Here is a 104585-nt window from a genome sequence, read left to right as displayed (position 1 = left end):
GCGCCGCGCCCGGCTACCGATTCCGAGCGTGAGGCGCCGCGCCCGGCTACCGATTCCGAGCGTCAGGCCCCACCTCCGACCACTGATTCCGCGCGCCAGGCGCCGCCGTCCACCGACTCCGAGCCGCGGCCGGCCCCTTCGACCAGCCCCGACGACGGGCCGGAGCGGGACCGGTGACGGTCGCGGACGCGTTGATGCTGGCCCTCGGCGTCATCGCGGTCGGCGCCGGCGCGCTCGTCGTCACCAGCGACCACCTGGTCCGCTCCGGCTTCTACCTGGTGGTGAGCCTGGGCGCGAACGCGGGCCTCTACCTCGTCCTCGGCGCCGAACTGGTCGCCTGGGTGCAGGTCCTCGTCTACGTCGGCGCGGTCGTGGTCCTGCTGCTCTTCGCGGTGATGCTGACCCGCGCACCGATCGGCCCGTCCGCCGACCTCGACCGCCCGGCCGGCCCGGCAGCCCTGATCGGGGCCGGAGTGGGCTTCGGACTGACCGCCCTGCTGGTCGACGCGTTCCGGTGGACCAGATACGAGTTGCCGCCGCCCGGCACCGCCCGCCGCGTCGGCGAGCAGCTCTTCGGAGCTTGGGTCCTGCCGTTCGAGGTGATCTCGATCCTGCTGCTGGCCGCCCTGGTCGGCGCGATCGTCCTGTCCCGCCCCGACCTGGGCGCCCGCCCCGGACCGCAACCCGCGGGCGAGCCCGTGCCACCCCCCGGCCCGGTCGACGAGACCGATGAGGTCAAGGCCCGCCTGCAACGCATCGCCGCCCGGCAGGCCGCCGCCCAGGCCAGAGTCCGCGAACAGGCCGAGGCCGACCGTGCCGCCGCGGACAGCGCGGTCGCCACCGAGGAGCCCCCCGACCCCCTGAAGGACCGCGCCCGAGACATCATCTTCGGCGCCGGCGACCGCCGCCCCGCGCTGGGCGAGGAGCCACTCACCCAAGATCCCCAGGCAAGCCGCGTAATCGAGGGCACCAGCCGCCCGGGCCCGGCCCAGCCAGCAATCGAAGCTTCACCCTCCCGCAAAAATCCCGATAAATCGGAAATATCCGTGGGGGAGAGGCGGGGTGATGCCGCGCGAGGACGTGCGCTCCCCAGCGGGCTACCAGGCGGCAACCCGGCGGGAACGCCGGAAGGCACTGGCGAGCAAAGCGCACTCCCGGCCGGCTCCGACGACCGGCCCGCCCTCCCGAGCGCCACCCCTGACGGGCGGCTCGCCCGGAGCACCACCCCCGATGCGCGGCCCGCCCTCCCGAGCGCCACCCCCGACGACCGGCCCGCCCCGAACGCCACCCCCGACGCCCCGGACACCGACGAGCCGGAGGGTGCCTGATGCACGCGGTCATCCCGTACGTGATCGCCGCCCTGCTCTTCGGGCTCGGTGTCTACGGCGTCCTCCGCAGGCGGAACGCGATCCTCGTGCTCATGGCCGTTGAGCTCATGCTGAACGCCGTCAACCTGATCCTCGTCGCGGCCGACGCGTCGGTCACCAACACTCTTGCCGGGGTGCAGCCCGAGGCCTGGGCGAACGTCCCGCCGGAGCCGAGAGCCGGAGCGGTCTTCGCCTTGTTCATCATCGTGCTGGCCGCGGCCGAGGTGGGCGTCGGCCTCGCCATCGTGCTGCAGTACTACCGGCTGCGTCGCGCGGTCGTCCTCGACGAGATCGCGCTGGACGACCCCGAACAGGCGGCGTCGTGAGCACCGGCGCGACCGGGCTGCTGATCCCGGGCGTACCGCTGCTTCTCGGTCTTGTCGGTTTACTGTTGCCGGCCGGGGATCGGGAGCCGAGGCGTACGGCTGCCGCTCTTGGCATTTTCGGCGCCGCGGCGTCACTCTTCGTCACCCTGCTGCTGTTGCTCTTCGCGCACAAGCCGCTGGAGTTCAGTCAACACTGGGTGAGTTTCGGCAGCATCGACATCACGTACGGCTTCTCGGCGGGTGTCGCGGCCCTCTACATCGCGATCGCGGTCGGCGTGGTCGCCCTGTTCGTGCAGATCTACTCGGTGGCCTACCTGAACGACGATCCGCGATACGCCCCGTACGCCGCCCAGGTCAGCCTCTTCACCGGCGCGATGCTGCTGGTCGTCACCTCGAGTGACCTGATCGGCGTGCTGATCGGCTGGGAGGTGATGGGCGCCTGCTCGTACCTGCTGATCGGCCACGATCGCCGGCTGCCCGAGGCCCCCGCCGCCGCGGTCAAGGCCTTCCTGGTCACCCGGGTCGGCGACGTCGGCTTCCTGCTCGGCGTCGCGCTGCTGATCATCGACGCCGGCACGTCCCGGATCAGCGTGCTGCTGACCGAGCCGCCGCACACCGCCGCCCTGCTGCTGATCCTGGCCGGGGTGGCCGGCAAGAGCGCCCAGTTCCCGCTGCACACGTGGCTGCCGGACGCGATGGCCGGCCCCACCCCGATCTCCGCCCTGATCCACGCCGCGACCATGGTCGCGGCCGGGGTCTACGTGGTGTTCCGCCTGTACCCCCTCTACGAGCAGTCGCCCACCGCGCTGGCCGTCCTGGGCGTCGCCGCCGCGATCACGATCCTGCTCGGCGCCCTGTCCGCCACCTCCCAGGACGACATGAAACGCGTCCTGGCCTGGTCCACGGTCAGCCAGATCGGCTACATGACCGGCGCGCTCGCCGTCGGGTCGCCCGCCGCCGCGCTGTTCCACCTGCTCACCCACGCCGCGTTCAAGGCGCTGCTGTTCCTCGCCGCGGGCGCGGTGATCCACACGGTCGGCACCAATTACCTGTCCCGGATGGGCGGCCTGCGCCGGTCGATGCCGGTCACCTTCTGGTCCTTCGTGATCGGTCTCGGCGCGCTGGCCGGCGTGCCCCCGCTGGCCGGTTTCTGGTCCAAGGAGAACGTGCTGACCGCGGCCGCGCACGCCACCGAGAGCGGCGGCGGACCGGCCCCGATCTGGGTGGGCTGGGTGGTCTGGCTGTCCGCGCTGTTCGCCGTCTCGATCACCGCCTGGTACGCCACGAGGCTGCTGCTGCGGGCCTTCTTCGGGGTGTCGCGCGCCGGGCCGGAGTGGGAGATCGGCTTCGACGACGCCCGCTACCACCGTCCGGCGAAGCCGCACGATCCGCCCGGCCTGATGCGGTGGCCGATCCTGCTGCTGACGATTCCGGCCGCGTTGCTCGGCTTCGCCGCATACGCCCCCGGCTTCCGTACGGCGCTGGAGCTCGACCAACCGCACCTCGACGTCGCGATCGTGCTGCCCCTGGTCCTGCTCGCGGCCGGGGCCGGCGCCGCGTGGTGGCTCTGGACGGCGGTGCCCGGCGTCGATCCGGCCCTCGCCCTGGGCCCGGCCCGCCGCGTCTTCGAGCACGGGTTCTACCTGGACAATCTTCAAGACCGCTTGGTCGTGCGCCCGGTGCGCGCGCTCGGAAACCTGATCACCGCCACCGATGAGCACGTCGTGGACGCGGCCGTGGAAGGCTCCGGCACCACGACCAGCGGACTCGGCGGCCTGCTCAACGCCGCCCACCGGATCGCTCTGCCGGGCGCCGCCCTGGTCCTCTTCGCCGGCGCTCTCGTGCTGGGCGCCATAGCCGTCGGAGTCTCCACATGACCGGCCTGTTGATCGCGGCGCTGGTCGTCCCGGCGCTCGGCGCGTTAGTGGTCGCCCTGCTGCCGAACGCCTCGGATCGCGGCGCCCGGATCGTGGCCACCGTCTTCGCCGCGATCAACCTGCTCGTCGTGCTCCCGCTGGGCCTGGACCGCGGCCACGGGCGCTTCTGGACCGAGACCGACCACTCCTGGGTGCCGGCGCTCAACATCGAGTTCCACCTGGGCGTGGACGGCGTCTCCTACCCGCTGATCGTACTCACCGCCCTGCTCACGTTGCTCTGCTGCGCGTACACGGTCTGGAATGTGCCGGAGGGCGGCTCCGGACGTACGCTGGCCGCCCTGCTCCTGGTCTTGGAAGTCGGCATCCTCGGCACCTTCCTCGCCCTCGACCTCGTGCTTTTCTTCCTGTTCTTCGAGGTCGTGTTGCTTCCCATGTACGCCGTGATAGCCGGCTGGGGCGGCGAGGACCGACGGCCGGCGGCGCGCAAGTTCGTGCTCTACACCTTGTTCGGCTCGGTGTTACTGCTGCTCGGCGTGCTGACCGTGACGGTCGCCGCGGGCACCGGCGACATGGGCGAGCTGGCCGGCGGCAACGGGCTGAGCAGATCTACGCAGTACGCGGCGTTCGCCCTGTTCGCCGTCGCGTTCGCGGTGAAGGCGCCGCTCTGGCCGCTGCACACGTGGCTGCCCGACGCGCACACCCAGGCTCCCACGGTCGGCTCGGTGATCCTGGCCGGCGTCCTGCTGAAGATGGGCACATACGGCCTGATCCGCATCGGTGTCGGCGTCACCCCGCTGGGCGCCCACTGGGCCGCACCGGTGCTGGGCATCCTGGCCGCCGCCGCGATCCTGGCCGGCGCACTGATCTGTCTACGGCAGACCGAGCTGAAACGGCTGATCGCGTACTCCAGCGTCGGCCACATGGGCTTCGTGCTGCTCGGCATCGCCACCCTGACCGTCACCGGTCTGCAGGCCGCGCTGCTCGGCAACATCGCCCACGGCCTGATCACCGGCCTGCTGTTCTTCCTGGCCGGCGCGCTCAAGGACCGCGCGCACACCGGCAACCTGGCCGACCTGGGCGGTCTGCGCGAGACCGCACCGCGCCTGGCGGGCCTGCTCGGGTTCGCCGCGATCGCCTCGCTCGGCCTGCCCGGCCTGGCCGGCTTCTGGGGTGAGGCGTTCGCCGTGGTCGGTTCGGTCGAGCGGGGCGGCGGCCTGTGGACCACGCTCGGCGTGCTGGCCGCGGTCGGCGGGGCGCTGACCGCCGCGTACTTCCTGCGCCTGCTGCGCAAGGTGTCGCACGGACCGGCCGGCCCGGTGGTGCTCAAGCTGAGTCCCGCGATCGCCGGACCCGAGTGGACGGCCTGGGCCCCGCTCGTCGTCCTGGTCCTGGCCGTGGGCCTGGTGCCGGCGCTGGTCCTGGCCGCCACCGCCGACCCGATGCAAGCGTTGACCGGAGTCCTGCGATGAGCGCCCAGACGATCGACCAGATATCGCTGCTGCCGTTGTACGCCGCCGCCGGCACGGCCGTCCTGGTCCTGCTGGCCGACCTGTTGATCGGCCGGCGCGGCGCGGTCTACGGTTCGCTGGTCCTGGGTGGACTCGCCACGGTCGTCTGCGCGATCGTGGTCGGCGGCAACCGGCCCGGCACGTTCTGCCTCCCCGGCGGCGGCGCCTGCTCCTGGGTGCCGAGCCCGCTGGCGATGGTCGCCGCCGTGGTGTTCGCCCTGCTCACCATCGGCGTACTGGCCTTGTCGATCCCGTCGCTGCGGCTCGGCACCGCGCCCGTCGGCGAGTATTGCTTCCTGCTGGCCAGCTCGATGGCCGGCGGCGTCGTGATCGGCTACGCCGGCGACCTGATCACCCTGATCGTCGGCCTGGAGACGCTGACCCTGCCGCTGTACGTCCTGGTGGGCCTGCGCCGCTACGCCCCCGGCGAGCGGGTCTCGACCGCACCGGCCTCGGCGTCGGTGACGTTCCTGCTGATCAGCGTCGTGTCCACGGCGATCGCGTTGCTGGGCGCGGCCCTCAACTACGCCGCGACCGGTGCCCTGCACCTGGATCGCCTGGTCCCCGGCTCGGGCGTCACCGCGCCGGTGGCCGCCGCCGGGGTCGGCCTGATGGTGGTCGGTTTCGCCTTCAAGGTGGCCGCGGTCCCGTTGCACGCCTGGGCGCCGCCCACGTACGAGGGTGCGCCGCTCCCGATCGCCACCTACCTCTCCACCGCCTCGAAGCTGGGCGGCATCGTGGCCCTGGCAGCGATCGTGTCCCGCCTGGACGCCGACGTGGTGACCGCCGTGCTGGCCGTCCTGACGATGACGATCGGCAACCTGGTCGCGCTGCGCCAGACCCGCATGGTCCGCCTGCTGGCCTGGTCCTCGATCGCCCAGGCCGGCTACATCCTGGCGGCGCTGGCGCTGGGCGCGGCGGGCGTCGAGGCCGCCGCGGCGTACGCGGTCTTCTTCATGGTCCTGGAGTTCTTGGCGTTCGGCGTGGTGACGGCCCTGCGTGCCCCGGGCGCCGACGGCGGCGACATCCTGGCGTACCGGGGCGCGGGCCGCCGGTCACCGTGGCTGGGTGCGGGGATGGTGCTGGCTCTCGCCGGCTTGGCGGGCTTGCCACCGGGCTTGGCCGGTTTGTTCGCCAAGGTGACGGTGGTGGACGCGCTGATCGACCAGGGATGGGGCTGGCTGGCCGGGGTGGTGGCCCTGAACGCCGTGATCGGCTTGGCGTACTACGTGCGGGTGGCGGCGAATCTGTATTCGGCCCCGCCGCAGGTGGGCATCGCCGTGGCGGACCCGGAGCTGCTGGAGGCGGCCACCCACCCGCCCCGCAAGGTGACCCGCCCAGTGGTTGCCGCCCTGCTCGGCGCCGCGGCGGTGGCGGTGGTGTTGGGTTTCGCCCCCCAGATCCTTTTCGGAGCCTTGACCTAGACGAGTAGGTCCTAACCGTGGTGGTAGGCGGTGAGTGATCTGGTCACGGTGCTGCGGTGCTGCGGTGCTGCGGTGGTGCCAGAGCTGAGGCGCTGTGGCAGTTCGTGGCTGGGCGGTCCCGCTATGTGGGACGCTGCGGTCACATCGTGGATTTTTCTGAACCTTGGAGGGTTGTGCCCACATAGTGCGCGTACGGAATTAACTCGGCGTGTTGCTGATTTCGGCCATTCGATCTGCTAAGGCAGCTTCGTTACCTGCGCGTTCGCCAAGCCTGGACGTCTTCACTGGACAGATGACTTCCGACAAAGCCGCTGGTCAGCCAGCCGCAATGGGATAAATCGGTACAAAACGCGAAACTACGAGTTATTTTTTCGCAGGCCCATACGAGCCATAACTCTCCAAGGTTCACATTCGGCCGGAAAAATCTGCCGGACGAAAGCCTCGTTACATGACAAAGATACTCTCTACAGTGGACGTTAGTCCCACATCGCGGACGATGGGTCCATGATGCGGGCGCCGGTCTCAGCAGGCGGTCTCCCGTCCCACGGAATGGAAGCGCCGCGCGGCCGCACGCCGAGCCGACCCGTCCAGCGGCCCAGCCGATACGACGGATTTCAGGAAATGTCGGATATATGAGACGGGGGTGGCGGGGGCTGGCGGACGGACGGCGATCAGATCGGTGATCGCGTACGGCCAACTGACTCGCGTCTAGAGGTTCGCGCTCGACCGAAGGGCTTACATCGTCGCGACGACTATGAGCGTCGCCCTGCTTCAATGTGCAGGATTTGATCGGCCCGAGATTTGGACACGGCATGACGGTCGGTAAACAGCCGTATCAAGGGTGGGACATGGTCCGGCACGCGGACGCCTATCCGCAAGTGCTTCGGGCAGCCCGGCTCTATCTAGGTGGCTTCGCCTGGCTTGCCGTCTCGGGACTGACCGTGGCCTACGCCGACCTGAGCAGTTGGTTTCTTCTTGCCACCGCGTTGGCTGTTCCGTTGGTCGTGGCCGGAGCGCTGACAGCCCGGGACGCCTTCGCGCGTCTCGAGCAAGAGCTGGTGCCGGATCTGCCGATCACTGAGATCAGGTCGGCTGCCACGATCGTGGGCTTCCGGGATCTCTTCCGCCGACGGCCGCGAATCTCAGAGTGGCTCACTCGATCTTCACGCAGAAGTGGCGCACGGCGGGTGATCCGTATCCGGCGCTAGCGTCGACACTCGTCTTCTCGATGGCGGCCTCGGCCTACTCAGCCAACAAGCCTGCACACCTGACCAGCACGTTACGGCGGCGCCACCCTAGGAACCTTCGGACGCGTCGCGGACGTACACGCCGACACCGGCGAGCGTTTCTGTGATGCCCTTGACCCGGAGGATCTGCATTGCCCGGTCGATGACCGGCGCCGTCACCTCATAGTGGGCGGTCAGCTCTCGTCGACTCGGCAAGCGGGCGCCGGGCGGGAACTCGCCGGCCTCGATCCGCTTTTGCAGGTCGTCGGCGATCTCTTCGTATCGGTAACGCGGCGGCACGATGGTCTCCTCGGTTGGCCTCCCGAGTAGATCACCCATAGCTAGCTCTTGACTAGCCAAAGCTAGCTATGGCAGGTTGCTAGTGGGTCACCTTGGTTGGCACTTAGGCGACCAGACAGCGCGGCGGATGGCAGATACGCCCGTGGTCAAGACGGAGGCCCGAAGCAGTCGTAGTGCTCCGGGCCTCCATCTCCGCGCACTCTACGCACGGGGTGCCGTGCTTAACCGATGACGTGCGGTCCGCCACGAATTCGTATTCGGCCCACCACTGATGTGCCATCAGTGCGTGTGAGCCTCCGCGGCGCCCGTAGGCCAAGGAAATCGGAATACCGTGCAGTGTCAAAAACCGGACACTCACTCCGTGGCTTGTTTCGGTAACTTCGTGCGACTAGTTGCCGATGGGACAGTAGAGGTGAGGTGTGCCGAGTAAGGGCAGCGTCGCCGCGGTTCAGGATTTGTCCGACGATCTTGAGCTGACGCAATTTGGGGAGGAAGGTGAGGAATTCCGCAACGCATTGCGGGTGGAGAGAGGTGAGATCGAGATGTCTTTGATCTTGGGGCGTCAGACACCGATGGCTGCCGCGCTCCTTGTCACCAAGACAGCGCCCCCGTGGGCAGCCGCCCGGTATACGACGGTTGGTCAGTTACGGAAGGCGGACTTCGACGTCCAGCACTCGCCCACCCGCGGAAACGCGCTGCATGTCTCGGTCTTCCCGCCCAGCGACGCTCAGGGTCTCAAGGAGTGGGACCAGGCCATGGCTTCATCCTTTGACCAGTGCTTCACTTGCGCTGAGGAGGACTGATGAGTAGTGGTGTGGTACCGGAGCTCGGGAACCTGGCTTGGGCTCCGCTCGCGGCCATCGAGGAACTGGAGATTTACGACCGCTACAACGGCGTGCCAACTCTCGGAGTTTTCCGAAGCTTGGGTGAAACGCACATGTTCTGGCGCGCTGTGGGCTATACCGGAGACATCTCCTTCTGGCTGTACGTGCCGCTGGCTCCTGAAGACGAACAAAATGTCGAAGATGACGAGGGCCCGGGGCTCCTGGACGGCATTGTGTTTCGGTCCACGCGATCGCGCTTTGCCACCGTCGGGGTGGCAAACCTGAATCGGCTCGTGTTCGAACGCGAGTGGAACATTCCGGCCGGCCTGCACCAGGCTGAAATCCTCAAGCCGCTTCTTGAGTTCGTGTCCGAGTCTTTGACGCTCGTCCTCCGCGAGGACCTCGCATCGTCTCGGCGTGAGGTGTACCAGAAGGCGGAGACCGTGGTCCGCCAGCTCGTGACTTCCTGAGGGCGGCGTGGCGGTCAGCGCCGCCTCTGTTGCGCCCGGATTGTCTGTGTCCCCAGGGTCGCCACGCCGAGCGCTGCCGCCGGCACCAGCAACCAAACGGGCCACGGATAGATGTAACTGTCCACCGTGGCCACCAAAATGCCGAAGACGACCAGGTTGACCGCCGCGAACGCCGACCAGATCGTCCACAGCACCATGATCGCGGTCGGCAGCTTCCTCGCCTTGCGGCGCGCCTCCGCCCGCACCTCCTCGGCGCTCAACCCCGGCCTGGGCAGATCGCTCACGAGCAGGAGCAACTCCTTGTACGTGCTCGCCCCGTACGCCTCGCGCACCCGATCGTCGTACTCGTGAAGCGAAAGCCGCCCCTCGTCGAGCGCCGCCTTGAGTTGTTCGGCGATCTTCTGCCGGTCGATGTCGGCGGCGCGGAGCGTCTCGACGTCGGTCCTGACTTCCCTCGGCATCGACACTCCTCACCACGCATGCGGGCCCCGAACCCGAGGCTAACCGAGGTGCTCGCCCGTGGGGAGAGGGGTTTTCCCTGATCCCGCGACGGCTTCGGGCGCACCGTCGCCGGCGAGCACGGCCTCCCGGAGCCGGTCCGTCGCCATCCGGTCGGCCCGGCTGACCGGCCCGCCCGGCACCAGCGCGAGCAGCCCGGCTGCCATCAGCACCGCGGCCGGGAACACGAACGCCCACGGCAACCCGCCCGGCCGATCGACGATCGACCCCGCGATCGCACCGCCCGCCGCGCTCGCCCCGACCGAGACGGTCACCCCCCACGTGTACGCCTCGTTCACCATCCCGGGCGGCGCCAGGCGCGACACCAGGTTGTTGGTCACCGTCAGCGCCGGGGCGATGGTCGCGCCGCCGATCACCAGCGCCACCCCGAGGTACAGCGGCGACGGCATGAACGCGAGCACCAGAAAACTGAGCGCCACCGCCGCCAGCAACAGCCCGAACTGCCGCGGCAACGGCATCGAGGGCCGCCGCGTACCGAACCAGATGCCACCGGAGGCACTGCCCACTCCCCAGATTCCCAGCAGTACGCCGCCCAGCCCTTCCCCGGCACCGTGCTGCGTCGCGTACGCCGGAACGATCACCCCGGCCGCCCCGAACGAGAGGCCGAGCGCGAGCGCCCCCACCATCAGGGCCGCGAAGCCGGGCGCCGTCAACGGCCCCAGCCCACGCGCCGCGGTGTGCGCAGCGGACCGAACCCGATGCCGCATCACCGGCAACCGAGCCACCCACAGCGTGCCCACCAGGGTCACGACGGCCGCACTGACGAGAGCCGACGCGGGCCCACCCGGAAGCACCACGAACACCGCCACCAGGATCGGCCCGGCCACGAACACGAGCTCGAACAGTGACGTCTCGGCGGCCACCGCCGCACCGCGAAGGGCGTGATACCCGCTGCCCGGCCCGGTCAGGTCGGACCAGGCACGCCGGACCGCGGAACTGGTCGGCGGATAGCTGGCCCCGGCGACCGACGTCAGCACGAAGATCCACGGCAGCGACTCACCGGCCAGCACCAGCCCGCCCACCGCGAACGGATGCACCACCCCGGTCACGAGCAGAACGGGGGACGGGCCGATCCGGTCCGATAATCGTCCGGCGACGGGGCTGACCAACGCCCCAGCCACGGCATAGACCCCGCCGGCGAGCCCCGCCAGGGCGTACCGGCCGGTGGTCTGCTCCACCAGAAGCAGCAAGGCCAACGGGACCATGCCGATGCCGAGACGCGCCAGAATCCCGATGCTCAGCAGGGTCCGCCCGCCGGGCATCCGCCATACGTCGAGATAGTGACGCACCGCAGACTCCCCGCACAGTGATGAGGGGCCGCCCGGCCGGGCGACCCCTCACGAGATCAATGAGATCAGCGACGATACTGGATCGCGCCGGCCTGCTCGCGCAGCCGGGCGATGCGCTGCTCCATCGGCGGGTGCGTGGAGAACAGCGACGAGATGCCACCCGCGCGGAACGGGTTCGCGATCATCAGGTGCGCCGAACTGGTCAGCTGACCCTGCGCCGGAAGCGGCATCCGCTGCGCACCGTAGGAGATCTTCTCCAGGGCACTGGCCAGCGCCAGCGGGTCACCGCTGAGCTTGGCACCGTCGGCGTCCGCCTGGTATTCGCGGCTCCGGCTGATCGCCATCTGGATGATCATCGCGGCCAGCGGGCCGAGAATCAGCATCGCCAGGAACGCGGCCGGGTTCCGGTCGTCATCGTCGCCCCCGCCGAGCGGCAGGAAGATCGCCAGGTGCGCGAGGCTGGTGATGATGCCGGCCAGCGCGCCCGCCACGCTCGAGATCAGAATGTCCCGGTTGTAGACGTGGCTGAGCTCGTGACCGATCACGGCCCGCAACTCACGCTGGTCGAGGATCTGCGTGATGCCCTGCGTCACCGCGACGGCGGCGTGCTGCGGGTTGCGCCCGGTCGCGAACGCGTTCGGCTGCATCGTCGGCGAGACGTACAGCTTCGGCATCGGCTGCCCGGCGGACGAGGACAACTCCCGGACCATCTGGTACAGCGCGGGGAACTCCGCCTCGCTCACCGGCTGCGCGCGCATCGAACGCAGCGCGAGCTTGTCGGAGAAGAAGTAGGTGCCCGCGTTCAAGGCCAGCGAGAGGAAGACGGCGAAGATCAGACCGCCGCTGCCACCGAACGCGTAGCCCAGTGCCAGGATCAACGCCGAGAGCAGACCCAACAGAGCGGCCGTCTTGAGGCCGTTGTGATGGCTGTGCACAGGAACTCCTTCGAGATGCGGGCCGGGAAGGCCTCGCGATCTATGAAACATCGCCCTGCCAAGATTTCATCCGTACGGGACTGTGAGTTGCCTGAAGACAGGCTGCGAGAACCGGAGGCGATATTCATGGGCGTGATCGGCCTGCGCACGTTGGACGACAGCGACGACGACGAGCTGTTCCGCATGATGAGCGACCCGGATTCGGTCTCGATGGCGGCCTTCACCCCGGACGACCCGACAGACCGCGTACGCTTCGACGCCCACCAGGCCCGCATCCGCGCCGACCCGGAGGTCACCACCCGCGCGGTCACCTACGACGGCGCGTTCGCCGGCATGATCGCCAGCTTCGTGATGGTCGGCGACACGGAAATCACGTACTGGATAGACCGCAAGCTCTGGGGTCTTGGCATAGCAACCGAGGCTTTGACCCTTTTCCTGACAATCATCCAGGTACGCCCGTTGTATGCCAGAGCGGCGCTCGACAATGTGGCCTCGCGCCGGGTGCTGGAGAAGGCGGGTTTCCGCCAGGTGGGGACCGAGGTCTCCTACGCCGCGGCTCGGCGCGCCGACATAGCGGAAGCGATCCTCCGCCTCGGATAGGAGTTGGCTGGCTTCCTCCGGGCTGGGGTGAAATGTGCGTTTTGCGCGGCGAGATAAGGTCGAGTGGTGAATCGCGTGCCACTGTCCGTTCTGGATCTCGCTACGGTTCGTGACGGATATTCCAGTGCCGATGCCCTCCGCAGCACCCTCGACATCGCGAAGACCGCCGACGAATCCGGATATTTCAGGTTCTGGGTGGCGGAGCACCACAACATGCCGGCCGTGGCCTCCACCTCGCCGCCCGTGCTCATCGGGGCGATCGCCGCGCAAACGGCCAGGATCCGCGTCGGGTCGGGTGGCGTGATGCTGCCCAACCACATGCCGTTCGTGGTCGCCGAGCAGTTCAGCATGCTGGAGGCGCTCTACCCCGACCGCATCGATCTCGGCATCGGCCGCGCTCCGGGCACCGACCAGGCCACCGCCGCCGCGCTGCGGGGCGTCTCACCGTACGTCACGGTCGAGCAGTTTCCCGACCACCTGCAGACCGTCCTCTCGCTGCTCGGCGACGAGCGGATCGAGCCGGACGCGTCGGCGCGCCTCAAGCCCACCCCGGTGCCCGAGACGCGGCCGCAGATCTGGATGCTGGGTTCCTCCACGTACGGGGCGTAGCAGAACGGCCGCCCTCGGCCTGCCGTTCTGCTACGCCTACCACTTCGCCATGACCTCAGATGTGGACAACGCGCTCCGCCTGTACCGCGCCGGTTTCCAGCCTTCGCCGCACCACCCGGAACCACACGTCATGGTCAGCGCGTCGGTGATCGCCGCGGAAACGACCGAGGAGGCGCGGTACCTGGCCGGCCCCAGCCGTATCATGGCGCTCAGCCTGCGCACCGGCCGGCTGGGCCCGATCGTCTCCCCGGAGACGGCGGCGAAGGCCGAGCTGACCGACCTCGAGCGCGGCCTGCTCGACTCGCTCCCCGGCACCCAGTTCGCGGGCACCGCCGAGGAGGTCGTGGCCGGCCTGGACGCGCTGGTCGACCGCACCGGAGCCAACGAGCTGATCCTGGCCGGCACGGTCTACGACCCGGCCACCCGCCAGGACACGTTAATTCGAGTCGCCGAGGCGTGGGCGGCCTAACTCACCCGGGCCACCCGGCGGCGAGAGCGTTCGCGCGACTCCGGTCGGCCTACCCGCCTGCGCCTGGCCACCTGATGGCGAGCGGTCGCCCCACCCCGGTCGGCGTGCCCGCCTGCACTTTGCCACGCGGTGGCGAGCGCCCGGACCCTGTGTCGTGACAGCCGTGCCGATCGTGCCCGCCGTCTATTGCGATGTCTGTTAAGTCCCTAAGAAACGCTTTTGCCGGCCGGCGGAGCGATGCTGAATCGGGCGCTTCCGGCTCGCGCATCGCGCTGTCTCGCTATCTGAGCGAAACTAACCGCATCGTGGGCGGCAGTCCGAAGAGGACGGTCAATTCGTCCGCTAAACACCTTTTGCGGCCACGGTTTTCTCGCTGATTCCGAGACCTTGGAGAGTTACGCCCACATACGAGCCATAACTCTCCAAGGTCTCGAAAACTCGGCCGTGCTACCGCGAACCGGACGCCTCGAATATGGTCAAGGGCGACATAAAGCGCTCGGTCATGGGCAACATGCAGTTCGCGATCACCCGGACACCGAGGCTGCCCCTGATGAAGGGAAATGTCGGACAAGCCGAGATCCTGCGGCGTGGCACGCGACAGCCACCACGGCGGGAACTTTGCAGACGTGCCGTGCGCAGACACGCGACGAGGCGTGATGTGGAGTGGCCGGTGGCTGGCGCGGTCTCCTGACACAGGGTGTCGGTGGTGGGAGCCGGTGGCAGGTCCGCCCGATCCCGCTGCGTCCGTCCGAGAGCTGGCCCGAGCAGGTTGCGACCACGGACCTAACCCCGGCCGGTTCGGCGAGGAGGCGCTGCGGACGGGGTAGAGGGAGACTTCTGCGGCGGCCGGGTCTTCGATGACGCACGGAGGCCACGCACCGTATCGGCGCCCGCGGCCGGCCGTCTCGAACTCGGGGGCATAATCGCTCGCCACACCCACACCGCTGGCCGAGGATGGAAGCATGGTCTGGGAGCTGACTGGCGACGTCGATCATTTCGAGACCACCGCGAGCGGGTTCCTCCGGTCCCGACCGGTCCAGCACACCGTGCTCCTCACGCTGATCGATACGTTGCGACGGCGCGGCCTCCAGGCGTACGGGCAAGGAAGTCCGGTTTTCGGCTTTTGGCACACGGGCGGGACCGTCACGGGCGTACTGATGCAGACGCCGCCGCACCCGATGATCTTCAGTGAGATGCCGCCCGAGGCCGTCCGAGACGCAGTCAGCATTTTGTCGGTTTTTTCCTCGATGGCGTGAATCTTCTTGCCGATGTCGCGGACGATTTCGCCGCGGCCTGGCAACGACGGACCGGCGCCATCGCGACGATCGGCCGGCGCACCCGGCTGTACCGGCTCGAAACCCTGATCTCACCCGTTACGCCGCCGCACGGAAAGCCACGTCCCGCCCACCCCGACGACCGAGCGTTACTGATCCGCTGGGTCAGCGCGTTCCACCACGAGATCGGTGAACGCCCCGGCGACATCGCGGCGATCACCGACGACCGGCTCGCGTCCGGCGGCATCACCCTCTGGGAGGATGACGGCGAGCCGGTGTCAATGGCGATCCGATCGCGGCCGGCGTCCGCCATGATCCGGGTGCAGATCGTCTACACGCCACCCGAACTGCGCGGACACGGCTACGCCGCAGGCGCCACCTTCTCGGCGACGCGCGCCGCGCTGGCCACCGGCGTACGCGACGTGGTCCTCAACACCGACCTCGCCAACCCGACCAGCAACCGACTGTACTCACGCCTCGGCTACCAACCGGTCGAAGATCGCACCGTAGTGGAGTTCTCGTCATGAGCGGCAAAATACTCTCGGTGAACATCGGCGTCGCCCGCCCGAACCCGGCGAAGGGCATGCCCGTCACCGGCATCGACAAGCGGCCGGTCGAGCACGCGGTCGAGGTGCGCCCGCCCGGCCCGAAGCGCACCGGCCTGCACAGTGGACTGGTCGGCGACCCGATCGGCGACACCAAGCATCACGGCGGCGACAACCAGGCCGTCTACGTGTACGCCCGGGAAGACCTCGACTGGTGGCAGAAGGAGCTCGACCGCGAACTACCCGGCGGCTACTTCGGCGAAAATCTGACCACGTCCGGGATGGACGTCTGCGGCGCTGTGGTGGGCGAGCGGTGGCGGATCGGCGACACGGTCGTGCTGCAGGCGACCTTCGGGCGGATACCGTGCGCGACGTTCCAGGCCCGGATGGCCGAGCCGCGCTGGACAAAGCGCTTCACCGCGGCGAATCGCACTGGCACCTACTTCCGGATCGTCACCGCGGGCTTCCTGCGCGCGGGCGACCCGATCGAGCTCGTGCACCGCCCGGCGCACGGCGTGACGATCGCCGAGGCGTTCCACATTTATATGCACGAGCCCAAGTCGCTGGCACGTCTCTTAGAGGCGAACGAGCTGCCCGACGACCTGCGGCAAGAGGTAACCGCCAAGCTCACGCGGCAGTCCTGAACGACCAAAAGCCCGTCACTGCTCGACCAGCAGTGACGGGCTTTTGCGCATGATGGCTCCGGCCACGCTTGGCCCGGCCGGAGCCATTTCTTCAAGCGATCAGCGGGTGCGGTGCGGCCCGTTGACCGCCGTGCCGCTCCGGCTGCCCTTGCCGGAGGTGGACCGGGCTTGGGCTTTCGCCTTCGCCTGGGCGCCCACCGTGGCGAGGGGCTGGAAGGTGCCGTTGACATCCACGACCACGTTGGTCGAGCCGTCGAGGTTGTAGATGTTGAACGCGTTGTCCGCGCCCAGCCCCACAACCGCAGCGTTCGAGACGATCTGGCCGGGGGTCGGGTTGAGGTTGCTGGCCGTGGGCCGGTCGAATCCACTCGGCCACAGGGTCAGGAAGGTGTTGGCCGTCGGCGTGACCGCGGTGACATTGGTGGAGAGTGCGTACGCCTGCGTGAGGCTGTCGGGCACCGTCACGTTGCCCGTGACGCCCTTCCCGAGCGCCGTCGGGTACCCCAGGCCGCTGCGGGTGTCGGTGATCCGCTGCGGAGTGATCGGCTTGAACCGAAGGCCCTGGCCGGGCGCCGAGTTGTCATACGCGCCGACGAGGTCGACGATGAGGTGGGTCGACTTACCACCCGCGACGGCGTTGATCACGCCGATCTTGACGCCCAAGTTCCCATTCTCGTCTGCGCACCACGTCTCAGCCGCCGTGCAGGGCGAGGTTGGGACGATGGCCATGTTGGGAACGTTGTGCCCGCTGGTGTAGTTCAGCGTCGACGTCGTCGGGAACGAACTCTCGCTCTCGTCGCCGTTCCACGTCGACAGGTACCCGGTCCCGGTCGGGCTGACCGCGGTGATGTTCAGCGCGACCGCACGGACGTACGGGTTGACGGACGGATCGAAGATGAAGCCGAGCTGGTAGTAGTCGCCATCGCCAAGCCGGGCCCCCTCTCCGCCGTCCCGGGTGTCAATCCAGCGGGTCGGCGTGATCGGGTAGAAGTCCGAATCATTCGGTCCGGCCTGCGGAAGGACGGTGCTGTCGGCCGCGTAGAAACCGACAACGTCGGCGATCACCTGCGTGGCGCCGTTTCCGTTGTAGATCCGCACCTTGCCGCCGGTGCCGACTCCGGTGGTCACCGAGTTGGCCCCGGTCCAGCCCTTGGGGAAGTTGATGGACGATGTGGTGGGTTTGGCCGCCCCGGTTGGGTAGACCGTCAGGAAACTGGACGCGGTGCCGCTGGTCACGGTGACGTTCAGTACGACTGCGGACACGCCGACCGTCGGCACGCCGCCGCGGCCCGTGGCCTGCAGATCGATGAATTTCCCTGCGCCCAGTGCTGCTTTGGGCGCGCCCAGGCCGCTGCGCGTGTCGAGTACCCGGGCCGGAGCGACCGGGTAGTACGCACCCGTCACTGCGTCGTCAGCCGCGAAAGCGGGCGTAACGGCCACAGTGGACGATATGACAGCAGCTCCGATGATGACGCCAATGAGACGTCGCACGTGTTACCCCCGTTGGAGATTCTTGATTGGGCAGACGGACGTTAGATCATGATGTCGGTCAACGCAACGCCTAAACAGATGGTTCAGCAGGGCCGAGAGGCGATCTATGCGAGCGCAGCAGAAAGGCCGCGCCGCGCGGAGTTCGATTCAGCCTCTGTAGAGCTCCGGGCGTCGGATCACATTCCGCCAGTCAGGTCGCCTGAACGAATCGGCGTCTGTCCTTAATCCGCGAGCCGCACTTAGCCAGATCAATGAGAAAGGCCCCTCTCCAACCGATCCGGCTGGTGAGGGGCCTTGTCGTGCACCTGGTGGCGGGTGAAGGATTCGAACCTTCGTAGCTTTCGCGACGGATTTACAGTCCGCTCCCATTGGCCGCTCGGGCAACCCGCCTGGGCACACCACCGCGGTCACCCGCAGCAGCGGAGAACAGGATAGCCGTACCCGCGATCGTCTTCGCAACCGGGTACGGTCGGCATGTCGGGGGCCGTGACACCAGCTTCCGGCATCCCACCGACCGACGCCAGTCCAGCAGGAGTCTTGATCATGGCAGCCAGCCCGTCCTTCGACATCGTGAGCAAGGTCGACCGGCAGGAGGTCGACAACGCGTTCCACCAGGCGGAGAAGGAGCTCAGCACCCGGTTCGACTTCCGCGGCACGGGCACCGAGATAGCCAAGTCGGGTGAATCCGGCGTGACGATCACCTCGGAGACCGAGGAGCGGGCCTCCGCCGCGCTCGACGTGTTCAAGGAGAAGCTCGTCAAGCGCAACATCTCGCTGAAGTCGCTGGAGGCCGGCGAGCCCCGCCAGTCCGGCAAGACCTTCAAGATCGACTGCACGGTCGTCGAGGGCATCGACACGGACAAGGCCAAGTCGATCAGCAAGAAGATCCGCGACGAGGGCCCGAAGGGTGTGCAGGCCCAGATCCAGGGCGACCAGCTGCGGGTGACCGGCAAGAAGAAGGACGACCTGCAGACGGTGATCACGCTGCTCAAGGGCGAGGACTTCGGCGTCGCCCTGCAGTTCACCAACTACCGCTGAGGCAGGCCCACCCCTCGGGTGCAATTTGCGCGTTCACGCTGATCAGCCGCGTGCCGGCCGCAGACTCGAGGGGTGAGCACCAGTGTGTGGACCATGTCGGTCGGCGCGGTGGCCGGGCTGATCCTGGCCGGCTACGGCGTCTGGATGCTGGCCACCGGCCGCGCGCCGGGTCCGACCGCGCGGGCCTTCCGGTGCGTACGCGACGCCGGCTATTACCACCTGCTCTTCGGCGTGGCCCTGGCGCTGGTCGTGATCGGCACCGGGCTGGACCGCGGCATGGTGACGGTATTCATCACGGTGCCCGCGATCGTGCTGGCGGGCGTTGCGGTGGTCCGGTTCCGGCCGAGGGGCCGCCGCCCGCACGAGCACCCGGGTGGTACATAAACACGAGCACCCGGGTGGTACATAAAGCAGCGTGACCATCGAACCCGTGGTGAGCCCCGAGTGGGTGCGTGACCGTTCGGAGCCCGTCGTGCTGGCCGATGTCCGGTTCTATCTCGATGGGCGCAGCGGGCGCGAGGCGTACGAAAAGGGCCATCTTCCCGGCGCGATCTTCGTCGACATGCATGATCTCGCCGCCCCGGCCTCGCCGGCGGAGGGTCGTCATCCGCTGCCCGATCCGGCCGATTTCGCCGCGAGCATGGGCGCGCTGGGCATCGGCACCGACGACGTGGTGATCGCCTACGACGACGCGGGCGGGGTGATGGCCGCCCGCCTGGTCTGGATGCTGCGCGCGACCGGCCACGACGCCGCACTGCTGGACGGCGGCTTGACGGCCTACGACGGCGAGCTCGAAACCGACTTAACCGAAAAATCCTCAAAAGCGTTCCCGGTACGCCCGTGGCCCGCGACCCGCCTGGCCACGCTCACCGACGCGACCAGCCAGAACTACGTGGTCATCGACGCGCGCCAGCCGGAACGATTCCGCGGCGACACCGAGCCGATCGATCCGCGCCCCGGCCACATCCCGGGCGCCCGCAGCGTCCCCTGCCGCGAAAATGTCGACGCCGCGGGCCGTTTCCTCCCGCCCGCGGCATTGCGCGCCCGCTTCGAGGCCGTCGGGATCAAGGACGGCGCCGACGTCGTCTCGTACTGCGGCTCCGGCGTCACGGCCTGCCACAACCTGCTGGCCCTGGAGCGCGCCGGCTTCGCCCCGGGCCGCCTTTACCCGGGTTCGTGGTCCCAGTACAGCCACATGGACCGCCCGGCCGCGGTGGGCGACTGATCCAGCCGGCGCGCCATGTCGGATAAGCCGCCCGACGCCGGACTAATCCGGCGACCCGGCCACCCCGCGAGCGTCGTCGGCCTGCTCCGCGTCGAACCCTTCATCCCCGGTCCGCTCGTGCTGCCGCGCCTGCTCCTCGATCCACCGGCTGTGCGCTTCCCAGGCCGCCTGCTTACTACTACCGAGCGCTGCCCCGATCTGCGTCCACGACGCCCCCGCGCCGCGCGCCGCCCGCACCATCGTCTGCCGCCCGTACCCCGCCTTGCGAATCACCACCTCGCTCAGCGCCAGCATCTCCAGGGCCTCATCGCGGCTCAGCGGCCCCGACTCGGCGGCCATCGACGCGAGCGCGTCGCGCATCCGAAGCTCGTCGAACCGCGTTGTAGCAGTAGAGAGCGTGTGCTGCGGCTCCAGTTCGTCAGGCGTAGGAGGCATACCGCAAAGTTTCCCGTCAGGCAGCCTTGACGTCAAGCCGGCTTGACGATTTGGACGCGAATCGCCCTCATTTCTCCGCTTAAATCGGGCCCAAAGCCCTCAATTCTGCGAGGTCGAATTCGGCGAGTGGCTCAACCGTTCGGTCAGGATTTCGGTATGTGCGTCTTCGACGCGCAGGTCAAGACTCCCCGTCGCACACCGCGTGTGGCACCATCATGGAACCCCCCACCGGTGCGCGTTATACATCGCAGGAGTGACACATGTCTGCAAGGAAGCTGGGTCGTCTGGCCGGCCTGGTTTTCGTGCTCGCCGCCATCCTCGGCGGAGTGAGCGCGCAGCAACACCATGACGGTGCCCAGCCCGCGGCTGTTCAGGCGACCACTCAGGTTACCGACTGGGGCTGATCGTCCGCATCGACGGGCTGTTCGTCGCCATGCCACTTCATTGATGGGGGAGCGTGATGGTCGGGCGAGCGACGCGGGGTCGATCGGCTGAATACGCCTGGTTGATCACCGGCCCGCTTGCCGTCTTCACGGTCATCGCCTTCATTGCTTTCTGGGTCAACGAGCCCCGGTGGTACGAGGCCTGGCTGCCCGGGCTGGCGCTGTTCGGCGCCTTCGTCATCTCGTACCTCGGCGTCTTCACACTCCAGCGACGCACCGCGTTCAACATTTATCTCACCGAGGTCGCGCTGGTCCTCGCGTTCTTCTACCTGCCGCCCCCGATGGTCATCGTGGCGCTCGGCGCGGCCAGCCTCATCAAACAGTTCCGCATCGCGGCGGTGCCCACCAAACGGTGGTTCAACCTCGCGAAATCGACGGCTGGTGTCACCGCGGCACTGATCTTCCTGGCTTTCCTGCCGGACGTGCGCGACAGCGGTGCCGTCGCCGGTGCGGTGCTGTTCGCGGCCGTCATGATCAGCACGCTGGTCGAACTCCTCGCGCTCACCGGCGTGATGGCGGTGGCGATGAACCTTCGTACCGCTCAGGACGCGCTGCGCACCGGGCTGCCGATGTTCGCGATCGCGGCCGTCAACGTCGCGGTCGGCCTGGTCGTCCTGGCCGCGCTCGACGCCACGATGTGGGCCGTCGTCCCGCTGCTCGTGCTCTTCGTGGTGCTGGTCCTGGTGCGCCGCTCGTTCACCGAACTGTTCCGCCAGCACCGCACCCTCGCCGACGTCTACGAGCTCACCCGGGCCGTGCGCAACGAGGGCGGCAACGGCCTGGCCGACGCGCTGCTCGGCCGGGTCCAGGTGCTGATGCGTGCCGAGTACGCGACGATCTGGCTCGCGCCCGCCGGCCGGCACCCCGAGGTGCTGCTCACCGCGCAGGTCGCCAACGAGGCGTTGCTCGATCTGTCCCCGGTCCCGATCGCCGTGCGCGAGCGGGCGATCGCCGAGGCCCGCACGATCGCGGTGGGTGCCCGCTTCGCCGGGACCGAGGATCTGCGGCCCACCCTGCGCGAGGCGAAGACCAAGGACGCGATCGTCGTCCCGCTGCGCTCCGGGCAGACCACGATCGGCACGCTCGAGGTGGTCAACCGGCTCGCCGACGGCAGCACGTTCCGGGACGCGGACGTCCAGGTGCTCGAGACCATCGCCGCGCATGCCGCGGTCGCGGTGGAAAACTCGCGGCTGGTCGACCGGCTGCGCTACGACGCGTACCACGACCGGCTCACCACCCTGCCGAACCGGCGGCGGATCACCGACGCGCTCGCCGAGTCGGTGAAGGTCCGGGCCGAGGACGAGGTGGTCGCGGTCCTGCTGTTCGACGTGGACGGCCAGCGCGACGTGAACGAGTCGATGGGCCACGCGGCCGGCAACCAGCTGCTCGCCGAGGTGGCCCGCCGGCTGCGCGGCATCGCCGACCCGGGCGCGCTGGTCGGCCGGATCGGCGGCGACGAGTTCGTGGTGACGCTGCGCGCCGCGAGCATCGACGCGACGGTCGAGCTGGCGACGGCCATGCGCGAGCAGATGCGCGGCCCGATGACGGTCGAGAAGCTCACCCTCGATCTCGACACCGCGGTCGGCGTCTCGGTCTATCCCGACCACGGGTCCGATCCGGAGACGCTGCTGCAACGGGCCGAGCTCGCCGCCAACGCCGCCAAGGTCCTCCCGTACGGCGTCCAGCTGTTCCACCCCGCGCTGGAGTCGCGCGCCGTGCGCCGTCTGGGCATCGCGGCCGACCTGCGTCAGGCCCTCGACGACGGCGACCTGGAGGTCTACTTCCAGCCCAAGGTCACGCTCGCCGACCGTCACCTGGTCGGCGTCGAGTGCCTGGCCCGCTGGCAGCACCCGGCGCACGGCGAGGTCGCCCCGGAGGACTTCGTGGCGGTCGCCGAGCACACCGGCCAGCTGTCCCGGCTGACCGAGGTGGTGCTCAGCGAGGGCCTGCGCCGGTGTCGTGAGTGGGCCGACGCCGACCGGCCACTGTCCATCGCGATCAACCTCTCGGTCCGTACGCTGCTGGACTCGCGCTTCCCCGATCAGGTGGCCGAGATGCTCACCCGGTACGGGGTGGCCGCCGCGCAGGTGACCTTCGAGATCTCCGAGCCGGGCATGCTGAACGACATCGAGCGGGTGCTGCCGACGCTGTACCGGCTGCGCGACCTCGGCGTCCGGCTCAGCGTGGACGACTTCGGCACCGGCGCGTCCTCGCTGTCCTATCTGCGGCAGTGGCCGGTGCACGAGGTGAAGATCGACGACAGCTTCGTGCAGGGCATGGCGACCGACTCCGGCGACCTCGCGATCGTGCGCGCGGTGATCAGCCTGTCCCGGGAATTCGGGCTCACCGTGGTCGCCGAGGGCGTGGAAAGCGAGCTCACCCTCGAGCTGCTGGAGGAGATGGGCTGCGAGATCGGCCAGGGCTATCTGTTCAGCCGCCCCCTCCCGTACGAGCGCCTGGAGGCCTGGTTCAACGCTCAGACCGAGCCCGAATCGACCCCCGCCGGAGAGGTCCGGAGGCTCCGCGCGGTGATCTGATCAGGATCTTTCCGAGACTCGGGGATCCGATTTCACCCCCGCCAACCGGCCGTGTAGGCTGTTCCCTGCGCAGCAAGCGAGGAATCGCGCGCAAGCCCCCTTAGCTCAGTCGGCAGAGCGTCTCCATGGTAAGGAGAAGGTCTACGGTTCGATTCCGTAAGGGGGCTCTTCCGGGTGCGTTCCCCGCCGTTGGTGATGGGCTTGCCTGGCGCGGCGGTGTAGCTCAGTTGGCAGAGCAAACGGCTCATAATCGTTGTGTCGCCGGTTCAAGTCCGGCCACCGCTACTTGCTAGAGGGATCCCAGCCCGGGGTCCCACTTTGCATGTCGGCCTCCAGCCCGGATATGCTGGCTGGTCGTTACGTAATCCCGTTAGCAGGAAGGCATCCGTCGTGGCCAAGGCGACCGACGTACGTCCGAAGATCACCCTGGCGTGCACGGAGTGCAAGGAGCGGAACTACATCACCCGCAAGAACCGGCGCAACGACCCCGACCGCATCGAGCTGAAGAAGTTCTGCCCGCGGGACGGCCGGCACACCCTGCACCGCGAAACTCGCTGATCAAACGCATCCACTCCCTGCGCCGTCCGGTCCTCCGGGCGGCGCAGAGTAGTTTGTGGCCCATGTCCCTTGACCAGTCCTTTGTCGGCCGCACCTGGCCGCCTACCGAGCCCTATCAGGTCGGTCGCGAGAAGATCCGCGAGTTCGCCCGCGCCGTCGGCGCCACCGAGCCGGAGCACTACGACCCCGAGGCGGCGCGTGCGCTCGGCTACGCCGACGTGGTGGCCCCGCCGACCTTCCCGATCGTGGTGACGCTGGATTCCAGCCGGCGGCAGATCATCGACGATCCCGCCCTCGGTATGGACTTCGAGCGCGTGCTGCACGGCGAGCAGAGGTTCGCCTACACCCGCCCGGTGGTCGCCGGCGACGCGCTGGTCTGCGTGAACTCGGTCGAGACGATCACCTCGCGGGCCGGGCAGGACTTCGTCACCACCCGCTCCGAGGTCACCGACGCGAGCGGCGACCCGATCGTCACGGTCTGGTCCAAGCTCGTGCAAAGGGCGGACGAACAGTGAGTGAGACCCTCGAGCCGCAGACCTTCCGGGTGACCCGCGCCGACCTGATCCGCTACGCGGGCGCCTCGGGCGACTTCAACCCGATCCACTGGAGCGACCGCGCCGCCGTGGACCTCGGGCTGCCCAGCGTCATCGCCCACGGCATGTTCACCATGGCCCTCGTGGGCCGGGCCGTCACCGCCTACGCGGGCGCCGCGCACGCGGTCGTGGAGTACAGCGTGCGGTTCGCCCGCCCGGTCCCGGTGCCGGACACCGACGAGGGCACCGAGGTCGTCGTGACCGGCCAGGTTCGCGACACCACCCCGGACGGAAACACCAAAATCGTCCTGACCGCCACGTGCAACGGCGAGAAAGTTCTGTCGATGGCGCAAGCGATCATCAGGAAGCGGTAGGGCGGGTTGGGCTAACCACCCGTCAACCCGTACACTGGTGCGCCGTGGGGCAGTGACCCTCCGAGCACGGCTGCGCCTAACAGCCCGTGCGAGGAGACGATCGGCCCCGCACAGGGGTGTAGCTCAATTGGCAGAGCAGCGGTCTCCAAAACCGCAGGCTGCAGGTTCAAGTCCTGTCACCCCTGCGCAAACCTCCCAGACGTGCCCGCCCGGTGCGCGGAACGCACGACCCCCGCGCACTGATCGGGCGCCGATGGGGACCATCCATCGATGACGGAAGAGGGCGCCATGGCCGAGAGGAACCGACCCGGTGACGCCGGTGACCCGGCCGACGACGAGGTGTTCGACGACGACGCCGTCGAGGACGATGAGACGGCCGGCGACGAGACCGACGACGACGAGCCGGTAAGCCGTGGCGGGGTCGCCGTGCGCGAGCGCACCAAAGACTCCGGCAGCCCCAAGGCGAAGAAGCAGGTCCGCCGGACCGGATTATTCGGCCGCATCGGTGGTTTCTTCCGTGAGGTCGTCAGTGAGCTGCGTAAGGTCATCTGGCCGACGCGCAAGGAGCTGCTGACCTACACGACCATCGTGATCGTCTTCGTGTCGATCATGACGGCCATCGTGGGCTTCCTGGACCTCGGGTTCGGAAAGGCCATCCTCTGGGCGTTCGGCGGGAACTGAGCCGCCGGGCGTCCCTGTGTCAAAGTCTTAGCTGGAAGTGAGCGAGCGTGCCTGAGTACGACGACGAGACCGCGCAGTCGGCCGACGAACAGTCGTCGGTGGCTACGGCGGAAAACGACGAGTCGGTCGAGGCCGCTCCGCAAGAGCAGGAGACGGCCGCCGCGCCGGAGCCGGCCACCGCGGTGGAGGAGCCGGCGGCGGTGCACGACGCCGACGACGACGACTTCGACCCGGTGCAGGAGCTGCGGCAGAAGCTGCGCTACGCGCCGGGCGACTGGTACGTCGTGCACTCCTACGCCGGGTATGAGAACAAGGTCAAGACGAACCTCGAGACCCGCATCACCAGCCTCGACATGGAGGATTTCATCTTCCAGGTCGAGGTGCCGACCCGCGAAGAGGTCGAGGTCAAGAGCGGCAAGCGGGTCCAGGTTCAGAACAAGGTGTTCCCCGGCTACATCCTGGTCCGGATGGATCTGACCCCCGAGTCGTACTCGTGCGTGCGCAACACGCCCGGCGTGACCGGCTTCGTGGGCGCCACCGACCGCGTCGACCGGCCGGCCCCGCTCTCGCTGGATGAGGTGCTCAAGTGGCTCGCCCCGGCCGTCGAGACCGAGGAGAAGAAGGCCAAGCCCGAGATCAAGGTGCTGGACTTCGAGGTGGGCGACTCGGTCACGGTCACCGACGGCGCGTTCGCGTCGCTGCCGGCCTCGATCAGTGAAATTAATGCCGACCAGCAGAAGTTGAAGGTTCTGGTCTCCATCTTCGGCCGTGAGACGCCGGTGGAGCTGAACTTCAACCAGGTCACCAAGATCTGACAAAGCACGTCAGTGGGAGGGACGCGGCCAAGCGCGTCCCGCCAATTACCACAGGAGTAATCAGTAATGAAGCATGGCAAGGGCTACCGCAAGGCGGCCGAGCAGATCGACACCGACAAGCTGTACGAGCCGAACGACGCGATCAAGCTCGCCAAGGACACCAACCCCAGCAAGTTCGACGCGACCGTCGAGGTCGCGATGCGGCTGGGCGTCGACCCGCGTAAGGCCGACCAGATGGTCCGCGGCACGGTCAACCTGCCGCACGGCACCGGCAAGACCGCCCGCGTGATCGTCTTCGCGCAGGGTGCGAAGGCCGACGAGGCCGTCGCGGCCGGTGCCGACGAGGTCGGCACCGACGAGCTGGTGGCCCGCATCCAGGGCGGCTGGCTCGACTTCGACGCGGCGATCGCCACCCCGGACCAGATGGCCAAGATCGGCCGGATCGCCCGGATCCTGGGCCCGCGCGGCCTCATGCCCAACCCGAAGACCGGCACGGTCACCATGGACGTGACCAAGGCGATCAACGAGATCAAGGGCGGCAAGATCACCTTCCGGGTGGACAAGCACTCGAACCTGCACCTGATCATCGGCAAGGCGTCCTTCTCCGAGGACCAGCTCGTGGACAACTACGCGGCGGTCCTCGACGAGGTGCTGCGTGCCAAGCCGTCCGCGGCCAAGGGCAAGTACCTCCGGAAGATCACCGTCACCACCACCATGGGCCCCGGCGTGCCGGTCGACCCGAACGTGGTGAAGGGCCTCCGCGGCGCCGAGGCCTGATCGCCTCACAGGTTTTTCCAAGGCCCTCGGGGACATCCCGGGGGCCTTTCCTGTGGCAGGCTTCCGGCGTGCGATCAGCGGGGCCAATCAAGACCGACGATCTTTGGTTCCGGTACGCCCGTCGCGGCCCCTGGACACTGCGGGCCGTCAACGTCAGCGTCCGCCCCGGCGAGACCGTCGTCGTGCTGGGCCGTAACGGCGCCGGCAAGTCGACGCTCCTGCAGCTGGCCGCCGGGGTGCTGACGCCGGTCCGGGGCACCGTCCGGCACCGTCCCCGAGTCGTCGGCTGGGTTCCCGAGCGTTTCCCCGCCGACCAGCCGTTCACGACGCGGCAATACCTGTCCCGCATGGCGGAGATCCGCGGCATCTGCGACCACACGGTGGTCGACGCCTGGATCGAGCGACTGCTCCTCACCGAGCACACCGGCACCCGCCTCGCCGACCTCTCCAAGGGCACCGCGCAGAAGGTCGGCCTCGCCCAGGCCCTGCTCGACCCGCCCGGCCTGCTGGTGCTCGACGAGCCGTGGGAGGGCCTCGACGCGGTCGCCCGCACCCTCATCCCGCAGATCGTCGCCGAGGTGACCGAGGCCGGCGGCATGGTCCTGGTCAGCGATCACCGCGGCGAGATCACCAACCTGCCCGACGCGACCCACTGGCGGGTGGAGAACGCCGAGGTGCACGAGACGCCCGCGCCGCACCAGATCGCAAAGCCTGAGCCGGATGAGGTGATCGTGGAGGTCGCGGTCCGCCGGACCGACGCCGACCGGGCGGTGGTCCATCTGCGTGCCGCCGGTCACCGCGTCCTTGCCGTACGCGACCCCGCCGCGCCCCGGACGCCCGAGGTGCCCCGATGACCACCGCTCGGCTGGGGGCTCACCGATGATCGTCCGGACACCCGAGGCTCGCCGATGATCGTTTCGATGCCGGCGGCTCGTCGATGAGCGCCCTGGTCCGGATGCGCCTCGCCGGGTTCACCCGTGGCGGGCGCGCCCTTCCGCCCTTGATCGCGTTCCTGGTCGTGCTGGCGGTCATCTATGGCGGGGGAGCGTCCCCGGCCGCCGCCGCGTACGGCTACTCCGCCGCCGCCCTCTTCCCGGTCCTGGCCTGGCAGACCAAGCTCGTGCTGGACACCGAGCCGGACGTGCAGCGCCGCCTGGCCCGGGTCGCCGCGGGAGCCCGTCGCGAAGCGGTCGCCGGCCTGCTGACCGCCACGCTGCTGGCCCTGGCGGTCTGCGTGCTAGCGATGGGCACCCCGTGGCTGTTCACCGCGATCGACACGACCAAGGACCCGGTCGGCGGCACGCTGCTCGGCATCCTGGCCCACCTGCTCGCGGTGCCGCCCGCGGTCGCGCTGGGCGCGCTGGCCAGCCGCGCGGTCACCCGGTCCGCGCTGGTCGGGGTGTCCGTGCTGGTGGTGTCCACGGTCCTGGTGGTGATCCTGGGACTGAGCGGCTCGTTCGCGCCGTGGCTGGTGCCCCCGGTGATGGCCACGGCCCGCGACCTGAACGGCGACACCGTCCCGCCCGCGGCCACGCTGCTGCTCCTGTGCGTCTGGGCACTGGCCTGGTGTGCGGTGGCCTTGACCGGCTACGGCCGTTTGCGACGCACACTGAGCTAGCCACGCTCGATCGCCCGTGCGCCGCTGAGAGTTGATGAGTTCGGACTGCGCTCGACGACGGCTTCGCCGGCGGCGACCGAAGTCCGAACTCATCAACGCGGCAACGGGCTCCTCGCTGGAGCTGATGGACCGTCAGGTGTCCTCCCGTGGCCCTGGACAACTGATTTGGCGGGGGCGTCCCCGTCGCGTACATTTGGCGTCGAAGTTCCACCCAAAGACCGCTGGTCGCCGCAGCACCCGTCATCCGACGGAGGCCGCGGCTGAAGGTCCCGCAGAAGGCGGGCGGCCCGCGCAGGGGAGAACGGTCGCGATCGGCCAGTTTGGCCCTCCGCCCCGTGCGCCCATGCGCCGGGGCGTTTCTCATCTGCTCAGCCTTCACCCAAAGCGGCTAGCACTGAGAGAGGAGGGACATGGCGGACAAGCCGGTCCGGGCCGACAAGGCCACTGCCGTCGCCGAGCTCACCGAAGCCTTCAAGAACTCGTCGGCCACCGTGTTGACCGAGTACCGCGGGCTCACCGTTGCCCAGCTCACCGAGCTGCGGCGCGCGCTGGGCAGCGAGACGAAGTATTCGGTGTCGAAGAACACGCTGGCCAAGCGTGCGGCTACCGACGCGGGCATCGAGGGTCTCGACGCTCTGTTCTCCGGTCCTACCGCGCTCGCCTTTGTCAGCGGTGACCCGGTCGAGGCGGCCAAGGGCCTTCGGACCTTCGCCAAGGCGAACCCGGTCCTGCAGATCAAGGGCGGCGTCTTCGAGGGTCGTGCGATCTCGGCGGATGACGTCAACAAGATCGCGGACCTCGAGTCCCGTGAGGTTCTTCTGGCCAAGCTGGCCGGCGCCATGAAGGGCAACCTCTCCAAGGCGGCCGGGCTGTTCCAGGCCCCGCTGTCGCAGGTGGCTCGCCTCGCGGCGGCCCTGCAGGAGAAGCGCGAGAAGGACGGTTCCGAGGCGGCCTGAGCCGCGCGGAACCAACAAGACATCTAGTTCAGAAGTTACGAAAGGTTGCCAATCATGGCGAAGCTCAGCACCGACGAGCTGCTTGACGCGTTCAAGGAGATGACGCTGATCGAGCTCTCCGAGTTCGTGAAGCAGTTCGAGGACACCTTCGAGGTCACCGCCGCCGCTCCGGTCGCCGTCGCGGCCGCCGCCCCCGGCGCTGCCCCGGCCGAGGCCGAGGCCGTGAAGGACTCCTTCGACGTCGTCCTCGAGGGCGACGGCGGCAAGAAGATCCAGGTCATCAAGGTCGTGCGCGAGCTGACCGGCCTGGGCCTCAAGGAGGCCAAGGACGCCGTCGAGAGCGCCCCGAAGGCGATCCTCGAGGGTGTCAACCAGGAGAAGGCCGACGCCGCCAAGGCCAAGCTCGAGGCCGAGGGCGCCAAGGTCACCCTCAAGTGATCTAACGCTCCACAGCTTTCTCTTGCGGATGGCGGGGACCCGATCCCGGGTTCCCGCCATCCTCATTTCGCACGCGAACTGCCTGGTGACGACCCCTGTCCCGAGTGTCGGCCAGGCGACTCGCAAAGCCGGGTCAATGGGGCAATTGGTGGAGTAAGGTCGCTAGGGCGCGGCTGGCGGGCGATCGGACAAGTTCGCCCCGTGCCAGGAGGCCTTGACTGAGTGTCTCCTGACAGGCACGCTGACATCAGCAAGTTGTTCCGCGCTTGCGACGGCCGCCCCGCGGGGGCTCCGGTTCGCCGGGGTTTCACGGGTCGGCACCCGAGGGTAGATGAGCCGCGTAGAGCGGCCCCGCACGGAGCGCTGACCGTTATTTGCGCAGGTCAGGCGCTGCGGGGTGACGTTCCGCAGGTTGCCCTCTGGTGTGGGCTGGACAGCGGTTAGCCAAGCGGCTACACTGCTAGTTTGCGCTGCCTTCTGTCTTGAGCCCTGCCGGGACATCCCACCGGATGATTTCCCGGGGGCTCGTCAGAGTGCACGCAGACAGTTGCATACCGCAGCTGAAGCCGCATCAGCAGCACCGGTCCTCGGAAGGACGCATCTTGGCAGCTTCCCGCCCTGCGAAGACCAGCCGTACGTCGAGCGCTTACGCACCCCGCCGTGTCTCTTTCGGCAGGATCACCGAGCAACTTGAGGTCCCCAACCTTCTTGCCCTCCAGACAGAGTCCTTCGACTGGCTGGTCGGGAACGAGGCTTGGCAGGCCCGGTCGACGGACGACCCGCACGCCCACTCGGGCCTCGCAGAGATCCTCGAAGAGATCAGTCCCATTGAGGACTTCTCCGGCACTATGTCGCTGTCCTTCTCTTCTCCCCGATTCGACGAGGTCAAGGCCTCGATCGAGGAGTGCAAGGAGAAGGATCTGACCTATTGCGCACCGCTGTTCGTGACCGCGGAGTTCACCAACAACACGACTGGCGAGATCAAGAGCCAGACCGTGTTCATGGGCGACTTCCCGATGATGACCCCCAAGGGGACGTTCGTCATCAACGGCACCGAGCGGGTCGTGGTGAGCCAGCTCGTCCGCTCGCCGGGCGTGTACTTCACCAAGGAGCCGGACAAGACCTCCGATCGCGACCTTACCAGCGTCAAGGTCATCCCGAGCCGGGGTGCCTGGCTGGAGTTCGACATCGACAAGCGCGACACTGTCGGTGTCCGGATCGACCGCAAGCGCCGGCAGGCCGTCACCGTCCTGCTCAAGGCGATCGGCTGGTCGGCCGACCAGATCCGTGAGCGTTTCGGCTGGTCCGAGCTGCTCATGACCACGCTGGAGAAGGACCACATCGCCGGGCAGGACGAGGCCCTGCTCGACATCTACCGCAAGCTCCGCCCGGGTGAGCCCCCGACCCGGGAAAACGCGCAGACCCTGCTCGACAACCTCTTCTTCAACCCGAAGCGGTATGACGTCGCCAAGGTCGGCCGGTACAAGTTCAACAAGAAGCTCGAGATCGATGTCCCGATCGCCCAGGGCACGTTGACCGAGGAAGACATCGTCAAGACCGTCGAGTACCTTGCCCGGCTGCACGCCGGCGAGGAGGGCTACGAGGCCGACGACATCGACCACTTCGGCAACCGCCGTCTGCGCACCGTGGGCGAGCTCATCCAGAACCAGGTCCGCGTGGGCCTGTCCCGGATGGAGCGCGTCGTCCGCGAGCGCATGACGACCCAGGACGTCGAGGCGATCACGCCGCAGACCCTGATCAACATCCGCCCGGTGGTGGCTGCGATCAAGGAGTTCTTCGGTACGTCGCAGCTGTCCCAGTTCATGGACCAGACCAACCCGCTGGCGGGCTTGACCCACCGGCGCCGGCTGAGCGCGCTCGGCCCGGGTGGCCTGTCGCGTGAGCGGGCCGGCTTCGAGGTCCGTGACGTGCACCCGTCGCACTACGGCCGGATGTGTCCGATCGAGACCCCCGAGGGACCGAACATCGGTCTGATCGGCGCGCTCTCGACGTTCGCGCGGGTCAACCCGTTCGGGTTCATCGAGACCCCGTACCGCAAGGTCGAGGACGGCCGGGTCACCGACGAGGTGCACTACCTGACCGCCGACGAGGAGGACCGGTTCATCAAGGCGCAGGCGAACGCCCCGCTGATGAACGACGGCACCTTCGCCGACGACCGGGTCCTGGTCCGCCGGAAGGGCGGTGAGGTCGACTACGTGCCTGGCGCGCAGGTCGACTACATGGACGTCTCGCCGCGGCAGATGACCTCGGTCGCGACCGCCATGATCCCGTTCCTCGAGCACGACGACGCGAACCGCGCGCTCATGGGCGCGAACATGCAGCGTCAGGCCGTGCCGCTGGTCAAGGCCGAGGCGCCGCTGGTCGGCACCGGCATGGAATACCGTGCCGCGGTCGACGCCGGTGACGTGGTCGTCGCCGAGGTCGGCGGCGTGGTCGAGGACCTCTGCGCCGACTACGTGACGGTCCACCAGGACGACGGCCACCGCCGGACGTACCTGCTGCACAAGTTCCGCCGCTCCAACGCCGGCTCCTGCGTCAACCAGAAGCCGGTCGTATTCGAGGGTGACCGGGTCGAGTCCGGCCAGGTCATCGCCGACGGTCCGTGCACCGACGAGGGGGAGATGGCCCTCGGCCGTAACCTGCTCGTCGCGTTCATGACCTGGGAGGGCCACAACTACGAGGACGCGATCATCCTGTCGCAGCGCCTCGTCCAGCAGGACGTCCTCACCTCGATCCACATCGAGGAGCACGAGGTCGACGCCCGGGACACCAAGCTCGGCCCGGAGGAGATCACCCGCGACATCCCCAACGTCAGCGAGGAAATGCTCGCCGACCTGGACGAGCGCGGCATCATCCGGATCGGCGCCGAGGTCGTCCCCGGCGACATCCTGGTCGGCAAGGTCACGCCCAAGGGCGAGACCGAGCTGACCCCGGAGGAGCGCCTGCTCCGCGCGATCTTCGGTGAGAAGGCCCGGGAGGTCCGGGACACCTCGCTGAAGGTGCCGCACGGCGAGACCGGCACGGTCATCGGCGTCCGGACGTTCTCGCGCGAGGACGGCGACGAGCTGCCCCCGGGTGTGAACGAGCTGGTGCGCGTGTACGTCGCGCAGAAGCGCAAGATCCAGGACGGTGACAAGCTCGCCGGTCGCCACGGCAACAAGGGCGTCATCTCCAAGATCCTGCCGGTCGAGGACATGCCGTTCCTGGAGGACGGCACCCCGGTCGACATCGTGCTGAACCCGCTGGGTGTGCCCTCGCGTATGAACATCGGTCAGGTTCTGGAGACCCACCTCGGGTGGATCGCCAAGACCGGCTGGTCGGTCGAGGGCGAGGACGTCGAGTGGAAGAAGCAGCTGCGCGCGATCGGGGCGCACGAGTCCGAGAAGGATTCGAACGTCGCGACGCCCGTCTTCGACGGCGCGCACGAGGAGGAGATCAAGGGCCTCCTCGAGTCGACGCTGGTCAACCGCGACGGTAAGCGGCTGGTCAACGGCGACGGCAAGGCGCAGTTGTTCGACGGCCGCTCGGGCGAGCCGCTGCCGGACCCGATCTCGGTCGGCTACGTCTACATCCTGAAGCTGAACCACCTGGTCGACGACAAGATCCACGCGCGGTCGACCGGCCCGTACTCGATGATCACGCAGCAGCCGCTGGGTGGTAAGGCGCAGTTCGGTGGACAGCGGTTCGGCGAGATGGAGTGCTGGGCGATGCAGGCCTACGGCGCGGCTTACGCGCTGCAGGAGCTGCTCACCATCAAGTCCGACGACGTACTTGGTCGCGTGAAGGTTTACGAGGCCATCGTCAAGGGCGAGAACATCCCGGAGCCGGGAATCCCGGAGTCGTTCAAGGTGCTGCTCAAGGAGCTGCAGTCGCTGTGCCTGAATGTTGAGGTGCTTTCCAGCGACGGCGTGGCTCTGGAGATGCGCGAGACCGACGACGAGGTTTTCCGGGCCGCGGAAGAACTCGGCATCGACCTGTCGCGGCGTCCGAACGAGGGCGTCAGCAGCGTCGAAGAGATCTGACGGAGAGCGCCCCTGGATGGTTGTCAGGTTTTCGCCGCGGTACGGCGAAGCCGTTTGATAACTCAGCTAGGGGCGCCCACCGCCGGCCTGGAAAATTTATCCGAGCAACGAAACACGAGGGATAGACCAAGTGCTGGACGTCAACTTCTTCGACGAGTTGCGCATCGGCCTGGCCACCGCTGACGACATCCGGCAGTGGTCGCACGGTGAGGTCAAGAAGCCCGAGACGATCAACTACCGCACCCTCAAGCCCGAGAAGGACGGACTCTTCTGCGAGAAGATCTTCGGTCCGCAGCGGGACTGGGAGTGCTACTGCGGCAAGTACAAGCGGGTCCGGTTCAAGGGCATCATCTGTGAGCGCTGCGGCGTCGAGGTGACCCGGTCCAAGGTCCGCCGTGAGCGCATGGGCCACATCGAGCTCGCCGCCCCGGTTACCCACATCTGGTACTTCAAGGGTGTGCCGAGCCGGCTGGGCTACCTGCTCGACCTGGCGCCCAAGGACCTTGAGAAGATCATTTACTTCGCCTCGTACGTGATCACGAGCGTGGACGCCGAGGCGCGTCACCGCGACATGTCCACGATCGAGAACGAGATCTTCGCCGAGAAGCGTCAGTCGGAGAACGGCCGCGACTCGGAGATCGAGAAGCGCGCCGCGAAGCTCGAGCAGGACCTGACCGAGCTCGAGGCCGAGGGTGCCAAGGCCGACGTGCGCCGCAAGGTCAAGGAGGCTGGCGAGCGCGAGATGCGCCAGATCCGGGACAAGGCGCAGCGCGAGATCGACCGGCTCGACGAGGTGCTCGACACCTTCCGCAAGCTGGACTCCAAGCAGCTGGTCACCGACGAGCTGCTCTACCGCGAGCTGCGGGACCGCTTCGGTGAGTACTTCACCGGTGGCATGGGCGCCGAGGCGATCAAGGCGCTGCTCGAGAACATGGACCTGGACGCCGAGGCCGAGTTGCTGCGCGAGATCATCCGCAGCGGCAAGGGCCAGCGGAAGATCCGTGCCCTCAAGCGGCTCAAGGTCGTCGCCGCCTTCCTGAACACGCGTAACTCGCCGCTCGGCATGGTGCTGGACTGCGTCCCGGTCATCCCGCCGGACCTGCGCCCGATGGTGCAGCTCGACGGTGGCCGTTTCGCGACGAGCGACCTGAACGACCTGTACCGCCGGGTCATCAACCGCAACAACCGCCTCAAGCGCCTGATCGACCTGGGTGCCCCCGAGATCATCGTCAACAACGAGAAGCGGATGCTCCAGGAGGCCGTCGACGCACTGTTCGACAACGGTCGCCGGGGCCGGCCGGTCACCGGTCCGGGTAACCGTCCGCTGAAGTCGCTGTCCGACATGCTCAAGGGCAAGCAGGGCCGGTTCCGCCAGAACCTGCTGGGCAAGCGCGTCGACTACTCCGGCCGTTCGGTCATCGTCGTCGGCCCGCGGCTCAAGCTGCACCAGTGCGGTCTGCCCAAGCAGATGGCGCTGGAGCTGTTCAAGCCGTTCGTGATGAAGCGCCTGGTCGACCTGAACCACGCGCAGAACATCAAGTCGGCCAAGCGGATGGTCGAGCGTCAGCGGCCGGTCGTGTGGGACGTCCTGGAGGAGGTCATCAGCGAGCACCCGGTGCTGCTGAACCGTGCTCCGACCCTGCACCGTCTGGGCATCCAGGCGTTCGAGCCGCAGCTGGTCGAGGGCAAGGCGATCCAGATCCACCCGCTCGTCTGTACGGCGTTCAACGCCGACTTCGACGGCGACCAGATGGCGGTGCACGTGCCGCTGTCGGCCGAGGCGCAGGCCGAGGCCCGGATCCTGATGCTCTCGTCGAACAACATCCTCAAGCCGGCCGACGGCAAGCCGGTCACCATGCCTACCCAGGACATGGTCATCGGTCTGTACCACCTGACCCACATGGTGCCCGGTTCCAAGGGCGAGGGCCGGACGTTCAGCTCGGACGCCGAGGCGCGGATGGCCTTCGACAACGGTGAGCTGCACCTGCAGGCGCCGGTGCGGATCCGGCTCCGGGACGTCGTCGGCGTGGACAACGGTGCCAAGCAGAAGGCTTGGGAGGCGCCGGAGGACTGGACCGAGGGCGAGAACCTCACCGTCGACACCACCCTCGGCCGGGTGATCTTCAACGAGACGCTGCCGCCGGGGTACCGCTTCGTCAACTACGAGATCCGTAAGGGTCAGCTCTCGCAGATCGTCAACGACCTCGCCGAGCGTTTCCCCAAGGTGGCCCTCGCGGCGACCCTGGACGCGCTCAAGGAGGCCGGCTTCCACTGGGCCACCTGGTCCGGCGTGACGATCGGCATGGGCGACGTCATCGGCCCGCCGCGCAAGCCGGAAATCCTCGCTCGCTACCAGGGTGAGGCGGACCGGATCGACAAGCAGTACCAGCGCGGTCTGATGACCTCGGAGGAGCGTCGCGGCGAGCTCATCGACATCTGGACCAAGGCGACCAACGAGATCTCCAAGGAGATGGAGACCGCGCTGCCGCAGGAGAACCCGCTCTGGGTGATGATCAACTCCGGCGCTCGCGGTAACTTGCTCCAGCTCCGGCAGATCGCCGCGATCCGTGGTCTGGTGGCGAACCCGAAGGGCGAGATCATCCCGCGCCCGATCACCTCGTCGTACCGCGAGGGCCTGACCGTGCTGGAGTACTTCATCTCCACGCACGGTGCCCGTAAGGGTCTGGCCGACACCGCGCTGCGTACCGCCGACTCGGGTTACCTGACCCGGCGTCTGGTGGACGTGTCGCAGGACGTCATCATCCGCGAGGAGGACTGCGGCACCGACCGCGCGATCCCGATGCAGGTGGCGGAGCGTGACACGGACGGCACGCTGATCGTGCACACGCACGCGGAGACCGGTGTCCACGCGCGGACCATCGCCGACGACGTGCTCGACGGCGACGGCAACCTCGTGGTCGCCAAGGGCTCGGACCTCAACTCGATCCTGGTCGACAAGCTGGTCGCCGCGGGTGTCGAGCACGTCCGGGTGCGCAGCGTGCTGACCTGCGAGTCGAAGCTCGGTGTGTGCGCGGCCTGCTACGGCCGTTCGCTGCCGACCGGCAAGTCGGTCGACATCGGCGAGGCGGTCGGCATCATCGCGGCCCAGTCCATCGGTGAGCCCGGTACGCAGCTGACGATGCGTACCTTCCACACCGGTGGTGTCGCGGGTGAGGACATCACCCAGGGTCTGCCGCGTGTGCAGGAGATCTTCGAGGCTCGTGTGCCCAAGGGCAAGGCGCCCATCGCCGACACCCCCGGACGCATCCGCATCGAGGACGGCGAGCGCTCGCGGAAGATCATCGTGGTGCCGGACGACGGCAGCGAGGAGATCGTGTACGACAAGATCTCCAAGCGCGTCAAGCTCCGCGCCCACGACGGCGACCACGTCGAGGTCGGCGAGAAGCTGACCGAGGGCACCATCGACCCGCACGAGCTTCTGCGGATCATGGGTCCGCGGGCGGTCCAGGTCCACCTGACCCAGGAGGTCCAGGAGGTCTACCGCTCGCAGGGTGTGCTCATCCACGACAAGCACATCGAGATCATCATCCGCCAGATGCTGAAGCGGGTGACGGTCATCGACTCGGGCGCGGCGGAGTTCCTGCCGGGCGTGCTGGTCGACCGGGCGCTGTTCGAGTCGGAGAACCGCCGGCTCGTCGGCGAGGGTGGCGAGCCCGCCGCCGGTCGTCCCGTCCTGATGGGTATCACCAAGGCCTCGCTGGCCACCGACTCCTGGCTCTCGGCGGCCTCCTTCCAGGAGACCACCCGGGTGCTGACCGACGCGGCGATCAACTCGCGTAGCGACTCGCTCGTCGGCCTCAAGGAGAACGTGATCATCGGTAAGCTCATCCCGGCCGGTACCGGCATCAGCAAGTACCGCAACATCCGGGTCGAGCCCACCGAGGAGGCCAAGGCCAAGGTGTACTCGATGACCGGGTACCCGGAGACGGACTACGGCTTCGGGCCGGCCAGCGGGCAGGCTGTTCCGCTGGACGACTTCGACTTCGGGTCGTACCGCTAGAGGTTTGGTTTCTGATGCCGCAAGGGCGGCCGCGCATTGCGCGGCCGCCCTTCGGCCTTCTTAAGATGAAGTGGTGACGCTTCCCGCGGCGACGCCCACCCGCCACCCGATGGATCCCGATCCGGTGCCCTCGACGAAGGCGCGGGCGGTGTTCGCGCTCGGCCTGGTGGGGCTGCTGACCGGGGCGTTCGTCGGCGGTGTGATCCCGGCCACCGTCGCGTTGCTGCTGGCGCGTCAGACGGCCCGTCAGCAGTACGAGGCGCGCGGTTACCTGACCGGTTCGGCGTGGGTCCGCCGCGGCCGCCGGCTGGCCTGGGCGGGCCTCGTGCTGGCCCTGACCACGCTGGTCATCGCCTCGATCGCGGGTCTGCTGCACCTCGCCTCGACGCCCTCCGGGACGGACTTCGCGCCCGGCACCGACTGACCGCGCGCGGTGGCGGCCGGGCTGCGGCATGCCACGTTCGGGTGACATGCTCGGAATATGACGCAGCCGCCCCCGCCCTACCCCTCTTATCCGGCCGCGCCCCCGCCGCCGCCCCCGGCGGGGCGCTGGCAGCCGGAGCGGATCGACCCGATGCCGGGGACCGGCTTCGGGCTGGTGTCGCTGCGCGTCGAGCCGATCGTGTCGGGCCTGGCCATCGGTTCCCTGATCGCCGGGATCGGCTCGATCCTGGTCTCGCTGCTGGTGTTCTGCTTCGGACTGGCCGGCTCGTCGGACGGCTGGGGTGGCTGGGTGGCCGGCGCCTTCACCGTGCTCAGCGTGCTCGCCGGGGTCGGCGCGATGGCGGTGGGCCTGGTCGCCCGCCGGCAGATCCGGCATTCCGGCCGGACCGGTCAGGTCCGGTTCAGCGGCGGTGGCCTGGCGATCGCGGGAATCTCGTGTGGAGCGGCCGGCGCGGGAATTGCCCTCGTGGGTCTCGTGTTAAGTCTTCTGTTGCAGTTGTCCGCCTGAGGGTCGCACCGCCTCCCCGGGCCGGATCGGGCACCGCCGGGGTGGCGCCTCGGGGTGCCGGGTACACTTGCATCGGAGATATCCGTCGTACGGACCCGAGTCATCGGTGAACCGCCGATTTTGACCCGGGTGCTTGCGGTGGGTACTCTTTCCCCTCGTGCCCGGGCTTGCCCGGGCAACTCGTGCGTGCGCCCGAGTCGGAAGTCAAGACGGGGTAGCGACACGCCGAGATGGCGCCCAGCCGGGCTGCCGAGACAGAACAAGACCTGCTGCGCGTGACGAACGCGCGGCGGGACCGTGAGCCGGGCGACACGCCCGACCGCGGGGGCCGGAGACTTCCGAGTTTCTGGTGCACAGAGCTTTAACCAAGACGGTGCGGCCGCCGTAGGAAGCGGCCGAAGGGAGCGGAGAAACCCGGTGCCCACGATCCAGCAGCTGGTCCGAAAGGGCCGCCAGGCGAAGACGAGCAAGACCAAGACGCCGGCCCTGAAGGGGAGCCCTCAGCGGCGCGGCGTGTGCACGCGCGTGTACACCACTACCCCGAAAAAGCCCAACTCTGCGCTGCGCAAGGTCGCTCGTGTGAAGCTCAGCAGCCAGATCGAGGTGACCGCGTACATCCCGGGCGTCGGCCACAACCTGCAGGAGCACTCGATCGTGCTCGTGCGTGGCGGCCGAGTGAAGGACCTCCCGGGCGTCCGCTACAAGATCGTCCGCGGCTCGCTGGACACCCAGGGTGTCCGCAACCGCAAGCAGGCTCGTAGCCGTTACGGCGCGAAGAAGGAGAAGAGCTGACATGCCGCGTAAGGGCCCCGCTCCGCGCCACCCAGTGGTTCCGGACCCGGTTTACAACTCACCGCTGGTCACCCAGCTGATCAACAAGATCCTGATCGGCGGGAAGCGCCAGCTGGCCGAGCGCATCGTGTACGGCGCGCTCGAAGGTGCCCGGGAGAAGAGCGGAACCGACCCGGTGGTGACGCTGAAGCGCGCGATGGACAACGTGAAGCCGACCCTCGAGGTCCGCAGCCGCCGTGTCGGTGGCGCGACCTACCAGGTGCCGGTCGAGGTCCGTACCCCGCGGCAGACGACCCTCGGTCTGCGCTGGCTGGTCCAGTACTCCAAGGCCCGCCGCGAGAAGACCATGATCGAGCGTCTCCAGAACGAGCTGCTCGACGCCAGCAACGGCCTCGGTGCCGCCGTCAAGCGGCGCGAGGACACCCACAAGATGGCCGAGTCCAACAAGGCCTTCGCCCACTACCGCTGGTAAGGCCCTGCTGCCGGCCCGGCACCCGCCGGGCCCGCACGCAAGTCGTACCGGTCCACGAGACGAACGACGAAGAAAAGTAGGGATTGAAGTGGCCGCCGCAGACGCGCTCGCCAACGTACGCAACATCGGCATCATGGCGCACATCGATGCCGGTAAGACCACGACTACTGAGCGAATTCTGTTCTACACCGGTATCACGTACAAGATCGGTGAGGTCCACGAGGGCGCGGCCGTCATGGACTGGATGGAGCAGGAGCAGGAGCGCGGTATCACCATCACTTCCGCGGCCACCAAGGCTGAGTGGAAGGGTCACACCATCCAGATCATCGATACGCCCGGCCACGTCGACTTCACGGTCGAGGTCGAGCGGTCGCTGCGGGTGCTGGACGGTGCGGTTGCGGTGTACGACGGCGTGGCCGGCGTGGAGCCGCAGACCGAGAACGTCTGGCGCCAGGCGGACAAGTACCACGTTCCCCGGATGTGCTTCGTCAACAAGCTCGACCGGACCGGCGCGGACTTCTTCCGCTGCGTGCAGATGATGATCGACCGGCTCAACGCCACCCCGCTGGTCCTGCAGATCCCGATCGGTCTCGAGGGAGACCACATCGGCGTCGTGGACCTGGTCGAGATGCGCGCCCTCACCTGGCGCGGCGAGACCAAGAAGGGTGACGACTACGCGATCGAGGAGATCCCGGCCGACCTGGTCGACTCCGCGAACGAGTGGCGCGAGAAGCTGATCGAGACCCTCGCCGACGTCGACGACGCGGTCATGGAGAAGTACCTCGAGGGCGAGGAGCTCTCGGTGCCGGAGATCAAGGCCGCCATCCGGCGCGCCACGATCGCCAGCAAGGCGAACCCGGTGCTGTGCGGTTCGGCGTTCAAGAACAAGGGCGTGCAGCCCATGCTCGACGCCGTGATCGACTACCTGCCGTCGCCGCTGGACATCCCGGCCATCGAGGGCACCGCGACGGACGGCGAGACGCCGCTCCTGCGCAAGCCGTCGAACTCCGAGCCGTTCTCGGCGCTGGCCTTCAAGATCCAGACCGACAAGCACCTCGGCAAGCTCACGTACGTGCGGGTCTACTCCGGCACGCTCGAGTCCGGTTCTCAGGTGGTCAACTCCACCAAGGACCGCAAGGAGCGGATCGGCAAGATCTACCAGATGCACGCGAACAAGCGTGAGGAGCGCGCCACCGCGCACGCCGGCGACATCATCGCCGTGCAGGGTCTCAAGCAGACCACGACCGGTGACACGCTCAGCGACCCGGCCGCCCCGGTCATCCTGGAGTCGATGACGTTCCCGGAGCCGGTCATCCAGGTCGCCATCGAGCCGAAGACCAAGTCGGACCAGGAGAAGCTGGGCACCGCGATCCAGCGTCTGGCCGAGGAGGACCCGACCTTCCGCGTCTGGAACGACGAGGAGACCGGGCAGACGGTCATCGCCGGCATGGGCGAGCTGCACCTCGACATCCTCGTCGACCGCATGCGTCGCGAGTTCAACGTCGAGGCCAACATCGGTAAGCCGCAGGTGGCGTACCGCGAGACGATCCGCGGCACCGTGGAGAAGCTCGACTTCGTCCACAAGAAGCAGACCGGTGGCTCGGGCCAGTACGCGAAGGTCGTCGTCAAGCTGGAGCCCCTGCCGCTCGCGGCGGACGGCCCCACCTACGAGTTCGTCAACGCGGTCTCCGGTGGTCGCATCCCCCGGGAGTTCATCCCGTCGGTGGACGCGGGCGCCCAGGACGCCATGCAGTACGGCGTGCTCGCCGGCTACCCGCTGGTCGGCGTCCGCCTGACCCTGCTGGACGGCCAGTACCACGAGGTTGACTCGTCCGAGATGGCGTTCAAGATCGCCGGCTCGATGGTGATGAAGGAGGCGGCCCGCAAGGCCGACCCCGCGTTGCTCGAGCCGATGATGGCCGTCGAGGTGACGACGCCCGAGGACAACATGGGTGATGTGATCGGCGACCTGAACTCCCGCCGTGGCATCATCCAGTCGATGGAGGAGCGCTCCGGCGCCCGGGTCGTCAAGGCACTGGTTCCGCTCTCCGAGATGTTCGGCTACGTCGGCGACCTCCGGTCGAAGACCCAGGGCCGGGCGAGCTACAGCATGCAGTTCGACTCCTACGCCGAGGTTCCGCAGAGCGTCGCGAAGGAGATCATCGCCAAGGCGACGGGTGCCTAGTACCCGCCGGAAGCGTTGAGGCGCGTGCGGTCCGTCGCGGACCGTACGCGCGCGAGCAGTCGACAGAGTCCCTATCGCCTTATCGGGCGTGCCGGGCGAAAGTAAACACAGTCCACAGGAGGACACCAGTGGCGAAGGCGAAGTTCGAGCGGACTAAGCCGCACGTCAACATCGGCACCATTGGTCATATCGACCACGGTAAGACGACGCTGACTGCGGCCATCACGAAGGTCCTGCACGACGAATACCCCGACCTGAACCCGTACACCCCGTTCGACGAGATCGACAAGGCGCCGGAGGAGAAGGCCCGCGGCATCACGATCTCGATCGCGCACGTCGAGTACCAGACCGCGTCGCGGCACTACGCGCACGTGGACTGCCCCGGCCACGCCGACTACATCAAGAACATGATCACCGGTGCCGCCCAGATGGACGGCGCGATCCTGGTGGTCGCCGCGACCGACGGCCCGATGCCGCAGACCAAGGAGCACGTGCTCCTGGCCCGCCAGGTCGGCGTTCCGTACATCGTCGTGGCGCTCAACAAGAGCGACATGGTCGAGGACGAGGAGCTCCTCGAGCTCGTCGAGCTCGAGGTCCGCGAGCTTCTGAGCACCTACGAGTTCCCGGGCGACGACGTACCGGTCGTGCGCGTCTCCGCTCTCAAGGCGCTCGAGGGCGACAAGGAGTGGACCGCCAAGCTGCTCGAGCTGATGAACGCGGTCGACACCGCGATTCCGCAGCCGGAGCGCGACATCGAGAAGCCGTTCCTCATGCCGATCGAGGACGTTTTCACGATCACCGGTCGTGGCACCGTCGTCACCGGCCGGGCGGAGCGCGGCATCCTCAAGCCCAACGAGGAAGTCGAGATCGTCGGTATCCGCGAGAAGTCGCAGCGGACGGTATGCACCGGTATCGAGATGTTCCGCAAGCTGCTCGACGAGGCCCGCGCGGGTGAGAACGTCGGTCTGCTGCTGCGTGGCATCAAGCGCGAGGACGTCGAGCGCGGCATGGTGGTCGTCAAGCCGGGCACCACGACCCCGCACACGGAGTTCGAGGGCCAGGTCTACATCCTCTCGAAGGAAGAGGGCGGCCGGCACACCCCGTTCTTCCAGAACTACCGCCCGCAGTTCTACTTCCGCACCACGGACGTCACCGGCGTCGTCACGCTGCCCGAGGGCACCGAGATGGTCATGCCGGGCGACTCCACCACCATGGCGGTCAAGCTGATCCAGCCCATCGCCATGGAGCAGGGCCTGAAGTTCGCGATCCGTGAGGGTGGCCGCACCGTCGGCGCCGGCACGGTCACGAAGATCAACGCCTGACCTAGGATTACCCCGATTAGCGTTGCTGGAGTTAATCCGGCATACTAGTCAGGTTGCGTCCGCGCAGGGTGGTTGGTTACCGCAAGGTTGCCAACCACCCTCGCCGGGTGTCCGGGTGTGTTTTTCTGCCGCTCGGCACCTTAGATCCCCGTGATCGAGATGGCTGCATTGCACTGCGCAGTTTTCTGTCTGGTAGGCGCGACACGCCCGACCGCGGGGGTCGGACAACGCAGGATCAGGGGTCCTGCGGGCATGCGAGGGCCACCGTTCTCGCACGTAGCGGCATCGAGAGAAGGAAACAGAAGCCACCATGGCGGGACAGAAGATCCGCATCCGGCTCAAGGCCTATGACCACGAGGTCGTCGACTCCTCGGCGCGGAAGATCGTCGAGACGGTGACGCGTACCGGGGCGCAGGTTGCTGGCCCGGTGCCGCTGCCCACGGAGATCAACCGTTTCTGCGTGATCCGTTCGCCGCACAAGTACAAGGACTCGCGCGAGCACTTCGAGATGCGCACGCACAAGCGTCTGATCGACATCATCGACCCGACCCCCAAGACGGTCGACTCGCTCATGCGCCTCGACCTGCCGGCTGGCGTCGACATCGAGATCAAGCTGTAGGGATCACGACTAATGGACAGGCAAGTTAAGGGGATCCTGGGCGCCAAGCTCGGCATGACCCAGGTCTGGGACAACAACAAGGTCGTCCCGGTAACCGTGGTGCAGGCCGGCCCGTGCGTCGTGACCCAGGTCCGCACCGATGACAAGGACGGCTACGCGGCCGTCCAGCTGGCGTACGGCGCCATCGACCCGCGCAAGGTGAACAAGCCCGAGGGCGGTCACTTCGCCAAGGCCGGCGTGTCGCCGCGGCGCCACGTCGTGGAGCTGCGCACCACCGACGCCGGAGCGTACGAGCTCGGCCAAGAGGTCACCGTTGAGGCGTTCGAGGCGGGCACCGTCGTCGACGTCACCGGTAAGACCAAGGGCAAGGGCTACGCGGGTGTCATGAAGCGGCACGGCTTCCACGGCCTCAAGAGCAGCCACGGCGTCGAGCGCAAGCACCGCTCGCCGGGCTCGATCGGCGCCTGCGCCACCCCGGGTCGCGTCTTCAAGGGCGTCCGGATGGCGGGCCGCATGGGCAGCAACCGCTTCACCGTGCAGAACCTCGCGGTGCAGGCCGTCGACACCGAGAACAACCTGCTGCTGATCAAGGGTGCGGTGCCCGGTCCCAAGGGCGCGCTGATCCTGGTTCGCACCGCGGCGAAGAAGGGCGGTGCGAAGTGAGCACGGTTGACGTGATCAACATCGAGGGCGCCAAGGCCGGCTCCGTAGAACTGCCGGGCCACGTCTTCGACGTTCAGGCCAACATCCCGCTGATGCACCAGGTCGTGGTGGCCCAGCTGGCCGCCGCACGGCAGGGGACGCACAAGGTCAAGACCCGCGGTGAGGTCGCCGGCGGCGGCAAGAAGCCCTACAAGCAGAAGGGCACCGGTCGTGCCCGCCAGGGCTCGATCCGCGCGCCGCAGTTCGCCGGCGGTGGCGTCGTGCACGGCCCGGTGCCGCGCGACTACAGCCAGCGGACCCCCAAGAAGATGAAGGTCGCCGCGCTGCGTGGCGCTCTGTCCGACCGGGCTCGTGACGGCCGGGTGCACGTGGTCGAGGCGTTCGTCAACGGCGACAAGCCGTCGACCAAGGCCGCGATCGCGACCCTGCGCAAGGCGACCGAGTCCAAGAAGGTCCTGGTCGTGCTGAGCAGCACCGACGAGCTCAACTGGGTGTCGCTGCGTAACGAGCCGACGGTTCACCTCCTCGAGGCGGGCCAGCTCAACACGTACGACGTGCTGGTCGCCGACGACGTGGTCTTCACCACCGAGGCGCTCAATGAATTCCTGGGCGCGCCGGCCGAGGCCTCCGAGGAGGAGAACAAGTGAGCACTGTCGCCGACCCGCGCGACATCATCATCGCGCCAGTGGTCTCCGAGAAGAGCTACAGCGTTCTCGATCAGAACTGGTACACGTTCCTCGTCCGCCCGGACGCGAACAAGACCGAGATCAAGATCGCGATCCAGCAGATCTTCGACGTTCGCGTCCTGACGGTGAACACCGCGAACCGCGAGGGTAAGCGCAAGCGCACCCGGACCGGCTTTGGTCAGCGCAAGGCGACCAAGCGGGCGATGGTCAAGCTGGCTGACGGTGACCGTATCGAGGCCTTCGGCGGCCCGGTCAGCTAAGGGGTTGTAAATCAATGGCTATCCGTAAGTACAAGCCGACCACGCCCGGCCGCCGCGGCTCGAGCGTCGCCGACTTCGCCGAGATCACCCGGTCCACGCCGGAGAAGTCTCTGCTGGTCCCGCTGCCCAAGAAGGGTGGTCGCAACGTCCACGGCCGCATCACCACGCGGCACCAGGGCGGCGGCCACAAGCGGCAGTACCGGCTGATCGACTTCAAGCGGGTCGACAAGGACGGCGTGCCGGCCAAGGTCGCGCACATCGAGTACGACCCGAACCGCACCTCCCGCATCGCGCTGCTGCACTACGCCGACGGCGAGAAGCGCTACATCCTGGCGCCGAAGGACCTGAAGCAGGGCGACGCGGTGGAGTCGGGCCCGGGTGCGGACATCAAGCCGGGGAACAACCTGCCCCTGCGCAACATCCCGGTCGGTACGACGGTCCACGGTGTGGAGCTTCGTCCCGGCGGTGGCGCCAAGCTGGCCCGTTCGGCCGGTGTCGGTATCCAGCTGCTCGGCCGTGAAGGCGCGTACGCCACGCTGCGTATGCCCTCCGGTGAGATCCGCCGGGTCGACATCCGCTGCCGCGCGACGGTCGGCGAGATCGGCAATGCCGAACAGTCGAACATCAACTGGGGCAAGGCCGGCCGCATGCGCTGGAAGGGCAAGCGCCCGACCGTCCGCGGTGTCGCCATGAACCCGATCGACCACCCGCACGGTGGTGGTGAGGGTAAGACCTCGGGTGGTCGTCACCCGGTGAACCCGCAGGGTAAGCCCGAGGGCCGTACCCGTCGTAAGGGTCAGCCGAGCGACAAGATGATCGTTCGCCGCCGCTACGCGACCCGCAAGCGCGGGTAACCGGGAGTAGAAGATGCCTCGCAGCCTGAAGAAGGGCCCGTTCGTCGACGACCACCTGATCAAGAAGGTGGAAGTCCAGAACGAGAAGAACTCGAAGAACGTCATCAAGACCTGGTCGCGGCGCTCGATGATCATCCCCGACATGCTCGGGCACACGATCGCGGTGCACGACGGCCGCAAGCACGTCCCGGTGTTCATCACCGAGGCCATGGTCGGTCACAAGCTTGGCGAGTTCGCTCTGACCCGCACGTTCAAGGGTCACGAGAAGGACGACCGCAAGAGCCGCCGCCGCTAACGCAGATACACGGATCAGAGGATTTAGGAGCTACAGCGATGCCAACGAAGGGCGACGCTCCGGTGCTTCCGGGCGCGCGGGCGGTTGCGCGACACGTGCGCATCTCGCCGAACAAGGCGCGCCGGGTGGTCAACCTCGTCCGCGGTCTGCCCGCGAAGGAGGCGCTCACCGTCCTGCAGTTCGCGCCGCAGGCCGCCAGCGAGCAGGTCTACAAGGTGCTTGCCAGTGCCGTGGCGAACGCGGAGAACAACGAGCGGCTGGACCCCGACGCACTCCTCGTCAGCGAGGCGTTCGTCGACGAGGGCCCGACGCTCAAGCGGTTCCGTCCGCGGGCGCAGGGCCGGGCGTACCGGATCCGCAAGCGCACCTGCCACATCACGATCGCCGTCGAGGCGGTCCAGGTCGCCCGGCCGGCCAAGAAGGCCGCGGCGGCGAAGAAGGCTGCGCCGGCCAAGCAGGCCGCGCCGGCCGCCGAGTCCCAGACCACGGAGGAGTCCGAGTAATGGGCCAGAAAGTTCACCCCACCGGATTCCGGCTCGGCATCTCCACCGACTGGAAGAGCCGCTGGTTCGCGGACAAGCTCTACAAGGACTACATCGGCGAGGACGTCAAGATCCGCCGCATGATGTCCAAGGGCCTCGAGCGCGCCGGCATCTCCAAGGTGGACATCGAGCGCACCCGTGACCGGGTCCGGGTCGACATCCACACCGCCCGGCCGGGCATCGTCATCGGCCGTAAGGGTGCGGAGGCCGACCGGATCCGCGGCGAGCTGGAGAAGCTCACCGGCAAGCAGGTCCAGCTCAACATCCTCGAGGTGAAGAGCCCGGAGTCGGACGCTCAGCTGGTGGCGCAGGGCGTCGCCGAGCAGCTGTCCTCCCGGGTCAGCTTCCGCCGGGCGATGCGCAAGGCCATGCAGTCGGCCATGAAGAACCCGATCGTCAAGGGCATCCGGGTGCAGGTCTCCGGCCGTCTGGGCGGCGCGGAGATGAGCCGCACGGAGTTCTACCGTGAGGGTCGCGTTCCGCTGCACACGCTGCGCGCGAACATCGAGTACGGCTTCTTCGAGGCCCGTACCACGTTCGGCCGCATCGGCGTGAAGGTCTGGATCTACAAGGGCGACGCCGTGCCGGGCCGTGAGGTCGTCACCGAGGCGCCCGCCGCGCGTCCGCGCCGTGACCGCGGTGACCGCCCCGAGCGTCCGCGCCGTGGCCGTTCCGGTTCGTCCGGCACGACCGCCGGCGGCACCGACGCCGGCCGGGCCGCGCAGCAGGCGGCGGCGAACGCCGATTCGGGCCGTCCCGCGGCGAACGCCGACGCGAACGACAGCGCCGCTGCTCCGGCCGCGGCCGAAACGCAGCAGGAGGGCTGACCCATGCTGATCCCGCGTAAGCCCCCGAAGGGCTTCCGCAAGCCGCACCACCCGGACCGCCACGGCGCGTCCAAGGGCGGCAACCGGGTCGTCTTCGGCGAGTTCGGTATCCAGGCGCTGGAGCCCGCGTACGTGACCAACCGGCAGATCGAGTCGGCGCGTATCGCGATGACCCGGCACATCAAGCGTGGCGGCAAGGTCTGGATCTCGGTCTTCCCCGACCAGGCCCTGACCAAGAAGCCGGCCGAGACCCGGATGGGTTCCGGTAAGGGTTCACCGGAGTGGTGGGTGGCGAACGTCAAGCCGGGTCGCATCGTTTTCGAGATGTCGTTCCCGAACGAGACGATCGCGCGTGAGGCCATGCGCCGCGCGATCCACAAGCTCCCGATGAAGTGCCGCATCGTGACACGCGAAGTGGGTGAAAGCTGATGGCCGCCGGCATCAAGGCCGCCGAGCTGCGCGAGCTCTCCGGCGAGGACCTGGTCGCGCGTCTGCGTGAGGCCAAGGCTGAGCTGTTCAACCTTCGCGTGCAGGGTGCGACCGGCCAGCTCGACAATCACCGTCGGCTCCAGGTCGTCCGCAAGGACATCGCGAAGATCTACACGATCATGCGTGAACGCGAGCTTGGGCTCTCGGTTGCGCCGGACGAGGTGACAGCATGAGTGACGAGAGCACGACCCAGACGCGGAACACGCGCAAGGTCCGTGAGGGTCTCGTGGTCAGCGACAAGATGGACAAGACCGTTGTCGTCGAGGTCGAGGACCGCGTCAAGCACGCCCTCTACGGCAAGGTTCTGCGGCGCACCCGCAAGCTCAAGGTGCACGACGAGCAGAACGCATGCGGCATCGGTGACCGCGTGCTCCTGATGGAGACCCGTCCGCTCTCCGCCACCAAGCGGTGGCGGGTCGTGGAGATCCTCGAAAAGGCCAAGTGAGTGTGGCTGGGCCGGCTCTCCAGCCGGCCCGGCTCACCAGCGTTCCGCCAAGCTTCGGTCACACTCGAAGAACTGGCAGACATAGGAGACCCCAGTGATCCAGCAGGAGTCGCGACTGCGCGTCGCCGACAACACGGGTGCGCGCGAGATCCTGTGCATCCGCGTACTCGGTGGTTCCGGCCGCCGGTACGCGAGCATCGGTGACGTCATCGTGGCCACGGTCAAGGACGCCATCCCGGGCGCGGGCGTGAAGAAGGGCGACGTCGTCAAGGCGGTCGTCGTGCGCACGTCCAAGGAGAGGCGTCGTCCGGACGGCTCGTACATCCGCTTCGACGAGAACGCCGCCGTCATCATCCGTGACGACGGCGACCCCCGCGGTACCCGCATCTTCGGCCCGGTCGGGCGCGAGCTGCGCGACAAGCGGTTCATGAAGATCATCAGTCTCGCACCGGAGGTGTTGTGACCGTGAAGATTAAGAAGGGCGACACGGTCGTCGTCATCGCCGGCAAGGACAAGGGTGCCAAGGGCAAGGTCATCGCGGCCTACCCGCGGCAGGACAAGGTCCTGGTCGAGGGCGTCAACCGCGTCAAGAAGCACGAGCGCATCCAGACCACGCAGCGTGGTTCGAAGACCGGCGGCATCGTGACCCAGGAAGCCCCCATCCACATCTCGAACGTGCAGATCGTGGATGACCAGGGCAAGCCGACCCGGATCGGCTACCGGATCGACGAGAACGGTCAGAAGATCCGGATCGCGCGTACGACCGGTAAGGAAATCTGATGACTGCCCCCACCGAGACCAAGACGCTGCCTCGCTTGAAGCAGAAGTACCGCGACGACGTCGTGTCCGCGCTCAAGGAGCAGTACCACTACAGCAACCCCATGCAGATCCCCGGCCTGGTCAAGGTCGTCGTGAACATGGGTGTGGGCGAGGCCGCACGGGACGCCAAGCTGATCGACGGCGCCGTCCGCGACCTGACCACGATCACCGGTCAGAAGCCGCTGGTGCGGCGGGCGACCAAGTCCATCGCGCAGTTCAAGCTGCGTGAGGGCATGCCGATCGGCGCGAAGGTCACCCTCCGCAACGACCGTATGTGGGAGTTCCTGGACCGGCTGCTGAGCATCGCGCTGCCGCGTATCCGTGACTTCCGCGGACTCGACGGCCGCAAGCTCGACGGTCACGGCAACTACACGTTCGGTCTGACCGAACAGTCGGTGTTCCACGAGATCGACCAGGACCGGATCGATCGCACGCGGGGCATGGACATCACGGTGGTCACGACCGCCAAGACCGACGACGAGGGCCGGGCGCTGCTCAAGCTCCTGGGCTTCCCGTTCAAGGAGAACTGAGCAATGGCTAAGAAGGCGCTGATCCTGAAGGCTGCCGCGAAGCCGAAGTTCGCTGTGCGCGCTTACACCCGCTGCCAGAAGTGCGGTCGTCCGCACTCGGTCTACCGCAAGTTCGGCCTGTGCCGGGTTTGCGTGCGGGACATGGCTCACCGCGGTGAGCTTCCCGGCGTGTCCAAGGCTTCCTGGTAACCCTGACTTTGCAATACCGCTTCGCCGTAGGCCCGATCCGCGGGAACCCCGGCGAGAAAGGTTGACGAACACCCATGACGATGACGGACCCGATCGCAGACATGCTGACGCGTCTGCGTAACGCCAACCAGGCGTACCACGACAAGGTGACGATGCCCTTCTCGAAGATCAAGGCGAACATCGCCGAGGTCCTCAAGTCCGAGGGTTACATCGCCTCCTGGGCTGCCGAGGACCCTGAGGAGGGCGCTGTCGGCAAGCGTCTGGTCGTTGAGCTCAAGTACGGCCAGAACCGCGAGCGCAGCCTGGCCGGCATCAAGCGCGTGTCGAAGCCCGGCCTCCGGGTCTACGCCAAGTCCGAAGAGCTCCCCCGGGTGCTCGGCGGCCTGGGCGTCGCGATCATTTCGACGTCCCAGGGGCTGCTGACCGACAAGCAGGCCCGCAAGCGGAGCGTTGGCGGGGAAGTCCTCGCCTTCGTCTGGTAACTGGAGACTGAGAAACCATGTCGCGAATCGGACGTAAGTCGATCCCGGTCCCGTCCGGCGTCGACGTCACCATCTCGGGCCAGACCGTCAAGGTCAAGGGCCCCAAGGGCGAACTCTCGCACACCGTCGCCGAGCCGATCACGGTCGAGCAGGACGGCGCCGAGCTGCACGTCAACCGCCCCAACGACGAGCGCCGGGCCAAGGAGCTTCACGGCCTGTCCCGTACGCTGGTCAACAACATGATCGTCGGGGTCACCGTGGGCTACACCAAGGTCCTGGAGATCAACGGCACTGGTTACCGCGTGACCGCCAAGGGCAAGGACCTCGAGTTCGCCCTGGGCTTCTCGCACCCGGTGAACATCCCGGCCCCGGCCGGCATCACGTTCACGGTCGAGCGGCCCACGCAGTTCACCGTTGCCGGCATCGACAAGCAGCAGGTGGGCGAGGTCGCCGCCAACATTCGGAAGATCCGCCCGCCGGAGCCCTACAAGGGCAAGGGCATCAAGTACCAGGGCGAGGTCATCAAGCGTAAGGCTGGAAAGGCAGGCAAGAAGTGACCGCCACCCTTCTCAAGCGCCGCAACGGCGGCGGTGTCGCCGCCAAGCGTGCCGTGGGCAAGGCGCGCCGGCACTTCCGGGTCCGCAAGAACGTCCGCGGTACCGCCGAGCGTCCCCGCCTGGTCGTCACTCGGTCCTCGCGGCACATCACCGCGCAGGTCATCGACGACATCAAGGGCCACACGCTGGCTTCCGCCTCGACCCTCGACACCACCATCCGGGGTGCCGAGGGCGACAAGAGCGCGCAGGCCGGCAAGGTCGGTGCTCTCATCGCCGAGCGGGCGAAGTCCGCGGGTGTGTCCAAGGTCGTCTTCGACCGCGGCGGCAACAAGTACACGGGGCGCATCGCGTCTCTGGCCGACGCCGCCCGCGAAGCCGGACTCGAGTTCTAGGAGGAATTGACCAATGCCTGGTCAGCAGCGCCGAGGCGGCGGGTCCGGCGGTAACACCGAGGGTGGCAACCGCCGGGACAACCGCCGTGAGGGCGGCCGCGGCAACGCGCCCGTCGACAAGACCCCGCATCTCGAGCGGGTCGTCGCGATCAACCGCGTGGCCAAGGTCGTCAAGGGTGGTCGTCGCTTCAGCTTCACTGCCCTGGTGATCGTCGGCGACGGTGACGGCACCGTCGGCATCGGCTACGGAAAGGCCAAGGAGGTGCCCGCGGCCATCGCCAAGGGCGTCGAGGAGGCCAAGAAGCACTTCTTCAAGGTTCCGCGGATCGGCGCGACGATCCCGCACCCGGTCACCGGTGAGGCGGCCGCGGGTGTCGTGCTCCTCAAGCCGGCCTCCGCCGGTACCGGTGTCATCGCCGGTGGCCCGGTGCGTGCCGTGCTCGAGTGCGCGGGCATCCACGACGTGCTGTCGAAGAGCCTCGGCTCGTCGAACCCGATCAACATCGTGCACGCGACGGTGGCCGCGCTGAAGGGCCTCGAGTCGCCGGAGCAGGTCGCGGCCCGCCGCGGTCTGCCGGTCGAGGACGTGGCGCCCGCAGCCATGCTGGCGGCGCGTGCGGAAGCGGCGGTGCGCTGATGGCACGCTTGAAGGTCACCCAGATCCGGTCCGAGATCGGCCGTAAGCAGAACCAGCGGGACTCCCTGCGGTCGCTCGGCCTGAAGCGGATCAACGATGTGGTGGTCAAGGAGGACCGTCCCGAGATTCGGGGCATGATCTTCGCCGTGAACCACCTCGTGAGCGTTGAGGAGGTCGAGTAATGGCGATCAAGGTCCACCACCTTCGTCCGGCTCCCGGAGCCAAGACGCCGAAGACCCGCGTGGGTCGCGGTGAGGGCTCCAAGGGCAAGACCGCCGGTCGCGGCACCAAGGGCACCAAGGCCCGTTACCAGGTTCCGGCATCGTTCGAGGGTGGGCAGATGCCCATCCACATGCGCCTGCCGAAGCTGAAGGGCTTCAAGAACAACAACAAGGTCGTCTTCCAGGTCGTCAACCTGGACAAGCTCGCCGAGCTGTTCCCGAACGGTGGGGAGGTCGGCCCGGTGGAACTCGCCGCGGCCGGCGCCGTCCGCAAGGGCCAGCCGGTGAAGGTGCTGGGCTCCGGCGAGCTGGGCGGCGTGTCGCTGACCATCTCGGCGCACGCGTTCAGCGAGTCGGCCAAGGAGAAAATCACAGCCGCCGGTGGGACCACCACCGAGCTGTGAGGCCCGCGGGGGTGCTCGTCGTGGACACGCGAAACGCGGGTCCCGGACGGGCATCCCCTTTGTGGCGTCTGACCAGCCATTTCTCTGGCGGGGTGGATGCCTACCCGCGGTGACGGCTACCGTGACTCACCGCGGCACTACAAGACTGTTAGAGTCCGTTCCCAGCTAGGGATATCGGTCGTCCGGACCGGTGCCTTCCCCACCCGCCCGATGGGCGGTAAACCTCGCGCAGGAGGAAGAAGTTGCTCTCCGCCTTTACCAGTGCGTTCCGGACGCCTGACCTGCGCAAGAAACTGCTGTTCACAGTCGCGATCATCGCGCTGTACCGGCTGGGTGCGACGCTGCCCAGTCCAGGGGTGTCTTACACCAACGTGCAGCGGTGTCTTCAAGCGGTGAACGACGCCAATGCCGGCGGCGGTGTCCTGAACCTCCTGAACCTGTTCTCCGGTGGGGCGCTGCTCCACCTGTCGATCTTCGCGCTCGGCATCATGCCGTACATCACCGCGTCGATCATCCTGCAGCTGCTCACCGTGGTGATTCCCCGCCTCGAGCAGCTCCGCAAGGAGGGTCAGTCCGGCCAGGCGAAGATCACGCAGTACACCCGTTACCTCACTCTCGGCCTGGCCGTTCTGCAGTCCTCGGCGTTCGTCGCCCTGGCCCGCACGGGCCAGCTCTTCGGCAACGCGTGTGACCAGAGCGACCCGAAGATGCAGATCATCCCGGAGAACACCGGGCTGTCCATGCCGCTCACGCTGGGCATCCTGGTGCTGACGATGACCGCCGGTACCGGTGTGGTGATGTGGCTCGGTGAGCTGATCACCGACAAGGGTGTCGGTAACGGCATGTCCGTGCTCATCTTCACCTCGATCGCGGCTCGCCTCCCCGGCGAGGGCTGGACGATCAAGCAGTCCAGCGGCGTCGGCAAGTTCCTCCTGGTGATCGGCCTGGTACTGGTCATCATCTGCCTGGTCGTCTTCATCGAGCAGGCACAACGCCGGATCCCGGTGCAGTACGCCAAGCGCATGATCGGCCGCCGAATGTACGGCGGCACCTCCACCTACATCCCGCTCAAGGTGAACCAGGCGGGTGTGGTCCCGGTCATCTTCGGCTCGTCGCTGCTCTACCTGCCGCAGCTGTATCTCCAGTTCTTCGACCCGAACAACCTCAAGGGTTACCAGATCTGGATCCAGAAGTGGCTGGCCGACCCGACCAGCGAGCTCTACATCGGCGTCTATTTCCTGCTGATCATCTTCTTCACGTACTTCTACGTCTCGATCACGTTCAACCCGACCGAGGTCGCGGACAACATGAAGAAGTACGGTGGATTCGTTCCGGGTATTCGCCCGGGCAAGCCCACTGCCGACTACCTGGACTTCATCCTCAGCCGGATCACGCTCCCGGGCGCGCTCTACCTCGGTGTGATCTCGGTCCTGCCGAACTTCTTCTTCATCTGGCTCAATCAGCAGCAGTACCAGAACTTCCCGTTCGGTGGTACGGCCGTCCTGATCATGGTTGGGGTGGGTCTGGAGACGGTGAAGCAGATCGAGAGCCAGCTGATGCAGCGTAACTACGAAGGGTTCCTCCGGTAGTGGGGACGCGGAGCCGGGGGGCTCTTGCGTCGGCGGTATGCGAGGCTCGTTCTCACCGAAGCGAGGCGATGTAGGTGCGGCTGGTACTGGTGGGCCCTCCGGGGGCCGGCAAGGGGACCCAGGCTGAGTTCATCGCCGCCCATCTCGCCGTTCCGAAGATCTCCACCGGCGACATCTTCCGGGCGAACGTGTCGCAGGGCACGCCGCTGGGTGTCGAGGCCAAGCGCTACATGGACGCCGGCCAGCTGGTTCCGGACGAAGTGACCATCAACATGGTCCGGGACCGGCTCGCCGAACCGGACGCCGGTGACGGCTTCCTGCTCGACGGCTTCCCGCGCACCGTTCCGCAGGCGTCGGCGCTGGACAAGCTCCTCGCCGACCTCGGTACCGCACTCGACCTCGTGATGGAACTCGTGGTCGACGACGACGAAGTGATCCGGCGGCTCTCGGGCCGCCGGACCTGCCGTGGTTGCGGCAAGATCTGGCACGTCGAGTTCGACCCGACGAGCAAGGAGAACATCTGCGACCGGTGCGGGTCGGAGCTGTTCCAGCGTGACGACGACAAGGCGGAGACGATCGCGAACCGCCTGGTGGAGTACGCGGAGAAGACCGCTCCGTTGGTCGACTTCTACGGGGCTCAGGGCAAGCTGGTCGGTATCGATGCGACCGGGCCGGTCGAGGACGTCACCGTGCGCGCGATCGACGCCCTGCGCTCCTACGGGGGCTGACGTGCGCCGCGCGCAGCTGGACATCCAGCTGAAGACCCCGGAGCAGATCGAGCTGATGCGAGGCGCCGGCCTGGTGGTGGCGGCGGCGCTGGACGCGATGCGTGCGGCCATCGAGCCCGGCATCGCCACGGCGGATCTGGACGCGATCGCCGAGAAAGTCATCCGGGACGCCGGCGCGATCCCGTCGTTCAAGGGCTACCAGGGTTTCCCCGCCTCGATCTGTTCCTCGGTCAACGACCAGGTGGTGCACGGCATCCCCAGCGCCCAGCAGGTGCTGCGCGAGGGTGACCTGATCTCGCTGGACTGCGGCGCGATCCTGGACGGCTGGCACGGCGACTCGGCGATCACCGTCGGGGTCGGCGAGACCGACCCGGCCCTGCTCAAGATGGCCCAGGTGGCCGAGGACGCGATGTGGGCCGGGATCGCGGCCGCCGCGCGCGGCTCGGCGAACGGCCGGGGTCACCTCACCGACATCTCCTTCAACGTGGAGAAGGCGGTCCGCAAGGCCGGCCGGTACGGGATCGTGGACGGCTACGGCGGGCACGGCATCGGCACCGAGATGCACCAGGACCCGCACGTGCTGAACTACGGCAAGCCGGGCAAGGGTCCGCGCCTGCAGCCGGGCCTGTGCCTGGCCATCGAGCCGATGATCACCCTGGGCTCGCCCCGGACGGCGGAGCTGTCCGACGGCTGGACAGTGGTGACCCGCGACGGGTCGCTGGCGGCTCACGTCGAGCACACGATGTGCTTACTCGACGACGGCGTGTGGGTGACCACGGCGCACGACGGCGGCCGCGCCCGCCTCGGCGACCTGGTGACGTCGAAGCAACCCTGAGCAAACTGTCAGCTGGTGGGGTCGCGGGTGCTGTGACTCGGCTGGCATCCTGGAACGCATGGGGCGCGATGACATGCGGGCCGGGGATGCCGACCGTAAAGCAGTGGCCGATCAACTCAAGGCGGCGCTCGACGAGGGCCGCCTGGACCTGAGCGAGTACGACGAGCGCCTGCAGAAGACGTACGGGGCGAAGACCTTCGGCGATCTGACCGGCCTGCTCGACGACCTGCCCGGCACCGTGCCGCTGGATCGGTCCCAGGTGCAGCCGGCCACCCCACCGCCCGCCGCCACCGCGGCGCCGGCCCCCGCAGAGCAGCCGCAGGGCACCAATTGGCTGCCGCGCTACCTTGGGCCGTACGGCGGTGTGTTTGTGGTCTGTGTGCTCATCTGGCTGATTACCAGTCTGAGCGCGGGACACCTGGTCTACTTCTGGCCCGTCTGGATGTTGATCCCGCTCGTGCTCGGCTTCCTGGGCTTCTGGGGCAACCACGGCGCCCGGGATGCCCGACGTGCCGCCCGGCGCGAGAGGCGTGGCCGCTGACCGAAGCCGGTGGAGGTCGCTTGGCATGGTGGAACGTATGAGTCGGAGCGAGATGCGGGCCGGCGACGCGGACCGGCAACGGGTGGCGGAACGGCTACGGGCCGCGCTCGAAGAGGGCCGTCTCGACCTGCAGGAGTACGACGAGCGCGTGCAACGGGCGTACGCGGCGAAGACCTATGGGGATCTGGACGGCCTGCTGACCGATCTGCCGGTGGTGGTCAGCCAGGCGGTGCAACCGCCGGTGGCCTCGGGGACCGCCACGCGGGAGTGGCTGGGGCAGATCTGGGGTTCCTGGTTCGCGGTCCTGGCCGTCACCACGGCCGTCTGGGTGATCACCTGCATCGCCTCCGGGGCCCCGCAGTACTACTGGCCGGTCTGGGTGGCCGGGCCCTGGGGCTTCTTCCTGGTGATCACGACGCTGGGCGGGCTGGCGACCGGGACGCCGCAGAAGGCGGCGGCGGAGAAGCAGTTCCGGGTGCTGGCCCGGGAGCATCAGCAGAAGCGGCGGGCCCTGCAGCGGGAGGCCATCGCGCGCGGCGAACTCGCGATGGACGCGACCAAGGAGCAGCGCCGTCAGTTCATCGACGACGCCATCGCCCGCGGCGACCTACCGCCAAGGCCGGAAAAAGCATAATTTGTCCGCTTTTGGACGCTCCGACACACCCGACTCCGGGTTGCGGTGACCTCGATTGGTGTACCTGCTGAGGCGGGCGTACACTGAACAGTCGGCGCGCAGCGTCCACTCCCGCATGTCCTCAGCGCTTCGAGGTTGCGGGAGCCGCGGCTGGTGCCGAGCCGGACTTCCGGCTCGGTTATGGCGTTGTCAGCCAACCCCGAACCCCAGTGTCAGGTAGCGGAGGATATGCCTAAGAAAGACGGAGCCATCGAGATCGAGGGCCGGGTGATCGAGCCCCTGCCGAACGCCATGTTCCGCGTGGAGCTCGCCAATGGTCACAAGGTACTGGCGCACATCTCCGGCAAGATGCGGCAGCACTACATCCGCATCCTTCCCGAGGACAGGGTCGTCGTCGAGCTTTCGCCGTACGACCTCACCCGTGGGCGCATCGTCTACCGCTACAAGTAACCAGGGGACCGGGAGCAATACGTCCCGTCCGACTGAGAGTTAAGGCAAACCGTGAAGGTCAAGCCGAGCGTCAAGCGGATCTGCAACCACTGCCGGATCATCCGGCGGCACGGTCGCGTCATGGTGATCTGCAGCTCTGACGCGCGCCACAAGCAGCGCCAGGGCTGAGCCCAGCGCCGCTGCCAGATCTAGAACAAGCTCGTCCCGAGCCACGTTGAGTGGCCGTACCCCCGGTCGGAGGCCGGGGCCCGCCCGGGCAGGCGGGGTGGGAAGGGCACAGACCTCCGAGTGAATCCCGAGGAGTACGCCCGCTTATGGCACGTCTAGTCGGCGTCGACCTCCCCCGCGAGAAGCGGATGGAGATCGCGCTCACCTACATTTACGGGATCGGTCGCACCCGTGCCGTCGAGGCACTGAACGCCACCGAGATTGACCTGGACAAGCGCGCCAAGGACCTCACGGACGAGGAGCTGGTTCAGCTCCGCGACTACATCGAGGGCAATTTCAAGGTAGAGGGCGACCTGCGCCGCGAGGTCGCCGCGGACATCCGCCGCAAGGTTGAGATCGGCAGCTACGCCGGCATCCGCCACCGCCGTGGTCTTCCCGTCCGTGGACAGCGGACCCGGACCAACGCTCGTACCCGCAAGGGTCCGAAGCGCACGGTCGCCGGTAAGAAGAAGCCCGGTCGGAAGTAATAGGAGCGCACTGACTTATGCCACCGAAGGCACGCGCTGGGGCCGCAGTAAAGAAGGTCCGGCGCAAGGAACGCAAGAACGTCGCCCACGGGCAGGCGCACATCAAGAGCACCTTCAACAACACCATCGTGTCGATCACCGACCCGACCGGTGCGGTCATCTCCTGGGCCTCGTCCGGCCAGGTGGGCTTCAAGGGCTCCCGCAAGTCGACTCCGTTCGCCGCGCAGCTGGCCGCCGAGGCCGCCGCTCGACGGGCCATGGAGCACGGCATGCGCAAGGTCGATGTCTTCGTCAAGGGCCCCGGCTCCGGCCGGGAAACCGCCATCCGTTCGCTGCAGGCAGCGGGCCTCGAGGTCGGCCAGATCGCCGACGTCACGCCGCAGCCGCACAACGGAACGCGTCCGCCGAAGCGTCGCCGGGTCTGAGGGAGAGACAGAAGCAATGGCTCGTTACACAGGTGCGGACTGCAAGCGCTGCCGCCGCGAGAAGATGAAGCTGTTCCTCAAGGGCAGCAAGTGCGACGGGCCGAAGTGCCCGTTCGAGTCGCGTCCCTTCCCGCCCGGCCAGCACGGCCGTGGCCGGACCAAGGAGACCGAGTACCTGCTCCAGCACCGCGAGAAGCAGAAGGCCCGTCGCGTGTACGGCGTGCTGGAGAAGCAGTTCCGCGGTTACTACGAGGAGGCTGTCACCAAGCCCGGCAAGACCGGTGAGGTGCTGCTGCAGATCCTCGAGTCCCGTCTCGACAACGTCGTCTACCGGGCCGGCCTCGCGCAGTCCCGCGACATGGCCCGGCAGCTGGTCAAGCACGGCCACTTCCTGGTCAACGGCGTGAAGGTGGACATCCCCTCGTACCGGGTCAAGGAGCACGACATCGTGACGACCCGGGAGAAGTCGAAGGAGATGACCCCCTTCGTCGTCGCGCAGGCGCAGGCCGGTTCCCGGCCGGTGCCCGCGTGGCTCGAGCCGATCCCGGCCGAGATGAAGATCCTCGTGCACACGCTCCCGACCCGCGCCGTCATCGACACGCAGGTCCAGGAGCAGCTGATCGTCGAGCTTTACTCGAAGTAAGCACCATCGTCCGGCGCCTCCTGGGGGGCGCCGGACGCCCGACGGCCATCAAATAGCGGGTGGCCAGACAGAAAAGAGAATCGCGTGCTCATCAGCCAGCGGCCGTCCCTCTCGGAGGAGACGCTCAGCGAGACCCGCTCCCGGTTCACCATCGAGCCTCTGGAGCCGGGTTTCGGGTACACCCTCGGCAACTCGCTGCGGCGTACCCTGCTGTCGTCCATCCCGGGCGCGGCGGTCACCAGCATCAAGATCGACGGCGTCCTGCACGAGTTCACCACCATCCCCGGTGTCAAGGAGGACGTGGTCGAGCTCGTCATGAACGTCAAGGAGCTCACCGTCAGCTCCGAGCACGACGAGCCGGTCAGCATGTACCTGCGCAAGCAGGGCCCGGGCGACGTCACCGCCGGTGACATCCAGCCCCCGGCCGGCGTGTCCGTGCACAACCCCGACCTGAAGCTGGCCACGCTCAACAGCAAGGGCCGGCTCGACATGGAGCTCACCGTCGAGCGGGGCCGTGGCTACGTCACGGCGGCGCAGAACAAGAACGCCGGCGCCGAGATCGGCCGCATCCCGGTCGACTCGATCTACTCGCCGGTCATGAAGGTGACCTACCGCGTCGAGGCGACCCGCGTCGAGCAGCGCACCGACTTCGACCGCCTGATCATCGACGTCGAGTCGAAGGCGTCCATCTCGCCCCGCACCGCGCTGGCGTCGGCCGGTTCGACCCTGGTCGAGCTGTTCGGCCTCTGCCGGGAACTGGACGAGACCGCCGAGGGCATCGACATCGGGCCGTCCCCGCAGGACGCGCAGCTCGCCGCCGATCTGGCCCTGCCGATCGAGGAGCTGGACCTCACCGTCCGTTCGTACAACTGCCTCAAGCGCGAGGGCATCAACAGCGTGGGCGAGTTGATAGGGCGTACGGAGGCTGACCTTCTGGACATCCGGAACTTCGGCCAGAAGTCGATCGACGAGGTCAAGATGAAGCTCGCCGGAATGGGGCTGGGCCTGAAGGACAGCGCTCCTTCGTTCGACCCGGCGCACGTCGTGGACTCGTTCGGCGACGTGGACTACGACACCGACGACTACCGCGAGACCGAGCAGCTCTAAGCCCCGCAGCGGTCCCCAACCAAGGAGCATCGAGAAATGCCCACGCCCACCAAGGGTCCCCGCCTCGGCGGCAGCCCGGCGCACGAGAAGCTCATCCTGGCCAACCTGGCCACCGAGCTTTTCCGGCACGGGAAGATCAAGACCACCGAGACCAAGGCCAAGCGGCTGCGCCCCTTGGCTGAGCAGCTCATCACGAAGGCCAAGCGCGGCGACCTGCACGCTCGTCGCCGGGTTCTGACCGTCGTGCGGGACAAGGACGTCGTCTACACCTTGTTCGAGCAGATCGCTCCCCGGTTCACGAACCGTGAGGGTGGCTACACCCGGATCACCAAGACCGTCCCGCGTCGCGGCGACTCGGCTCCGATGGCCGTCATCGAGCTGGTCGAGGAGCTGCAGATCGCGGCCACCACCGCGCGTCCGGCGAAGCGGGCGGCCCGCAAGGCCGTCTCGCAGCAGGACAAGGTGGAGGCGCTGGCTCCGGACGAGCCCGAGGTCGGCCTGCTGCCGACGCGGGAGGAGCTCGCGGCGGAGGAGCCGCCGGCCGACGACGAGACGCCGGCTTCCGACGAGGCGCCGAAGGCCGAGAAGGGTGACGACACCGACGAGGCCAAGGCCTGAGTTCGGCTTTTTCGAGCCCGGCACCCTTCACAGGGTGCCGGGCTCTCCTTTTGGGGGTACGGGATGGACACCGTCCGCTTGCGGCTGGACGTGTCGTACGACGGCGCCGACTTCTCCGGGTGGGCCGCGCAGCCGGCGCGACGGACCGTGGCCGGGGTGCTGACCGAGGCGTTCACAAGGCTCGTCGGCGCGGACACTCCGCTCGGGCTCACGGTGGCCGGGCGCACCGACGCGGGCGTGCACGCGACCGGTCAGGTGTGCCACGTCGACCTGCCCGCGGAGGCGTGGGAGCAGTTGCGCGCGTCGCTGCTGCGCCGGTTGGCCGCGTTGATGCCGCCGGACGCGCGGGTGCGGGCCGTCACCGAGGTTCCCGCGACCTTCGACGCGCGCTTCTCGGCCACCTTCCGGCGCTACGAGTACCGGGTGGCGGACACCCCGTGGGGTCCGGAGCCGCTGCGCCGCCACGACACCCTGGGCTGGGTGCGGCCGCTCGACCTGGAGCTGCTCAACGCGGCCGCGGCCGGGCTGCTCGGCGAGCACGACTACGCCGCCTACTGCAAGCGCAAGGAACACGCGACCACGGTCCGGGCCATCACGCGGCTGGACTGGCGGCGCGACCCGGACGGGATCTGCGTGGCGACCGTGCAGGCCGACGCGTTCTGCCAGTCGATGGTGCGCAGCCTGGTCGGGGCGATGCTCGCGGTCGGCGACGGACGCCGTACCCCGGAATGGCCGGCCACCCTGCTCACCATGCGGGAACGCTCCAGCGAGGTGACCGTCGCCCCGGCACACGGGCTGACGCTGGTCGCGGTGGGCTATCCGGCGCAGGACGAATACGCTACCCGGGCCGAGGCCACCCGCCGGCTACGCGCTTGAGCCGCGCCGGGCCAGCACCGACTCGCTCAGGTAGCCGTCGACGATCTCGGCGGTGATGCGCGCGGCCTCCGGGTCGTCCGGCGTCACCAGCCCGCCACCCGGCCGGGTGACCACGCAATACAGCAGGTAGGGCCCCCGGGCGTGCCAGGCCGTCTGGCCGACCAGCCCGCCCACCATGGACGAGAAGCCGCCGTCCCCGGTCTCCACCAGGTCACGCACGCCGGCGGCGGCCCGGTCGGCGGCGGCCGCGTCGAGCAGCGTGAAGATTCCGGCGGTCACCTGATAGTCGCCGCGGGGCGCGTTCAGCGCGGCCCGGACCACCTGGTCACACCCGTACGCGGCGAGCATCGCGCTCAGCCGCCCGACGGTGGCGCTGGCGCAGTCCGCGTCGATGTGCTTGACGACGATGCGGTAGTCCGTGCCCGGCACGCTTTCCGGCTCGGGGAAGACGTCACCGAGCGTCAACGGCTGGTCGGCGGCTGCCGGCGTGGTGATCGGTGCGCCGCGGGTCTCGTCACCCACCGCCAGAAAGCCGATCATCACGGCCACGCCCAGCACGATCATCCCGGCCAGGCCCCGGACCAACCGGTCCGCGGCGCGTTCCGGCTCGATCGCGATGCGGGCCGGCTGACGGTGCAGGCCGCCGCGGATCAGCTGGCCGAGGCCGTCGTCGGTCGCCCGATGAGCGGCGCGGCTCGGTGTCCCGTACAGCATGCATTTCACGTTAGGAGCGCACGGTGATCGATGGCCGCACATGGTGTGCGGCGCGACACCCCGGTTGCCGCGTTGGGGCGGGCCGGCGGCAGACTGGGACGATGACCGCGGAACATTACTTCAGCGCCGAACCGGCCTCGCCCGACCAGCGTGGCGAGATCGAGTTCACCGTGGCCGGCGAGGAGTACAAGCTGGCCGTGGCGTCCGGCGTGTTCTCGGCCGGCCGGCTGGATCCGGGGACCGCGGTGCTCCTGCGCAAGGCCGGCCTGCCCGAGGCGACGAGCGCCGGGGTGTTTCTCGACCTCGGCTGCGGCTACGGCCCGATCACCTGCGTGCTGGCCCGGGAGGCGCCGCGCGCGCTCGTCTACGCCGTCGACGTGAACGCGCGGGCGCGCGAGCTGACCGTTTCGAACGTCGCCGCGCTGGGGATGGCGGACCGGGTGCGGGTGGCGAGCCCGGACGAGGTGCCGGACGGCGTGGTCTTCGACCAGATCTGGAGCAACCCGCCGACCCACGTGGGCAAGGCCGAGCTGCGCGCGATGCTGGACCGCTGGCTGAGCCGTCTCGCCCCGGACGGGGTGGCCTGGCTGGTGATCAACAAGAATCTCGGCGGCGACTCGCTGCACGCCTGGCTGGTCGAGCGGGGCTTCGAGGTCGGGCGGGTGGCCAGCCAAAAAGGCTTCCGGGTGCTGCGGGTCAGCGGAAAACGGAGTGCGCAACCGGCCTGACAGCCGGGAAGATGCAGGCCATGGGGTACGTGGATGTCGCCGGCGCCGGTTTCGTGCTGCCCGACGGCCGGGAGCTGTTCGCCGACGTGTCGTTCCGGGTCGGGGAGGGCGCCAAGGTGGCCCTGGTCGGCCCCAACGGCGCGGGCAAGACCACGCTGCTGCGGATGGTGGCGGGCGACCTGCCGATGCAGACCGGTGCCGTCGCGCGCTCCGGCGGGCTGGGCGTGATGCGCCAGTTCATCGGCATGATCGGCGACGACCGGACGCTGTTCGACCTCGCCCTGTCGCTGGTCGAGCCGAGTCTGCGCGCGGCGTGGGAGCGGGTGAGCCGCGCGGCGGAATCGCTTGATGACCAGGAGCGCAGTCAATTGGCGTACGCGAACGCCCTGGGTCTTTGGGGTGAGGCCGGCGGCTATGACGCCGAGGTCCTTTTCGACACCGTTGCCGTGTCCATCCTGGACAAGACGTGGGACGACGTAAAAGACCGGCCCGTCCGTACGCTTTCCGGTGGTCAGCAGAAGCGATTCGCACTCGATTTGCTCTTGCGCGGCTCCGACGAGGTGCTGCTGCTGGACGAGCCGGACAACTTCCTCGACGTGCCGGCCAAACGCTGGCTGGAAACGCGGCTGCGCGAGTCGGCGAAATCGGTGCTCTACGTTTCGCACGACCGGGAATTGCTGGCCCAGACGGCCGATCGGGTGGTCGCCGTGGAAGGCGGCAGCGCCTGGACCCATCCGGGCGGATTCGCGTCCTGGCACGAGGCCCGGGTGCATCGCCACGAGCGTCTCGAGGAAAACCGGCGGCGCTGGGACGAGGAACATCAAAAGCTGCGTGACCTGGTGCTTTCGCTGAAACAGAAGGCGATGTACAACGACGGCCTGGCCTCGCGATATCAGGCCGCGCAGACCCGGTTGCGCAAGTTCGAGGAGGCCGGGCCGCCGCCGTTGCCGCCGAAAGAGCAATCGGTGCGGATGAATCTTCGCGGTGGGCGGACGGGCAAGCGCGCGGTGATTTGCGAGAGCCTCGAGATGGAGGATCTGACGTTCCCGTTCGATCTGGAGGTCTGGTACGGGGATCGGGTGGCGGTGCTCGGCGCCAACGGGACCGGGAAATCGCATTTCCTGCGGTTACTGGCGGCCGGGGGCAGCGATCCGTCGGCCGAGAACAAACCGGTGGACGGGGCGCCGCTGTCGCATGTGGCGCATTCCGGAGTGGCGCGGCTCGGTGCGCGGGTGCGGCCCGGGCATTTCTCGCAGACACATGACCGGCCGGAACTGCTGGACCGCACGCTCGTGGAAATTCTGTGGCGCGGCGACGACCATCGAAACGGCATGGATCGGGCCGGGGCGATGAAGGCGCTCAGCCGGTACGAGCTGTCGGCACAGGGCGACCAGCGGTTCGGCACGCTGTCCGGTGGGCAGCAGGCGCGGTTCCTGGTGCTGCTGCTCGAACTGTCCGGTGCGACCGTTCTGCTGCTGGACGAACCGACGGACAACCTGGACCTGGCGTCGGCGGAGGCGCTCGAAGAGGGGCTGCGGCAGTTCGACGGGACCGTGATAGCCGTCACGCACGATCGCTGGTTCACCCGGTCCTTCGACCGGTACGTGCTGTTCCAGAGCGACGGCGAGGTGGTCGAGACGCCGACGCCGGTGTGGGACGTGCGCTAGCTATTTCGCGCTCGGGCGATTACGGTCCGAACCAGGCCGACAGCCTTCAGTCCGCTTTTGGGTGGCGGGCGGGGCGGTTGGAAGGACCCACGGGAGTCCGGTGCACCGGGCTGAGAGGGGGGCTGACGCGGCCCTCGACCGTCGAACCTGATCCGGATCATGCCGGCGCAGGGAGGAGCGTTCGTTGTTGCCACGTCTGCACATCGTGACCGACTCGCTGGACGTTGTTCGGGGGAGCGTCGGGCATGGGCCGGTCGCCATCCAGATCAGGGTCAAAACCTCAGACCGGCTTGCGTACGAGCTGACGGTCGCCGCGCTGGAAGTGTGCCGGTCGGCGGGGGCATTGTGCCTGGTTGATGACCGGGTCGGAGTGGCGCTGGCGGCGGGGGCCGACGGGGTGCATGTCGGCGCGGAGGATCTGCCGGTGGCGGCGGCCCGCCGAGTGTTGGGACCCGCGGCCGTGTTGGGGGCCACCTGCCGGACCCCGGAAGCCGCGCGGGCTGCGGTGGCCGACGGTGCGTCGTACATCGGGGCCGGTCCGGCGTTTGAGACGTCCACAAAGGCCGGGCTGCCGGCGCCGCTCGGGCCGGCCCGGCTGGCGGTGATCGCGGCGGCGGTTCCGGAGACGCCGGTCATCGCGATCGGTGGGGTGACGCCGGAGCGGACGTTGTCGCTGAAGACGTACGGAGTGGCGGCGGTTTCCGCGATCGCGGCCGATCCGGCGGGTGCTACCAGGGCGTTTCTGGCGGCGCTGGCGGATCCCGGCGTTGATCGCAGCCCCACTTCCGCCTTGTCCCCGGCGTCTTCCGCGCCGGACGCTTCCGCGGATCCGGCGGCGAGCCCGGCTTCCAGCGCGCGGCACGACGGGGGTGCGCGGTGAGCCGGAATGTGGCTGTGGTCGGGGCCGGAATCGTCGGGCTGTCTATTGCCTGGCGGTTGATGCGCGACGGGGTGGAGGTCACCGTCCTGGATGGCGGCGAGCCCGGGGCCTGGCAGGTCGCGGCCGGGATGCTGGCGCCCGGCGGCGAGTCGGCGTTCGAGCACCCGGCGCTCGGGCGCCTGCTGGAGCGATCGGCGCAGCGGTGGCCGTCGTTCGCCGAGGCGCTCGGTGTCGAGGTGGGCTATGACGACTCGGGAACGCTGAGCGTGGCGATGACCGCGGACGACGTCGCCGAGGCGGCCCGCGTCTGGACCCGGCAGAAGCTTCCCCTGTTACGGCCGTCCGAGCTGCGCGAACGGGAACCGGCGTTATCGCCTCGCGTGCGGACCGGGGTCTTCGCGCCGGGGGAGCGTCAGGTCGATCCTCGCCGGGTGGTGGCCGCTCTGCGCGAGCAACTCTCCACCCACATTGTCACGAAAAAAGTGGACAAAGTGGAGGAGGTTGGCGCGGAGACGGTGGTCGTAGCGGCGGGCTGCGGGACGGCCGCGGTCACCGGGCTGCCGGTCCGGCCGGTCAAGGGACAAATCCTGCGACTACGCGGCGAACCGGGCCTGATCCGGCACATCCTGCGGGCCACCGTGGACGGTCGCCACGTGTACATCGTGCCGCGCGCCGACGGCGAGATCGTGATCGGCGCCACCCAGGAGGAACGGACCGACCACGCGGTCACCGCCGGCGGCGTGCACGAGCTGCTGCGCGCCGCCCTCGAACTCGTCCCCGACCTGGCCGAATGCACCCTCGCCGAGACGAGCGTCGGGCACCGGCCGGGCACCCCGGACAACGCGCCGCTGCTCGGGCGGCTGGACGACGACGGCCGGGTGATCGTGGCCGCCGGACACCATCGCAACGGCGTACTGCTGGCGCCGATCACCGCGGATCTCATCGCCGGGCTGGTGGCCGGTGCCGAGGATCCGATGCTCACCGACTTCTCGCCGAGGAGGTTCTGATGCGGTTGACGGTCAACGGGCGGGGCTGGGACGCGGACCGGGAACTGTCCGTGGAAGCACTCGTCGACACGCTCACCACGGCCCGTCGCGGCGTCGCGGTGGCGGTGAACGGCACCGTGGTGCCGCGCTCGACGTGGGCGACCGAGCAGCTCGCCGACGGCGACACCGTCGAGGTGCTCACCGCGACCCAGGGAGGGTGAGATGAAGTTCGAATCTCGGCTGATCATGGGAACCGGCGGGGCGACCAGCCTCGCGGTGCTCGAGGAGTCGATCGTCGCGTCCGGAACTGACCTGGTCACGGTGGCGTTGCGCCGGGTCGACGCGGCCGGTCCGGGGCTGTTGCCGATGCTCGACCGGCTGGGTGTGCGCGTGCTGCCGAACACCGCGGGCTGCTTCACCGCCGCGGACGCCGTGAAGACCGCCCAGATGGCTCGGGACGCGTTCGAGACGGACCTGGTCAAGCTCGAGGTGATCGGCGACGAGCGGACCCTGCTGCCGGACGGCCCGGAGCTGCTGCGGGCGGCGGAGACGCTGGTCGCGGACGGGTTCCAGGTGCTGCCGTACACGACCGACGACCCGATCCTGGCCCGCCGCCTGGCCGATCTGGGATGTGTGGCGGTGATGCCGGCCGGATCGCCGATCGGATCCGGGCTGGGTATCTCCAACCCGCACCACATCCGGTTGATCCGGCAGCTCGTGGACGTGCCGGTGGTACTCGACGCGGGCATCGGGACCGCGTCGGACGCGGCGCTCGCCATGGAACTGGGCTGCGACGCGGTGCTGATCGCCAGCGCGATCACCCGGGCCGACGATCCGGTGCGGATGGCGTCGGCGATGCGGCACGCGGTGGACGCCGGCCGGCTGGCGTACGAGGCGGGCCGGATCCCGCGTCGCTTCCATGCCCTGGCGTCCACATCGGACGACGGGCTCGCGCAATGGTGAGGCCGGGCGGGCTCGTCGTGCTCACCGATCGGCGGTCCGCCGCCGGGCCGTTGGTCGGGGTGGTCGAGGCCGCGGTCCGCGGCGGCGCCGGGTGGGTCATTCTGCGCGAGCGGGATCTCCCGTACGCCTCGAGGCGCGCCCTCGCCGACGAACTGCGAGCCGTGGTGCCGCCCGGACGGCTGATCGTGGCCGGTCCGGACCCGCTGGGCGGCGACGCGGTGCACCTGGCCGAGTCGGATCCGCTGCCGTCCGTGCCGGTCACGCTGGTGGGCCGCTCCCGGCACGCGGAGACCGTGGGGAATGCGGACGCGTCGGCCGTGCGGAACGCGGGCGCTGGTCCCCACACCTCTTATGTCACGTTGTCGCCGATCTATCTGACCGAGAGCAAGCCGGGATATGGGCCCGCTCTCGGGCCGGACGGTGCCGCGGCGCTGGCCGGGGACTCGCACTGGCTGGCGCTCGCCGGGATCGACTCGGAGGCACGGGCCGCGGAATGCGCGCGGGCCGGAGCCGCCGGTATCGCGGTGATGGGCGGACTCATGCGGGCGCTCGATCCGGAATGGACGGCCTCGGTCCTCGCCGAAGCATTCGAGGCGGCGGTGAGTGTGCGATGACGCCGCCCGTGGTGCTCACCATCGCCGGGTCCGATTCGGGGGGCGGGGCCGGCATTCAAGCGGATCTGAAGACGTTCGCGGCGCTCGGGGCGTACGGCGCGTCGGTTATCACGGCGATCACCGCGCAGAACACGCTTGGCGTGACCGCCATTCATCCGGTTCCGGCGGACCTCGTCGCCGCTCAACTCGACGCGGTGCTGGCGGACCTGCCGGTGGCCGCGGTCAAAGTGGGCATGATCGGCGATCCGGAAGTGGCCGCTCTGATAGCCGCGCGAACTGGCCGATTGCCGAACCTGGTGGTGGATCCGGTGATGGTCGCCTCATCCGGGGCCCGGTTGTCGAACGTTGCTTCGGTCCGGCCCCTCATCGCGTACGCGGCAATTGTGACGCCGAACCGGCAGGAAGCCGGCGCCCTCGTGGGAAGCGATGTGGAGACGGCCGAGGAAATGGTTTCGGCGGCCGAACGGCTCGCCTCGGAATCGACGGCGGTGGTGGTGACCGGCAGCGAGCTGGCGCTGGATGTGCTGCACCACGACGGCGTCACCGAAATGCTGCGCGGCGAGCCGGTGGCGACCGCGAACAATCACGGTTCTGGATGCACGTATTCGTCGGCGATCGCGACCCGGCTGGCGTTCGGTGATGCCATGCCGGTGGCGGTGCGGACGGCAAAGCGTTACGTGACCGCGGCCTTGACCGGTGGGCGCGAATGGCGGCTGGGTGCCGGGCCCGGTCCGCTGAATCATTTCGTCCGGCACTGAGCTCCGGCAACTGCGGCGTACGGCAATCCGTGCGCCCGGATGACGCCGGTTTTGTACCGATAGGGGAGGAAAGTCATGAGGCGCAAGGTGTACGTCGAGGGGTCGCGGCCGGACATCCGGGTGCCGTTCTCGTCGGTCGAACTGAGCGACGACAACGAACCGGTGCGGCTGTACGACACGTCGGGTCCGGGCAGCGACCCGGCGGTGGGCCTGCCCCCGCTGCGCAAGCCGTGGGTGTCCGGGAGGACGCAGCTCGCGTCGGCGCGGGCCGGGATCGTGACGCCGGAGATGGAGTTCGCCGCGATCCGCGAGGGTGTCGAGCCGTCGGTGATCCGTGCCGAGATCGCCGCGGGCCGGGCGGTGCTGCCGGTCAACCACAACCACCCCGAGTCCGAGCCGATGGTGATCGGGTCGAAGTTCCTGGTGAAGGTCAACGCGAACATCGGCACGTCCGCGGTGACCTCGTCGGTGGCCGAGGAGGTGGAGAAGCTGACCTGGGCGACACGCTGGGGTGCGGACACGGTGATGGACCTGTCCACCGGGCCGCGGATCCACGAGACCCGCGAGTCGATCATCCGGAACTCGCCGGTGCCGATCGGGACCGTGCCGATCTACCAGGCGTTGGAGAAGGTCAAGGGCGACCCGCTGAAGCTGACCTGGGAGATCTTCCGGGACACCGTGCTGGAGCAGGCCGCGCAAGGCGTCGACTACATGACCATCCACGCCGGAGTGTTGCTGTCCTACGTGCCGCTGGCCGCCGAACGGGTCACCGGGATCGTGTCGCGTGGCGGGTCGATCATGGCCGCCTGGTGTCTGGCGTATCACGAGGAGAACTTCCTCTACACGCACTTCGACGAGCTGTGCCGGATATTTGCGGAATATGACATCACGTTCTCGCTGGGCGACGGGCTGCGGCCCGGGTCGATCGCGGACGCCAACGACGAAGCTCAGTTCGCGGAGCTGCGCACGCTCGGCGAGCTGACGCACCGGGCCTGGGAGTACGACGTCCAGGTGATGGTCGAGGGGCCGGGCCACGTGCCGATGCACAAGATCAAGGAAAACGTGGACCTGCAGGTCGAGCTCTGCGACGGCGCGCCGTTCTACACGCTCGGGCCGCTGACCACGGACATCGCGCCGGCGTACGACCACATCACCTCGGCCATCGGCGCCGCGATGATCGGCATGTTCGGCACCGCGATGCTCTGCTACGTGACGCCGAAGGAGCACCTCGGCCTGCCCGGCAAGGACGACGTGAAGGCCGGGATGATCGCCTACAAGATCGCGGCACACGCTGCCGACCTCGCGAAGGGGCACCCGGGCGCGCAGGAATGGGACGACGCGCTGTCCAAGGCCCGGTTCGAGTTCCGCTGGGAGGACCAGTTCGAGCTGGCCCTCGACCCGGAGACCGCGCGGGCCTATCACGACGAAACACTGCCGGCGGCGCCCGCGAAGACCGCGCATTTCTGCTCGATGTGCGGGCCGAAATTCTGTTCGATGCGGATCAGCCACGAACTCCGGGCGGCCGGCATGGCGGCGAAGTCCTCGGAGTTCGTGGCCGGTGGATCAAAGGTGTACGTTCCGCTCGGTTCGGGTCGCGACGATCAGAGCTTGTAGAACGTCACGTAGTGGTCGGGCGTGAACCAGGTCTCCTTGGTGGACCGGTTCACCACGATCCGGTACGCGTCGCGGGCGGCGCCGCGGGCGCGGGAGTAGACGTCGTACTCGTTGTAGGTCGCGTTCTTGGGCAGGTAGCCCTCGCGGTTCTGGAACGTGCCGCCGGTGTAGTTGTACTGCCCGTACGGCCACGCATACCAGTTGGCGCTCAGCGGCCAGCCGAGCGAGCTCCAGCCGGTGCGGGCCGTGCGGGCCGCCGAGCAGCGGGAGATGGTGCAGCTGTTCACGACCGCTGCGTGGGCCGCGTCGGTGTGGGTCGGCGCCACCACGGCCGGCACCACGAGAGCGGTGCCGGACAGCGCGAAGACCATGGCGACGGCGGCGAGGAACCGCCGGATCCGGGGTTGCCGGTTGCTTGTCATGATCGGACTCCTCAATGGGGGTTCGGTGCCCTCATCGTCGGTGTCCCGGGGAGGAAGCGGTACATCCCCGACGGATCATTTCATTGGCGTTCGTCTATGCTTAACTCTCGCCCTCAATTGTTGGGGCCCAGACCGCTCACCCAATCGACGAATTCGCCGTCGTTCCGCCCCCGGCCCACCGGCGGGGGCGCGACCGGCGGCGGGCCGGTCGGACGCGGATGGGGCAGTGGCGGGCTGATCGGCTGCGGCTCCGGGCGGCCCGGCGACGGGGTGAAGCCGTCGAACGGCGGCATGTTCAGCACGCCGGTGTCGGACGGGCGCAGCTCTTCCGGTGTGCGCTGGGCGGCGGTCGAGGCGGCCTGGGCGATCGCCGAGTCGGGCTGCGCGTCGCGCTTCGGCAGCGGCGGCCGTTGCGGCGCGGACGGGTTTCCCGGCTCGGGCCGCACCGGCGGCACGCTGGTGCCGGGTGCCCGGCGCAGGACCGCGGCGAGCACCGAACCGAGCACCCCGGCACCGGACGCGGTCATCGCGGCCCAGTACGGCACCGTCTGATAGTCGGTGTCGCCCGGGCCGGCGACCAGGTAGGCCAGGGTGAGCAGGGCCGGGCCGGCCAGGCCGGACAGTGCGATGGACAGGGTGGACAGCCCGCGGCCGCGCGCGACCAGGCCGATGATCAGACCGCAGACCAGCGCGAGCGCGGGCATCGTGAACAGCGCCGTCCGGTCGGTGATCGAACTGTCCAGGAAGGACGCGTCGAAGACACCCAGGCGAGCCGACGCGGCGGGCTTGCCCGGCGCGAACGACTCGCCGACCGACGCGATCGCGATGACCCAGATCGCCACGCCGATCGTGACCAGGTTCCATCGGGCCACCGGACGGCTCAGCGCCGCGTACGCCGCGCCGATGCCGACGATCGCGCTGAGAGCGGCGCAGATGCCGATGACGAGAACCGGGCGCACGCCGGCGACGCTCGCACCGCGGGCCGGCTGCATGGTCAGCGGGATCACCGCGGCCGCGCCGAGGCCGGCCAGGAACGCCGCGACGATGCGGGTGCCGGCGCCGGAGCGGCGGGGGAGGTGGACTCGTCCGGCCATGCCGCCGACCGCCGCCGCGATCATCGTGATCCAGGCGACCCAGGCCAGCTGGGCGGTCCATTGATCACGCGCAGTGACGTCGACGACACGGTTCAGGTGCAGAATGCCGAGGCCGTACGCCAGTCCAAGCTGGCCGGCGGCGGCTAGTACGGCCGCGCCGAACGCGACGCCCGACAGTTTGGCCCTGGTCCGAAATGCCATGCCAGGCACGTTACGTCAGCCTTCCGGAAGCGCTCAACTTCGAGGCTCGAATCTTAAGACAGCCCAAAATCCGCTGCCTCATCCGATCGATCTTGATTTTTATACTCGTGTACGGACAGTGATGGCTCAGGCCATCAAGAGGTCATGCAGCTCGGCGCTGCACCGTGCGACCTCGTCCGTGTGCGCGGTGCGGCCGAGCGTGCGCGGACGCGGGATCCGGACCTCGATGATCTCCCGGACCCGGCCGGGACGCGGGCTCAGCACCACGACGCGGTCGGCGAGCAGCACGGCCTCGTCGATGGAGTGGGTGACGAACACGGTGGTCGCCTCCTGCTCCATGTGGATGCGCTGCAGCTCGACCGACAGCTCCTCGCGGATCAGCGGGTCCAATGCGGAGAACGGCTCGTCCATCAGCATCACCCGCGGCTTGCCGATCAGCGCGCGGCAGAGCGCCACCCGCTGCTGCATGCCACCGGAGAGCTCGTGCGGCAGCCGCTTCTCGAAACCGGTCAGGCCGGTGAGCTCGAGCAGCTGATTCGCCCGTTCGCGGTACTCCGCCCGGCGCCACCCGAAGATCTGCACCGGCAGCAGCACGTTGTCGAGCACCGATCGCCACGGCAGCAGCGCGGGGCGCTGGAACATCATCGCGACGTCCCGGCGCGGCTTGCGGACCACCTCGCCCTCGACCTCGACCTCGCCCGCGGTGGGCGGGAGCAGTCCGGCGATCAGGCGGAGCAACGTGGACTTGCCGCAGCCGGAGCGGCCCACGACGGCCACGAACTCGCCGTCGGCGACCTCGAGGCTGACGTCGCGCAACGCCTCGACGGTGCCTTCCCGGCTGCTGAACGATCGGCCCACCCGGGTCAGTTTGATCATGACGCCAGCCTCCAGCGGCCGGCCCGCGCCACCAGCAGCGTGAGTGCCTGCGGCATCAGGCCGGAGTGGTTGTCGGGGGTGAGCCGGATCGGTCCGGACAGACCGTCCACCTGCGACGTCTCCAGGATGTCGCGGATCCGGTCGCGGTTGCCGCCGGCCCGGGCCACCGCGCCGGCGATCAGATCGGTGGCGTCCGCGGCGAACGACGCGACGCCGGAGTAGGTGCCGTACCGCGACGTGTAGTCGCGGAACCATTGTTTGCGGGAGGCCTTGGCGGGCGTCGTCGCGACCACGTCGTCGATCGCCAGGATCTGCGTGAAGATCATGGTCGAGTTGTTCGTGGCGGCGGCCGCGGCGGGCGGGATGAACAGGTCGCCCGCGGCCACCGCGCCGAAGAACAGCTTCCCGTCGAACCCGACGTTGCGGAACGTCTGCGCCGCCAGCGAGGCCTGCTCCGCGCCGGTCAGCACGACCATCGCGGCCGGGTTCGCGGCGGTCAGACCGGACACCGCGTCGCTGACATCCTCGGCGCCCGCCTTGATCGTACGGGACACCTTGACGTTGATCTTGGCCTTCTGCAGGCCGAGTTGCAGGGCGTTGCTGCTGTCCCGGCCGGACAGGCTGTCGTCGACCAGCAGGCCCACGTCGCGGACGCGCTGCCGGCTCAGTTCGGTGACCAGGGCGGCCGCGTCGTCGGTCGAGTTCGGCCCCAGCTTGAAGACGTAGTGCCGATCGGCGACCGGGTCGGTCACGTTGTCCGAGGCGGCTAGCGCGATCGTCGGGATCCGCTTGTCGCTGATCGTCTTGGCGGCGTCCACGACGCACGCGTCGCAAGAGCCGGCGATCACCGCGGCGACGGCCGGGTCGTCGGCGAACGCGGTGATGTTGCGCAGCGAGGCGGTCGGATCGGCGTGGTTGTCCAGGGTGCGCAGTGCGAGCTTGCGGTCGCCCAGTTGGCCGGATTCGTTGACCTGCTCGATTCGTAACTGCAGGGCGCGGTAGTAGGCGGTGTCGGTGGCACCGCTATTGAGGTCGGCGCCGATGACGATGGTGTTGTCGCCGTTCGAATCCTCGTCGTCCGAGCTGCAGCCGGCCATTCCGGCGACAAGCAGTATCGAGGCTATGACGGATGCCGTGGCGGGGCGGGGGAACCGCACTGCGGAGCCTCCTCGGGGGCGGAAAGACGGGGTTGCGGCAGCAACGATGTGTGCCGTGGGCCACGCCGACACGGACAATGTGTCCGTTGGATCGCGCCAAACCTTGCCAACGTGAAGGCCCCTGGTCAAGCCGGGCCCTCATCGATGGCGCGGGACGGCCATCCCACATAATGGTTGGAATCCATGCAGTGTTCCGTAGCCGTATGGTCACCGGTCGTGGTCGTTGACATATTCGTGCACGTCAAAGCGGTAGCAATGTTGAGTGTGGATTGGAAAAGCAAATTGCAGTCGGACGCCAACTTTGTAACCGGGAGTTTCCGGACTTCCCAAAAGGATGTTCGTTCTGATGAAATTCCGAGGCCGCAGACTGTCCGCAGGCGAGGAGAGGCCCTGATCCCCGCGCATGCGGGGGTGATCCCCACGGAGGAGAAGTCGTGAGCACCGGATCGTCGACCCAGGTGGCGCGCCGTGGTGGTGTCTTCCCTCGCCTTCGCGACGTCCGGATCCGCGCCAAGCTGGCGTTGATCCTGCTGGTACCCATCGCCGCCGTCATCGGTCTGGCCGGCGTACGGCTGATCGACGTCGGGCAACGTGCCACCACGGCCGGACAGGTGGAGGATCTGACCCGGCTCGGGGCCGACGTCAGCGCGCTGACCCAATTGCTGCAGGCCGAGCGGATGTCCGCGGCCGCGTACCTGTCCGACTCGGCGGTGCCGCCGGAGGCGTACGACCGGGCGGTCAAGGCCACCGACGCGCAGGCCGGCGTGTACCACGAGCACCGGGGCAGCCTGGAAAAGATCCCGTCCACCGTGGATGCCCGGCTGCGGCAGATCGACGACCACCTGAACTCGCTGAACCTCACTCGCGGCCAGGTGGCCAAGCGGCAGAACATCGCGGTCGCCGAGGCGGTCTCCCGGTACGGCGTGGTGATCACCGACCTGGTCGGCTACGGCCAGGTGGTCAGCCAGTTCGCCGGCGACGGCCCGACCGGCGACAGCCTGCGCGCGGCCGGTGCGTTCGCCGAGGCCAAGGCCGGTGCCGCCGAGCTGGAGGCGATCGCGTACGCGGCGCGGGTCTCCAACGACCTCAGCCCCGAGCAGCGCACCGCGTTCATCGCCGCGCAGACCAGCCAGCAGGAGGCGCTGCTCTCCTTCGAGGCGTTCGCCCCGAGCGGCCAGCGGCAGATGGTCGACAGCGTGGTCACCGGCGACGCGGTGAACCTCGCCGACCGGGTCGCCAACGAGCTGAACCGGGGAACCGCGGTCGCGCCCAGTGATATCACCCAGTCGCTGGGTGCGGTCGTTGACCTGATGCGCTGGGCCGAACAGCAGATGGAGGCCCAGAACATCAAGAGCGCCGCGGACGACCGCGACGGCGTGATGCGCCAGGCCGCGATCGAGACGACGCTGGTCCTGCTCGTGCTGGCGATCGCGATCGCACTCGCGGTGCTGCTTGCCCGCACGCTCAACATGTCGCTGCGGCGTCTGCGCGAGGGTGCGCTGGCGGTGGCGAACCGGGACCTGCCGGACGCGGTGGCGCGGCTGCGCGACGTCCGCAACCTGGGCGAGGGCGGTGTCGACTACATCGTCGACTCGGTCCGTGATCCGATCCGGCTGGACAACCGGGACGAGATCGGCCAGGTGGCGCAGGCGTTCAACGTGGTCCACCAGGAAGCGGTCCGGATCGCGGCGGAACAGGCCGCGCTGCGTACCAGTGTCTCGGCGATGTTCCTCAACCTGGCCCGGCGCAGTCAGTCGCTGGTGGACCGGATGATCGGCGAGCTCGACCTGATCGAGCGCACCGAGGAGGACCCGAAACGGCTGGCCCGGCTCTTCGAGCTCGACCACCTCGCCACCCGGATGCGCCGCAACGACGAGAACCTGCTGGTCCTCGCGGGCGCCGACTCCAGCCCGCCGCGTCGGGAGGACGCGCTGCTGATCGACGCGTTGCGGGCGGCGCAGTCCGAGGTGGAGCTCTACAACCGGATCGAGTTCGGCACCGTCGACTCGGACATCGAAGTCTCGGCGCTGGCCGTCAACGACGTGGTGCGGCTCGCGGCCGAGCTGCTCGACAACGCCACCCGGTTCTCCCCGCCGACCACGATCGTGGTCGCCGAGGCCCGGCGGATCCGCGACTACGTGGTGATCCAGGTGGAGGACCGCGGCCTCGGCATGTCCGAGGAGCAGATGGACCAGCTGAACCGGCGGCTGGCCGAACCGCCCGGCGTCGACGTGGCCGCGTTCCGGCTGATGGGTCTCGCCGTGGTGGGCCGGCTGGCCTCGCGGTACGGGATCCGGGTCGAGCTGCGGGCCAACCTGGAGGGCGGCACGATCGCCCAGGTGACGTTGCCCGGCACCATCGTGGTGATGCCCAGCGGGCGCGGCCAGGTGTCGATGCCCGGACCGTCGGTGCCGGTACCGCCGCCGTTGAGTTCGGCCGGGTGGGACGCGACGCCGTCCCGGGCGGCCACCGCGACGCTGCCCGCGCCGGCGCACCCGCAGCTGCCGATGTTCCCGTCGCAGCGGCCGCCGACGACGATCCCGGACCCGGACGTGACGCCGACCCCGAACCGGCCGCCGCTGCCCAGCCGGGCGGCCCGGCCGGCGGTGGCCGCTCCCAGCGGGGTCGCCCCGGCCGCGGCTGCTCCCGCCGCGGTTGCTCCCACCTCGGAAAATAACGGTTGGGGCGCGGCCCTGGCCGCGATGCCGCCGGTGCCGGCCCCGCCGCCGCCGGTGGCCCCGCAGACCGAAGAACGGGCGGACGCCCCGATCTTCGTGCAGATGCAGCAGAGCTGGTTCAAGAACCACGACGGTATGAGCCCCGAGGAATGGGGCATGCCGACCGCCGGTTACGCGCCACCGCCGAACGCCGCGTCGGCCTCACCGTCCGCGCCTGTTTTGCCACCGCCGGCCGCACCCGCTCCGGTGGCCGCGACCCCGGCGCCGGCGCCGACCGGAAACGGGCACAATGGAGCGTCGCCAACGGTCCCCAAACCGCGGGCCGCGGCTGAGGATCGATGGAAGACAGCGGCCGACGAGGGGTGGCAACGAGCGATGGCGGCGGCAGAACCGGTCGACGCCGGCACCACACGTTCCGGTCTTCCCAAGCGCGTCCCCCAAGCGCAGCTCGTGCCCGGCGGAGTGCAGGCCGAGCCGCGCAACCAGAACCGTCGCAGCCCCGACGAGGTCAAAGGACTCCTGTCCGCGTACCACCGGGGTGTGCAACGAGGGCGTACGGACGGCATTGCCGAAACCGCCGCCTTCCAGGCTAAGGAGAACGAACAGTGACCAGGCCCCCGACCATGCAGGACATGGGCTGGCTACTCAACAATTTCGCCAACAGCGTCGCCGGCATCGCGCACGTCGTGGCGGTGTCGGCGGACGGGCTGCTGCTGGCGTCGTCGCGTGATCTGCCCACGGACCGGGCGGACCAGCTCGCGGCGATCGCGTCCGGTGTGGTCAGCCTTACCGACGGTGCGTCCCGGATGTTCCACGCGGGCGCCGTGCAGCAGACGATCATCGAGATGGACAGCGGATACCTGTTCCTGATGTCGGTCAGCGACGGCTCGTCGATGGCCGTGCTGGCCGCCCGCAGCTGCGACGTGGGCCAGGTCGGCTACGAGATGGCCCTGCTGGTGGAACGAGTGGGAGCGGCTCTGACGCCCGCGCCGCGTGAAGCGGTCAGCTAAGCGTCGGCGAGTCGAGCGCCGGCCCGCCGGGAGGGGGTGATCGCGGATGGCACAGCCAGAGGAACCGCGGGGCAACCTCGTTCGCCCGTACGCGGTCACCCGCGGCCGGACCGAGCCACGCCGCGACATTCCGATCGAAGCGGTGCTGGTCGCCAGCCAGGCAGCGCTGCAAGAAGCCCGCTTCGCCGGGCATGACAAATACCGCATCGCCGTGCTGTGCGAGGCCAAACCGCAGTCCCTGGCCGAGCTGTCGGCCCATCTCCGGCAGCCGCTGGGGGTGTCCCGGGTACTCGTCGCGGACATGGTCGCCGATGGACTGCTGTCGCTGCACAGCGCCGCTCCCAAGACGGGGTTCAAGGAGCGGATGGATCTGCTGGAGAGGGTGTTAGGTGGACTTCGCAAGCTCTGAGCGGGCGGGGGCGCAACCCAAGGAGATCACCTCCGCGAAAATCGTGATCGCCGGCGGCTTCGGCGTCGGCAAGACGACGCTCGTGGGATCGGTCTCCGAGATCGAGCCGCTGACCACCGAGGCCGTGATGACCTCGTTGGGTGAGGGAATCGACGACGCGTCCAAGGTGCCCGGCAAAGGGACCACGACGGTAGCGATGGACTTCGGCCGCATCACGATGGCCGACGACCTGATCCTCTACCTGTTCGGAACGCCCGGCCAGACACGTTTCTGGTTCATGTGGGACGAGCTCATCCGGGGCGCGGTCGGGGCCGCGGTCATGGTCGACACGCGTCGGATCGCGGACGCGTTCGCGCCGCTGGACTACTTCGAGAACCGCCACCTGCCGTACCTGGTGGCGCTCAACTGCTTCGACGGCGCGCCGCGGTACGAGCCGGACGAGGTGCGTGAGGCACTGGCCATCCCGGCGCACGTACCGCTGGTCATGTGCGACGCCCGGGTCCGCGATTCGGTCAAGCAGGTCCTGGTCGCGGTGGTGGAGCACGCGATGGCGACGCTGGTGGCCGAGCAGACGGGCGGGTTCCCGGCGACCGTCGGCTGAGGCGGGTTTCCGCGGCTTTCAGGCGGCCAGCCGGTAGCCGCGCCGCACCACGGTCTGTACCACCCCGGGGATGGCCGCGCGCAGGCGGGCGACGGCCATCTCCACGGTGTGCTCGTCGCCGCCCCTGGGCAGGGCGCGCTGCAGCACGGCCCGGGACAGCACGCTCCCGGGCGTGGTGGCCAGGGTGCGCAGGACGGCCATCGGGGCCGGTGCGAGCAGGTGGATCTCGCCGTCCAGAACCGCGGCGTGCCCTCGTAACGTCAGCGAGTGGCCCGCGACCTCGAGCGACAGGGCCCGCCGGGGCAACTCGCCGACCAGAGCCTCGACCACGGCGTTCCGGGTCGGAACCAGCGCCGGGACGCCGTGTTTGCGCAGCGGGGCCGCGGTGCGCCGGCCCACGCAGACGGCCAGAACGTCGGCGCCCAGTGCGTCGAGGATCGCGTCGTCCTGGGGCGCGGCGGTCGTGAGCAGGGCATGCACGTCGGCGGCCGCGGCGAAGGTGACGGCGTCCACCAGGCGGCCGATGATCAGGTCGATCAGGCGGTGCAGCGGCGCGAGATCGGCCGGGGACACCCAGCGGTACGCGTTGACGGGCCGCCGGATCGCGGTCGGAGCGATCACCACGCGGGCGCCACGGGCCTCGAGCAGGGCTGGAAGGTCATCGCCGCGGCGGTCGCCGGCGACGCCGACGGTGTAGCCGGACAGCGGCTGGGTCATCCGGCTTCGAGGGTTTCGACGGCTGCGAAGTTGAGAAGTCGCGGCGTGACCGGCCGGTCCACCGAAGGGCACGCTCGGAGATCGCCGTCCTCAGCGTCGACCCGCTCCCATGTCACGCCTGCGTTCTCCGCCATACCTCCGGCCGGTGCACGCCGCGACTCCTCCGCGCCGAACCGGTAAACCGGTCCGGCGGCCGCCGTCAGGTCCGTCCTCAGCCCCGGCGGTGGCTCACCCATAGTGCGTCGCGCTCGCACGTCCGCACCATCAGCCATGCGACAAGGGTGCCGTGCCGGAATTTCGGTCGCACGTCCCGTTTGTTTCGAGCCTGCTAAGAGGCATCCCTGCTAAGAGGCGTCGAACGGCGTGGCCCCGGATCCCGCGGTGGGGCGCGTCGGTGGGGCGGGTATGCTGGTTTCGCATATCTTTGACAGTCCCGCCGGGCCTTCGTGCGACACCTGCGTGAGTCACCTTGGTGAGACTGCCGCCGTTTTGACCCCGCGCCGCGCGGCCAGGTATTGTTGCCTGCTGTTGTGCGACAGCTGCGAGCGTTCCTCCTCGGGTACGCTTGACGTTCGCGCTCTCACTCAGAGTCAGCGCGGCGACCAGCGCGCGCTCCCAGACCGACGACGAGACAAGGTAATTCTGTGCGTACGTACAGCCCGAAGCCGGGTGAGATCGAGCGTCAGTGGCACATTATCGACGCTTCTGACGTCGTCCTGGGCCGCCTGGCAACCCACACCGCGACCCTCCTGCGTGGCAAGCACAAGCCGACGTTCGCGCCGCACGTCGACACCGGCGACTACGTGGTGATCATCAACGCCGGCAAGGTGGCGCTGACCGGTAACAAGCGGCAGACCAAGGTCGCCTACCGCCACTCGGGTTACCCGGGCGGCCTCAAGCAGGTCGGGTACGAAGAGCTGCTGACCAAGCGCCCCGAGAAGGCGATCGAGCTGGCCGTCAAGGGCATGCTCCCGCACAACAAGCTGGCGCGGCAGATCATCAAGAAGCTGAAGGTCTACCCGGGTGCCGAGCACCCGCACGCCGCGCAGCAGCCGAAGCCGTTCGAAATCACCCAGATCGCGCAGTGAGCGCGGGAGAAGGCAGCAGCATGTCCGACATCATCGAGCCCGAGGTCGTCGAGGCGCCCGCTGAGGCCGTCGTCGAGGCGTCCGCTGAGACGCCCGCCGAGACCCCCGCGGTCGAGACGCCCGCCGAGACCGTCGTGGTCGAGACGCCGGCGCCGGCTCCGGTCCGCACGGTGCGCCCGGGTGGCCGTCCCATCCAGACCGTCGGCCGCCGCAAGGAGGCCATCGTCCGGGTCCGGCTCGTCCCCGGCACCGGCAAGATCATCTGCAACGGCCGTGACCTCGAGAACTACTTCCCGAGCAAGGTGCACCAGCAGCTCATCCGCGAGCCGCTGACCACCACCGAGAAGGGTGAGGCGTTCGATGTGATCGCCAACCTGCGTGGTGGCGGCATCACCGGTCAGGCCGGCGCGCTGCGCCTGGGCATCGCCCGGGCCCTTATCACGAGCGACCCCGACGACCGTCCCGCCCTGAAGAAGGCCGGCTTCCTTACGCGAGACGCCCGCGTGAAGGAAAGCAAGAAGTACGGTCTGAAGAAGGCCCGTAAGGCTCCGCAGTACTCGAAGCGCTGATTTTGCGCCTCGTCTAACAGGCGGCCGGGTTTCGTTCCTCCGGATGGAGGGCCGGGCCCGGCCGTTTTTGCGTTTTCCTCCCCATTCCTCAACGCATCCGGGCCGTCGAGCGGGCGGGCCGGTGAAAGGAAGCCGCCATGGGGCGACTGTTCGGCACCGACGGCGTACGCGGGCTCGCTAACGGCGATCTCACCCCGGAACTGGCCCTGTCGGTCGCGGTCGCCGCGGCCCGGGTTCTGGTCGAGAGCGACGGCAGCCACCAGCCGCTCGCCATCGTCGGGCGAGACCCCAGGGCCAGCGGCGAGATGCTCGAATCGGCCGTGGTCGCGGGTCTGACCAGCGCGGGAGCCAACGTCGTACGCGTCGGGGTGCTGCCCACGCCGGCCGTGGCGTACCTGGTCGGTCAGACCAATGCGGACCTGGGCGTGATGCTCTCGGCCTCGCACAATCCGATGCCGGACAACGGGATCAAGCTGTTCGCGGCCGGCGGGACGAAGCTGCCGGACGAGCTCGAGGAGCGCATCGAGAAGGCGGTCGCGGACGGGCACGGGCTGATCGGGCGGCCCACCGGCGCCCAGATCGGCCGGGTCAACGACCTGATCGACGGCGCCGACTACTACGTGAAGCACCTGGTCGAGGCGACGCCGCACCGGCTCGAGGGCATCAAGGTCGTGGTCGACTGCGCGAACGGGGCGGCCAGCGAGGTCGCTCCGGTGGCGTACCGGGAGGCCGGCGCCGAGGTCATCGCGATCCACGCGGAGCCGGACGGCTACAACATCAACGACGAATGCGGCTCGACGCACATCGAGAAGGTGCGCGACGCGGTGCTCGAGCACGGCGCGGACCTGGGCATCGCGCACGACGGCGACGCCGACCGCTGCCTGGCCGTGACCGCATCCGGCGAGATCGTCGACGGCGACCAGATCATGGCGATCCTGGCCCTGGCGATGCGCGACGCCGGCACGCTGACCGGGAACACGCTGGTCGCGACCGTGATGAGCAATCTGGGCCTGCGCATCGCGATGAAGCAGTCCGGCATCAAGCTGATCGAGGCCAAGGTCGGCGACCGGTACGTGCTGGAGGAGCTCAACGCCGGCAGCCTGGCCCTGGGCGGCGAGCAGAGCGGCCACATCGTGATGCCCGCGTTCGCGACCACGGGCGACGGCGTCCTCACCGGCCTGCACCTGATGGCCCAGCTGGCCGCGACCGGCAAGTCGCTGGCCGACCTGGCCGCCGTGGTGCTCAAGCTCCCCCAGGTCCTGATCAACGTACGCGTCGACGACCGCCAGGCCGGCGCGACGGCCCCGGGCGTGCTGGGCGCCGTCGCCGCGGCCGAGGGTGAGCTGGGCGAGACCGGCCGGGTGCTGCTCCGCCCGTCCGGCACCGAGCCCCTGGTCCGGGTCATGGTCGAGGCCGCGACCGAGGACCAGGCACGCGCCGTCGCCGAGCGGATCGCCGCCCAGGTGAGCGCGGCCAGCCCCGCCTGACCCGGTTGCCGCCGTTGCCGCGCCGAGCCGGGCTCGCCGCCCGCTCAGCCGGTTGCCGCACGCTCAGCCCGGTTGCCGCAGGCTCAGCCGGTTTGCCGCCCCGCCGTTCAGGCGGGGCGGCTCAGCTTCGCGAGGCGCTGGGCCGCGTCGTCGATGACCTCCTCCCGCTTGCAGAACGCGAAGCGGATCAAATGCCGCCCCGCCTCCCGGTTGTCGTAGAAGACCTGCGTCGGCACCGCGACCACCCCGCACCGCGCCGGCAGGGCCCGGCAGAACTCGGCGCCGTCCGTCCCACCAAGGGGCGTTATGTCCGCCGTCACGAAATATGTCCCTTCGGACGGCAGCACCTCGAACCCCGCCTCGACCAGCCCGGACACCAGCCGGTCCCGGCGGCCCTGGAGATCGGCGCGGAACCGCTCGAAGTATCCGTCCGGCAGCCCCAGCGCGACCGCGACGGCCGGTTGCAGCGGGCTAGCGTTCACGAACGTCAGGAACTGCTTGACCCGCTGCACCGCGGACACCAGCGGCGCCGGCCCGGTCGCCCAGCCGACCTTCCAGCCGGTGCACGAGAACGTCTTGCCCGCCGACGAGATGCGCAGCGTGCGCTCGCGCATGCCGGGCAGCCCGGCGAGCGGAACGTGCGGCTCGGCCGCGTCGGTGAACACCAGATGCTCGTAGACCTCATCGGTCACGGCGTACGCGGTGAACTCCTGGCATAACTCGGCGATGAGCGTGAGCTCGGCCGTGGTGAAGACCTTGCCGGTCGGATTGTGCGGCGAGTTGAGCAGCACCAGCCTGGTGCGCGGCCCGAACGCGGCCCGTAGCTCGCCCTCGTCGAACTCGTACCGCCCGCCGGGCCCGGGCCGCAGCGTCACCGGGCGCCGCACGGCACCGGCCAGCGTGATCGACGCCGCGTACGAGTCGTAGTACGGCTCGAAGCACACGACCTCGTCACCCGGCTCGCACAGCGCCAGCATCGCGGCCGCCACCGCCTCGGTCGCGCCGGCGGTCACCACCACCTCGGTGTCCGGATCTCGGGTCAGCCCCCAGAAGCGCTGCTCGTGTGCGGTGATCGCGGCGCGCAGCGCGGGGATCCCGGGCAGCGGCGGATATTGGTTGGCGCCGCCGCGTAAGGCCTCGCCGGCGGCCGCGAGCATCTCGGGCGGCCCGTCCGTGTCCGGGAAGCCCTGGCCCAGGTTGATCGAGCCGGTGCGGACGGCGAGCGCGGACATCTCGGTGAAGATCGTGGTGCCGAACGGACGCATGCGTTCGACCAGGGGATCGCTCGTCACGGGCGTGCCCTCTCCGTTCTCGACGCTACCGGAATGCGGGCCAGTGCTCCGGCCTTCAGGCCGGGGGTGAAGGCCCGCGCGGGAGGGCCGCCAGGCCCGAGCGTGCCTTAGGCCTGGTCGGTGCGCTGCTGGCTCCACCACTCGTAGGGCACGAGCACGGCACGCGGTTGCCCGGCCTTCGTGATGACTGTGTGCTGGCCGCCGTAGTGTGCGGCGTCGATCAGTTTGCCGAGTTCGGGCCGGGCTTCGCGGGCGCCGATGGTCTGCGTGTCGTCCATCTCCACACGGTACCTTGTGTACCCTGTGTAGGTGCAGCTTCGTTACCAGTTCCGCGTCTATCCGACGCCCGGCCAGCAGGTCGAGCTGGCGCGGGCGTTCGGGTGTGCGCGGGTGGTGTTCAACGACGGGCTGCGCCTGCGTCAGCAGGCCCGAGATGCGGGCCAGAAGTACATCTCGGATGCCGAACTGTCCAAGCAGGTCATCACCCAGGCCAAGGCGACCGAGGCCCGCGCGTGGCTGGGCGAGGTCTCCAGCGTGGTGTTGCAGCAGGCCCTGGCGGACCTGAACAGCGCGTACCGCAACTTCTTCGCCTCGATCTCGGGCAAGCGCAAGGGCCGCAAGCTGGCCCCGCCGCGGTTCCGGTCGCGCAAGGACAACCGGCAGGCGATCCGGTTCACGAAGAACTCCCGGTTCAAGGTTCTCGACAGCGGCCGGCTCAGGTTGCCGAAGATCGGCGACCTGGCGATCCGCTGGTCCCGGACGTTGCCGTCGGACCCGTCGTCCGTGGCGATCATCCGGGATGCGGCCGGGCGGTACTTCGCCTCGTTCGTCGTGCGGACCAGCCAGGACGAGGCGTTCCCGCCGGCCGAGTCCGAGATCGGGATCGACCTGGGCCTGACTCACTTCGCGGTGCTCTCGGACGGCACGAAGGTCGCCGCGCCTAAGTTCCTGCGCCGTGCGGCCCGCAAGCTCAAGCGGCTGCAACAGGGCTTGTCGCGCAAGCAGCGGGGCAGCAACAACCGCAAGAAGGCCGTAGTCAAGGTCGCTCGGGCGCATGCCCGGGTGGCCGACACCCGGCGCGACTGGCAGCACAAACTGTCCACGACATTGATCCGCGAGAACCAAGCGATCTATGTTGAGGACCTGTGCGTGGTCGGTCTCGGCCGGACCCGGCTCGCGAAGCCCGTGCACGATGCGGGCTGGGCGAGCTTCACCGCCATGTTGGAGTACAAGGCCGCCCGCTACGGCAGGGCATTCGGCCGAGTGGATCGGTTCTTCCCGTCCACTCGGATGTGCTCCGACTGCGGCCGCATAAACGACGAGATCGCGCTCAACGTCCGAGCGTGGAACTGCTCCTGCGGAGCAGCCCACGACCGGGACGTCAACGCCGCCATCAACATCAAGGCCGCCGGGCAGGCGGACTTCAACGACCGTGGAGCGCAGGTAAGACCGGGACTCGTCCCGGCACCGCGCGGCGAAGCGGTAACCCACCCGGACGCCGCGCGGTCCACGCGCAGCGTGGAGGGAATCTCCGTCCTTTAGGGCGGAGAGGATGTCAATCAAGGGTCAGATGCGCGCAGACGGCCGTGACGCCGATGCTCCCGGGGCCGGAGGTGTTCTTCTTGACCTCTTTGCCGTCCACCAGGGTGCGGCAGCTGATCGAGCCCTGCGACGTGCCCGTCCGGGTGGCCGTGACCGAGACCAGGACCGGCGTCTGCACGTCGGCGCTGAACCGCCACGGTAGCGACGCGTTCTCGGCCACCTTGGGCCGCTCGCCCAGCTTCGTCAGATACAGGATCTCGGCCGTCCCGTCGCCGCTGACCTCGTACGTCACCGTGACCGTCCGACCGGCCCCGGTCGGCAGGCCGGTGGGCAGGCCGGGCACGTCCGGGATGTTGGTCGGCAGGCCGGGCAGGTCGGGGGCCTGGGTGGGCAGGTTGTCGAACGGGTTGGAAGCCTCCTTGGCCCGGTCGGTCACGTTGCGCACGGCGAGGACGGACGCCGTCACGAGGCCGCCACAGAGCAGCAGTGACACCGCCACGATGACCGCGATGATCGGGATGCTGCTCTTGCGCGGGGGCGCCGGGGGCGGCGGCGGCCCCTGGGGTGGCGGGTAGCCCGGTCCGTAGTCGGGCGGATAACCCGGCGGCGCGTAATTCACCTGGTCGGGTGGGGGTGTAGCGGGGAACTCGCTGGTCGGCGGATACTCGCCGCCGCGCTCCGGGACCGGTGCCTGGCCGGGCGAATACGGCGCCGCCGGATCGCGGTCCGGGTGCTGGTCGCCGGGCTGAGGAAAGTTGCTCAACGTCACTCCCGATGCGTGCGCTTGGGTGGCGGCGTGATAGCCGACAGTACGCCTCCCCGGCCAGCCGTTCGTCGGCGGTACAGCGTTTTTCCGGTTAGTTTTGCGCAGATCGGTTGCTCGAAAGCGTGCTTCTCGAGCATGACCGGTGAGCGGTGTTCGGATAGGCTGCCGGACATGTGTGGCATCGTGGGGTACGTCGGCGGTCGTCCGGCGCTCAGCATCGTCCTCGACGGCTTGCGTCGGCTGGAGTACCGCGGGTATGACTCCGCGGGCGTCGCCGTCGTCGATTCGGACACGGTCCTGACCGAGAAAAAGGCCGGCAAGCTGGCCAATCTGGAGAAGGCTCTGGCCGAGCGGACCGGTGATCCGATCGCCACCGGTACGACGGCGATCGGGCACACCCGGTGGGCGACCCATGGCGGGCCGACCGACCGCAACGCCCACCCGCACCTGTCCGCGGACGGCAAGGTCGCCGTCATTCACAACGGCATCATCGAGAACTTCGCCCGGCTGCGCGCCGAGCTCGAGGCCACCGGCGTCGAGTTCGTCAGCGACACCGACACCGAGTGCGCGGCGCATCTGCTCGCCGCCGAGGTGCGCTCGCTGCGCGAGTCGGGCATGGCGGACACGCCGGAGCTGCTGGCCGAGGGCATGCGGCGCACGGTGCGCCGGCTCGAGGGCGCGTTCACCCTGCTCGCCACCGACGCACGGGTGCCCGGCGCGGTGGTGGCGGCCCGGCGCAACTCGCCGCTGGTGGTGGGCCGCGGTGCGGGCGAGAACTTCCTCGCGAGCGACGTCTCCGCGTTCATCGAGCACACGCGCGAGGCGATCGAGCTGGGGCAGGACCAGGTCGTGCTGATCACCCCGGAGGCCATCGAGATCACCGGCTTCGACGGGGAGCCGGCGGAGGGCAAGTCCTACCACATCGACTGGGACGCGTCCGCCGCCGAGAAGGGCGGCTACGACTACTTCATGCTCAAGGAGATCGCCGAGCAGCCGCAGGCCATCGCGGACACTCTGCTGGGCCGGCTCTCCGACCGCGGCGACATCGTCCTCGACGAGGTGCGCCTGACCGATCAGGACCTGCGCGACGTCGACAAGGTGTTCATCATCGCGTGCGGCACCTCCTACCACGCCGGGATGGTCGCCAAGTACGCCATCGAGCACTGGGTGCGCATCCCGGTCGAGGTGGAGCTGGCCAGCGAGTTCCGGTACCGGGACCCGATCCTCGACCGGTCCACCCTGGTCATCGTGATCAGCCAGTCCGGCGAGACGATGGACACGCTGATGGCGCTGCGGCACGCCAAGGAGCAGAAGGCCCGGGTGCTGGCCATCTGCAACACCAACGGCTCGACCATCCCGCGCGAGTCGGACGCGGTGCTCTACACGCACGGCGGGCCGGAGATCGCGGTCGCCTCGACCAAGGCGTTCCTCACCCAGCTCGTCGCGTGCTACCTGATCGGGCTGCACCTCGCTCAGGTGCGTGGCGTGATGTACGCCGACGAGGTCGCGGCCGTCGTGCACAAGCTGCGGGACACCCCGGACAGTCTGACCACCCTGCTGGACCGCATGGAGGAGGTGCGGGCGCTCGCGCGCGAGCTGAAGTCCGCGCAGACCATTCTGTTCATCGGCCGGCACGTCGGCTTCCCGGTGGCCCTGGAAGGCGCGCTGAAGCTCAAGGAGCTCGCCTACATGCACGCGGAGGGCTTCGCGGCCGGCGAGCTCAAGCACGGCCCGATCGCGCTGATCGACGAGGGCACGGCGGTCATCTGCGTGGTGCCGTCGCCGGCCGGGCGCGGCGTCATGCGCGACAAGGTGGTCTCCAACATCCAGGAGGTGCGCGCCCGTGGCGCCAAGACGATCGTGATCGCCGAGGAGGGCGACGACGGCCTCGCCGCCTACGCCGACCACCTGATCCCGGTGCCGCAGACGCCCACGCTGCTCGCCCCGCTGATGACCACCGTGCCACTGCAGATCCTGGCGTGCGAGATCGCGACGGCCCGCGGCCACGACGTGGACCAGCCGCGCAACCTGGCGAAGTCGGTCACCGTCGAGTGATCTGATCCACCCCGCCGCCATCACGCCGCTCCTAGCGTGATGGCGGCGAGTGCGTCCAGCGCCGGGCGGCCGCGATCCCAGTAACCGGAGTGACCGCCGCCCGCCTGGCTCGCGAAGACCCGGGCCCCGAACGCCGGGTCGCTCGGGTTGTGCCCGAACCACAGATCGTCCGCCGGCCGGCCGAAGGCGAACGCCGCGCCGGCCCCCGGGATCGCCGCCGAGAACGCGAGGTCGCGGGCCAGGGCGCCGGGTGTCTCCGCCAGGTGCTGTATGACGTCGCCGCGGGCGGTCGACGACCACACGTGCGCGGCCGGGATCGCCAGGTCGCGGACCGATTCGACCCCCACCCCGGGCGACCCGACGAAGACGACGTCGTCGGCGGCCAGCCCCGGCGTGGCGGCCGCCTTGCCCACCAGCAGTGACCCGTAGCTGTGGCCCAGCACGGTCTGCCGGCCGGTCGGGTCGTCGTGCGTGGCCCGTAGTCCCTCTTGGAATCGCCGCAGCGCGGGCGCGCCGGCCTCGGCCCGGCGCGCGGTCGCCGCCTCGTCGAGGAAATCGGGCGCGTCGTAGTCGAGCCAGAGCACCGCGCTCGTCGCCGCGGCCGGAGCGATCTCGGTGGCACGTTCACCCACCCGCTCGGCCCGGGACAGCTCGCCGCCGAACGTGGCCAGGCCGGCGGTCATGCCGGGCACGTGGGTGAGCACGGTCGCGGCGCGGTCCGGGTCGCCGACCGCCACCACGACACGGCCCTCGTCTCTCAGGTCCAGGCGCATCAGGTACGCCCGAGGCCCGTCCCCGGTGGCCAGTCGGTCGCCCAGCGCGTCGAGCCCGTCCCGCAGTCCGCGCAACCGGGCACGCTCGCGGCCGCCGGACGCCGCGATCAGCCGGTCGAGCTCGGCGCGCCGGTCGGCGAGCACCAGCCGGTTCGCCATGTCGCGATCGGCGGCCGGGACCCCGTCGAGCGCCCCGATCCACTGCGGCTCGACGGTCAGCAGCCACTCGCGCTCGCCCGGATCGAGCCCGGACCACCAGCGCCGGACCTCGGCCGGCGAGGCGTCGCAGCCGGGCGACTCCGGCGCGGGCCGCTCGGCCGTGTCGTGGATCCGGGCCAGGAGCTGATCGAGCCCGGCGGCCGTGACGTCGTCGGCCCGCTCGGCCACCGCGAGGGCGGCGGACAGATCGGCGATGGCGCCCGGCGGCCGGACGACGCCCCGGGGGACGCCGCCGTCGTCGATCGCGAGGCCGGCGCCCAGGGCCCGGCGCAGCAGCGCCCGGGCCCGTTCCAGGGCCGCCGCGAACTCGCTGGCCAGCTGATCGGCCCGCCAGCAAAGCAGCCGGAACCGGACCAGCCGGCGGCGCAGCACGGTGAGGCGACCGGCCGCCGCGGTCGCGGCCGTGCCGGACCAGGCCGCGCCCAGCCCGGCCAGGTGCGGCGCGAACTCGGCGGCGAGCCGGTCCGCGAGCGCGGCCCAGCGCCGCCACGCGACGGCGAGCGCGCGCCAGCGGCCCGGATCGGTGACCCGCAGACGGGCGTAGACGGCACTCATCGGGTGAGCCGCAGGCGGGTGGCGGCGCGGGCGTCGGCCCGCTCATACTCCTCGGCGGCGGCACTGATCCGCCGTGCCGTCTCGTCGATCTCGGTGCCGAGCTGGGCCAGATGCCGGCGGGCGGCGTCGGCGGCCAGCGTTGCCGCGTCGCTGGTCACCCAACGCGGGACGGTCTCCCGCGGCGGCTCCCCGGCGGTGGCGGCGGTGACCCGGGCCGCGGTGGCGGACACCTCGGAAGCGGTGCGACGCAGCTCGCCGGTGTCGACTTCGAGATCGGGGTTCATCGGGCAACCTCCTGGCCGGGGGAACGGGATGCGCCGACGTTAGGGGTTCGCGGCGGCCGATTGGTGCGGTTGTGGACGGCGGGCCCTGGGCGTACGGGAGGGTTGTCCACAGGGCTTGTGAAAGGCGCCGCGGTCTGTCATCACGTGTCGCACCGATATGGTGAGGCGGTGATCGTGGCTGTCGGCATCGATGTGGTCCTGGTGGAACGGTTCGCCCGAGCCCTCGAACGCACTCCGTTGCTGGCCGATCGGCTCTTCACCGAGGGTGAGCGGCTGACCCCGTCCGGCAACCCGCGCGCCGCCGAGTCGCTGGCCGCCCGGTTCGCGGCCAAGGAGGCGGTGGCGAAGGCCCTGGGCGCCCCGGCCGGGTTGCGCTGGCACGACTGCGAGATCGTCGCGGACCCGGACGGGCGGCCGTGGCTGACGGTCTCCGGTACGGTCGCCGCGGTTGCCGCCGAGCGAGGCGTCAACCGATGGCATCTCTCGCTCTCGCACGATGGGGGAATCGCCTCGGCGATGGTCGTCGCGGAGTCCTGACCAGGCACGACGCAAAAATGTCGTACCCATGGCCTAGAAATCCGGGGCATCACGAACGGCGGCGACGAACGGCTGGAGGGACATATGCGGCAGGCATGGCGAGTGGCGGACGTCCGCGCCGCGGAGCAGACCCTGATGGCGAGGCTGCCCGACGGCACCCTGATGCAGCGGGCGGCGGCCGGCCTGGCCCGGCGGTGTGCCCTGCTGCTCGACGACACCGGCGGGGTGTACGGCTCGCGGGTGGTGCTGCTGGTGGGCAGCGGCGACAACGGCGGCGACACGCTGTACGCCGGCGCCGCGCTGGCCCGGCGCGGCGCCCAGGTGCGGGCCCTGCTGCTGAGCCCGGAGCGGGTCCACCTCGCGGGCCTGGCCGCGCTGCGCCAGGCGGGTGGCTTCACCGTCGGTGAGCTGCCCGGACGGGCCGATCTCGTGCTCGACGGCATCGTCGGGATCGGGGCCAGCGGGGGTCTTCGCCCGCCGGCCGCGGCCCTGGTGTCCCGGCTGGGTGACCTGCGCTCGCGAGCGGGCACCCGTCCGCCGGTCGTCGCCGTGGACGTCGCCAGCGGCGTCGCGGTCGACTCCGGCGACGTCCCGGGCGAGGCGGTCACCGCCGACGTGACGGTGACCTTCGGCTGCCTCAAACCGGCCCACGTCGTGGGCCCGGCCGCGGCGCGAGCGGGCCATGTCGAGCTGGTCGACATCGGGCTCGGGCCGGTGCTGCGCGCCGACCCGGCGATCCGGGTACCGGACGCCGAGGACATCGTGGGCTGGTGGCCGCGGCCGGGCGCGGCGTCGGACAAATACAGCCGCGGCGTGGTCGGCATCGCCACCGGCTCGGCGACCTATCCCGGGGCGGCTCTGCTCTCGGTGACCGGCGCCCAGGCCGGCCCGGCCGGGATGGTGCGGTACGCGGGGTCGGCGCACCACGACGTGGTGATGGTGCATCCGTCGGTGGTCGCGGTTCCCAAGATCGGTGACGCCGGGCGGGTGCAGGCCTGGCTGTGCGGCTCCGGGCTGGGCACCGACGAGGAGTCGCGGACGACCCTGCGCAGCGTGCTGGCAACGTCGTTACCGGTGGTGCTCGACGCCGACGCCATCACCCTGCTGGTGGACGGCAAGCACGCCGAGGATCTGCGCCGTGACGCTCCGGTGGTGCTGACCCCGCACGACGGCGAGTTCAAACGGCTCGCCGGGGAGGCGCCCGGCGCCGACCGTGCGGCCGCCGCCTGCAAGCTCGCCGCCTGGACGAACGCGGTGATCCTGCTCAAGGGCGACCGGACGATCGTGGCCACCCCCGCGGGCGAGGTCTGGGCCAATCCCACCGGCAGCCCGGCGCTCGCCACCGCGGGCAGCGGTGACGTGCTCGCGGGACTGCTCGGTTCGCTGCTCGCGGGCGGTCTGCGGCCGGAGCGGGCCGCGGTCGCCGCGGCGTACGTGCACGGTCTCGCCGGTCGGCGGGCGGCCGAGTCCGGGCCGGTGACCTCGGTGGATGTTGCCGAGTCGCTGCGCCCGGTGCTGGCCGACCTGCTCGGCTGAGCCCGGCTGAACGTAGGCTGACCGTCATGTGGCAGGCCGAGGTCAGAATCGACCTGGACGCGATTCGCGACAACGTCGCGCTCCTGCGGGCCGGCACGACCGCCGAGGTCATGGCGGTGGTGAAGGGCGACGGGTACGGGCACGGCATGCTCCCGTCCGCCCGCGCGGCCTTAGCCGGCGGCGCGACCTGGCTCGGCGTCGCCACCCTGGAGGAAGGGCTGGAACTGCGCCGGGCCGGCCTCAGCGCGCCCGTCCTGACCTGGCTGCACTCGCCCGGGCTCCCGCTGGAGCGGGGGGTTGAGGCCGACCTCGACATCAGCGCGGGCAGTGTCGGACTGCTCGGCGAATTGGTCGGGGCGGCACACCGGGCCGGCCGGACCGCGCGCGTGCACCTCAAGCTCGACACCGGGCTGTCCCGCGGCGGCGCCACCCCGGCCGACTGGCCGTCCCTGCTGGAGGCCGCGGCGAAGGCGCAGGCCGAGGGCGAGATCGACGTGATCGGCGTGTGGAGCCACTTCGTGTACGCGGACGAGCCCGGCCACGCCACGATCGACCACCAACTGGCCGTGTTCGCGGACGGTCTCGCGGTCGCGGAGCGGTTCGGGATCAGCCCGCGCTATCGGCACATCGCCAACTCGGCGGCCACGCTGACCCGGCCCGACGCCCACTACGACCTGGTGCGCCCGGGGATCGCGGTCTACGGCCTCTCCCCGGTCGCCGGCACCACGTTCGGGCTGCGCCCCGCGATGACCGCCCGGGCCCGGGTGTCGCTGACCAAGCGGGTGGCGGCCGGTCAGGGTGTCTCGTACGGGCACACGTATGTCACGCCGACCGAGACCACGCTGGCGCTGGTGCCGCTCGGGTACGCGGACGGGGTGCCGCGGCACGCGTCCAACGTGGGCCCGCTGCTGCTCGGCGGCAAGCGCCGGACTATCGCCGGACGCGTCTGCATGGACCAGATCGTGATCGACGTGGCGGACGATCCGGTGGCCGCCGGCGACATCGCCACGCTCTTCGGCGCCGGGGACGACGGCGCTCCGACGGCCGACGACTGGGCCGACGCCATCGACACGATCAACTACGAGATCGTGACCCGGTTCGGCAGCACCCGGGTCCCGCGGGTCTACGACGGCACGGCCGGGGTGGTGCCATGAGTCCACGTCTCCCGAAAAAGCGGGCCAAACAGGTCGGTATCGTCGGCGCGGCCGTCGGTGTCGTCGCGGCCGGGGTCGCCACCGCGTTCGCGGTCGAGCGCGCTCTCGTCCGCCGATCGGTCAACGCGCCCGGCGACCCGTATGTCGACGAGCCCTTCGCCGACCAGCCACGCGACCACGAACTGACGGTCACCGCCGCGGACGGGACCGACCTGCACGTCGAGATCGTCGAGCCCAGCGCACCGACGACGAAGCCCACGATCGTGTTCGTGCACGGTTTCGCCCTGGACATGGGCACGTTCTACTTCCAGCGCAAGGCGCTCACCGAGCGCGGCGACCACCGGCTCGTCCTCTACGACCAACCCGGCCACGGGCAGTCCAGCAAGCTCAAGTCCGGGGACTACGACATCGCCGCACTCGGCAAGTCGCTCGGCACGGTCCTCGACGCCACCGTCCCGGACGGCCACATCATCCTGGTCGGGCACTCGATGGGCGGCATGACGATCATGGCGTTCGCCGAGCAGTACCCGGAATGGTTCGGTAACCGCGTCACCGGCGTGGTCTTCATCTCCACCTCCGCCGGTCTGATCGACACCACCAAACTGGGTGTGCCGTCGCTGGTCGCGCGGGCCTCGGCGCCGTTCTTCCCGCTCTGGGGCAAGGCGGCCGGCCTCGGCGGCGGCGCGATCGACAAGGCCCGGGTCGCGTCGTCGGACCTGGCCTGGTTACTGACCCGGCGGTACGGCTTCGGCGATCCCAGGCCCAGCCCGTCGCTGGTCAGCTTCGTGGAGAGCATGAACTCCAAGACGTCGGTGGAGACGCTCGCGAAATATCTGACCACGCTCTACCGCCACAACGGCATCCCGGCGTTGTCGGTGCTGCGCGGCGTCCCGGTGCTGGTCATCGTCGGCACCAAGGACTTACTGACGCCGGTCACCCATTCGGAGGAGATTCTCAAGTACCTCCCGGAGGCCGAGCTCGTGAAGATCGACAACAGTGGGCACGTCGTGATGCTGGAGAAGGCCGACGAGGTGAACGCGGTGCTGCTCCCGTTCCTGGAGAAGATCTCGTGAAACTGCGGACCGTCGAGGACACCCGGGCGTTCGGCTCCCGGCTGGCCGGGATCCTGCGCGCCGGCGACCTGGTGGTGCTGACCGGTCCGCTGGGCGCCGGCAAGACCGCGCTGGTCCAGGGCATCGGGGCCGGGCTCGAGGTGGTGGGTGCGATCACCTCGCCGACCTTCGTGATCGCCCGGCTGCACCGCGGGCGCACGCCTTTGGTGCACGCGGACGCGTACCGGCTCGGTGATCGGCCGGACCCGCGCGCCGAGATAGACGATCTCGACCTGGACGCCTCCGCGGACGACGCGGTGACCGTTGTCGAGTGGGGGGAAGGGCTGGTCGAGCAGCTCAACGACGAATATCTCCAGGTTCGCCTCGACCGCCTGGACGACGACACCCGCGTGGCCGAGTTGATCCCGCATGGCGGGGACTGGGCGGCCCGCGTCAAGCAGCTTGACGAGAGGACACCGGAGTGAACCTGCCCGAGATGCTGCCGGCTCAGTGGCGGGCCCAGCTCGCCCCCTTCCTGGACGAGAAGGACACGGCGGCGCTGGGAGAGTTCGTGGCGAGCGAATACGCGGCGCACACGATCTACCCGCCGATCGAGGACCTGTTCGCGGCGTACCGGCTGTGCGCGCCCGACCAGACCCGCGTGTTGATCCTCGGACAGGACCCGTACCACGGTGCCGGCCAGGCGCACGGGCTGAGCTTCAGCGTCCGCGAGGGCGTCCGGATCCCGCCGTCGCTGCGCAACGTGTTCAAGGAACTGGCCGAGGACGTCGGTATCGCCCCGCCGGCCAGCGGCGATCTCACCGGCTGGGCGCGTCAGGGCGTGCTGCTGCTCAACGCGGTGCTCACCGTCCGGGCCGGCGCCGCCGCGTCGCACGGCGGGAAGGGCTGGGAGGCCTTCACCGACGCCACGATCCGCGCCCTCAACGCCCGCGACCAGCGCGTCGTGTTCCTGCTGTGGGGCGGCTACGCGCGTAAAAAAGTCGAGCTGATCACCAACCCGGTCCACGCGGTGCTGGAGGCGGGACACCCGAGCCCGATGAACCCGAAGGGCTTCCGCGGCACCCGCCCGTTCAGCGCAGCGAACAAGGCGCTCGCCGACGGGGGTCTGCAGGTCATCGACTGGGACCCGCGTTAGGGTCGGTCCGTGCTCGTACTCGCCCTGGACACCGCCACGCCGGCATCGTCGGTCGCCCTCGTGAAGGTCACCTCTGACTGGATGGAGGGCGTCGTGGAGCGGCGTGCCGTCGATCCGCGCGCGCACGGCGAGACACTGGCCCCGGAGATCGCGGAGGTGCTGGCCGAGGCCGGCGTCGGTGCGGGTGACCTCGGCGCGATCGTGGCCGGGACCGGGCCGGGCCCGTTCACCGGGCTGCGGGTCGGTCTGGCCACGGCGGCCAGCATGGGACAGGCCTTGGGCATCCCGACGTACGGGGTGTGCTCGCTCGACGCGCTCGGGCGAGCCGCCGGACCGGGTCTCGTCCTGGTCGCCACCGACGCGCGGCGCCGCGAGGTCTACTTCGCGACCTACGAGGACGGTGTCCGGACGTTCGGCCCCGAGGTCGCCCGCCCGGCCGACGTGGCGTCGATCATCGCGGCCCGCACCCGGCGGCCGGAGGTCGTCGGCGAGTCGGAGATCATCGAGGCGGCCACCGCTCTCGCCGGTGCGGAGGGCGCCCGCGAGGCGGCGGCGATCGCCCGCGCCGAGGCGACCAGCCGCCTGCGCCCCGACGAGACCCTGTCGCACGAGAAAGGGAAGCTGCATCGGGGCGCCGGTGAGGGCGTACTGAAATATGGTGAGATCTTCCGGCTGCCGGTCGAGGAGCACCTGCTGTACCCGCCGCCGGCCGCCCTGGTGGCCCTCGCGGCCGACCGGATCCGGGCCGGCGAGCCCGGCGAACAGCTCACGCCGCTCTATCTGCGCCGGCCGGACGCCGTCGAACCGGCCGCTCGCAAGCCGGTGCTGACCTGATGGAGCTCGGACGGTTCCGCTGGTGGCACATCGCCGAGGTGCTGCGGATCGAGCAGGACCTGTTCGGCAACGAGATGTGGTCGCCCGCGATGTTCTGGAACGAGCTGGCGCAGCGGCACTTCTACGTGGTGGCGAGCGACGGCGAGGCCGTGCTGGGGTACGCGGGGCTCGCGGTGAGCCCCGACGAGGCCTGGGTGCAGAACATCGGGGTGCGCCGCGACGCGCAACGCCGCGGGATCGGGCGTTCGCTGCTGGAGGCGCTGCTCGCCGAGGCCGACCGGCGGGGAATCAAGCAGACCCTGCTCGAGGTGGCCGTCGACAACGCGCCCGCCCAGCGGCTCTACGCCACCTATGATTTCGAGCCCGTCGGGATCCGGCGCGGCTACTACCAACCGAGCAACACCGATGCCCTGGTGATGATGCGCAATGCCTGACGAACCCCTGGTCCTCGGGATCGAGACCTCCTGCGACGAGACCGGCGTCGGCATCGTACGAGGTCACACCCTGCTCGCGGACGCACTGGCGTCCAGTGTGGAGCAGCACGCACGATTCGGTGGCGTGGTGCCGGAGGTGGCGAGCCGGGCCCACCTGGAAGCCATCGTCCCGACCATGCAACGGGCCCTCGACGAGGCGAAGGTGACCCTCGCCGACGTCGACGCGATCGCCGTGACCAGCGGGCCGGGGCTGGCCGGCGCGCTGCTCGTCGGGGTCGCCGCGGCCAAGGGGTACGCCCTCGCCGCGGACAAGCCGATCTACGGCGTGAACCACCTGGCCGCGCACGTGGCGGTGGACACATTGGAGCACGGCCCGCTGCCCGAGCCCGCGGTCGCCATGCTGGTCTCCGGCGGCCATTCGTCGTTGCTGCTGGTCGACGACCTCACCAACGGCGTCACGCCGCTCGGCGCGACCATCGACGACGCGGCCGGCGAAGCCTTCGACAAGGTCGCCCGCCTGCTCGGCCTCGGCTTCCCGGGCGGACCGATCATCGACCGTACGGCGCGCGACGGCGACGCTGGCTCGATCGCCTTCCCGCGCGGCCTGACCGCCCCGAAAGACCTGGCCGCGCACCGTTTCGACTTCTCCTTCTCGGGGCTGAAGACGGCGGTGGCGCGCTTCGTGGAGGCGACCGAGCGCGACGGTACGCCGGTGCCGGTGGCCGACGTCTCGGCCAGCTTCCAGGAGGCGGTGTGCGACGTGCTCACCACCAAGGCGATCGACGCGTGCCTGTTCAACGAGGTCGAGACGCTCGTCATCGGCGGCGGCGTCGCGGCCAACTCCCGGCTGCGTGCCATGGTCACCGCGCGGGCCGAGAAGAAAGGCATCCGGGTACGCGTCCCCCGCCCTCAACTGTGCACCGACAACGGCGCGATGGTGGCCGCGCTCGGGTCCCGGCTCGTCGCGGCCGGCGTCGCGCCCAGTCGTCTCGATCTGCCCGCCGATTCCGCGATGCCGTTGACCGAAGTCAGTGTGGCGGGGTAGGAAGCCTGACATGATCGCGAGAATGTGGGAGGTGCGGGCCTCGACCAGTGGCTTCGACAAGCTGCTGAGCTGGGTCTGCGACGTGGCCGTGCCCCGGCTCGAACAGTTGCCGCAGCACGTGTCCAGCGAGGTCTTCTCGTCCACCGACAACCGCATCGTGGTCATCTCGAAGTGGCGTAACAACCCGGAAAGCCTGTCGGCGCCGCCGCCCGGTCTGGTGGCCCGCTCACCGCACATCTGGGACTTCGCGCAAGTCGACAGGTAAAGCATGAAGGGCGCGCCCGCGGGCGCGCCCTTCATCAAACGAGCAACCGGTCAGAAGCCCGGGCCGTGCTGGTGGCTGTGGCCACCCGGGCCGTGGCTGTGGCCGTGGCCGCCCGCGGCGGCCGGCTCCGGCTCCGCCGGCTTCTCGACCACGAGGCTTTCCGTGGTCAGCAGCAGGCCGGCGATCGAGACGGCGTTGGAGACCGCGTTGCGGGTCACCTTCACCGGGTCGAGGATGCCGGCGGCGGCCAGGTCGACGTACTCGTCGGTGGCCGCGTTGAGGCCGTGGCCCCAGCCCAGCTCGCCGACCTTGCCCACCACGACGTAGCCGTCGTGGCCGGCGTTCTGGGCGATCCAGCGCAGCGGCTCCACCAGCGCCTTGCGGACGATGCCGACGCCGATCGCCTCCTCGCCGGTCAGGCCGAGGTCGCCGTCGAGCGACGAGACCACCTGGGCGAGGGCGGCGCCGCCGCCGGGGACGGTGCCCTCCTCGACCGCGGCCTTCGTCGCCGAGATCGCGTCTTCGATGCGGTGCTTGCGCTCCTTCATCTCGACCTCGGTGGCGCCGCCGACCTTGATCACCGCGATGCCGCCGGAGAGCTTCGCCAAGCGCTCCTGCAGCTTCTCGCGGTCCCAGTCGGAGTCGGACGCCTCGATCTCCTTGCGGATCTGCGAGACCCGGTCGGTGACCTCGGACGACTTGCCGCCGCCGTCGACGACGGTGGTGTTCTCCTTGTCGACCACGACACGGCGGGCGGTGCCCAGCATGTCGAGGGTGACCTGGTCCAGCTTGTAGCCCAGCTCGGGCGCGATCAGCTCGCCGCCGGTGGCGATCGCCATGTCCTGCAGCATCGCCTTGCGACGGTCACCGAAACCGGGCGCCTTCACCGCGGCGACCTTGAAGGTCTTGCGGATCGCGTTCACCACCAGCGTGGACAGGGCCTGGCCCTCGACGTCCTCGGCGATGATGAGCAGCGGCTTACCGGCCTGCAGCACCTTCTCCAGAAGCGGCAGCATCTCCTCGATGCTGGCGATCTTCTGGGTGGTGATCAGGATGTACGCGTCCTCGAGGACCGCTTCCTGCGACTCGGCGTCGGTCACGAAGTTCGGGGAGATGAAGCCCTTGTCGAACTGAAGACCCTCGGTGACCTCGAGCTCGGTCAGCATCGCCGACCCGTCCTCGACGGTGATGACGCCGTCGCGGCCGACCCGGTCCATCGCCTCGGCGATGAGCTCGCCGATGGTGGAGTCCTGGGCCGAGATGGTGGCGACGTTCGCGATCGCCTTGTGGTCGGCGACCTCGACCGCCTTCGCCAGCAGCGCCTCGGACACGGCCTCGGCCGCCTTGTCCATGCCCCGCTTGAGCGAGGTCGGGCTGGCGCCCGCCGTCACGTTGCGCAGACCCTCGCGGACGAGCGCCTGGGCGAGCACGGTCGCCGTGGTGGTCCCGTCGCCGGCGACGTCGTTGGTCTTCGTCGCCACCTCCTTGACCAGCTGGGCACCGAGGTTCTGGTACGGGTCGGTGAGCTCGATCTCCTTGGCGATGGTGACGCCGTCGTTGGTGATCGTGGGCGCGCCGAACTTCTTGTCCAGGACGACGTTGCGGCCGCGCGGGCCGAGAGTGACCTTGACCGTGTCGGCGAGCGTGTTGACGCCGTGCTCCAACTGGTGCCGGGCGTCGTCAGAGAAGCTGAGAATCTTCGCCATTTGTAGGTCCCTTCACGCACCAACGCCCTGGCCCAACGAGGTGGGCCAGGGCGGTCAGCACTGTCAGTAGGTCACTTCTCGATGACCGCGAGGACGTCGCGGGCGGAGAGCACCAGGTACTCCTCGCCGGCGTACTTGACCTCGGTGCCGCCGTACTTCGAGTAGAGGACCGTCTCGCCGACCTTGACGTCAACCGGGATCCGGTTGCCCTTGTCGTCGATGCGGCCCGGGCCCACAGCGAGGACGGTGCCCTCCTGCGGCTTCTCCTTGGCGGTGTCGGGAATCACGATGCCCGACGCCGTGGTGGTCTCAGCCTCGTTCGCCTGGACCACGATGCGGTCCTCGAGCGGCTTGATCGCAACCTTGGTCGCGGTAGTCACGGGCATACCCTCCTGGGTACTGGTCTCGCCGGCCATGGCTCGGCCAAATGAGCCGGCTCAATTGCCTCATGCCACCGGGCGGGGCCGTCGTCGCGGGTGCCGGTCCGCCTGGTGCCTAACCGCGCGCCCGGATGGGCGCTCGGCTGGCACCCTCATGTTGAGAGTGCTAATCGGAGATTAGGCCGGAACTAGCACTCCGTCAACCAGAGTGCCAGTATCGCCACACCGGCGACAACCCCGGGAGAATGCCTGCGTGCATACCGTCTCACCAGCCCTCTTGCGTACGCCCGAAGGGGTGACGGCGTTGGCCGCGGCGACCGAGGTGGCGGGCGCCGATCCGCTGGTCGCAGCCGCCACCCTACGTGCCCGTGGGGTGCCCGCCGACCTGGCGTCCGCGGCGTTGACCCAGGTCGATCTGCGGCGCCGCGCGGTCGCGAAGTTCGGCCCGGCGGCGACCTCGATGTTCTTCACCCGGGCCGGTCTGGAGCAGGCGACGCGGGCGGTGGTGGCGGATCGGCGCGCGGCCCGGCTCGCCGCCGCCGGGGTGCGGACCATGGCGGATCTGGGGTGCGGCGTGGGCTCGGACGCGCTGGCCGCGGCTCGGGCGGGCATTTCCGTGTACGCCGTGGACGCCGACCCGGTGACCGCCGAAGTGGCCGCGGCGAACGTCGTGGCAGCGGGCCTGAGTGACCTGGTCCGGGTCGAGTGCGTGGACGCCACCACGGTCCGTGTCGAGGATTTCGACGCGGTGTTCGCCGATCCGGCCCGTCGCCGGGCCGGGGGCGGCCGCGTCTTCGATCCGAAGTCGTACTCGCCGCCGTGGGATTTCGTGGCCGGACTGGCCGGCCGGGTGCCCCGGACGGTGCTGAAGCTCGCGCCCGGAATCGACCACGACCTGCTGCCGCCCGGCGCCGAGGGGGAGTGGGTGAGCGTCGGCGGCGACCTGGTCGAGGCGGCCTTCTGGTGCGGCCCGCTCGCCGAGGTCCCGCGCCGCGCCACGCTGCTGCCCGGCGAAACGGGCGCGAGCGTGCTGACCGGCAGCGGCGACGCGAAAGCGCCGGTCGGCCCGGTCGGGCGCTTCCTGTACGACCCCGATCCCGCGGTCGTTCGGGCACACCTGGTCGCCGAGTTCGCGGCGAGCATCGGCGGCCGGCTCGCCGACCCGGACATCGCCTACGTCTACACGGACGAGCCGCTGGCCACGCCGTACGGGAGAAGGTTGGAGATCACCGACGTCATGCCGTTCTCGCTGAAGCGCCTGCGAGCGCTGCTGCGTGAGCGCGGCGTGGGCCGGCTGGAGATCCGCAAACGGGGGTCGGCGCTCGAACCGGATCAGCTCCGCCGCCAGCTACGACTCTCCGGACCGGAAGGGGCGTCAATAGTACTCACCAGGGTCCTGGACGCTCCCGTGGTCATTCTTTGTCGCTGAGTTAACATCCGCCTCATGGCTGCCAAGAAGGCTTCCACCGGAACTCCGGCTACGGTGCTGCTCACCGCGGAGAAGGTGGCCTTCGGCCTGCACCCCTACGACGTCTCCCCCGATGCCCCCAACTACGGCGCACTTGTTGCCGCCGCCCTGGGTGTCCCTGCCGAACAGGTCTTCAAGACTCTGATCGCGGACGTCGACGGGCGCCTCGCGGTCGCCGTCGTGCCGGTGACCGGTGAGCTGGATCTCAAAGCACTCGCGCGCGCGGCCGGCGGCAAGCACGCTGTCCTGGCGGAACGCTCCGCGGCCGAGCGCAGTAGCGGTTACGTGCGCGGCGGGATCAGCCCGCTCGGCCAACGTAAGCGGCTGCCGACTGTGGTGGACGTCTCGGCGTCCGGCCTCGGTCACATGTTCATCTCGGCCGGGCGCCGGGGATTGCAAATCTCACTGGCACCGGCCGACCTCATCCGGCTGACCGACGCCTCGACCGCGTTGATCCGGACATAGCACCCAATCGCACACGCGACGCTATGGCCGTTACGACAACGTTACGGAATGAGAGGATGTTTCTCACGAGAACGGTCGAGATCGGGCATGGGTGTGACTTAGCGTCACCTAGTGATGCGAACAAAGCGAACGGTCGGGGCGGGTGCCGGGCCTTCGCCAGGGACTCTGTGTCCGTATCTCCGCTGTGTTGCCGGATTGTTATGCCCCGTTACGAGATCGCCAGGCATCACCGCTTGTGCTCCTGCCCGCAACGGGAATACGTTGCCGGGCACAACAAACTAGACAGACTGATCTTGGGAGTTTCGGGAGCTGTGACACTCCCGACATGACACTCCATCGAACCTCATCGAAGGCCCGGTTTTACCCGAAAGGACACTAGGAATGCGTAAGGGACTGTTCGCCCTTGCCGCCGCCGGCTTGCTTGCCACCACCGGCCTGGCCGCTTGTGGTGACGACAGCGGCTCCGGCTCCGGCAGCAGCGGCGGTGGCTCGGCCGCTGCCGGCAAGGTCGGTGTCATTCTTCCCGACACGAAGAGCTCGCAGCGCTGGAGCACCTTCGACCCGACCTACCTCAAGGCGGCGTTCGACGCGGCCGGTGTACCGGTCGACATTCAGAACGCGCAGGGCGACAGGACCACGTTCCAGACCATCGCCGATGGCATGATCTCGAGCGGTGTGAAGGTCCTGATCATCGTGAACCTGGACTCGGGTTCCGGTAAGGCCGTGCTCGACAAGGCCAAGCAGGCTGGTATCGCGACGATCGACTACGACCGCCTCACCCTCAACGGTGGCGCGGATTACTATGTGTCGTTCGACAACGTCAAGGTGGGCGAGCTGCAGGGCCAGGGCCTGGTGCAGTGCCTGACCGAT

General features: G+C 69.0%; 118 protein-coding genes, 4 tRNA genes, 3 pseudogenes and 1 riboswitch. Of the genes and pseudogenes, 105 read left to right on the top strand and 20 right to left on the bottom strand.

The window, feature by feature from the left end; genetic code table 11:
- Positions 1 to 173: 173 nt before the first annotated feature.
- The 6 genes and pseudogenes from HH310_RS36050 to HH310_RS36025 form a co-directional block, all read left to right on the top strand.
- A pseudogene (locus tag HH310_RS36050) lies at positions 174 to 704 on the top strand (NADH-quinone oxidoreductase subunit J); the annotation flags it as partial.
- 623 nt (positions 705 to 1327) lie between these two features.
- Complete coding sequence (gene nuoK / locus HH310_RS36045; RefSeq protein WP_169180205.1) at positions 1328 to 1693, top strand: NADH-quinone oxidoreductase subunit NuoK; 366 nt, start codon at positions 1328 to 1330, stop codon at positions 1691 to 1693.
- Positions 1690 to 3570 carry an NADH-quinone oxidoreductase subunit L gene (locus HH310_RS36040; RefSeq protein ID WP_169180204.1) on the top strand — a complete coding sequence of 627 codons (1881 nt, stop codon included), beginning with the start codon at positions 1690 to 1692 and terminating at the stop codon, positions 3568 to 3570. The genes nuoK and HH310_RS36040 overlap by 4 nt, the downstream gene beginning before the upstream one ends.
- Entirely contained in the window at positions 3567 to 5039 is a 1473-nt protein-coding gene (locus tag HH310_RS36035) for a NuoM family protein (RefSeq protein ID WP_169180203.1), read from the top strand. The genes HH310_RS36040 and HH310_RS36035 overlap by 4 nt, the downstream gene beginning before the upstream one ends.
- Positions 5036 to 6502, top strand: coding sequence for an NADH-quinone oxidoreductase subunit N (locus tag HH310_RS36030; RefSeq protein WP_169180202.1), 1467 nt, complete (start codon positions 5036 to 5038; stop codon positions 6500 to 6502). The genes HH310_RS36035 and HH310_RS36030 overlap by 4 nt, the downstream gene beginning before the upstream one ends.
- Positions 6503 to 7314: 812 nt before the next feature.
- Positions 7315 to 7710 carry a hypothetical protein gene (locus tag HH310_RS36025; protein WP_169180201.1) on the top strand — a complete coding sequence of 132 codons (396 nt, stop codon included), beginning with the start codon at positions 7315 to 7317 and terminating at the stop codon, positions 7708 to 7710.
- Positions 7711 to 7797: 87 nt separating this feature from the next.
- Here the strand turns inward: HH310_RS36025 and HH310_RS36020 are convergent, their stop codons facing one another.
- Positions 7798 to 8028 carry a GntR family transcriptional regulator gene (locus HH310_RS36020; protein WP_312034550.1) on the bottom strand — a complete coding sequence of 77 codons (231 nt, stop codon included), beginning with the start codon at positions 8026 to 8028 and terminating at the stop codon, positions 7798 to 7800.
- 419 nt (positions 8029 to 8447) lie between these two features.
- On the opposite strand from HH310_RS36020, the gene HH310_RS36015 reads away from it, so the two are divergent.
- Together HH310_RS36015 and HH310_RS36010 are read left to right on the top strand one after the other, a co-directional pair.
- Entirely contained in the window at positions 8448 to 8831 is a 384-nt protein-coding gene (locus HH310_RS36015; protein WP_169180199.1) for a hypothetical protein, read from the top strand.
- Positions 8831 to 9322, top strand: coding sequence for a hypothetical protein (locus HH310_RS36010; protein ID WP_169180198.1), 492 nt, complete (start codon positions 8831 to 8833; stop codon positions 9320 to 9322). The genes HH310_RS36015 and HH310_RS36010 overlap by 1 nt, the downstream gene beginning before the upstream one ends.
- Before the next feature lie 14 nt (positions 9323 to 9336).
- Here the strand turns inward: HH310_RS36010 and HH310_RS36005 are convergent, their stop codons facing one another.
- From HH310_RS36005 to htpX, 3 genes are all read right to left on the bottom strand, one after another.
- Positions 9337 to 9783 carry a DUF1707 domain-containing protein gene (locus HH310_RS36005; RefSeq protein WP_169180197.1) on the bottom strand — a complete coding sequence of 149 codons (447 nt, stop codon included), beginning with the start codon at positions 9781 to 9783 and terminating at the stop codon, positions 9337 to 9339.
- A 39-nt stretch (positions 9784 to 9822) separates the two neighbouring features.
- The gene (locus HH310_RS36000) at positions 9823 to 11130 is read right to left on the bottom strand and encodes an MFS transporter (protein WP_312034549.1); all 1308 of its coding nucleotides are present in this window, start codon (positions 11128 to 11130) and stop codon (positions 9823 to 9825) included.
- 65 nt (positions 11131 to 11195) lie between these two features.
- Positions 11196 to 12116, bottom strand: coding sequence for a zinc metalloprotease HtpX (htpX, locus tag HH310_RS35995; RefSeq protein WP_169180196.1), 921 nt, complete (start codon positions 12114 to 12116; stop codon positions 11196 to 11198).
- A 75-nt stretch (positions 12117 to 12191) separates the two neighbouring features.
- On the opposite strand from htpX, the gene HH310_RS35990 reads away from it, so the two are divergent.
- From HH310_RS35990 to HH310_RS35975, 6 genes are all read left to right on the top strand, one after another.
- Positions 12192 to 12665 (top strand): GNAT family N-acetyltransferase, encoded by a 474-nt coding sequence (locus tag HH310_RS35990; protein WP_169180195.1) that lies wholly within the window; start codon positions 12192 to 12194, stop codon positions 12663 to 12665.
- A gap of 66 nt (positions 12666 to 12731) precedes the next feature.
- Positions 12732 to 13274, top strand: coding sequence for an MsnO8 family LLM class oxidoreductase (locus tag HH310_RS44445; RefSeq protein WP_312034547.1), 543 nt, complete (start codon positions 12732 to 12734; stop codon positions 13272 to 13274).
- Between the two features lie 49 nt (positions 13275 to 13323).
- Positions 13324 to 13743, top strand: coding sequence for a hypothetical protein (locus HH310_RS44440; RefSeq protein ID WP_248294754.1), 420 nt, complete (start codon positions 13324 to 13326; stop codon positions 13741 to 13743).
- Between the two features lie 962 nt (positions 13744 to 14705).
- Complete coding sequence (locus tag HH310_RS44435) at positions 14706 to 14999, top strand: hypothetical protein (protein ID WP_248294753.1); 294 nt, start codon at positions 14706 to 14708, stop codon at positions 14997 to 14999.
- Positions 14996 to 15544 carry a GNAT family N-acetyltransferase gene (locus HH310_RS45620; protein ID WP_312034546.1) on the top strand — a complete coding sequence of 183 codons (549 nt, stop codon included), beginning with the start codon at positions 14996 to 14998 and terminating at the stop codon, positions 15542 to 15544. Before HH310_RS44435 ends, HH310_RS45620 begins: the two co-directional genes overlap by 4 nt.
- Positions 15541 to 16206 (top strand): MOSC domain-containing protein, encoded by a 666-nt coding sequence (locus HH310_RS35975; protein ID WP_169180194.1) that lies wholly within the window; start codon positions 15541 to 15543, stop codon positions 16204 to 16206. Before HH310_RS45620 ends, HH310_RS35975 begins: the two co-directional genes overlap by 4 nt.
- Before the next feature lie 99 nt (positions 16207 to 16305).
- On the opposite strand, the gene HH310_RS35970 is transcribed toward HH310_RS35975, so the two are convergent.
- Both HH310_RS35970 and HH310_RS35965 read right to left on the bottom strand, forming a co-directional pair.
- Positions 16306 to 17610 carry a hypothetical protein gene (locus tag HH310_RS35970; protein ID WP_169180193.1) on the bottom strand — a complete coding sequence of 435 codons (1305 nt, stop codon included), beginning with the start codon at positions 17608 to 17610 and terminating at the stop codon, positions 16306 to 16308.
- Positions 17611 to 18003: 393 nt separating this feature from the next.
- Positions 18004 to 18087 (bottom strand) — tRNA-Tyr (locus HH310_RS35965).
- Positions 18088 to 18240: 153 nt separating this feature from the next.
- Here HH310_RS35965 and HH310_RS35960 point away from each other — a divergent pair.
- From HH310_RS35960 to HH310_RS45615, 3 genes are all read left to right on the top strand, one after another.
- Entirely contained in the window at positions 18241 to 18735 is a 495-nt protein-coding gene (locus tag HH310_RS35960; protein WP_169180192.1) for a YajQ family cyclic di-GMP-binding protein, read from the top strand.
- 72 nt (positions 18736 to 18807) lie between these two features.
- Positions 18808 to 19119 carry a hypothetical protein gene (locus HH310_RS35955; RefSeq protein WP_169180191.1) on the top strand — a complete coding sequence of 104 codons (312 nt, stop codon included), beginning with the start codon at positions 18808 to 18810 and terminating at the stop codon, positions 19117 to 19119.
- Between the two features lie 31 nt (positions 19120 to 19150).
- A complete protein-coding gene (locus HH310_RS45615; RefSeq protein ID WP_312034545.1) occupies positions 19151 to 19960 on the top strand; it encodes a sulfurtransferase in 810 nt (269 codons plus the stop codon).
- 42 nt (positions 19961 to 20002) lie between these two features.
- On the opposite strand, the gene HH310_RS35945 is transcribed toward HH310_RS45615, so the two are convergent.
- Positions 20003 to 20395: a hypothetical protein gene (locus HH310_RS35945; protein WP_169180190.1), complete on the bottom strand. Its 393-nt coding sequence runs from the start codon at positions 20393 to 20395 to the stop codon at positions 20003 to 20005.
- 260 nt (positions 20396 to 20655) lie between these two features.
- Here HH310_RS35945 and HH310_RS35940 point away from each other — a divergent pair, with 260 nt between their 5' ends.
- The 57 genes from HH310_RS35940 (at position 20656) to truA (ending at position 62964) form a co-directional block, all read left to right on the top strand.
- Positions 20656 to 20799 carry a hypothetical protein gene (locus HH310_RS35940; RefSeq protein WP_169180189.1) on the top strand — a complete coding sequence of 48 codons (144 nt, stop codon included), beginning with the start codon at positions 20656 to 20658 and terminating at the stop codon, positions 20797 to 20799.
- 56 nt (positions 20800 to 20855) lie between these two features.
- Positions 20856 to 23375, top strand: coding sequence for a bifunctional diguanylate cyclase/phosphodiesterase (locus HH310_RS35935; RefSeq protein WP_169180216.1), 2520 nt, complete (start codon positions 20856 to 20858; stop codon positions 23373 to 23375).
- Positions 23376 to 23469: 94 nt separating this feature from the next.
- Positions 23470 to 23542: transfer RNA gene (locus tag HH310_RS35930), tRNA-Thr, on the top strand.
- A gap of 45 nt (positions 23543 to 23587) precedes the next feature.
- Positions 23588 to 23660, top strand: a tRNA-Met gene (locus tag HH310_RS35925).
- Between the two features lie 105 nt (positions 23661 to 23765).
- Positions 23766 to 23933 carry a 50S ribosomal protein L33 gene (gene rpmG / locus HH310_RS35920; protein ID WP_015618978.1) on the top strand — a complete coding sequence of 56 codons (168 nt, stop codon included), beginning with the start codon at positions 23766 to 23768 and terminating at the stop codon, positions 23931 to 23933.
- Between the two features lie 62 nt (positions 23934 to 23995).
- A complete protein-coding gene (locus tag HH310_RS35915; RefSeq protein ID WP_169180188.1) occupies positions 23996 to 24448 on the top strand; it encodes a MaoC family dehydratase N-terminal domain-containing protein in 453 nt (150 codons plus the stop codon).
- Positions 24445 to 24840, top strand: coding sequence for a MaoC/PaaZ C-terminal domain-containing protein (locus tag HH310_RS35910; RefSeq protein ID WP_169180187.1), 396 nt, complete (start codon positions 24445 to 24447; stop codon positions 24838 to 24840). Before HH310_RS35915 ends, HH310_RS35910 begins: the two co-directional genes overlap by 4 nt.
- 112 nt (positions 24841 to 24952) lie before the next feature.
- Positions 24953 to 25025 (top strand) — tRNA-Trp (locus HH310_RS35905).
- 103 nt (positions 25026 to 25128) lie between these two features.
- Positions 25129 to 25521: a preprotein translocase subunit SecE gene (gene secE, locus HH310_RS35900; RefSeq protein WP_169180215.1), complete on the top strand. Its 393-nt coding sequence runs from the start codon at positions 25129 to 25131 to the stop codon at positions 25519 to 25521.
- A gap of 47 nt (positions 25522 to 25568) precedes the next feature.
- Complete coding sequence (gene nusG / locus HH310_RS35895) at positions 25569 to 26336, top strand: transcription termination/antitermination protein NusG (protein ID WP_169180186.1); 768 nt, start codon at positions 25569 to 25571, stop codon at positions 26334 to 26336.
- A 66-nt stretch (positions 26337 to 26402) separates the two neighbouring features.
- Entirely contained in the window at positions 26403 to 27113 is a 711-nt protein-coding gene (gene rplA / locus HH310_RS35890; protein WP_169180185.1) for a 50S ribosomal protein L1, read from the top strand.
- Positions 27114 to 27181: 68 nt separating this feature from the next.
- The gene (locus HH310_RS35885) at positions 27182 to 27967 is read left to right on the top strand and encodes an ABC transporter ATP-binding protein (protein WP_312034544.1); all 786 of its coding nucleotides are present in this window, start codon (positions 27182 to 27184) and stop codon (positions 27965 to 27967) included.
- An 83-nt stretch (positions 27968 to 28050) separates the two neighbouring features.
- Positions 28051 to 28731 carry a hypothetical protein gene (locus HH310_RS35880; protein WP_169180184.1) on the top strand — a complete coding sequence of 227 codons (681 nt, stop codon included), beginning with the start codon at positions 28051 to 28053 and terminating at the stop codon, positions 28729 to 28731.
- A 410-nt stretch (positions 28732 to 29141) separates the two neighbouring features.
- Entirely contained in the window at positions 29142 to 29687 is a 546-nt protein-coding gene (gene rplJ / locus HH310_RS35875) for a 50S ribosomal protein L10 (protein WP_169180183.1), read from the top strand.
- A 54-nt stretch (positions 29688 to 29741) separates the two neighbouring features.
- Positions 29742 to 30125, top strand: a complete 384-nt coding sequence (gene rplL / locus HH310_RS35870) for a 50S ribosomal protein L7/L12 (RefSeq protein ID WP_169180182.1) — start codon at positions 29742 to 29744, stop codon at positions 30123 to 30125.
- Positions 30126 to 30727: 602 nt separating this feature from the next.
- Positions 30728 to 34168 carry a DNA-directed RNA polymerase subunit beta gene (locus HH310_RS35865; RefSeq protein ID WP_169180181.1) on the top strand — a complete coding sequence of 1147 codons (3441 nt, stop codon included), beginning with the start codon at positions 30728 to 30730 and terminating at the stop codon, positions 34166 to 34168.
- A 130-nt stretch (positions 34169 to 34298) separates the two neighbouring features.
- Positions 34299 to 38189, top strand: a complete 3891-nt coding sequence (locus HH310_RS35860) for a DNA-directed RNA polymerase subunit beta' (protein WP_169180180.1) — start codon at positions 34299 to 34301, stop codon at positions 38187 to 38189.
- Positions 38190 to 38298: 109 nt separating this feature from the next.
- Positions 38299 to 38613 (top strand): hypothetical protein, encoded by a 315-nt coding sequence (locus HH310_RS35855; protein WP_169180213.1) that lies wholly within the window; start codon positions 38299 to 38301, stop codon positions 38611 to 38613.
- A 57-nt stretch (positions 38614 to 38670) separates the two neighbouring features.
- A complete protein-coding gene (locus HH310_RS35850) occupies positions 38671 to 39141 on the top strand; it encodes a hypothetical protein (protein ID WP_211193030.1) in 471 nt (156 codons plus the stop codon).
- A 417-nt stretch (positions 39142 to 39558) separates the two neighbouring features.
- Positions 39559 to 39933 carry a 30S ribosomal protein S12 gene (rpsL, locus tag HH310_RS35845; RefSeq protein WP_014440718.1) on the top strand — a complete coding sequence of 125 codons (375 nt, stop codon included), beginning with the start codon at positions 39559 to 39561 and terminating at the stop codon, positions 39931 to 39933.
- A 1-nt stretch (position 39934) separates the two neighbouring features.
- Complete coding sequence (gene rpsG, locus HH310_RS35840) at positions 39935 to 40405, top strand: 30S ribosomal protein S7 (RefSeq protein ID WP_169180179.1); 471 nt, start codon at positions 39935 to 39937, stop codon at positions 40403 to 40405.
- Between the two features lie 88 nt (positions 40406 to 40493).
- Entirely contained in the window at positions 40494 to 42590 is a 2097-nt protein-coding gene (fusA, locus tag HH310_RS35835) for an elongation factor G (protein WP_169180178.1), read from the top strand.
- Positions 42591 to 42718: 128 nt separating this feature from the next.
- On the top strand, positions 42719 to 43912 hold the full coding sequence (gene tuf / locus HH310_RS35830) for an elongation factor Tu (RefSeq protein WP_169180177.1): 1194 nt from the start codon (positions 42719 to 42721) through the stop codon (positions 43910 to 43912).
- A gap of 310 nt (positions 43913 to 44222) precedes the next feature.
- On the top strand, positions 44223 to 44531 hold the full coding sequence (gene rpsJ / locus HH310_RS35825; RefSeq protein ID WP_007073037.1) for a 30S ribosomal protein S10: 309 nt from the start codon (positions 44223 to 44225) through the stop codon (positions 44529 to 44531).
- 12 nt (positions 44532 to 44543) lie between these two features.
- A complete protein-coding gene (rplC, locus tag HH310_RS35820) occupies positions 44544 to 45194 on the top strand; it encodes a 50S ribosomal protein L3 (protein WP_169180176.1) in 651 nt (216 codons plus the stop codon).
- Positions 45191 to 45841, top strand: a complete 651-nt coding sequence (gene rplD, locus HH310_RS35815; protein WP_169180175.1) for a 50S ribosomal protein L4 — start codon at positions 45191 to 45193, stop codon at positions 45839 to 45841. Before rplC ends, rplD begins: the two co-directional genes overlap by 4 nt.
- Entirely contained in the window at positions 45838 to 46140 is a 303-nt protein-coding gene (rplW, locus tag HH310_RS35810; RefSeq protein WP_169180174.1) for a 50S ribosomal protein L23, read from the top strand. The genes rplD and rplW overlap by 4 nt, the downstream gene beginning before the upstream one ends.
- 14 nt (positions 46141 to 46154) lie before the next feature.
- Complete coding sequence (gene rplB / locus HH310_RS35805; protein WP_169180173.1) at positions 46155 to 46994, top strand: 50S ribosomal protein L2; 840 nt, start codon at positions 46155 to 46157, stop codon at positions 46992 to 46994.
- A gap of 13 nt (positions 46995 to 47007) precedes the next feature.
- Positions 47008 to 47289 carry a 30S ribosomal protein S19 gene (gene rpsS / locus HH310_RS35800; RefSeq protein WP_169180172.1) on the top strand — a complete coding sequence of 94 codons (282 nt, stop codon included), beginning with the start codon at positions 47008 to 47010 and terminating at the stop codon, positions 47287 to 47289.
- Positions 47290 to 47327: 38 nt separating this feature from the next.
- Positions 47328 to 47792 (top strand): 50S ribosomal protein L22, encoded by a 465-nt coding sequence (gene rplV, locus HH310_RS35795; RefSeq protein ID WP_169180171.1) that lies wholly within the window; start codon positions 47328 to 47330, stop codon positions 47790 to 47792.
- Positions 47792 to 48658, top strand: a complete 867-nt coding sequence (gene rpsC, locus HH310_RS35790) for a 30S ribosomal protein S3 (RefSeq protein ID WP_169180170.1) — start codon at positions 47792 to 47794, stop codon at positions 48656 to 48658. Before rplV ends, rpsC begins: the two co-directional genes overlap by 1 nt.
- Before the next feature lie 3 nt (positions 48659 to 48661).
- Complete coding sequence (rplP, locus tag HH310_RS35785) at positions 48662 to 49087, top strand: 50S ribosomal protein L16 (RefSeq protein WP_169180169.1); 426 nt, start codon at positions 48662 to 48664, stop codon at positions 49085 to 49087.
- A complete protein-coding gene (rpmC, locus tag HH310_RS35780) occupies positions 49087 to 49320 on the top strand; it encodes a 50S ribosomal protein L29 (protein ID WP_169180168.1) in 234 nt (77 codons plus the stop codon). The genes rplP and rpmC overlap by 1 nt, the downstream gene beginning before the upstream one ends.
- Positions 49317 to 49592 carry a 30S ribosomal protein S17 gene (gene rpsQ, locus HH310_RS35775; RefSeq protein WP_169180167.1) on the top strand — a complete coding sequence of 92 codons (276 nt, stop codon included), beginning with the start codon at positions 49317 to 49319 and terminating at the stop codon, positions 49590 to 49592. The genes rpmC and rpsQ overlap by 4 nt, the downstream gene beginning before the upstream one ends.
- A gap of 94 nt (positions 49593 to 49686) precedes the next feature.
- Positions 49687 to 50055: a 50S ribosomal protein L14 gene (gene rplN / locus HH310_RS35770; RefSeq protein ID WP_169180166.1), complete on the top strand. Its 369-nt coding sequence runs from the start codon at positions 49687 to 49689 to the stop codon at positions 50053 to 50055.
- Positions 50052 to 50372 (top strand): 50S ribosomal protein L24, encoded by a 321-nt coding sequence (gene rplX, locus HH310_RS35765; RefSeq protein WP_312034543.1) that lies wholly within the window; start codon positions 50052 to 50054, stop codon positions 50370 to 50372. The genes rplN and rplX overlap by 4 nt, the downstream gene beginning before the upstream one ends.
- Positions 50372 to 50941 (top strand): 50S ribosomal protein L5, encoded by a 570-nt coding sequence (gene rplE, locus HH310_RS35760; protein ID WP_169180164.1) that lies wholly within the window; start codon positions 50372 to 50374, stop codon positions 50939 to 50941. The genes rplX and rplE overlap by 1 nt, the downstream gene beginning before the upstream one ends.
- A 3-nt stretch (positions 50942 to 50944) precedes the next feature.
- Positions 50945 to 51130, top strand: a complete 186-nt coding sequence (locus HH310_RS35755) for a type Z 30S ribosomal protein S14 (protein WP_020513598.1) — start codon at positions 50945 to 50947, stop codon at positions 51128 to 51130.
- A 74-nt stretch (positions 51131 to 51204) separates the two neighbouring features.
- Positions 51205 to 51612: a 30S ribosomal protein S8 gene (gene rpsH, locus HH310_RS35750; RefSeq protein ID WP_169180163.1), complete on the top strand. Its 408-nt coding sequence runs from the start codon at positions 51205 to 51207 to the stop codon at positions 51610 to 51612.
- A 17-nt stretch (positions 51613 to 51629) separates the two neighbouring features.
- Positions 51630 to 52169, top strand: a complete 540-nt coding sequence (gene rplF, locus HH310_RS35745) for a 50S ribosomal protein L6 (protein ID WP_169180162.1) — start codon at positions 51630 to 51632, stop codon at positions 52167 to 52169.
- Positions 52166 to 52561, top strand: a complete 396-nt coding sequence (gene rplR, locus HH310_RS35740) for a 50S ribosomal protein L18 (RefSeq protein WP_169180161.1) — start codon at positions 52166 to 52168, stop codon at positions 52559 to 52561. Before rplF ends, rplR begins: the two co-directional genes overlap by 4 nt.
- A gap of 13 nt (positions 52562 to 52574) precedes the next feature.
- Positions 52575 to 53198, top strand: a complete 624-nt coding sequence (rpsE, locus tag HH310_RS35735) for a 30S ribosomal protein S5 (RefSeq protein WP_169180160.1) — start codon at positions 52575 to 52577, stop codon at positions 53196 to 53198.
- The gene (rpmD, locus tag HH310_RS35730) at positions 53198 to 53380 is read left to right on the top strand and encodes a 50S ribosomal protein L30 (protein WP_026206137.1); all 183 of its coding nucleotides are present in this window, start codon (positions 53198 to 53200) and stop codon (positions 53378 to 53380) included. Before rpsE ends, rpmD begins: the two co-directional genes overlap by 1 nt.
- Positions 53380 to 53823, top strand: coding sequence for a 50S ribosomal protein L15 (gene rplO / locus HH310_RS35725; RefSeq protein WP_169180159.1), 444 nt, complete (start codon positions 53380 to 53382; stop codon positions 53821 to 53823). The genes rpmD and rplO overlap by 1 nt, the downstream gene beginning before the upstream one ends.
- 242 nt (positions 53824 to 54065) lie before the next feature.
- Positions 54066 to 55412 (top strand): preprotein translocase subunit SecY, encoded by a 1347-nt coding sequence (gene secY / locus HH310_RS35720; RefSeq protein ID WP_169180158.1) that lies wholly within the window; start codon positions 54066 to 54068, stop codon positions 55410 to 55412.
- A 74-nt stretch (positions 55413 to 55486) separates the two neighbouring features.
- Positions 55487 to 56140 (top strand): adenylate kinase, encoded by a 654-nt coding sequence (locus tag HH310_RS35715; protein ID WP_030436520.1) that lies wholly within the window; start codon positions 55487 to 55489, stop codon positions 56138 to 56140.
- A gap of 1 nt (position 56141) precedes the next feature.
- Complete coding sequence (gene map, locus HH310_RS35710) at positions 56142 to 56975, top strand: type I methionyl aminopeptidase (protein WP_169180157.1); 834 nt, start codon at positions 56142 to 56144, stop codon at positions 56973 to 56975.
- 58 nt (positions 56976 to 57033) lie between these two features.
- Complete coding sequence (locus HH310_RS35705; RefSeq protein ID WP_248294752.1) at positions 57034 to 57516, top strand: DUF1707 domain-containing protein; 483 nt, start codon at positions 57034 to 57036, stop codon at positions 57514 to 57516.
- Between the two features lie 37 nt (positions 57517 to 57553).
- Positions 57554 to 58150 carry a DUF1707 domain-containing protein gene (locus HH310_RS35700; protein ID WP_248294751.1) on the top strand — a complete coding sequence of 199 codons (597 nt, stop codon included), beginning with the start codon at positions 57554 to 57556 and terminating at the stop codon, positions 58148 to 58150.
- Positions 58151 to 58378: 228 nt separating this feature from the next.
- Positions 58379 to 58600 (top strand): translation initiation factor IF-1, encoded by a 222-nt coding sequence (gene infA / locus HH310_RS35695; RefSeq protein WP_007073013.1) that lies wholly within the window; start codon positions 58379 to 58381, stop codon positions 58598 to 58600.
- A 51-nt stretch (positions 58601 to 58651) separates the two neighbouring features.
- Positions 58652 to 58768 carry a 50S ribosomal protein L36 gene (rpmJ, locus tag HH310_RS35690; protein ID WP_169180156.1) on the top strand — a complete coding sequence of 39 codons (117 nt, stop codon included), beginning with the start codon at positions 58652 to 58654 and terminating at the stop codon, positions 58766 to 58768.
- Between the two features lie 146 nt (positions 58769 to 58914).
- Complete coding sequence (rpsM, locus tag HH310_RS35685; RefSeq protein ID WP_169180155.1) at positions 58915 to 59295, top strand: 30S ribosomal protein S13; 381 nt, start codon at positions 58915 to 58917, stop codon at positions 59293 to 59295.
- 17 nt (positions 59296 to 59312) lie between these two features.
- Positions 59313 to 59720 (top strand): 30S ribosomal protein S11, encoded by a 408-nt coding sequence (gene rpsK, locus HH310_RS35680; protein WP_169180154.1) that lies wholly within the window; start codon positions 59313 to 59315, stop codon positions 59718 to 59720.
- Positions 59721 to 59736: 16 nt separating this feature from the next.
- Positions 59737 to 60363, top strand: coding sequence for a 30S ribosomal protein S4 (rpsD, locus tag HH310_RS35675; protein ID WP_169180153.1), 627 nt, complete (start codon positions 59737 to 59739; stop codon positions 60361 to 60363).
- Positions 60364 to 60447: 84 nt separating this feature from the next.
- Complete coding sequence (locus tag HH310_RS35670; protein ID WP_169180152.1) at positions 60448 to 61470, top strand: DNA-directed RNA polymerase subunit alpha; 1023 nt, start codon at positions 60448 to 60450, stop codon at positions 61468 to 61470.
- A 36-nt stretch (positions 61471 to 61506) separates the two neighbouring features.
- Positions 61507 to 62088, top strand: a complete 582-nt coding sequence (rplQ, locus tag HH310_RS35665) for a 50S ribosomal protein L17 (RefSeq protein ID WP_169180151.1) — start codon at positions 61507 to 61509, stop codon at positions 62086 to 62088.
- A gap of 63 nt (positions 62089 to 62151) precedes the next feature.
- The gene (gene truA, locus HH310_RS35660) at positions 62152 to 62964 is read left to right on the top strand and encodes a tRNA pseudouridine(38-40) synthase TruA (RefSeq protein ID WP_169180150.1); all 813 of its coding nucleotides are present in this window, start codon (positions 62152 to 62154) and stop codon (positions 62962 to 62964) included.
- On the opposite strand, the gene HH310_RS35655 is transcribed toward truA, so the two are convergent.
- Entirely contained in the window at positions 62953 to 63678 is a 726-nt protein-coding gene (locus HH310_RS35655) for a hypothetical protein (protein WP_169180149.1), read from the bottom strand. The two genes, truA and HH310_RS35655, sit on opposite strands and share 12 nt — an antisense overlap.
- Before the next feature lie 101 nt (positions 63679 to 63779).
- On the opposite strand from HH310_RS35655, the gene HH310_RS35650 reads away from it, so the two are divergent.
- The 9 genes and pseudogenes from HH310_RS35650 (at position 63780) to thiC (ending at position 71888) form a co-directional block, all read left to right on the top strand.
- On the top strand, positions 63780 to 64406 hold the full coding sequence (locus HH310_RS35650; protein WP_169180148.1) for a class I SAM-dependent methyltransferase: 627 nt from the start codon (positions 63780 to 63782) through the stop codon (positions 64404 to 64406).
- 20 nt (positions 64407 to 64426) lie between these two features.
- Positions 64427 to 66073, top strand: coding sequence for an ABC-F family ATP-binding cassette domain-containing protein (locus HH310_RS35645; RefSeq protein WP_169180147.1), 1647 nt, complete (start codon positions 64427 to 64429; stop codon positions 66071 to 66073).
- Positions 66074 to 66152: 79 nt separating this feature from the next.
- A riboswitch (TPP riboswitch) is annotated at positions 66153 to 66264 on the top strand.
- Positions 66265 to 66269: 5 nt separating this feature from the next.
- Positions 66270 to 66827: pseudogene (locus HH310_RS35640) on the top strand (thiamine phosphate synthase); the annotation flags it as partial.
- 122 nt (positions 66828 to 66949) lie between these two features.
- Positions 66950 to 67960 carry a glycine oxidase ThiO gene (gene thiO / locus HH310_RS35635; RefSeq protein WP_312034542.1) on the top strand — a complete coding sequence of 337 codons (1011 nt, stop codon included), beginning with the start codon at positions 66950 to 66952 and terminating at the stop codon, positions 67958 to 67960.
- Positions 67960 to 68160, top strand: a complete 201-nt coding sequence (gene thiS / locus HH310_RS35630; protein WP_169180146.1) for a sulfur carrier protein ThiS — start codon at positions 67960 to 67962, stop codon at positions 68158 to 68160. Before thiO ends, thiS begins: the two co-directional genes overlap by 1 nt.
- A 1-nt stretch (position 68161) precedes the next feature.
- Complete coding sequence (locus HH310_RS35625) at positions 68162 to 68902, top strand: thiazole synthase (protein WP_169180145.1); 741 nt, start codon at positions 68162 to 68164, stop codon at positions 68900 to 68902.
- Positions 68896 to 69516, top strand: a complete 621-nt coding sequence (locus HH310_RS35620) for a thiamine phosphate synthase (protein ID WP_169180144.1) — start codon at positions 68896 to 68898, stop codon at positions 69514 to 69516. Before HH310_RS35625 ends, HH310_RS35620 begins: the two co-directional genes overlap by 7 nt.
- The gene (thiD, locus tag HH310_RS35615) at positions 69513 to 70274 is read left to right on the top strand and encodes a bifunctional hydroxymethylpyrimidine kinase/phosphomethylpyrimidine kinase (RefSeq protein WP_169180143.1); all 762 of its coding nucleotides are present in this window, start codon (positions 69513 to 69515) and stop codon (positions 70272 to 70274) included. Before HH310_RS35620 ends, thiD begins: the two co-directional genes overlap by 4 nt.
- Before the next feature lie 75 nt (positions 70275 to 70349).
- Positions 70350 to 71888, top strand: a complete 1539-nt coding sequence (gene thiC, locus HH310_RS35610) for a phosphomethylpyrimidine synthase ThiC (RefSeq protein ID WP_169180142.1) — start codon at positions 70350 to 70352, stop codon at positions 71886 to 71888.
- Here thiC and HH310_RS35605 read toward each other — a convergent pair.
- The 4 genes from HH310_RS35605 to HH310_RS35590 form a co-directional block, all read right to left on the bottom strand.
- Positions 71876 to 72310: a ribonuclease domain-containing protein gene (locus HH310_RS35605; RefSeq protein ID WP_169180141.1), complete on the bottom strand. Its 435-nt coding sequence runs from the start codon at positions 72308 to 72310 to the stop codon at positions 71876 to 71878. The genes thiC and HH310_RS35605 overlap by 13 nt on opposite strands.
- 113 nt (positions 72311 to 72423) lie before the next feature.
- On the bottom strand, positions 72424 to 73605 hold the full coding sequence (locus HH310_RS35600) for a hypothetical protein (protein ID WP_169180140.1): 1182 nt from the start codon (positions 73603 to 73605) through the stop codon (positions 72424 to 72426).
- A gap of 126 nt (positions 73606 to 73731) precedes the next feature.
- On the bottom strand, positions 73732 to 74481 hold the full coding sequence (locus HH310_RS35595; RefSeq protein ID WP_169180139.1) for an ABC transporter ATP-binding protein: 750 nt from the start codon (positions 74479 to 74481) through the stop codon (positions 73732 to 73734).
- On the bottom strand, positions 74478 to 75638 hold the full coding sequence (locus tag HH310_RS35590; protein ID WP_312034541.1) for an ABC transporter substrate-binding protein: 1161 nt from the start codon (positions 75636 to 75638) through the stop codon (positions 74478 to 74480). The genes HH310_RS35595 and HH310_RS35590 overlap by 4 nt, the downstream gene beginning before the upstream one ends.
- A 434-nt stretch (positions 75639 to 76072) precedes the next feature.
- Between HH310_RS35590 and HH310_RS35585 the strand changes: the two genes are divergently transcribed.
- Genes HH310_RS35585 through HH310_RS35570 form a run of 4 tightly spaced genes read left to right on the top strand, consistent with a single transcriptional unit; the run spans position 76073 to position 80336 of the window.
- The gene (locus tag HH310_RS35585; protein WP_169180138.1) at positions 76073 to 78925 is read left to right on the top strand and encodes a nitrate- and nitrite sensing domain-containing protein; all 2853 of its coding nucleotides are present in this window, start codon (positions 76073 to 76075) and stop codon (positions 78923 to 78925) included.
- Positions 78922 to 79326, top strand: coding sequence for a roadblock/LC7 domain-containing protein (locus HH310_RS35580; RefSeq protein WP_169180137.1), 405 nt, complete (start codon positions 78922 to 78924; stop codon positions 79324 to 79326). The genes HH310_RS35585 and HH310_RS35580 overlap by 4 nt, the downstream gene beginning before the upstream one ends.
- 46 nt (positions 79327 to 79372) lie before the next feature.
- Positions 79373 to 79735 (top strand): DUF742 domain-containing protein, encoded by a 363-nt coding sequence (locus tag HH310_RS35575; protein ID WP_169180136.1) that lies wholly within the window; start codon positions 79373 to 79375, stop codon positions 79733 to 79735.
- The gene (locus tag HH310_RS35570) at positions 79716 to 80336 is read left to right on the top strand and encodes an ATP/GTP-binding protein (protein WP_169180135.1); all 621 of its coding nucleotides are present in this window, start codon (positions 79716 to 79718) and stop codon (positions 80334 to 80336) included. The genes HH310_RS35575 and HH310_RS35570 overlap by 20 nt, the downstream gene beginning before the upstream one ends.
- A gap of 18 nt (positions 80337 to 80354) precedes the next feature.
- On the opposite strand, the pseudogene HH310_RS35565 reads toward HH310_RS35570, so the two are convergent.
- Positions 80355 to 81014: pseudogene (locus HH310_RS35565) on the bottom strand (uroporphyrinogen-III synthase); the annotation flags it as partial.
- Positions 81015 to 81697: 683 nt separating this feature from the next.
- Between HH310_RS35565 and rplM the strand changes: the two are divergent.
- The 3 genes from rplM to glmM all read left to right on the top strand — a co-directional run bounded on the left by rplM (position 81698) and on the right by glmM (position 84197).
- Positions 81698 to 82141 (top strand): 50S ribosomal protein L13, encoded by a 444-nt coding sequence (rplM, locus tag HH310_RS35560; RefSeq protein ID WP_169180133.1) that lies wholly within the window; start codon positions 81698 to 81700, stop codon positions 82139 to 82141.
- A 20-nt stretch (positions 82142 to 82161) separates the two neighbouring features.
- Complete coding sequence (gene rpsI / locus HH310_RS35555) at positions 82162 to 82710, top strand: 30S ribosomal protein S9 (protein ID WP_169180132.1); 549 nt, start codon at positions 82162 to 82164, stop codon at positions 82708 to 82710.
- A gap of 137 nt (positions 82711 to 82847) precedes the next feature.
- On the top strand, positions 82848 to 84197 hold the full coding sequence (glmM, locus tag HH310_RS35550) for a phosphoglucosamine mutase (RefSeq protein ID WP_169180131.1): 1350 nt from the start codon (positions 82848 to 82850) through the stop codon (positions 84195 to 84197).
- Between the two features lie 107 nt (positions 84198 to 84304).
- On the opposite strand, the gene HH310_RS35545 is transcribed toward glmM, so the two are convergent.
- Entirely contained in the window at positions 84305 to 85489 is a 1185-nt protein-coding gene (locus HH310_RS35545; RefSeq protein ID WP_169180130.1) for a pyridoxal phosphate-dependent aminotransferase, read from the bottom strand.
- A gap of 107 nt (positions 85490 to 85596) precedes the next feature.
- Positions 85597 to 85767 (bottom strand): type II toxin-antitoxin system Phd/YefM family antitoxin, encoded by a 171-nt coding sequence (locus tag HH310_RS35540; RefSeq protein ID WP_169180129.1) that lies wholly within the window; start codon positions 85765 to 85767, stop codon positions 85597 to 85599.
- Between the two features lie 31 nt (positions 85768 to 85798).
- Between HH310_RS35540 and HH310_RS35535 the strand changes: the two genes are divergently transcribed.
- On the top strand, positions 85799 to 87031 hold the full coding sequence (locus HH310_RS35535; protein ID WP_169180128.1) for an RNA-guided endonuclease TnpB family protein: 1233 nt from the start codon (positions 85799 to 85801) through the stop codon (positions 87029 to 87031).
- Between the two features lie 13 nt (positions 87032 to 87044).
- Here the strand turns inward: HH310_RS35535 and HH310_RS35530 are convergent, their stop codons facing one another.
- Positions 87045 to 87794 (bottom strand): MmpS family transport accessory protein, encoded by a 750-nt coding sequence (locus tag HH310_RS35530; RefSeq protein ID WP_169180127.1) that lies wholly within the window; start codon positions 87792 to 87794, stop codon positions 87045 to 87047.
- A gap of 174 nt (positions 87795 to 87968) precedes the next feature.
- Here HH310_RS35530 and glmS point away from each other — a divergent pair, with 174 nt between their 5' ends.
- The gene (glmS, locus tag HH310_RS35525; protein ID WP_169180126.1) at positions 87969 to 89852 is read left to right on the top strand and encodes a glutamine--fructose-6-phosphate transaminase (isomerizing); all 1884 of its coding nucleotides are present in this window, start codon (positions 87969 to 87971) and stop codon (positions 89850 to 89852) included.
- Positions 89853 to 89872: 20 nt separating this feature from the next.
- Here glmS and HH310_RS35520 read toward each other — a convergent pair whose 3' ends face one another.
- Positions 89873 to 91399, bottom strand: a complete 1527-nt coding sequence (locus HH310_RS35520; protein WP_169180125.1) for an alpha/beta hydrolase — start codon at positions 91397 to 91399, stop codon at positions 89873 to 89875.
- Complete coding sequence (locus tag HH310_RS35515; RefSeq protein WP_169180124.1) at positions 91396 to 91683, bottom strand: type VII secretion target; 288 nt, start codon at positions 91681 to 91683, stop codon at positions 91396 to 91398. Before HH310_RS35515 ends, HH310_RS35520 begins: the two co-directional genes overlap by 4 nt.
- A 168-nt stretch (positions 91684 to 91851) precedes the next feature.
- Between HH310_RS35515 and HH310_RS35510 the strand changes: the two genes are divergently transcribed.
- The 10 genes from HH310_RS35510 to HH310_RS35465 all read left to right on the top strand — a co-directional run bounded on the left by HH310_RS35510 (position 91852) and on the right by HH310_RS35465 (position 99696).
- Positions 91852 to 92220 (top strand): holo-ACP synthase, encoded by a 369-nt coding sequence (locus HH310_RS35510; RefSeq protein ID WP_169180123.1) that lies wholly within the window; start codon positions 91852 to 91854, stop codon positions 92218 to 92220.
- Positions 92221 to 92304: 84 nt separating this feature from the next.
- The gene (locus tag HH310_RS35505; protein WP_169180122.1) at positions 92305 to 93756 is read left to right on the top strand and encodes an NAD(P)H-hydrate dehydratase; all 1452 of its coding nucleotides are present in this window, start codon (positions 92305 to 92307) and stop codon (positions 93754 to 93756) included.
- Between the two features lie 26 nt (positions 93757 to 93782).
- Positions 93783 to 94910, top strand: a complete 1128-nt coding sequence (gene alr / locus HH310_RS35500; RefSeq protein ID WP_169180121.1) for an alanine racemase — start codon at positions 93783 to 93785, stop codon at positions 94908 to 94910.
- Positions 94907 to 95983, top strand: a complete 1077-nt coding sequence (locus HH310_RS35495; protein WP_169180120.1) for an alpha/beta fold hydrolase — start codon at positions 94907 to 94909, stop codon at positions 95981 to 95983. The genes alr and HH310_RS35495 overlap by 4 nt, the downstream gene beginning before the upstream one ends.
- Positions 95980 to 96447 carry a tRNA (adenosine(37)-N6)-threonylcarbamoyltransferase complex ATPase subunit type 1 TsaE gene (tsaE, locus tag HH310_RS35490; RefSeq protein ID WP_169180119.1) on the top strand — a complete coding sequence of 156 codons (468 nt, stop codon included), beginning with the start codon at positions 95980 to 95982 and terminating at the stop codon, positions 96445 to 96447. The genes HH310_RS35495 and tsaE overlap by 4 nt, the downstream gene beginning before the upstream one ends.
- A gap of 11 nt (positions 96448 to 96458) precedes the next feature.
- Complete coding sequence (ung, locus tag HH310_RS35485) at positions 96459 to 97118, top strand: uracil-DNA glycosylase (RefSeq protein ID WP_169180206.1); 660 nt, start codon at positions 96459 to 96461, stop codon at positions 97116 to 97118.
- Between the two features lie 9 nt (positions 97119 to 97127).
- Entirely contained in the window at positions 97128 to 97952 is an 825-nt protein-coding gene (gene tsaB / locus HH310_RS35480) for a tRNA (adenosine(37)-N6)-threonylcarbamoyltransferase complex dimerization subunit type 1 TsaB (RefSeq protein ID WP_169180118.1), read from the top strand.
- Positions 97952 to 98386, top strand: a complete 435-nt coding sequence (rimI, locus tag HH310_RS35475) for a ribosomal protein S18-alanine N-acetyltransferase (protein ID WP_169180117.1) — start codon at positions 97952 to 97954, stop codon at positions 98384 to 98386. Before tsaB ends, rimI begins: the two co-directional genes overlap by 1 nt.
- Positions 98379 to 99431, top strand: coding sequence for a tRNA (adenosine(37)-N6)-threonylcarbamoyltransferase complex transferase subunit TsaD (tsaD, locus tag HH310_RS35470; protein ID WP_169180116.1), 1053 nt, complete (start codon positions 98379 to 98381; stop codon positions 99429 to 99431). The genes rimI and tsaD overlap by 8 nt, the downstream gene beginning before the upstream one ends.
- Before the next feature lie 10 nt (positions 99432 to 99441).
- A complete protein-coding gene (locus HH310_RS35465) occupies positions 99442 to 99696 on the top strand; it encodes a hypothetical protein (RefSeq protein ID WP_169180115.1) in 255 nt (84 codons plus the stop codon).
- 50 nt (positions 99697 to 99746) lie between these two features.
- Here HH310_RS35465 and groL read toward each other — a convergent pair whose 3' ends face one another.
- Both groL and groES read right to left on the bottom strand, forming a co-directional pair.
- Positions 99747 to 101402: a chaperonin GroEL gene (gene groL / locus HH310_RS35460; RefSeq protein ID WP_169180114.1), complete on the bottom strand. Its 1656-nt coding sequence runs from the start codon at positions 101400 to 101402 to the stop codon at positions 99747 to 99749.
- Positions 101403 to 101473: 71 nt separating this feature from the next.
- Entirely contained in the window at positions 101474 to 101788 is a 315-nt protein-coding gene (gene groES / locus HH310_RS35455) for a co-chaperone GroES (protein ID WP_082771855.1), read from the bottom strand.
- 247 nt (positions 101789 to 102035) lie between these two features.
- Between groES and HH310_RS35450 the strand changes: the two genes are divergently transcribed.
- The 3 genes from HH310_RS35450 to HH310_RS35440 form a co-directional block, all read left to right on the top strand.
- Entirely contained in the window at positions 102036 to 103211 is a 1176-nt protein-coding gene (locus HH310_RS35450; protein WP_169180113.1) for a THUMP-like domain-containing protein, read from the top strand.
- 15 nt (positions 103212 to 103226) lie between these two features.
- Complete coding sequence (gene ybaK / locus HH310_RS35445; protein ID WP_169180112.1) at positions 103227 to 103715, top strand: Cys-tRNA(Pro) deacylase; 489 nt, start codon at positions 103227 to 103229, stop codon at positions 103713 to 103715.
- Positions 103716 to 104096: 381 nt separating this feature from the next.
- Positions 104097 to 104585: substrate-binding domain-containing protein (locus HH310_RS35440; RefSeq protein ID WP_169180111.1), on the top strand; the 489-nt coding region annotated here is incomplete at its 3' end.

The sequence above is a fragment of the Actinoplanes sp. TBRC 11911 genome (assembly GCF_012933445.1).
Classification (GTDB): Bacteria; Actinomycetota; Actinomycetes; order Mycobacteriales; family Micromonosporaceae; genus Actinoplanes.
This window is presented reverse-complemented; position numbering and strand designations above follow the sequence as displayed.

Excerpts from the sequence above, each read along its gene's own strand:
- rplA (WP_169180185.1), top strand. The coding sequence starts at position 26,403 with ATGAAGCATGGCAAGGGCTACCGCAAGGCGGCCGAGCAGATCGACACC.
- secE (WP_169180215.1), top strand. The coding sequence starts at position 25,129 with ATGGCCGAGAGGAACCGACCCGGTGACGCCGGTGACCCGGCCGACGAC.
- HH310_RS35755 (WP_020513598.1), top strand. The coding sequence starts at position 50,945 with ATGGCTAAGAAGGCGCTGATCCTGAAGGCTGCCGCGAAGCCGAAGTTC.
- HH310_RS44435 (WP_248294753.1), top strand. The coding sequence starts at position 14,706 with ATGGTCTGGGAGCTGACTGGCGACGTCGATCATTTCGAGACCACCGCG.
- thiD (WP_169180143.1), top strand. The coding sequence starts at position 69,513 with ATGACGCCGCCCGTGGTGCTCACCATCGCCGGGTCCGATTCGGGGGGC.
- HH310_RS35940 (WP_169180189.1), top strand. The coding sequence starts at position 20,656 with ATGTCTGCAAGGAAGCTGGGTCGTCTGGCCGGCCTGGTTTTCGTGCTC.
- HH310_RS36030 (WP_169180202.1), top strand. The coding sequence starts at position 5,036 with ATGAGCGCCCAGACGATCGACCAGATATCGCTGCTGCCGTTGTACGCC.
- rplF (WP_169180162.1), top strand. The coding sequence starts at position 51,630 with ATGTCGCGAATCGGACGTAAGTCGATCCCGGTCCCGTCCGGCGTCGAC.
- rplP (WP_169180169.1), top strand. The coding sequence starts at position 48,662 with ATGCTGATCCCGCGTAAGCCCCCGAAGGGCTTCCGCAAGCCGCACCAC.
- HH310_RS36025 (WP_169180201.1), top strand. The coding sequence starts at position 7,315 with ATGACGGTCGGTAAACAGCCGTATCAAGGGTGGGACATGGTCCGGCAC.
- rpsM (WP_169180155.1), top strand. The coding sequence starts at position 58,915 with ATGGCACGTCTAGTCGGCGTCGACCTCCCCCGCGAGAAGCGGATGGAG.
- HH310_RS35520 (WP_169180125.1), bottom strand. The coding sequence starts at position 91,399 with ATGAGTGCCGTCTACGCCCGTCTGCGGGTCACCGATCCGGGCCGCTGG.
- rimI (WP_169180117.1), top strand. The coding sequence starts at position 97,952 with ATGGAGCTCGGACGGTTCCGCTGGTGGCACATCGCCGAGGTGCTGCGG.
- HH310_RS35650 (WP_169180148.1), top strand. The coding sequence starts at position 63,780 with ATGACCGCGGAACATTACTTCAGCGCCGAACCGGCCTCGCCCGACCAG.
- rpmC (WP_169180168.1), top strand. The coding sequence starts at position 49,087 with ATGGCCGCCGGCATCAAGGCCGCCGAGCTGCGCGAGCTCTCCGGCGAG.
- HH310_RS35935 (WP_169180216.1), top strand. The coding sequence starts at position 20,856 with ATGGTCGGGCGAGCGACGCGGGGTCGATCGGCTGAATACGCCTGGTTG.
- HH310_RS35855 (WP_169180213.1), top strand. The coding sequence starts at position 38,299 with ATGGATCCCGATCCGGTGCCCTCGACGAAGGCGCGGGCGGTGTTCGCG.
- rplQ (WP_169180151.1), top strand. The coding sequence starts at position 61,507 with ATGCCCACGCCCACCAAGGGTCCCCGCCTCGGCGGCAGCCCGGCGCAC.
- rplE (WP_169180164.1), top strand. The coding sequence starts at position 50,372 with ATGACTGCCCCCACCGAGACCAAGACGCTGCCTCGCTTGAAGCAGAAG.
- rpsS (WP_169180172.1), top strand. The coding sequence starts at position 47,008 with ATGCCTCGCAGCCTGAAGAAGGGCCCGTTCGTCGACGACCACCTGATC.
- HH310_RS35620 (WP_169180144.1), top strand. The coding sequence starts at position 68,896 with ATGGTGAGGCCGGGCGGGCTCGTCGTGCTCACCGATCGGCGGTCCGCC.
- HH310_RS35990 (WP_169180195.1), top strand. The coding sequence starts at position 12,192 with ATGGGCGTGATCGGCCTGCGCACGTTGGACGACAGCGACGACGACGAG.
- truA (WP_169180150.1), top strand. The coding sequence starts at position 62,152 with ATGGACACCGTCCGCTTGCGGCTGGACGTGTCGTACGACGGCGCCGAC.
- thiS (WP_169180146.1), top strand. The coding sequence starts at position 67,960 with ATGCGGTTGACGGTCAACGGGCGGGGCTGGGACGCGGACCGGGAACTG.
- rpsG (WP_169180179.1), top strand. The coding sequence starts at position 39,935 with ATGCCGCGTAAGGGCCCCGCTCCGCGCCACCCAGTGGTTCCGGACCCG.
- rpsE (WP_169180160.1), top strand. The coding sequence starts at position 52,575 with ATGCCTGGTCAGCAGCGCCGAGGCGGCGGGTCCGGCGGTAACACCGAG.
- rplL (WP_169180182.1), top strand. The coding sequence starts at position 29,742 with ATGGCGAAGCTCAGCACCGACGAGCTGCTTGACGCGTTCAAGGAGATG.
- groL (WP_169180114.1), bottom strand. The coding sequence starts at position 101,402 with ATGGCGAAGATTCTCAGCTTCTCTGACGACGCCCGGCACCAGTTGGAG.
- HH310_RS35465 (WP_169180115.1), top strand. The coding sequence starts at position 99,442 with ATGATCGCGAGAATGTGGGAGGTGCGGGCCTCGACCAGTGGCTTCGAC.
- HH310_RS35600 (WP_169180140.1), bottom strand. The coding sequence starts at position 73,605 with ATGGCATTTCGGACCAGGGCCAAACTGTCGGGCGTCGCGTTCGGCGCG.
- tsaD (WP_169180116.1), top strand. The coding sequence starts at position 98,379 with ATGCCTGACGAACCCCTGGTCCTCGGGATCGAGACCTCCTGCGACGAG.
- HH310_RS36035 (WP_169180203.1), top strand. The coding sequence starts at position 3,567 with ATGACCGGCCTGTTGATCGCGGCGCTGGTCGTCCCGGCGCTCGGCGCG.
- rpsC (WP_169180170.1), top strand. The coding sequence starts at position 47,792 with ATGGGCCAGAAAGTTCACCCCACCGGATTCCGGCTCGGCATCTCCACC.
- glmM (WP_169180131.1), top strand. The coding sequence starts at position 82,848 with ATGGGGCGACTGTTCGGCACCGACGGCGTACGCGGGCTCGCTAACGGC.
- HH310_RS35595 (WP_169180139.1), bottom strand. The coding sequence starts at position 74,481 with ATGATCAAACTGACCCGGGTGGGCCGATCGTTCAGCAGCCGGGAAGGC.
- rpsI (WP_169180132.1), top strand. The coding sequence starts at position 82,162 with ATGTCCGACATCATCGAGCCCGAGGTCGTCGAGGCGCCCGCTGAGGCC.
- HH310_RS35850 (WP_211193030.1), top strand. The coding sequence starts at position 38,671 with ATGACGCAGCCGCCCCCGCCCTACCCCTCTTATCCGGCCGCGCCCCCG.
- ybaK (WP_169180112.1), top strand. The coding sequence starts at position 103,227 with ATGGCTGCCAAGAAGGCTTCCACCGGAACTCCGGCTACGGTGCTGCTC.
- thiC (WP_169180142.1), top strand. The coding sequence starts at position 70,350 with ATGAGGCGCAAGGTGTACGTCGAGGGGTCGCGGCCGGACATCCGGGTG.
- HH310_RS35880 (WP_169180184.1), top strand. The coding sequence starts at position 28,051 with ATGAGCGCCCTGGTCCGGATGCGCCTCGCCGGGTTCACCCGTGGCGGG.
- HH310_RS35575 (WP_169180136.1), top strand. The coding sequence starts at position 79,373 with ATGGCACAGCCAGAGGAACCGCGGGGCAACCTCGTTCGCCCGTACGCG.
- alr (WP_169180121.1), top strand. The coding sequence starts at position 93,783 with ATGTGGCAGGCCGAGGTCAGAATCGACCTGGACGCGATTCGCGACAAC.
- rplJ (WP_169180183.1), top strand. The coding sequence starts at position 29,142 with ATGGCGGACAAGCCGGTCCGGGCCGACAAGGCCACTGCCGTCGCCGAG.
- HH310_RS35625 (WP_169180145.1), top strand. The coding sequence starts at position 68,162 with ATGAAGTTCGAATCTCGGCTGATCATGGGAACCGGCGGGGCGACCAGC.
- HH310_RS44440 (WP_248294754.1), top strand. The coding sequence starts at position 13,324 with ATGACCTCAGATGTGGACAACGCGCTCCGCCTGTACCGCGCCGGTTTC.
- rplB (WP_169180173.1), top strand. The coding sequence starts at position 46,155 with ATGGCTATCCGTAAGTACAAGCCGACCACGCCCGGCCGCCGCGGCTCG.
- HH310_RS35605 (WP_169180141.1), bottom strand. The coding sequence starts at position 72,310 with ATGACAAGCAACCGGCAACCCCGGATCCGGCGGTTCCTCGCCGCCGTC.
- rpsQ (WP_169180167.1), top strand. The coding sequence starts at position 49,317 with ATGAGTGACGAGAGCACGACCCAGACGCGGAACACGCGCAAGGTCCGT.
- rpsK (WP_169180154.1), top strand. The coding sequence starts at position 59,313 with ATGCCACCGAAGGCACGCGCTGGGGCCGCAGTAAAGAAGGTCCGGCGC.
- HH310_RS35515 (WP_169180124.1), bottom strand. The coding sequence starts at position 91,683 with ATGAACCCCGATCTCGAAGTCGACACCGGCGAGCTGCGTCGCACCGCT.
- rplV (WP_169180171.1), top strand. The coding sequence starts at position 47,328 with ATGCCAACGAAGGGCGACGCTCCGGTGCTTCCGGGCGCGCGGGCGGTT.
- htpX (WP_169180196.1), bottom strand. The coding sequence starts at position 12,116 with ATGTTTCATAGATCGCGAGGCCTTCCCGGCCCGCATCTCGAAGGAGTT.
- rpsJ (WP_007073037.1), top strand. The coding sequence starts at position 44,223 with ATGGCGGGACAGAAGATCCGCATCCGGCTCAAGGCCTATGACCACGAG.
- ung (WP_169180206.1), top strand. The coding sequence starts at position 96,459 with ATGCTGCCGGCTCAGTGGCGGGCCCAGCTCGCCCCCTTCCTGGACGAG.
- glmS (WP_169180126.1), top strand. The coding sequence starts at position 87,969 with ATGTGTGGCATCGTGGGGTACGTCGGCGGTCGTCCGGCGCTCAGCATC.
- rplO (WP_169180159.1), top strand. The coding sequence starts at position 53,380 with ATGGCGATCAAGGTCCACCACCTTCGTCCGGCTCCCGGAGCCAAGACG.
- rpsD (WP_169180153.1), top strand. The coding sequence starts at position 59,737 with ATGGCTCGTTACACAGGTGCGGACTGCAAGCGCTGCCGCCGCGAGAAG.
- HH310_RS35915 (WP_169180188.1), top strand. The coding sequence starts at position 23,996 with ATGTCCCTTGACCAGTCCTTTGTCGGCCGCACCTGGCCGCCTACCGAG.
- HH310_RS35540 (WP_169180129.1), bottom strand. The coding sequence starts at position 85,767 with ATGGACGACACGCAGACCATCGGCGCCCGCGAAGCCCGGCCCGAACTC.
- HH310_RS35645 (WP_169180147.1), top strand. The coding sequence starts at position 64,427 with ATGGGGTACGTGGATGTCGCCGGCGCCGGTTTCGTGCTGCCCGACGGC.
- HH310_RS36010 (WP_169180198.1), top strand. The coding sequence starts at position 8,831 with ATGAGTAGTGGTGTGGTACCGGAGCTCGGGAACCTGGCTTGGGCTCCG.
- rpmD (WP_026206137.1), top strand. The coding sequence starts at position 53,198 with ATGGCACGCTTGAAGGTCACCCAGATCCGGTCCGAGATCGGCCGTAAG.
- HH310_RS35945 (WP_169180190.1), bottom strand. The coding sequence starts at position 20,395 with ATGCCTCCTACGCCTGACGAACTGGAGCCGCAGCACACGCTCTCTACT.
- rplC (WP_169180176.1), top strand. The coding sequence starts at position 44,544 with ATGGACAGGCAAGTTAAGGGGATCCTGGGCGCCAAGCTCGGCATGACC.
- HH310_RS35960 (WP_169180192.1), top strand. The coding sequence starts at position 18,241 with ATGGCAGCCAGCCCGTCCTTCGACATCGTGAGCAAGGTCGACCGGCAG.
- HH310_RS35975 (WP_169180194.1), top strand. The coding sequence starts at position 15,541 with ATGAGCGGCAAAATACTCTCGGTGAACATCGGCGTCGCCCGCCCGAAC.
- HH310_RS35655 (WP_169180149.1), bottom strand. The coding sequence starts at position 63,678 with ATGCTGTACGGGACACCGAGCCGCGCCGCTCATCGGGCGACCGACGAC.
- nuoK (WP_169180205.1), top strand. The coding sequence starts at position 1,328 with ATGCACGCGGTCATCCCGTACGTGATCGCCGCCCTGCTCTTCGGGCTC.
- HH310_RS35705 (WP_248294752.1), top strand. The coding sequence starts at position 57,034 with ATGGGGCGCGATGACATGCGGGCCGGGGATGCCGACCGTAAAGCAGTG.
- rpsH (WP_169180163.1), top strand. The coding sequence starts at position 51,205 with ATGACGATGACGGACCCGATCGCAGACATGCTGACGCGTCTGCGTAAC.
- HH310_RS35495 (WP_169180120.1), top strand. The coding sequence starts at position 94,907 with ATGAGTCCACGTCTCCCGAAAAAGCGGGCCAAACAGGTCGGTATCGTC.
- groES (WP_082771855.1), bottom strand. The coding sequence starts at position 101,788 with ATGCCCGTGACTACCGCGACCAAGGTTGCGATCAAGCCGCTCGAGGAC.
- HH310_RS35700 (WP_248294751.1), top strand. The coding sequence starts at position 57,554 with ATGAGTCGGAGCGAGATGCGGGCCGGCGACGCGGACCGGCAACGGGTG.
- infA (WP_007073013.1), top strand. The coding sequence starts at position 58,379 with ATGCCTAAGAAAGACGGAGCCATCGAGATCGAGGGCCGGGTGATCGAG.
- HH310_RS35505 (WP_169180122.1), top strand. The coding sequence starts at position 92,305 with ATGCGGCAGGCATGGCGAGTGGCGGACGTCCGCGCCGCGGAGCAGACC.
- HH310_RS36005 (WP_169180197.1), bottom strand. The coding sequence starts at position 9,783 with ATGCCGAGGGAAGTCAGGACCGACGTCGAGACGCTCCGCGCCGCCGAC.